At 56.7% G+C, this 115,343-nt stretch carries 96 protein-coding genes, 2 tRNA genes and 3 rRNA genes (1 of these 101 running past the window's edge); 61 read left to right on the forward strand and 40 right to left on the reverse strand.

Features of this window, described 5'->3' with window-relative positions:
* Nucleotides 1-15: 15 nt before the first annotated feature.
* Both rraA and acnB read right to left on the reverse strand, forming a co-directional pair.
* Nucleotides 16-510: a ribonuclease E activity regulator RraA gene (rraA, locus tag GYM47_RS07915; protein ID WP_153843876.1), complete on the reverse strand. Its 495-nt coding sequence runs from the start codon at nt 508-510 to the stop codon at nt 16-18.
* 137 nt (nt 511-647) lie between these two features.
* Nucleotides 648-3,251, reverse strand: a complete 2,604-nt coding sequence (gene acnB / locus GYM47_RS07920; protein WP_153843875.1) for a bifunctional aconitate hydratase 2/2-methylisocitrate dehydratase — start codon at nt 3,249-3,251, stop codon at nt 648-650.
* Between the two features lie 516 nt (nt 3,252-3,767).
* Between acnB and GYM47_RS07925 the strand changes: the two genes are divergently transcribed.
* Nucleotides 3,768-4,424 carry a MiaE family protein gene (locus GYM47_RS07925; protein WP_139528035.1) on the forward strand — a complete coding sequence of 219 codons (657 nt, stop codon included), beginning with the start codon at nt 3,768-3,770 and terminating at the stop codon, nt 4,422-4,424.
* Nucleotides 4,425-4,453: 29 nt separating this feature from the next.
* A complete protein-coding gene (locus GYM47_RS07930) occupies nt 4,454-8,359 on the forward strand; it encodes an ATP-binding protein (RefSeq protein WP_153843874.1) in 3,906 nt (1,301 codons plus the stop codon).
* A gap of 5 nt (nt 8,360-8,364) precedes the next feature.
* On the opposite strand, the gene GYM47_RS07935 is transcribed toward GYM47_RS07930, so the two are convergent.
* The 4 genes from GYM47_RS07935 to queC are packed head-to-tail and all read right to left on the reverse strand — an operon-like array spanning nt 8,365 to nt 10,848.
* Nucleotides 8,365-8,646: a YkgJ family cysteine cluster protein gene (locus GYM47_RS07935; RefSeq protein WP_139528033.1), complete on the reverse strand. Its 282-nt coding sequence runs from the start codon at nt 8,644-8,646 to the stop codon at nt 8,365-8,367.
* Nucleotides 8,643-9,476, reverse strand: a complete 834-nt coding sequence (locus GYM47_RS07940) for a 6-pyruvoyl trahydropterin synthase family protein (RefSeq protein WP_139528032.1) — start codon at nt 9,474-9,476, stop codon at nt 8,643-8,645. The genes GYM47_RS07935 and GYM47_RS07940 overlap by 4 nt, the downstream gene beginning before the upstream one ends.
* Nucleotides 9,476-10,138, reverse strand: a complete 663-nt coding sequence (queE, locus tag GYM47_RS07945) for a 7-carboxy-7-deazaguanine synthase (protein ID WP_153843873.1) — start codon at nt 10,136-10,138, stop codon at nt 9,476-9,478. Before queE ends, GYM47_RS07940 begins: the two co-directional genes overlap by 1 nt.
* Nucleotides 10,138-10,848, reverse strand: coding sequence for a 7-cyano-7-deazaguanine synthase QueC (queC, locus tag GYM47_RS07950; RefSeq protein WP_153843872.1), 711 nt, complete (start codon nt 10,846-10,848; stop codon nt 10,138-10,140). The genes queE and queC overlap by 1 nt, the downstream gene beginning before the upstream one ends.
* Before the next feature lie 191 nt (nt 10,849-11,039).
* Here queC and GYM47_RS07955 point away from each other — a divergent pair, with 191 nt between their 5' ends.
* A complete protein-coding gene (locus tag GYM47_RS07955; protein WP_139528029.1) occupies nt 11,040-11,456 on the forward strand; it encodes an SRPBCC family protein in 417 nt (138 codons plus the stop codon).
* Complete coding sequence (locus tag GYM47_RS07960; RefSeq protein WP_153843871.1) at nt 11,449-12,120, forward strand: TVP38/TMEM64 family protein; 672 nt, start codon at nt 11,449-11,451, stop codon at nt 12,118-12,120. Before GYM47_RS07955 ends, GYM47_RS07960 begins: the two co-directional genes overlap by 8 nt.
* A gap of 10 nt (nt 12,121-12,130) precedes the next feature.
* Here GYM47_RS07960 and GYM47_RS07965 read toward each other — a convergent pair whose 3' ends face one another.
* The 8 genes from GYM47_RS07965 to GYM47_RS08000 form a co-directional block, all read right to left on the reverse strand.
* The gene (locus GYM47_RS07965; protein WP_139528027.1) at nt 12,131-12,370 is read right to left on the reverse strand and encodes a DUF2789 domain-containing protein; all 240 of its coding nucleotides are present in this window, start codon (nt 12,368-12,370) and stop codon (nt 12,131-12,133) included.
* A 98-nt stretch (nt 12,371-12,468) separates the two neighbouring features.
* Nucleotides 12,469-13,539, reverse strand: a complete 1,071-nt coding sequence (locus GYM47_RS07970; protein WP_153843870.1) for an asparaginase — start codon at nt 13,537-13,539, stop codon at nt 12,469-12,471.
* A gap of 25 nt (nt 13,540-13,564) precedes the next feature.
* On the reverse strand, nt 13,565-14,767 hold the full coding sequence (locus GYM47_RS07975) for an MFS transporter (RefSeq protein ID WP_153843869.1): 1,203 nt from the start codon (nt 14,765-14,767) through the stop codon (nt 13,565-13,567).
* A 9-nt stretch (nt 14,768-14,776) separates the two neighbouring features.
* The gene (locus GYM47_RS07980; protein ID WP_139528024.1) at nt 14,777-15,277 is read right to left on the reverse strand and encodes a hypothetical protein; all 501 of its coding nucleotides are present in this window, start codon (nt 15,275-15,277) and stop codon (nt 14,777-14,779) included.
* A 76-nt stretch (nt 15,278-15,353) separates the two neighbouring features.
* Entirely contained in the window at nt 15,354-16,607 is a 1,254-nt protein-coding gene (locus GYM47_RS07985) for a DEAD/DEAH box helicase (protein WP_139528023.1), read from the reverse strand.
* Between the two features lie 268 nt (nt 16,608-16,875).
* A complete protein-coding gene (locus GYM47_RS07990) occupies nt 16,876-17,463 on the reverse strand; it encodes a PqiC family protein (protein ID WP_231125659.1) in 588 nt (195 codons plus the stop codon).
* Between the two features lie 15 nt (nt 17,464-17,478).
* Nucleotides 17,479-19,161: an intermembrane transport protein PqiB gene (pqiB, locus tag GYM47_RS07995; RefSeq protein ID WP_153843867.1), complete on the reverse strand. Its 1,683-nt coding sequence runs from the start codon at nt 19,159-19,161 to the stop codon at nt 17,479-17,481.
* Nucleotides 19,154-20,515, reverse strand: coding sequence for a paraquat-inducible protein A (locus GYM47_RS08000; RefSeq protein ID WP_139528020.1), 1,362 nt, complete (start codon nt 20,513-20,515; stop codon nt 19,154-19,156). Before GYM47_RS08000 ends, pqiB begins: the two co-directional genes overlap by 8 nt.
* 167 nt (nt 20,516-20,682) lie before the next feature.
* Here GYM47_RS08000 and GYM47_RS08005 point away from each other — a divergent pair, with 167 nt between their 5' ends.
* From GYM47_RS08005 to rrf, 11 genes are all read left to right on the forward strand, one after another.
* A complete protein-coding gene (locus tag GYM47_RS08005) occupies nt 20,683-21,657 on the forward strand; it encodes a calcium/sodium antiporter (RefSeq protein ID WP_153843866.1) in 975 nt (324 codons plus the stop codon).
* A 211-nt stretch (nt 21,658-21,868) separates the two neighbouring features.
* Complete coding sequence (locus GYM47_RS08010) at nt 21,869-23,284, forward strand: cytochrome ubiquinol oxidase subunit I (protein ID WP_153843865.1); 1,416 nt, start codon at nt 21,869-21,871, stop codon at nt 23,282-23,284.
* Nucleotides 23,285-23,286: 2 nt separating this feature from the next.
* Complete coding sequence (gene cydB, locus GYM47_RS08015; RefSeq protein ID WP_139528017.1) at nt 23,287-24,288, forward strand: cytochrome d ubiquinol oxidase subunit II; 1,002 nt, start codon at nt 23,287-23,289, stop codon at nt 24,286-24,288.
* Between the two features lie 4 nt (nt 24,289-24,292).
* On the forward strand, nt 24,293-25,978 hold the full coding sequence (cydD, locus tag GYM47_RS08020) for a thiol reductant ABC exporter subunit CydD (protein ID WP_153843864.1): 1,686 nt from the start codon (nt 24,293-24,295) through the stop codon (nt 25,976-25,978).
* Nucleotides 25,975-27,714 carry a thiol reductant ABC exporter subunit CydC gene (gene cydC / locus GYM47_RS08025; protein WP_153843863.1) on the forward strand — a complete coding sequence of 580 codons (1,740 nt, stop codon included), beginning with the start codon at nt 25,975-25,977 and terminating at the stop codon, nt 27,712-27,714. The genes cydD and cydC overlap by 4 nt, the downstream gene beginning before the upstream one ends.
* Nucleotides 27,707-28,699: an adenosine deaminase gene (locus GYM47_RS08030; protein ID WP_153843862.1), complete on the forward strand. Its 993-nt coding sequence runs from the start codon at nt 27,707-27,709 to the stop codon at nt 28,697-28,699. The genes cydC and GYM47_RS08030 overlap by 8 nt, the downstream gene beginning before the upstream one ends.
* 270 nt (nt 28,700-28,969) lie before the next feature.
* Nucleotides 28,970-30,502 (forward strand): 16S ribosomal RNA (locus GYM47_RS08035).
* Nucleotides 30,503-30,588: 86 nt separating this feature from the next.
* Nucleotides 30,589-30,665, forward strand: a tRNA-Ile gene (locus tag GYM47_RS08040).
* A gap of 107 nt (nt 30,666-30,772) precedes the next feature.
* A tRNA-Ala gene (locus GYM47_RS08045) sits at nt 30,773-30,848 on the forward strand.
* A 213-nt stretch (nt 30,849-31,061) separates the two neighbouring features.
* Nucleotides 31,062-33,952 (forward strand): 23S ribosomal RNA (locus tag GYM47_RS08050).
* Between the two features lie 155 nt (nt 33,953-34,107).
* Nucleotides 34,108-34,223, forward strand: a 5S ribosomal RNA gene (gene rrf, locus GYM47_RS08055).
* The 16S, 23S and 5S rRNA genes sit together here with 2 tRNA genes alongside, the layout of an rRNA operon.
* A gap of 273 nt (nt 34,224-34,496) precedes the next feature.
* Here the strand turns inward: rrf and guaD are convergent.
* The 4 genes from guaD to xdhA are packed head-to-tail and all read right to left on the reverse strand — an operon-like array spanning nt 34,497 to nt 40,533.
* Nucleotides 34,497-35,807 (reverse strand): guanine deaminase, encoded by a 1,311-nt coding sequence (gene guaD / locus GYM47_RS08060; RefSeq protein ID WP_153844007.1) that lies wholly within the window; start codon nt 35,805-35,807, stop codon nt 34,497-34,499.
* 1 nt (nt 35,808) lies between these two features.
* Nucleotides 35,809-36,678 (reverse strand): xanthine dehydrogenase accessory protein XdhC, encoded by an 870-nt coding sequence (gene xdhC / locus GYM47_RS08065; RefSeq protein ID WP_153844008.1) that lies wholly within the window; start codon nt 36,676-36,678, stop codon nt 35,809-35,811.
* The gene (xdhB, locus tag GYM47_RS08070) at nt 36,675-39,098 is read right to left on the reverse strand and encodes a xanthine dehydrogenase molybdopterin binding subunit (protein ID WP_139528544.1); all 2,424 of its coding nucleotides are present in this window, start codon (nt 39,096-39,098) and stop codon (nt 36,675-36,677) included. Before xdhB ends, xdhC begins: the two co-directional genes overlap by 4 nt.
* Nucleotides 39,082-40,533, reverse strand: a complete 1,452-nt coding sequence (gene xdhA, locus GYM47_RS08075) for a xanthine dehydrogenase small subunit (RefSeq protein WP_153844009.1) — start codon at nt 40,531-40,533, stop codon at nt 39,082-39,084. Before xdhA ends, xdhB begins: the two co-directional genes overlap by 17 nt.
* A 201-nt stretch (nt 40,534-40,734) precedes the next feature.
* Between xdhA and GYM47_RS08080 the strand changes: the two genes are divergently transcribed.
* Together GYM47_RS08080 and hrpB are read left to right on the forward strand one after the other, a co-directional pair.
* The gene (locus tag GYM47_RS08080) at nt 40,735-41,385 is read left to right on the forward strand and encodes a TetR family transcriptional regulator C-terminal domain-containing protein (RefSeq protein WP_139528542.1); all 651 of its coding nucleotides are present in this window, start codon (nt 40,735-40,737) and stop codon (nt 41,383-41,385) included.
* A 3-nt stretch (nt 41,386-41,388) separates the two neighbouring features.
* Complete coding sequence (gene hrpB, locus GYM47_RS08085; RefSeq protein ID WP_139528541.1) at nt 41,389-43,833, forward strand: ATP-dependent helicase HrpB; 2,445 nt, start codon at nt 41,389-41,391, stop codon at nt 43,831-43,833.
* A 14-nt stretch (nt 43,834-43,847) separates the two neighbouring features.
* Here the strand turns inward: hrpB and GYM47_RS08090 are convergent, their stop codons facing one another.
* Entirely contained in the window at nt 43,848-44,072 is a 225-nt protein-coding gene (locus tag GYM47_RS08090) for a hypothetical protein (RefSeq protein ID WP_139528540.1), read from the reverse strand.
* Between the two features lie 239 nt (nt 44,073-44,311).
* Here GYM47_RS08090 and GYM47_RS08095 point away from each other — a divergent pair, with 239 nt between their 5' ends.
* From GYM47_RS08095 to GYM47_RS08115, 5 genes are all read left to right on the forward strand, one after another.
* Nucleotides 44,312-44,485, forward strand: a complete 174-nt coding sequence (locus GYM47_RS08095) for a DUF2970 domain-containing protein (protein WP_139528539.1) — start codon at nt 44,312-44,314, stop codon at nt 44,483-44,485.
* 125 nt (nt 44,486-44,610) lie between these two features.
* Nucleotides 44,611-45,726: a cytochrome c oxidase subunit II gene (gene coxB / locus GYM47_RS08100; protein WP_153844010.1), complete on the forward strand. Its 1,116-nt coding sequence runs from the start codon at nt 44,611-44,613 to the stop codon at nt 45,724-45,726.
* A gap of 54 nt (nt 45,727-45,780) precedes the next feature.
* A complete protein-coding gene (ctaD, locus tag GYM47_RS08105) occupies nt 45,781-47,430 on the forward strand; it encodes a cytochrome c oxidase subunit I (RefSeq protein WP_218013995.1) in 1,650 nt (549 codons plus the stop codon).
* Between the two features lie 34 nt (nt 47,431-47,464).
* On the forward strand, nt 47,465-48,049 hold the full coding sequence (locus GYM47_RS08110; protein WP_153844011.1) for a cytochrome c oxidase assembly protein: 585 nt from the start codon (nt 47,465-47,467) through the stop codon (nt 48,047-48,049).
* On the forward strand, nt 48,046-48,906 hold the full coding sequence (locus tag GYM47_RS08115) for a cytochrome c oxidase subunit 3 (protein ID WP_139528536.1): 861 nt from the start codon (nt 48,046-48,048) through the stop codon (nt 48,904-48,906). Before GYM47_RS08110 ends, GYM47_RS08115 begins: the two co-directional genes overlap by 4 nt.
* A gap of 4 nt (nt 48,907-48,910) precedes the next feature.
* Here GYM47_RS08115 and GYM47_RS08120 read toward each other — a convergent pair whose 3' ends face one another.
* Nucleotides 48,911-49,102: a DUF2909 family protein gene (locus GYM47_RS08120; RefSeq protein ID WP_139528549.1), complete on the reverse strand. Its 192-nt coding sequence runs from the start codon at nt 49,100-49,102 to the stop codon at nt 48,911-48,913.
* Here GYM47_RS08120 and GYM47_RS08125 point away from each other — a divergent pair.
* The 11 genes from GYM47_RS08125 to GYM47_RS08175 all read left to right on the forward strand — a co-directional run bounded on the left by GYM47_RS08125 (nt 49,101) and on the right by GYM47_RS08175 (nt 60,425).
* Nucleotides 49,101-49,808, forward strand: coding sequence for an SURF1 family protein (locus GYM47_RS08125; RefSeq protein ID WP_139528535.1), 708 nt, complete (start codon nt 49,101-49,103; stop codon nt 49,806-49,808). The two genes, GYM47_RS08120 and GYM47_RS08125, sit on opposite strands and share 2 nt — an antisense overlap.
* A gap of 544 nt (nt 49,809-50,352) precedes the next feature.
* Entirely contained in the window at nt 50,353-51,405 is a 1,053-nt protein-coding gene (locus GYM47_RS08130) for a COX15/CtaA family protein (protein ID WP_139528534.1), read from the forward strand.
* A gap of 109 nt (nt 51,406-51,514) precedes the next feature.
* On the forward strand, nt 51,515-51,982 hold the full coding sequence (locus tag GYM47_RS08135; RefSeq protein ID WP_153844012.1) for a DUF2489 domain-containing protein: 468 nt from the start codon (nt 51,515-51,517) through the stop codon (nt 51,980-51,982).
* 246 nt (nt 51,983-52,228) lie between these two features.
* A complete protein-coding gene (locus tag GYM47_RS08140; RefSeq protein WP_139528532.1) occupies nt 52,229-53,098 on the forward strand; it encodes an OmpA family protein in 870 nt (289 codons plus the stop codon).
* Nucleotides 53,099-53,311: 213 nt separating this feature from the next.
* Complete coding sequence (thrS, locus tag GYM47_RS08145; protein WP_153844013.1) at nt 53,312-55,234, forward strand: threonine--tRNA ligase; 1,923 nt, start codon at nt 53,312-53,314, stop codon at nt 55,232-55,234.
* Nucleotides 55,235-55,246: 12 nt separating this feature from the next.
* Nucleotides 55,247-55,786, forward strand: coding sequence for a translation initiation factor IF-3 (gene infC, locus GYM47_RS08150; protein ID WP_139528530.1), 540 nt, complete (start codon nt 55,247-55,249; stop codon nt 55,784-55,786).
* 81 nt (nt 55,787-55,867) lie between these two features.
* Nucleotides 55,868-56,062, forward strand: coding sequence for a 50S ribosomal protein L35 (rpmI, locus tag GYM47_RS08155; RefSeq protein ID WP_009724291.1), 195 nt, complete (start codon nt 55,868-55,870; stop codon nt 56,060-56,062).
* Nucleotides 56,063-56,119: 57 nt separating this feature from the next.
* Complete coding sequence (rplT, locus tag GYM47_RS08160) at nt 56,120-56,473, forward strand: 50S ribosomal protein L20 (protein ID WP_009097607.1); 354 nt, start codon at nt 56,120-56,122, stop codon at nt 56,471-56,473.
* A 156-nt stretch (nt 56,474-56,629) separates the two neighbouring features.
* The gene (gene pheS / locus GYM47_RS08165) at nt 56,630-57,649 is read left to right on the forward strand and encodes a phenylalanine--tRNA ligase subunit alpha (protein ID WP_139528529.1); all 1,020 of its coding nucleotides are present in this window, start codon (nt 56,630-56,632) and stop codon (nt 57,647-57,649) included.
* A 27-nt stretch (nt 57,650-57,676) separates the two neighbouring features.
* Nucleotides 57,677-60,058: a phenylalanine--tRNA ligase subunit beta gene (gene pheT, locus GYM47_RS08170; RefSeq protein WP_153844014.1), complete on the forward strand. Its 2,382-nt coding sequence runs from the start codon at nt 57,677-57,679 to the stop codon at nt 60,056-60,058.
* A 67-nt stretch (nt 60,059-60,125) separates the two neighbouring features.
* Nucleotides 60,126-60,425, forward strand: coding sequence for an integration host factor subunit alpha (locus tag GYM47_RS08175; RefSeq protein WP_139528527.1), 300 nt, complete (start codon nt 60,126-60,128; stop codon nt 60,423-60,425).
* 108 nt (nt 60,426-60,533) lie between these two features.
* Here GYM47_RS08175 and GYM47_RS08180 read toward each other — a convergent pair whose 3' ends face one another.
* Complete coding sequence (locus GYM47_RS08180; protein ID WP_139528526.1) at nt 60,534-60,740, reverse strand: DUF2788 domain-containing protein; 207 nt, start codon at nt 60,738-60,740, stop codon at nt 60,534-60,536.
* 182 nt (nt 60,741-60,922) lie between these two features.
* Here GYM47_RS08180 and GYM47_RS08185 point away from each other — a divergent pair, with 182 nt between their 5' ends.
* The 8 genes from GYM47_RS08185 to GYM47_RS08220 all read left to right on the forward strand — a co-directional run bounded on the left by GYM47_RS08185 (nt 60,923) and on the right by GYM47_RS08220 (nt 70,316).
* Nucleotides 60,923-61,384 carry a flavodoxin gene (locus GYM47_RS08185; protein ID WP_153844015.1) on the forward strand — a complete coding sequence of 154 codons (462 nt, stop codon included), beginning with the start codon at nt 60,923-60,925 and terminating at the stop codon, nt 61,382-61,384.
* 2 nt (nt 61,385-61,386) lie between these two features.
* Complete coding sequence (locus GYM47_RS08190) at nt 61,387-61,758, forward strand: hypothetical protein (protein ID WP_153844016.1); 372 nt, start codon at nt 61,387-61,389, stop codon at nt 61,756-61,758.
* Between the two features lie 150 nt (nt 61,759-61,908).
* Complete coding sequence (tig, locus tag GYM47_RS08195) at nt 61,909-63,243, forward strand: trigger factor (protein WP_153844017.1); 1,335 nt, start codon at nt 61,909-61,911, stop codon at nt 63,241-63,243.
* Nucleotides 63,244-63,323: 80 nt separating this feature from the next.
* Nucleotides 63,324-63,941, forward strand: a complete 618-nt coding sequence (gene clpP, locus GYM47_RS08200; protein WP_139528522.1) for an ATP-dependent Clp endopeptidase proteolytic subunit ClpP — start codon at nt 63,324-63,326, stop codon at nt 63,939-63,941.
* A gap of 74 nt (nt 63,942-64,015) precedes the next feature.
* Nucleotides 64,016-65,296 (forward strand): ATP-dependent Clp protease ATP-binding subunit ClpX, encoded by a 1,281-nt coding sequence (gene clpX, locus GYM47_RS08205; protein WP_139528521.1) that lies wholly within the window; start codon nt 64,016-64,018, stop codon nt 65,294-65,296.
* Nucleotides 65,297-65,495: 199 nt separating this feature from the next.
* Complete coding sequence (gene lon, locus GYM47_RS08210; protein WP_153844018.1) at nt 65,496-67,922, forward strand: endopeptidase La; 2,427 nt, start codon at nt 65,496-65,498, stop codon at nt 67,920-67,922.
* Nucleotides 67,923-68,114: 192 nt separating this feature from the next.
* Nucleotides 68,115-68,387, forward strand: coding sequence for an HU family DNA-binding protein (locus GYM47_RS08215; protein WP_009724302.1), 273 nt, complete (start codon nt 68,115-68,117; stop codon nt 68,385-68,387).
* A gap of 111 nt (nt 68,388-68,498) precedes the next feature.
* Entirely contained in the window at nt 68,499-70,316 is a 1,818-nt protein-coding gene (locus GYM47_RS08220) for a SurA N-terminal domain-containing protein (RefSeq protein WP_153844019.1), read from the forward strand.
* Nucleotides 70,317-70,426: 110 nt separating this feature from the next.
* Here the strand turns inward: GYM47_RS08220 and GYM47_RS08225 are convergent, their stop codons facing one another.
* Together GYM47_RS08225 and GYM47_RS08230 are read right to left on the reverse strand one after the other, a co-directional pair.
* Complete coding sequence (locus GYM47_RS08225) at nt 70,427-71,197, reverse strand: UDP-2,3-diacylglucosamine diphosphatase (RefSeq protein ID WP_139528518.1); 771 nt, start codon at nt 71,195-71,197, stop codon at nt 70,427-70,429.
* Between the two features lie 14 nt (nt 71,198-71,211).
* A complete protein-coding gene (locus GYM47_RS08230) occupies nt 71,212-71,712 on the reverse strand; it encodes a peptidylprolyl isomerase (protein WP_139528517.1) in 501 nt (166 codons plus the stop codon).
* A 156-nt stretch (nt 71,713-71,868) separates the two neighbouring features.
* Here GYM47_RS08230 and GYM47_RS08235 point away from each other — a divergent pair, with 156 nt between their 5' ends.
* From GYM47_RS08235 to GYM47_RS08280, 10 genes are all read left to right on the forward strand, one after another.
* Nucleotides 71,869-73,548, forward strand: coding sequence for a glutamine--tRNA ligase/YqeY domain fusion protein (locus tag GYM47_RS08235; protein ID WP_139528516.1), 1,680 nt, complete (start codon nt 71,869-71,871; stop codon nt 73,546-73,548).
* A gap of 11 nt (nt 73,549-73,559) precedes the next feature.
* On the forward strand, nt 73,560-74,945 hold the full coding sequence (gene cysS, locus GYM47_RS08240) for a cysteine--tRNA ligase (protein WP_153844020.1): 1,386 nt from the start codon (nt 73,560-73,562) through the stop codon (nt 74,943-74,945).
* 105 nt (nt 74,946-75,050) lie between these two features.
* Complete coding sequence (gene osmF, locus GYM47_RS08245) at nt 75,051-75,974, forward strand: glycine betaine ABC transporter substrate-binding protein OsmF (RefSeq protein WP_153844021.1); 924 nt, start codon at nt 75,051-75,053, stop codon at nt 75,972-75,974.
* 3 nt (nt 75,975-75,977) lie between these two features.
* The gene (locus GYM47_RS08250; protein ID WP_139528513.1) at nt 75,978-77,177 is read left to right on the forward strand and encodes an ABC transporter permease; all 1,200 of its coding nucleotides are present in this window, start codon (nt 75,978-75,980) and stop codon (nt 77,175-77,177) included.
* Nucleotides 77,174-78,139 (forward strand): ABC transporter ATP-binding protein, encoded by a 966-nt coding sequence (locus GYM47_RS08255; protein ID WP_139528512.1) that lies wholly within the window; start codon nt 77,174-77,176, stop codon nt 78,137-78,139. The genes GYM47_RS08250 and GYM47_RS08255 overlap by 4 nt, the downstream gene beginning before the upstream one ends.
* On the forward strand, nt 78,129-78,905 hold the full coding sequence (locus GYM47_RS08260; protein ID WP_269202186.1) for an ABC transporter permease: 777 nt from the start codon (nt 78,129-78,131) through the stop codon (nt 78,903-78,905). Before GYM47_RS08255 ends, GYM47_RS08260 begins: the two co-directional genes overlap by 11 nt.
* A 134-nt stretch (nt 78,906-79,039) precedes the next feature.
* Nucleotides 79,040-80,242 carry a thiamine pyrophosphate-dependent dehydrogenase E1 component subunit alpha gene (locus GYM47_RS08265; protein WP_139528510.1) on the forward strand — a complete coding sequence of 401 codons (1,203 nt, stop codon included), beginning with the start codon at nt 79,040-79,042 and terminating at the stop codon, nt 80,240-80,242.
* 1 nt (nt 80,243) lies between these two features.
* Nucleotides 80,244-81,221, forward strand: coding sequence for an alpha-ketoacid dehydrogenase subunit beta (locus GYM47_RS08270; RefSeq protein WP_139528509.1), 978 nt, complete (start codon nt 80,244-80,246; stop codon nt 81,219-81,221).
* 17 nt (nt 81,222-81,238) lie between these two features.
* Nucleotides 81,239-82,495, forward strand: a complete 1,257-nt coding sequence (locus tag GYM47_RS08275) for a 2-oxo acid dehydrogenase subunit E2 (protein WP_139528508.1) — start codon at nt 81,239-81,241, stop codon at nt 82,493-82,495.
* A gap of 18 nt (nt 82,496-82,513) precedes the next feature.
* Complete coding sequence (locus GYM47_RS08280) at nt 82,514-84,385, forward strand: protein kinase domain-containing protein (RefSeq protein ID WP_153844023.1); 1,872 nt, start codon at nt 82,514-82,516, stop codon at nt 84,383-84,385.
* Between the two features lie 11 nt (nt 84,386-84,396).
* Here GYM47_RS08280 and GYM47_RS08285 read toward each other — a convergent pair whose 3' ends face one another.
* From GYM47_RS08285 to GYM47_RS08315, 7 genes are all read right to left on the reverse strand, one after another.
* Nucleotides 84,397-84,993 (reverse strand): ABC-type transport auxiliary lipoprotein family protein, encoded by a 597-nt coding sequence (locus tag GYM47_RS08285; RefSeq protein WP_153844032.1) that lies wholly within the window; start codon nt 84,991-84,993, stop codon nt 84,397-84,399.
* A 2-nt stretch (nt 84,994-84,995) separates the two neighbouring features.
* Entirely contained in the window at nt 84,996-85,937 is a 942-nt protein-coding gene (locus tag GYM47_RS08290) for an MlaD family protein (RefSeq protein ID WP_153844024.1), read from the reverse strand.
* Nucleotides 85,938-85,942: 5 nt separating this feature from the next.
* Entirely contained in the window at nt 85,943-86,767 is an 825-nt protein-coding gene (locus GYM47_RS08295; protein WP_153844025.1) for an ABC transporter ATP-binding protein, read from the reverse strand.
* Nucleotides 86,764-87,867, reverse strand: a complete 1,104-nt coding sequence (locus GYM47_RS08300; protein WP_153844026.1) for an MlaE family ABC transporter permease — start codon at nt 87,865-87,867, stop codon at nt 86,764-86,766. The genes GYM47_RS08295 and GYM47_RS08300 overlap by 4 nt, the downstream gene beginning before the upstream one ends.
* A gap of 82 nt (nt 87,868-87,949) precedes the next feature.
* Nucleotides 87,950-88,771: an IclR family transcriptional regulator gene (locus GYM47_RS08305; RefSeq protein ID WP_139528503.1), complete on the reverse strand. Its 822-nt coding sequence runs from the start codon at nt 88,769-88,771 to the stop codon at nt 87,950-87,952.
* Between the two features lie 142 nt (nt 88,772-88,913).
* A complete protein-coding gene (locus GYM47_RS08310; RefSeq protein WP_153844027.1) occupies nt 88,914-90,122 on the reverse strand; it encodes a 3-oxoadipyl-CoA thiolase in 1,209 nt (402 codons plus the stop codon).
* 46 nt (nt 90,123-90,168) lie between these two features.
* Nucleotides 90,169-91,701, reverse strand: coding sequence for a 3-hydroxyacyl-CoA dehydrogenase (locus GYM47_RS08315; RefSeq protein WP_153844028.1), 1,533 nt, complete (start codon nt 91,699-91,701; stop codon nt 90,169-90,171).
* A gap of 193 nt (nt 91,702-91,894) precedes the next feature.
* Here GYM47_RS08315 and GYM47_RS08320 point away from each other — a divergent pair, with 193 nt between their 5' ends.
* From GYM47_RS08320 to GYM47_RS08350, 7 genes are all read left to right on the forward strand, one after another.
* Nucleotides 91,895-93,046, forward strand: a complete 1,152-nt coding sequence (locus GYM47_RS08320) for an acyl-CoA dehydrogenase family protein (RefSeq protein ID WP_153844029.1) — start codon at nt 91,895-91,897, stop codon at nt 93,044-93,046.
* Nucleotides 93,046-94,647, forward strand: a complete 1,602-nt coding sequence (locus tag GYM47_RS08325) for a class I adenylate-forming enzyme family protein (protein WP_153844030.1) — start codon at nt 93,046-93,048, stop codon at nt 94,645-94,647. The genes GYM47_RS08320 and GYM47_RS08325 overlap by 1 nt, the downstream gene beginning before the upstream one ends.
* On the forward strand, nt 94,644-95,114 hold the full coding sequence (locus tag GYM47_RS08330) for a PaaI family thioesterase (protein WP_139528498.1): 471 nt from the start codon (nt 94,644-94,646) through the stop codon (nt 95,112-95,114). Before GYM47_RS08325 ends, GYM47_RS08330 begins: the two co-directional genes overlap by 4 nt.
* Nucleotides 95,111-96,496 carry a hypothetical protein gene (locus GYM47_RS08335; RefSeq protein ID WP_153844031.1) on the forward strand — a complete coding sequence of 462 codons (1,386 nt, stop codon included), beginning with the start codon at nt 95,111-95,113 and terminating at the stop codon, nt 96,494-96,496. Before GYM47_RS08330 ends, GYM47_RS08335 begins: the two co-directional genes overlap by 4 nt.
* A 132-nt stretch (nt 96,497-96,628) precedes the next feature.
* Nucleotides 96,629-97,378 (forward strand): electron transfer flavoprotein subunit beta/FixA family protein, encoded by a 750-nt coding sequence (locus GYM47_RS08340; RefSeq protein WP_168444445.1) that lies wholly within the window; start codon nt 96,629-96,631, stop codon nt 97,376-97,378.
* Between the two features lie 14 nt (nt 97,379-97,392).
* Nucleotides 97,393-98,319, forward strand: a complete 927-nt coding sequence (locus GYM47_RS08345) for an electron transfer flavoprotein subunit alpha/FixB family protein (RefSeq protein WP_168444446.1) — start codon at nt 97,393-97,395, stop codon at nt 98,317-98,319.
* 246 nt (nt 98,320-98,565) lie between these two features.
* Nucleotides 98,566-99,525, forward strand: a complete 960-nt coding sequence (locus GYM47_RS08350) for an NAD(P)H-dependent flavin oxidoreductase (protein ID WP_153843295.1) — start codon at nt 98,566-98,568, stop codon at nt 99,523-99,525.
* Here GYM47_RS08350 and GYM47_RS08355 read toward each other — a convergent pair.
* The 8 genes from GYM47_RS08355 to GYM47_RS08390 form a co-directional block, all read right to left on the reverse strand.
* Nucleotides 99,507-100,286, reverse strand: coding sequence for an enoyl-CoA hydratase/isomerase family protein (locus GYM47_RS08355; RefSeq protein WP_153843296.1), 780 nt, complete (start codon nt 100,284-100,286; stop codon nt 99,507-99,509). The genes GYM47_RS08350 and GYM47_RS08355 overlap by 19 nt on opposite strands.
* Before the next feature lie 10 nt (nt 100,287-100,296).
* Entirely contained in the window at nt 100,297-101,415 is a 1,119-nt protein-coding gene (locus GYM47_RS08360) for an acyl-CoA dehydrogenase family protein (RefSeq protein WP_153843297.1), read from the reverse strand.
* Nucleotides 101,416-101,424: 9 nt separating this feature from the next.
* Complete coding sequence (locus GYM47_RS08365; protein WP_153843298.1) at nt 101,425-102,618, reverse strand: acyl-CoA dehydrogenase family protein; 1,194 nt, start codon at nt 102,616-102,618, stop codon at nt 101,425-101,427.
* Nucleotides 102,615-104,063 carry an enoyl-CoA hydratase/isomerase family protein gene (locus GYM47_RS08370; protein ID WP_153843299.1) on the reverse strand — a complete coding sequence of 483 codons (1,449 nt, stop codon included), beginning with the start codon at nt 104,061-104,063 and terminating at the stop codon, nt 102,615-102,617. Before GYM47_RS08370 ends, GYM47_RS08365 begins: the two co-directional genes overlap by 4 nt.
* 188 nt (nt 104,064-104,251) lie before the next feature.
* The gene (locus GYM47_RS08375; protein WP_153843300.1) at nt 104,252-105,397 is read right to left on the reverse strand and encodes a TAXI family TRAP transporter solute-binding subunit; all 1,146 of its coding nucleotides are present in this window, start codon (nt 105,395-105,397) and stop codon (nt 104,252-104,254) included.
* A gap of 19 nt (nt 105,398-105,416) precedes the next feature.
* The gene (locus tag GYM47_RS08380; RefSeq protein ID WP_153843301.1) at nt 105,417-107,423 is read right to left on the reverse strand and encodes a TRAP transporter permease; all 2,007 of its coding nucleotides are present in this window, start codon (nt 107,421-107,423) and stop codon (nt 105,417-105,419) included.
* Nucleotides 107,424-107,472: 49 nt separating this feature from the next.
* Nucleotides 107,473-108,633 carry a TAXI family TRAP transporter solute-binding subunit gene (locus GYM47_RS08385; RefSeq protein WP_153843302.1) on the reverse strand — a complete coding sequence of 387 codons (1,161 nt, stop codon included), beginning with the start codon at nt 108,631-108,633 and terminating at the stop codon, nt 107,473-107,475.
* Nucleotides 108,634-108,853: 220 nt separating this feature from the next.
* A complete protein-coding gene (locus GYM47_RS08390) occupies nt 108,854-110,557 on the reverse strand; it encodes a SulP family inorganic anion transporter (RefSeq protein WP_139527705.1) in 1,704 nt (567 codons plus the stop codon).
* A gap of 235 nt (nt 110,558-110,792) precedes the next feature.
* Between GYM47_RS08390 and GYM47_RS08395 the strand changes: the two genes are divergently transcribed.
* On the forward strand, nt 110,793-112,436 hold the full coding sequence (locus tag GYM47_RS08395; protein WP_153843303.1) for a methyl-accepting chemotaxis protein: 1,644 nt from the start codon (nt 110,793-110,795) through the stop codon (nt 112,434-112,436).
* On the opposite strand, the gene rarD is transcribed toward GYM47_RS08395, so the two are convergent.
* The gene (gene rarD, locus GYM47_RS08400; RefSeq protein WP_153843304.1) at nt 112,410-113,315 is read right to left on the reverse strand and encodes an EamA family transporter RarD; all 906 of its coding nucleotides are present in this window, start codon (nt 113,313-113,315) and stop codon (nt 112,410-112,412) included. The two genes, GYM47_RS08395 and rarD, sit on opposite strands and share 27 nt — an antisense overlap.
* Nucleotides 113,316-113,387: 72 nt before the next feature.
* On the opposite strand from rarD, the gene GYM47_RS08405 reads away from it, so the two are divergent.
* Both GYM47_RS08405 and GYM47_RS08410 read left to right on the forward strand, forming a co-directional pair.
* Nucleotides 113,388-114,203, forward strand: coding sequence for an amidohydrolase (locus GYM47_RS08405; RefSeq protein ID WP_153843305.1), 816 nt, complete (start codon nt 113,388-113,390; stop codon nt 114,201-114,203).
* Nucleotides 114,203-114,907, forward strand: coding sequence for a pseudouridine synthase (locus GYM47_RS08410; protein ID WP_153843306.1), 705 nt, complete (start codon nt 114,203-114,205; stop codon nt 114,905-114,907). Before GYM47_RS08405 ends, GYM47_RS08410 begins: the two co-directional genes overlap by 1 nt.
* Nucleotides 114,908-115,069: 162 nt before the next feature.
* On the opposite strand, the gene GYM47_RS08415 is transcribed toward GYM47_RS08410, so the two are convergent.
* Nucleotides 115,070-115,343, reverse strand: partial view of an ABC transporter ATP-binding protein gene (locus tag GYM47_RS08415; RefSeq protein WP_153843307.1) — the final stretch only. Its footprint extends 1,319 nt past the window's final position; 274 of the gene's 1,593 nt are visible here — the last part of the coding sequence; the start codon falls outside the window, past its right edge — the gene reads right to left on this strand; its stop codon occupies nt 115,070-115,072.

Raw genomic sequence — 115,343 nt, forward strand, 5'->3', positions numbered from 1 at the left:
CCCCTGGCAAGTATGCTAAGAGAGTTTGAGCGGCTGTTCGGCGATGATGATGCCGTTGTTGTCAGCATAAAGCCACTGACCAACCCTAAGCGTAACGCCTGCAAAGGTCACGGCAAGGTCACGCTGGCCCTCACCGCGCTTGTCACTTTTGCGGGGGTGACTGCCGAGGGCTTGGATACCTAAAGGCAGTGTCGCAAGAATATCGACATCTCGTACACAGCCGTACATGACGACTCCCGCCCAGCCGTTTTGTGCGGCTTTCTCTGCCAACATATCGCCTAACATGGCACAGCGATGCGATCCACCCGCATCGACCACCAGGACGGCCCCTTCGCCTGGTTCCGCCACGGCTTGTTTAACCAGCGAATTATCTTCGAAGCATTTCACGGTGCGAATGGGGCCATAAAAATTGTCGACACCGCCAAAGTTAGCGAAGAGAGGCTCTAGTACCTCTACCTCGGGATAGGCATCGCATAGATCGGGGGTGATCACTGCGCTTGTCGTTGTCATGGGTAACTCCTTGATTGAATGTGCCATAAAAAAACGCCCCTACCATCGAAGGAAGGGGCGTTCTGTCATCGACTCAGCGAGGGATTAGCCTGGCTGCGATGTTGCGAGCATCGGCGATGGGTCGGTGCCACGGGCTATCAGGCCTCTTGGGCGACCGGTATCACGTTCGAGGCAATCTTTTGATACTCCTCGATTTCGTGGAAGTTCATGTAACGATAGATCTCGCCTGCCAGGGCGTCAAACTCGCCCATGTAACGCAGATACTCATCAACGGTGGGCAGACGACCTTCTACAGCGGCAACCGCTGCCAGCTCTGCTGAGGCGAGGTAGACATTGGCACCATCGCCTAGACGGTTCGGGAAGTTACGTGTAGACGTGGACACGACGGTGCTTTTCGCGGCAACGCGTGCCTGGTTACCCATACACAGAGAGCATCCCGGCATTTCCATGCGAGCGCCTGCACGGCCATAGATGCCGTAGTAACCCTCTTCGGTCAGCTGATGCTGATCCATTTTGGTCGGCGGTGCGAGCCACAGACGGGTTTTCAGGCTGCCCGCAGGCTGTTTTTCGAGTAGCTTACCGGCCGCGCGGAAATGACCGATATTGGTCATGCACGAACCGATGAACACCTCGTCGATTTTCTCACCAGCCACGTCGGACAGAAGACGCGCATCATCCGGGTCGTTCGGTGCACATAAAACCGGCTCTTTGATGTCAGAGAGATCGATTTCGATGACTTCGGCGTACTCGGCGTCTTTGTCGGCGCGCATTAGGCTCGGATTGGCCAGCCACGCTTCCATGCCTTCGATACGACGGCTGATGGTGCGCTCGTCGCCGTAGCCATTAGCAATCATCCACTTGAGCAGCGTGATGTTGGATTTCAGGTACTCCGTCACGCTCTCTTCAGACAGCGTGATGGTACAGCCAGCGGCGCTGCGCTCGGCGGAGGCATCGGAGAGTTCGAATGCCTGCTCGACGGTGAGGTCTTCCAGGCCTTCGATTTCCAGTACGCGGCCCGAGAAGGCGTTTTTCTTACCGGATTTCTCGACGGTCAGTAGGCCTTGTTTGATGGCGTACAACGGGATGGCGTGAACCAAGTCGCGCAGCGTGACACCCGGCTGGCGCTTGCCTTTGAAACGCACCAAAACGGATTCCGGCATATCCAGCGGCATCACGCCCGTGGCCGCCGCAAACGCGACCAAGCCCGAACCGGCGGGGAAGGAAATGCCCAGCGGGAAGCGGGTGTGCGAGTCACCGCCGGTGCCCACGGTATCCGGCAGCAGCATGCGGTTTAGCCAGCTGTGGATAATGCCGTCACCCGGGCGCAGCGAAACGCCGCCTCGGTTCATGATGAAGTCCGGCAGGGTGTGGTGAGTGTCTACGTCAACCGGTTTCGGATAAGCCGCCGTGTGGCAGAAGGACTGCATGACTAGATCGGCTTGGAAACCAAGACAAGCAAGATCTTTCAGCTCGTCGCGGGTCATCGGGCCCGTGGTGTCCTGGGAGCCTACGGTGGTCATCTTCGGTTCGCAGTACATGCCGGGACGAACGCCGTCCATGCCGCAAGCCTTACCCACCATTTTCTGCGCTAGCGTAAAGCCTTTGCCGGTATCGGCCGGCTGATCGGGCAGTCGGAAAACGTCTGAAGGCGCCAAGCCTAGCGACTCGCGCGCTTTACCGGTCAGGCCCCGGCCGATGATCAGTGGAATACGGCCACCTGCGCGAACTTCGTCGAGAATGAGCTGGGTTTTCAGCTCGAAGGTGGTCAGCACGTCATCGGTACCGTGTTTGCACACCTTGCCTTCATAGGGGTAAACGTCGATGACGTCGCCCATTTCCAGTTTGGAAACGTCCATTTCTACGGGCAGCGCACCGGAGTCTTCCATGGTGTTGAAGAAGATAGGCGCAATTTTGCCACCGAAGCAGAAACCACCGGCGCGCTTGTTCGGGACATAAGGAATGTCGTCACCGAAGAACCACAGCACGGAGTTGGTAGCAGACTTACGCGAAGAGCCGGTGCCGACGACGTCGCCGACATAGGCCACTGGGAAACCTTTGGCTTTGACGTCTTCGATCTGCTTGAGCGGGCCCGTGGAGCCCGGTACTTCAGGCTCGATGCCTTCGCGCTCGTTTTTGAGCATGGCGTTGGCATGCAGCGGAATATCGGGGCGTGACCATGCATCCGGGGCGGGGGAGAGGTCATCGGTGTTGGTTTCACCGGGTACCTTGAAGACGGTCAGGGTGATTTTCTCTTCTAGCGCGGGCTTGGAGAGGAACCATTCGGCATCGGCCCAGGATTGAATCACGTCTTTGGCAACGACGTTGCCTTTCTTGGCACGCTCTTCCACATCGTGGAAGGCATCGAACATTAGCAGGGTGTGCTTCAGCTGTTCACCTGCTTCACGGGCTAGCTCTTCATTATCAAGTAGCTCTACCATCGAAACGATGTTGTAGCCGCCTTGCATGGTGCCGAGCAGTTTGACCGCGTGAATTTTATCGATCAGCGGAGAGGTCGCTTCCCCTTTGGCAATGGCCGTCAAGAAGCCAGCTTTGACGTAGGCGGCTTCGTCGACACCGGGAGGAACGCGATTGGTGATTAAGTCGAGAATGAATTCCTCTTCACCGGCCGGGGGCGCTTTGAGTAATTCGATCAAGGCCGCGACTTGCTCGGCGGTCAGGGGCTTGGGGGGGACGCCCTCTGCGGCGCGTTCCTCGACATGTTGGCGGTAAGCTTCAAGCACGTTGGGGCCCTCTCATCTTCTTGGTAGTGATGACTCAGTGGTGCCGAACGACTGCTAGCACGGTGGGTGAGGCGTTCGGACACGTGACAGACGCTTGACAAACAGCGCCTGGTGGATGAGCGCGATTCTACGGGAAACTGTCGACAATGTTAAGAAGCCAAGCTAAGTGCTTGCTTGTACTTTATGTTGAGGTGCTGTTTTTTGGCTCCTTCTAAGCCGTTTTTTTCGTTACTGTGCTCCCTAGCTGAAAGTTTTTTACCAATCGGGCTGTTTTACGGTAAGCGCGGGTGTGATTATTGTTATGCCGCGTTACCATGGCCATAGACGAGGGTTAGCGCGTCACCACTAGGTTTATGGGGTGTGTGGAGCATCAAATAAACCGAGCTTATATATTAGCGATATGCTATATGGAAATTGGAGCGCCATAGTAATAAGTGGCCTTCGGTTTTTAGGGAACAAACGCCAACGGCGTTTATATGTTGTACAATAGTGTGATAAACGCTCGGTAGCGGTAATATGTCTATACAATTAGTCGAACTTAAAACAGCAGACCACGCCATGCAGGCGGAAGATTTGCTGCCAGAAAGCCTGCATGCGTTTCTGGCCTGCCCCACACCGGATAGCTGGCTTCAGTGGGCGCTTACCAATCCGGACATACTGCTGATCGATCATGCGCAGTGCGAAAAGAAAGCGGCTTCTACGGCCATGAGCCTACTGTATCGCTACGTCGATCAACCGCTGTTGCTCAGTAAAATGTCTCAGTTGGCCCGTGAAGAGCTGCTCCACTTCGAGCAGGTAGTCGGTCTCATGGAGAAGCGCGGAGTGACGTACCATCACCTCACTGCGTCGCGCTATGCCGAAGGGCTGCGACAGCATGTGCGCAGTCATGATCCAGAGCGCTTGATCGATGTATTGATTATCGGTGCCCTGATCGAAGCGCGTAGCTGTGAGCGGTTCGCACGTCTCATCCCTTATCTCGACGAAGAGCTGGCAAAGTTTTACCGCACGCTTGTGAAATCCGAAGGACGCCATTTCGAAGATTATCTGCTGTTGGCGCGTCAACAGACTGCAGAGCCGATCGATGATCGTATTGCCTTCTTTATCGCACGTGAAGCGGAGTTGATCACTGCTCCGGATACGGCGTTTCGTTTTCATAGCGGTGTGCCCGCCTAAGCCGCCGCTAGCCAGGCAGGAAGTATTCCATGCGCGATGCTCAACAGACAGATCAGCTGACCTTGTTTGGTCACTTCTCCTTGACGCAGGGAGAGGACGTACTCACTCATTTTAGTTACGACAAAGTGAAAGCTCTGCTGGTGTACCTGCTGTTGCATCGCCAGCCGGTCAATCGGGCAGCGCTGGCAGAGCTGCTCTGGCCAGATCAGGGATTATCGTCTGGCCGTACCAACTTGCGCCATGCGCTGCACTGCCTGCGGCAGTCGATGGGGGAAAGCGCTGACCAAGTGCTGAACGTTTCTCGTCAGACGATCGCTTTTCATCTACCTGCCCATTGGCAAGTCGATCTACACGATTTGCAGCAATTGCTGGAAGGCCCAAAGGATCTTGATACGCTCGAAGAGGTAATGGCCTGCTACCAGGGTGACCTCATCGAGGAGCTGCAGTTGTCCAACTGTAGCGAGTTTCAGCGCTGGCTGGTGCAGGTGCGTAACGAATGGCGCCAGCGTGTCATACGCTTCGCCGAACAGGTGTTGGAGAGCCATGACGAGACGCCTAACGATATGCTGGAGGGCTTGGTAAGCCGCTTTTCGGGCTATGGACCTTTCCATGAGCGGTTGGTGCGCCAGTTGGCGGAGCAGAATCAAATGGCGGCTGCTCATGAGCAATACAACAGCTACTTACAGTTGCTGGCGCTTTCGGGCCAGCAACCTGAGCCTAGTTTTTTGCAATTGGCGAGCTATTGGTCCGACGGCCACCATGACCCACGAGCGATGTCTCCCCAGGGAGCTTTCTCTCGTGCGATGGCCGCCGATAGCAAGCCGCTGCGTGAAGATGAGATCGAACTTCGCCAATTGTCGGTCATGGCGATTCGTTTACGTTTGAAAGGGGACTGGCAAGATCGCGCTGCCACCCGTAACTGCCTGGCGCTTCAACTGGAACTGATGCGCTGGCTAGAACAGCAGTGCCATCACTTGGGTGGTTTTTGGTTGCCAGGAGCCACAGGGGGATTGGGGTTGGCATGCTTTGGTACTCATGGTCCGGCGCACCAGCTTGCCGAGCTAGTGGCGCTTTACGAGCATTGCCAGCAGGCGCTCACTCAAGAAACCGAACGCCACTGGAGTGGTGACGGCGAGGCCCCCACCTTCGAGCTAGCGGCAGGTCTCAATAGTGGACGGGTAGTCTATTTGCCCGAGCGTCAGCTAGCCGACCCCCTGGGCCAGGTCACTCAGGTATCGCTCGAGTTGATGAGTGCCGCCGAAGGCAGTGAACTGGTGATTTCCCAAGAAGCCAGTCAGCACATGCCGCCGGCGCTAGACCTACAGCCGCGTTTGGTCTCGCGGCTGGTGGCCAGTGATGGACGCGTTCGCTTACGCGCACTGGTGTTGGGCCAGAACGAGGGTGGCCGCGACGCGCTACCGCCAAGCTTGGTCGGCCGCGAGACGTCGCTGCGAACCCTGCGCGATGCTCTGGCGCGCGCAGGTATTGGTTTACGCCAAAGCGTTCTCGTACGCGGTGCCTCTGGAATGGGGAAATCGGCGTTGATGGTGGGGTTTCGTCAGCTAGAGCTAAGCCGCGACGCTGCAATCTGTTGGCAGCCTACCACGCGCTTGTCCGTACTAGAGCCCTATGGGGTGGCGCGAACGCTGCTGGCGTGGCACCTGGATACTACGCCGACGTTAGCAGGGTTGCACCAGTTGCAAGCAGCGCTAGGCGACGCGCCGCTGGACGCTGCGCGTCAACAATTGCTCGAAGAAGCGCTAGGGGTGAGAGACGTTCAGGAAATTACCCAGCTCACACAAAATGGTGAAGCGGTCGAGCTGGTTGTGAAGCTGCTGCATCGTCTGATCGATCAGCGCGCTAGTGCCCAGACGCTCGTCTTGATGGTGGATGACTTGCAGTGGCTAGACGAGCCCTCCTTCAAGGTCCTTGCTGGTTTACAGGCCCGCCTGCCGATCAATACGGCCTTCATGCTGGTGGCTAGCCATCACGGTCGAGAGGCGCTGCCGGTCAAGCTGCATTGGGATCAACAGATCAGCCTCGGAAAGCTTGATGCACTGCAATCCTCGCGGCTGCTCTCGCAGTTGTCGCGTCGCTACCGTATGCATTTGAGTCCCCGTTTGCGCAACCAGATCATTGAGCGCTGTGACGGCGTCCCGCTCTATATGCAGGAGATTTGCCGGCGGCTCGATATGGATCGACGCGAAGGTCGCAGCGTTCAGTTCGACGAGTTGCCCAAGGGTTTACTGGGGCTGTTGGCGAGTCGTATCGACCAGTTGGAAGGCGATCGCGAGATTGCTCATATTGCCGCCGTTCTGGGCAAGCGTTTTCGCTTGGATTTCTTGGCTGAATGCAGCGGATGGGAGAAGGCGCGGCTCTCGCAAGCGGTGGAGCACATGCGTCAACTGGAGGTCATCGAGCCGGTTGATAAAGAGAGCGCTGAGCATGAATACCAGTTTAGCCATCAGTTGCTGCAGGAGGCGGCGTACCTCTCCTGTCCTCGCGACGTGCGGGTCAAGTTACACCAGCAGGTCGTTACCTTGATCGAAGAGCGTTTCCCTGTATGGATCAGCCGCCATCCTGGAGATTTCGCGACTCACCTACGGCGTAGCGGTCACTATGCCCGGGGTGCGCGCTATTTCGAGCTGTCTGCCCGTGAAGCGCTAAAAGTAAGCGCCAACCGAACGGCGCTGCGGATGGCGGACTTTGGTTTGGCGAGCTTGCGCCATGTCGAGCATGAGGTGGAGCGCGAGGTGAGTCTGCTGACCGTTCGTGGCCAAGCAGCCTTTGCGCTAGAGGGCCACGGCTCGCCCACGGCTCATGAGAGTTTCGTGCGCGCGCGGGAGTTACTGCGTCAATCGGGTGGCGATACGCCGGACGACCCGGAAGATCTCGAGCAAATTTTCTTGGTGAAGTGGGGGCTATGGGTGGGCCGCAGCCAGCGCTATGCCCATGCAGATGCGTTTGCCCTCGCCTCGACGCTAGCAGATATCGCCGAACGCCTGGAGGACCCCCGCTATCGGCGTCTGGCCGACTACGCCCGGGCACACTGTGAATATTGGGCAGGGCGCATTCAGCAGGCTCATGATCACTTGGATGAAATCGATCCACTCAATGCGCCCATGATGATCGAGTGGCTGCCGTTTTCGGATCACCCGCAGGTAACGGCGGCCTGCTTTCAGGGGTGGGCGCTCTGTTTGCGCGGTGACTATCAGCGCGCCGAACGACACGTGTCGTCGGCCATTCGGTTGGCCGAGAAAATCGGCCATCCAGGGACACTGGCCATGGCGCTGTTGTTCGCCGCCGCTTTGTATCGCCAGCTGGGCCATGTACATCTCGCTGCCCGTCACGCTGAGCGTGCGGCGGCGATGACGGGAACGCCTGATCTACAGCTGTGGCAGATTTCTGCTCAGGGCATGCTGGGCTGGCAGAAGGCCATGGCGGGAGATCATGCCGGGTTGGTGCAACTGAGAGACAGTCTGGATCAGATGGCCGAGCTGAACGGGCGTGACCGGTTCCAACGTCCTGTTTTATGGTATTCGGACGCCTGTGTCGAGCTTGGTGAGTTGAAGGCCGCCGAAGAGTACCTGGATCAGTGCTTGGTGATTGCCCGAGAGCGCACCACACTATTTTTGCCCGAGCTGGCGACACAGCTGGCTAGGGTGCGTGATTTGCTGGGTCATCCCGCCAGTGAAGTGAGAGCCTTGGCCGATATGGCAATCAACCAGGCGCGAGAACATGGCAATCGCCATCAGGAATTAGCGGCCCTGGAGCTCTGGTTGACGCGTATTGCTCCCCATGACCAGGCGGCAAAAGATGCATTCCGGCGCCTGTTGGGGGAGGTAAGTCATAGTGATGCGCCGGTGCTGGTGCGCTGGGTAAGCTTGTTGGATCGACGTTTGCCTCACACGCTAAGCGTCGAAAAGGAGACGTAGGCCATTTAGCGCGTGCTCTGCTCCAGCCATGATAGCGTGGCGAGCGCCTCATTACGGTGTTCGCCACATACCATAGGGTCATAATCGAATTGACCGCATACGTCCGGTCGCTGCGGACTGCCAAACAGCATGCATAGATGGTGGTCGTCTAGGTGAACGCAGCGTACGCCTGCCGGTTTTCCATGGGGCATCCCCGGAATGGGGGAGGTTATAGACGGCGCGATGCAGCATGCACCGCAGCCTGGACGACAACCAACGGTGCTGTCACTGGCAATGAGCTCGCTCATGGTGTCGCCAGTGCCGTCGCACCTTTGTTTATGCCCTCGAACGCATGAACTTCGGTCACTATTCCCGTCTTTTCGGCAATCTGATTGGCCAGCCATTGAGCGATGTTTTCGACGGTGGTGGGTTTGGGTAGCACGCAACACCGCTCGGTTGGCAAGGTGATCGAGAAACGGCCTTGAGCAGCCTCATAGCGGCAAGTCAGTTGCGTTTCGCTATGCTCTGTCATGTCCGCTTCTTCCAGCAAATACCGGTTGTCTAGCCAAGCGCCCCACTGCCGTTCCAGCGACGGCTGTCTCTGCTGCTCTTGGAAAATATGTAAGCGAGAGCGGTGGCCGTGGGCGATGCGCTGGCAATTCCCCAAATGGCGCTTAAGTCCATGACTGTAGCCATAGGCTGCGCCATCTACACGCTCATTACTAAGCGTCAGCATTACACGTTCCACGTTGGCTGGTCGCTGCTCGGTGAGTTGATCGCTGAGATAACGGGTGACGCGTGCTAGGGAGATCGATTCCCAAGGCAGCAGCGTAAACGCCTCTGCCGGTCCACGAACTTCCATGGGGTAGGGGTGGGTGGTACGGAGGCAAACGCCTTCATCGCACTCGCTGATCTCGACCCCAGGTGCTTGGGTGGGAACCAGTAAGGTGTGATCCAATCCGCTATCCAGGGTGCGCTTGATCCATGGTTTGACTTCGCCGAAGTCGAACAGCATGCCATCCTCGCCTAGCTCTCCCTCAAGCTGGGCATCTACCTGCCAGCTACAGCCAACCAGCCCGCTCACAGAGCACCAAAGGGAAACATCGACGTGGGTTAGTTGATTAACGAATAGGGCCATTACTCGAATCCTGCGATTTTGTGCGTTTGCAGTGACAGACGCCACTGGGGGTTGGCCATGCAGTAGGCAGTGGTAGCTTTCACGATGTCCGCCCTGTCGGTAGCTATCTGCGCATGGGCGACAGCACTGAGGTCTATGGGCTGTAAAAAGAAGTGCTTGAAAGCGAGGTGAGTAAACTGCTCGGGCAGCGCATCCGCCTGAGGGTAGACCAGCTTCAGCTCGTCCCCCTGAGTGATCGCTAATGGATTGCGGCCCTTGGGACTCACACAGAGCCAGTCGATGCCTGCAGGGGCAGGCATCGTGCCGTTGGTCTCAACGGCCACTTCGAAGCCTTCGCTATGTAACGTGGCGATCAGGGCGCTATCGAGTTGTAGCAACGGTTCGCCGCCAGTGAACACCACGTAAGGCACTGCTTGACTCACTTCTCGAGGCCACAGTGCTTTTATATGAAGTGCTAGCGCCATTGCGGTCTCGAATCGGCCGCCGTTGACCCCATCGGTGCCGATGAAATCGGTATCGCAAAAGGTGCATTTGGCGTTAGGTCTATCCGCTTCTCTACCTGACCAGAGGTTGCAGCCGGTGAAGCGGCAAAACACGCTGGCGCGACCCGCTTGGGCGCCTTCGCCCTGCAGGGTGTAGAAAGCCTCTTTGACGTGGTACATCAGCGGCCACCCTGCGACGTGTCGATAGCGTAAGCAAGAGGATCGACGCAATTGTTGGCCGCAAAGGCGGCCAACCGCTCACGGCAACTACCGCACTGGCCGCAGGCGAGTTCGCGGCCTTCGTAGCAGGTCCACGTCTGGCGATAGTCCAGCCCCATGGCTAACCCTTCGCGCAGAATATCCTCTTTACGAACGTTTAGATAAGGCGCATGAAGTAACACGGGTTCGAAGTTGGCGATACCGGCAACGTGATTCATGGCATCGACAAACTCGGGACGACAGTCTGGGTAGAGTACGTGGTCGCCCCCATGAGCGCCGTAATCCACCCGCCCCGCGCCAATGTTGACCGCCTTGGCAATGGCCAGGGAGAGCAAAATCATGTTGCGATTAGGCACTACCGTGGCGCTGAGGTTGTTTGCGTCGTAATTGCCGGTGGGCATGTCGATAGCGCTATTGGTCAGCGCTGAGTTATCGATCAGCCCATGGATGGCGCGAATATCGACGACTTTGTGAGCAATGCCCAGGGATTCGCACACCTGGCGGGCGGTGTCGAGCTCCCGGCGGTGGCGCTGGCCATAGTCGAAAGAGAGCGCGTGGACAGTGAGTCCTTCCCGAATGGCGCGATGTAAAACAGTGAAAGAGTCCATGCCGCCGGAGTAAATCACGACGGTGGCTGACGCCTTGGCGCCAGGTGAAGCGGTAGAGGACATACGAAATGCTCATCGTCGGAGAATTTATGTGTCTTTGCCTCGGTGCAAGGCAGTGTTCCGGGGTCCGGTCCGGAAAGGCGGCAGTTTACGCAATAGCGAACCATCTAGCCAGTGGGCTAGTGCGTCTCAGTCGGTGTGTGTGAGTGGTTTGCCATGTTAAGCTAATTGGCCAAGCCGTTAGGAAGACACTTATGGCCACGATAGAACATAGCGAAATCGTCAAGGCTCCCCCCGAGCGGGTGTTTGATCTGCTACGCCGTGTCGAAGATTTTGCCGATTACTCGGACCTCATTCGCTCCATCGATAGCTTAGGCGAAAACCGCTATCGCTGGCACGTGCGGGCAGTAGGGATGGATTGGTCGTTCGATGTTGTCGTCACCGACATTCAGCCGCCCCATGTGCTGGCTTGGGAGTCGTTGGAGGGTGTCAAAAATCAAGGCCGGTATCAGCTGCGGGCCGTACCCGAGGGCACGGAGGTGGCGTTGACGCTACATTATGAGATTCGCAATCGCCTAATGGAAAAAGCCGTCAACAAAGCAGCAAAGCCGTTGGTGGGCAAGGTCAGCCGACAAATTCTCGATCGGGTCGAAGCACGGCTGAATGGCTAAATTGTCGCTTCATTCTTGGCGCTGGGTAGTAAGCTTTGCGGCCGCTGCCATGTTGGCTTATCTCTGGCTGTGGTACTCCCCTGATTTGTCCGCGCTGAAGCGCTGGGCCGCCACGATGTCTCATCACCCCGCGGTGATCGCATCTGTGATGGTGGCCATGGCGCTGACACTTGCCGTAGGTCTGCCCGGTAGCATAGGCCTATGGCTGATTGCTCCGTTTTATACGCCTCTAGTAGCCACACTGATGTTAACGGTCAGTAGCGTGGTGGGGGCCTGGGGGGCATACGCATTGGCTGCACGACTGGGTGAGCGCTGGCAGCCTAGAGGCTTGACGCTAAAGGTGATGGAGCACCTCAAAGCACGAAGTGATCTTCTAACGCAGTGCGCCATACGAGTGTTACCGGGTTTTCCCCACTCGGTCATCAATTTCGCAGCAGGGTTGGGCAAAATTTCGCTTGGTCGCTATCTGCTAGCCGCATGTCTTGGGTTATCGGTCAAATGGGCAGTGTATAGCAGCGCCATCTATGGCGCGCTGGAAGCCATCGAAGAAGAGGATGCCCTGCAATGGGATGTCATGCTGCCACTGCTGGCATTGACACTCCTATTACTTTTAGGAGCTTGGTATCGGCGCCGCCTGGAGGCGGCGCGTCAAATGGCTTCATGAGTCCCAGAACTTAGTGAGTCTTGTGCATAGACGCATCTAGGTGGTCGACCACCTCGGCCCAATCGGCGTCTTCCTCTACGGCTTCCCTAAGAAAGTCGGCTTGTCCCTCGTTCCAGCAGGGTGCATCCGCCAACGGCATCTCTTTGGGTAGCGGTGAGTGGCGCTGAATGAAGCGCTCGATGGATTCCGCATCCGAGCGTAGGCCTAACTGCTCGAAGAGTTCACTAAAGTGATGCACCGGCTGATCCATAAGTCGCTTCCTATCCTATTGGGGTAATAAACGTTAAACAGATAAGTTAACCATAGCGTTTATTAGCGGCTACGCCAGTATGAGTCGGAGTCTTGCCGTTAACGCTCGCCTACGAGCGGCATCATGAAGCGCTCGCGCCGGTCTTCTGGTGAAAGCGGTTGAGCAATTAGATGGACCAGCTTGGTATAGACGGCTTCGGGTGTCATGTCGTCTCCAGACAATACGCCCGCATCCACGAGGCCATTACCTGCAGCATAAGCGCCCATCTTTACGCGACCCTGGGGGCATTGGCTGATGGCGGCGATCAACTTGCCTTCGCCGCTGGCTTTGGCGATTACAGCAAGAAGGTCGGGGTCATCAGGCAAATTACCTGCTCCCCAGAGCTGTAGCAGCGCCCCCTTGACGTTAGGGTGACCAAGCCATGCGTCGAGTTGCCAAGCAGCTATTCCTGGCCAAAGAGCAATCCGGACCACTTCGCCCCGAGCCACGGGTTGATAATCCAATCGTTCGAATCGCGGTGCGCCGCGCTGTTGGTAAACCAAGCCACGCCTTGGGAAGAGGATGAAATCGTCACCTACGCGCTCCCCTAGCGGTGGATAGCTTGGTGAAGTGAAGGCATCGGAGGCTTCACTGTGTTGTTTGATGGCGCGAACCCCTCTGAGTAAACGATCGGCGAAATAGACCGCGACTTCTTGTAATTGAGGATGGGCCGAGAACCGTAAAGCGCCATACACATTGCCTAACCCATCGCCGTTGGGGGTTTCGAGTGGTGCCATCGCGCCTGTTAAAACGACGGGCCGGTCCAGGCCTTGGAGCTGATAGGCCAGGCTCGCGGCGGTCCAGCTGAGCGTGTCGGTGCCGTGGATGACCACGAATCCACGGTATTGATCGAAGCGTTCGGCGATATCGTTGGCAAGCTGCTGCCACGTCAATGGCGTTGCGGCGCTAGAGTCGATCAAAGGCGAGTAGCTCATCACGTCGTAGGCGGGAAGCAGGGATTGATCATGCAGTGACCGTTGACTCAGTGCCTTGTCTAAGCGCTCGGAAAAATTTCCTGCTGGCGACAAGCCGTTGGCCTGGGGCTGCATGCCAATCGTGCCACCGGTGTAAATGACCAATACCCGCTCTTGGCGGTGGGGCGTATCGGCTAGAAGAGGAGCTTGGCTCATCGCGGTATCCTGTGAGAGCTAAACGTTATCGGTGATAGACCTGAAGATGGCCGCTATGGTCGTCGAGTTGCCGCTGTCGGCCTGCAAACAGCGCGAAAATGCCGCAAATGCCAATCAGGCCAATGAGTAGCCAGGCGATATGTTCAGTGGTAGCACCGGCTTGGAGCATCAAGCCTACCCCAAAGGGCCCCAAGGCGGCCAATGTGTATCCGCCGCCCTGTACCAAGCCGGATAGCTGCCCTGCTAAGCGTTCGTTGGCAGTTCGTAACACCAGCAGGCTTAATGCAAGGCTAAAGCTTCCGCCTTGCCCAAGTCCTAGCAATACGGCGCCTGGCCAGCGCCAGGTCAAAGGCGCTGCCAGTAAGCAGGCGAGACCCATCGCCGTGCAGATCAATACCAGCAGGAGGGCAGGGCGTTGGTCGTGATGGAGGCGCGCAATCCATGGGGCGCTCAGTGCTGAGGCCAGCTGACACAGGATGGAAACGGCCATCGTCCACCCGGCAGTAGCTTCTGTGTAACCCCGCTCGATGAGCAGCGTTGGCAGCCAGCCGAACACGATATAGGCCATGGAGGACTGGATGCCCATGAACAGCATGACCTGCCAGGTAAGCGGCTTGCTAAGTAACGTGACGAGCGGAAGGCTGGAGGGGGAGCCAATGGCCTTCGAGGAGTAAGGCGTGGGTGCATAGCGAACCCAAACGATAAAGGTGGCGAGGGCTAAAAGCGCCCAACTGACCAAACTGGCCTGCCAACCGCCTAGCCACTGCATCAGCGGGACGCTGAGCCCGGCACCTAGCGCGCCTCCCATGCAGAGTGCCATAGTGTAGAGTCCGGTCAATAGGTCCGCATTTTGGGGAAGTTCGCGTTTGACCAGCGCGGGTAACAGCGTCCCCGCAAGCCCAATAGCGCTTCCTGCCATGGCAGTACCCACGTACAACATCCCAGGCAGTGGTAGTACGCGGATCAATAAACCGCTGGCCAGCAGAAGTAGGGCACTGCTTAGCGCACGTTCGCTCCCCAGTCGACGACCGATGATAGGCGCAAGCGGTGCCGTCAAACCAAGAAACAGCACGGGAAGGGTGGTCAGGAGGCCCGCTGCTGGGGCTGAGAGCCCTGCGTTCTCTTGCAAACGATTGAGTAACGGTGCCACCGATGACATGGCAGGGCGCAAATTGAGCCCTACCAAGAACATCAACACAATGAAGCGGCAAGCGTGGCGTGAAACCATGGCGCAGGCTTATTTCAAGTGAGGGCGCAGGTCGCCGCGTACCGCATCGAGCAGGGTGATGAAGTGAAAATCTTCCGGGTTATCCAGGCAGTCGACGCGTACTTGCGTTCGCATGCCTTTGTCGATTTCCAGTTTATCGTAGATTTCGAGCGTCAGCTTATTGGCGGGCTTCTCTCCTGGTGCCACGATACCATCTTCCAGCGTGAAGGTTTCCAGTAGAGTGGCACGAACACGTGTGCTGTTCCCTTCACTCAATACGCGGCGTACGAACAGCCAACCTTCGCAGGGGAGTGACGCGTTGTCACGCTCGCGTAGGAAAAGCGTGCGATAGCAGGCGCCTTCGGCAGCAGCTTTTTCAGCCATGCTGCGGTAGGCTTGCACGACCTGATTCGCTGAGGCGCGGGCGTCCTCCAAGCGTTGCGCGATTCCCTGGTGTTCGCGGCTGAGTTGCTCCTGACGCTGAAAGACCAGCCATTGGCGATAATCGGCCATGAGTTGTGAAGACGCCATAGTCACTCCATGAATTAATTCAGCAAAAACGCCCGAATAGGCGAGGCGATACCTTCGCACATTCCGGGCGTGCGGGCTAGCGGCGGCTACGGCGACGTCGCTCTCCACCCGTATTGGTAGATGGCCCATCTTGCTTGCGCCGACGAGGTGGACGCTGACTCCGGCGACCATTTTCGATGGGTTCTGGCTTGGCATTGGGGTCGGGCTCGAAGCCCGGTTCGATGTGTTTCGGCAACGTTTGATTGATCAGTCGCTCGATGTTTTTGAGCAGACCATGCTCGTCGATGCACACCAACGAGACAGCTTCACCATTGCTGCCCGCACGCCCTGTGCGACCGATGCGGTGAACGTAATCTTCAGCGACATTGGGCAGATCGAAGTTCACCACATGGGGAAGTTCATTGATGTCTAGGCCGCGCGCGGCAATATCAGTGGCGACGAGCACCTGTAAATCGCCGCTCTTGAACGCACCGAGCGCACGCGTGCGTGCACCCTGACTTTTGTTGCCGTGGATCGCCATGGCAGGGATATCCTGCTTGGAGAGTTGCTCGGCTAGCCGGTTAGCGCCGTGCTTGGTGCGAGTGAATACTAGTACCTGAAACCAGTTGTGACGCTGGATCAAGTGCGCCAACAAGTCGCGCTTTTTATCGCGATCCACTCGGTAGATCGCTTGCTCGACTTTTTCTGCCGTGGTGTTGCGTGGCGCCACCTCGATGAGAGCGGGATTATCGAGTAGCTGCTGCGCCAACGTTTGGATCTCGTTGGAGAATGTGGCAGAAAACAGGAGGTTTTGGCGTTGCTTGGGGACCAGGCGCAGTAGGCGCTTGATATCGTGAATGAAGCCCATGTCCAGCATGCGGTCCGCCTCATCCAGTACCAGGATTTCAATGGCGGACAGGTCGACGTGCCCTTGCTGGTGCAGGTCGAGCAGGCGGCCAGGGGTAGCGACCAGCACGTCGAGACCATGCCTTAAAGCATCGACTTGGGGCTGTTGACCGACGCCGCCAAAAATGATGTGGGAGCGCAGCGAAAGGTGTTGTCCATAGGCCGCTACGCTTTCGCCCACCTGTGCCGCCAGCTCGCGGGTCGGCGTGAGGACGAGCGCGCGCACTTGGCGCTTCCCGGGACGCTTGCCGTTTGCCAAGCGCTGTAGCATCGGCAGTGTGAAGCCTGCCGTTTTACCCGTGCCGGTTTGTGCGCTGGCAAGGAGATCGCGTCCTTCGAGAACGACGGGAATGGCCTTTTGTTGAATCGGCGTCGGCTGTGTATAGCCCTGCGCGTTCACCGCGCGTAATAAATCGTCGTGCAGACCAAGATCAGAAAAGCTCATGCGTTCTCCGCAGTCGCATAGCAGGCGGCACCACCTAATGGGCGGCGCTGCTAAGCGTCATGTTCAAAAAAGCGAGGATGGTACACCGTCGCGGCAGCGAAGTTTGACAGATAGCACGCTGTGCCGCGACGGGCGTTAAAACGTCTTGTGACACCTCTGGGTTTCACAAGAGGGAGACAGGGTGGCGCTGACAGTGACGTCGTCGTGGTCGTGAGTGTAACACGAAAGTCTCACGTCGACGCGCTACCCGTAGCGAACACGCCTGGGGTTATAAGTAGCCGCCTTGACGCAACTGGTCGGCGATTTGCTCGGCCACTACCTGCCAGCTCTCGCCCAACGAGCGCACCAGGGCTGGGTAGCCGTCCTGATCGAGGACCGTTTCAGCAGTGAAGCTTTTTAGGGCGAGCATCTCGCCATCGCTATCGCGCAGTTGCCATTGGCCGCTGGTCACTGCAACGCCATCATAGCGGCCCTGGAACTGATCCACTTCCAATGAGAGCGTCAGCGCACTGGGACGACTGCCTTCCGCCCGCACTACCTGCACGCTAGGAAGCTGGTCGGTTAATTCGGCGCGTAACGCGCGTTCTAATTGCCGGCCAATGCTCTCCGCCCACTGATGCTCGCGCGCTTCATTCAAAGTGATGTCATCGAGCTGCATTACGATGCCGTCCACATCCAAATAGTGGGCTAGGCGGAGGGGGCTGACTTGAAGCGTTGTTTCGGCACGGCTCGGTGCGTTGACCGCCGGGCTTGTAGGTAACATATAGCGCGTGGGTGGAGATACGCTGCTGGCACAGGCGGACAAGAGTAGGCTCGTAAAAGCCGCCAGCCAAAATAGAGATAAGCGACGTAACATAACGGTCATCCTTAATTAGCGAGGAGCGCGAGGAATCGGGTCCTGGGTGTCCAAGTTATCGAACAGCAGCGCCCTTGGGTTCTCGTTCAGCGTCCGGGTGAGCGGCTGTAGATCGCGCATTAGTCTATCTAGGCGCTCGATGGCGCCGGTCAGTTCTTGGTACGCTGGCGAGGAGGGCGAAACGCCTTCCAGTGTGCGGCGCAGTTCTTCCAACGTGCCGTTCAAGTTGCCGCCAATCGCCTGAGTATCCGGGTCGTTCAATAACTGATGGATCGATGTACTGACCTCGCGAACCTCGTTTAGCACGCTTTCCGAGGCTTGAAGATTACGCTCTAGCCCCGCAAGAAGAGGTTCGACTTCCAGCGCGTTGAGCTTTTCGAGCAGGCTGGTGACCTGTGCCTGAATCTGTGCAAAACCGCCAGCCACAGTGGGGAACACGGTTCGCTCGGCAAATCGCTCGGCGACGTACTCATCGGCAAGGTCGCGCTGGAAGTTAAGGTCGACAAACAGCGCCCCTGTGAGCAGGCTGCCATTCTTAAGCGAGGCGCGCAGGCCTAGCCCAAACATCCGCTTGAAGCGCGCATCCCACTCCTCTAGGTCGATGTCGGTGTTTTCGATACCCAAGCGTTGGGGTTCGATGCGAATGAGTACCGGAATGGCGAATCGCGCCCGGGAATCAGGCTGTGGCGCCGTGAAATTCCAAGGGACCGCGGCGACGGTGCCGATTCTCACTCCACGAAACTCCACCGGTGCTCCCCGAGACAAGCCTCTTACCGTGTCGTCAACCAGCAAAACATACTCCAAGTATCGGTTGAACGTGCCTTCCCGGGCAGTATCTTCGTCCGCGTAGAGATTAAAGCGTGTGTTGGCCTCCACAGGTTTGCCCATGGGAAGGTCTTCCGGTACGCCAAAGGTCACACCGCCGCCCAATAGCGCTTCGAGGGATTCGACATTGACTCTCACACCATCGGCATCCAGGCGGAAGTCGATCCCGCTGGCCGTCCAGAAGCGCGTGCTGTCGGTGACGAGCTGGGCGTAGGGCTCTTCGATGAAAACTTGATGGTGCATGGTGCGCGTTTCAGGTTCAAAGCGCGTGTCTTCTACGCGGCCTACCGTGTAGCCCTGATAAGAGACCGGGTCGCCGATGCGCAGCGAGTTGCCTAGTTGGCTCACCAAGTTGATTTGCAACCCAGCTTGGCCGGCGGGAGCCACGGGAGGTACATCGCTAACCTCGAATTCTCGCTGTGGCTCTTCTGACTGACCCGGTTCTAGCTGGATGTAGGCACCTGAAAGAACGGTACCCAGCCCACTGATGCCCTCGCGGCCAATACGCGGTTTGACGACCCAAAAGCGGCTATCTTCTCTTAGCATAGCTTCCGCCCCGGGTTGAATGCGCGCCACCATGACGGCATGGGAGAGGTCATCGGACAAGCGTACGCTCTGGACCCGACCAATCTCGACGTTGCGACTGCGAATGAGCGTACTGCCCGCCTCGATTCCTTCCGCGCTTTCCATCGTCAACGTGACCAGGGTGCCGCGACTGGAGTAGTTGTCGTAAACCAGCCATAGCCCGATGATCACGGCAACCAGCGGCACGATCCAAATCGGGGACAAGCGTGTTTGGGGCGACGCCTTGGCTTTGTGCAACTCGCCTTGATCTGGGTTGGGTGTGTTCTGAGGCATGGAATCGTTAGCCATCAACAGGTTCCTTGGTGGCCGTTTTACGGCGAAGAGAGCGAGAAGGTTGAGTATCCCATATCAAGCGGGGGTCGAAGGTCATAGCCGCGAGCATGGTGAGCACGACCACCGCGCCAAACGCCAGGGCGGCTGGTCCAGGCGTAATCGACATTAACGACCCCGCGCGGATGAGAGCAACCAAAATGGCCACCACGAATACGTCGACCATGGACCAGCGTCCAATGAACTCGGTCAAACGATAGAGCCGGGTGCGGCTCTGGGCATTGAGTTCATTGCTGCGTTTGAGCATCAAGCAAAGCCAGGCCAGAGCGACCAGTTTGCCGACCGGCACGATGACACTGGCTACGAATATGACGGCGGCTACTGGCCATGATCCCATTTGGATGAGCTGAACGACTCCTCCAATGATGGTGGAGGGCGTAGCGTTGCCCAAGCTCGTGGTGGTCATGATGGGATAGAGGTTGGCCGGAAGGTACATGACGGTGGCGGCAAACAGCAGCGCCCATGTACGCTGCAGGCTGTGTGGCAGCCGAGTATGCAGTTTCTCATGGCAGCGCAAACATCGCTGTCGGTCATGTTCGATGCGATTGACCAATCCGCAGGTGGGGCACCCAGTGACACCTTGGTTGGCAGCGGTCGTACCGGTCAATGTGCCCTCAGGGGCAAGGGGCTCGCCTTCAAGCGAGAACCACATCCAGTCGCCGTCGATGGATTGCACCGTCATCAATAGCAAAATACCGAAGAGGCAAAACGCCCAAAAGGAGATGCCTAGTTCGATTTGCGCCATACCCGCTATTTTGATCAAGCTGACCAGGGCGCCAATGATGAAGACATCCGCCATCATCCATGGGGTCAAATGGGCCAGCGAGCGGGCGATATCACGGCTGAACGGCATGGGTCGCGCGCGCAAGAGTCCAAACTGTAGCCATACCACACCCACTAAATAAACGGCGGGTAGCACGAGTATGGTCATCATGACGGCGATGGCAACGATGGGCTGATGAAACGCGATCAGCGTCGTCGCCGTTTGTGATAGTTCGATGCGATTGCCGACGCCGCTAACGCTAAAGCTCACGAAGGGAAACGAGATCGCTACCAACAGTGCTATTAGTGAGGCCAGTGCGAGCGCCATGCTGCGCTGAGCCGGATAGCGATGGCGCTTTACCAGTACGTGTGAACAGCGCGGGCAGGTTGCTTTTTCACCTGATTTGAGCGGCGGAAGGGCCGAAACCCAGTCACACTCATGGCAGGCGCGCAGGCGCCGCCGCTGAGTGCGGGTCTCAGGTGGAAAACAGTCGACCTCGGGAGAGTTAACCGGCAGAGAAGGCCGTTTGATGAAAGAGTAATGGGGCAACAGCAAACTCTCTGTGCATGAGATGGTAAGAACCAATACGATGGAGCGTGGTGCCAGTCAATTTAGGGAACGGAACCGACGCTTGCAAACGGCACTTGACCAAACAGGCTCGTTAGACAAGGATGCAGCCGCGATAGTGCCTAACATTATGACATTAAGGAACTGAAATGTTACTCGCCTTTCTTGCTGTGGTAGTGGGCTTGGTCCTGCTGATATGGAGTGCAGAGAAGTTTATCGACGGTGCCGCGGCGACGTCGCGCTGGTTAGGGCTTTCGCCGCTCTTGATCGGCATGCTGGTGATTGGGTTTGGTACATCCGCCCCGGAGATGATGGTCTCGGTACTGGCGGCAACGCAAGGCAATCCTGGTTTGGCGGTGGGTAACGCTTACGGTTCTAACATTGCCAACATGGGGTTGGTGCTGGGTTTTGTCGCACTGATGGCGCCTCTCGCCGTCCATTCGGGGGTAATTCGTAAAGAGATGCCGCTACTCGTCTTGGTGATGCTAGTGACGGGATACATGCTATGGGACGGATGGATATCGCGGCTTGAAGCGGCGCTGTTGCTCATCGGGCTTGGCGTGTTCATTACGGCGAGCATCTTCAACGCTCGCGGTCAGCAAGACGATCCGTTGATGGCAGAAGTGACCGAAAGCCTGGATAGCAAGCCGATGTCTCGCGGTAAGTCCATCATGTGGACGCTGATTGGATTGGTGTTATTGATTGCCAGCTCTCGATTGCTGGTATGGGGCGCCGTTGAAATTGCCGTGGGTTTTGGTGTGAGTGATTTGATCATCGGTTTGACGGTGGTAGCGGTGGGCACGTCGTTACCTGAATTAGCGTCCTCTATCAGCGCCTTGCGCCGCAATGAACATGACATGGTGCTAGGTAACGTTGTCGGCTCGAACCTCTTCAATAGCATGGCCGTGGTGGGCTTGGCGGGCGTCATTGCGCCGATCGAGGCGGGGCGTGAAGTGCTGATGCGGGATTGGAGCGTAATGACGCTCATGACGCTCGTCATGGTGCTGTTTGCGTTCTCTTGGCGTGGGCGTCCGCGGCGTATCAACCGTATCGAGGGTGGTGCACTCTTTACCATGTTTATTGCCTACACCGGCTATATGGTCAGCATCGTGGTGATGGCCTAGTACGGCAAAGTGGTGTTGCCTGGAGAGTGTGCGTCAATGCGACACAGCTTTTCAGGCAAACTTACGCTGTATAGCGATGGTCGAAACGGTAAACTACAACGCATGTAAAGAATAAGCTTAGTGCTTATAACTAAAATGCAGCGCCATTAAGGCTCAACTAAGCTTGTGACACCCATTGACGGGATACCAACTCAGGTCTTAGGAGAGTGTGATGGAACTCGACCCCCTAGTACTATCGCGAATACAGTTCGCCTTCGTTGTATCGTTTCATGCGATCTTTCCAGTCTTTACCATTGGGCTAGCGTCCTATATTGCGCTGCTCCATGGGCTGTACTTTAAGACCGGCAATCCTGCGTGGGACCGCCTTTCGCTGTTTTGGACCAAGGTATTTGCCGTTGTCTTCGGCATGGGCGTCGTCTCGGGTATCGTGATGTCTTTCCAGTTCGGCACCAATTGGAGCAACTTTTCCCAGGCCGCCTCCAACTTCTTGGGGCCCGTGCTGAGCTATGAAGTCGTCACCGCGTTCTTCTTGGAAGCGGCATTCCTCGGTGTGCTCTTGTTTGGCCGTGGAAAAGTCCCGCAAGGGGTGCACCTGTTTGCTGCCATTATGGTGGCAGTGGGTACGTTCATTTCTTCCTTCTGGATTTTGTCAGCCAATAGCTGGATGCACACGCCTGCCGGTGTGGAACTGATCGACAACCGCTTCCACGTACTCTCTTGGTTCGAGGCTATCTTCAATCCCTCTTTCCCGTATCGCTTTGCCCATATGGCCATGGCGTCTTTCTTGACGGGTGGTTTCGTCGTGGCGGGCGTCAGCGCTTGGTTCCTGCTTCGTGGGCGCGATCCAGAGGCCAATCGCCGCGCACTCTCCATGTGCTTGTGGCTACTCCTTTTTCTCGCACCTGCACAAGCGGTGGTCGGGGACTTTCATGGTTTGAACACACTCGAGCATCAGCCGACTAAAGTGGCGGCGATGGAAGGGCATTGGGAAACGTCTAGCAACGTACCGCTGCTGCTGTTTGCCATTCCGGACCAGGAAGCGCAAACCAACCATCTTGAGATCGGCATTCCGAACCTCGCTAGCATTATCTTGACCCACTCTCCCGATGGGGTAATTCCTGGGATCAGCGAAGCTGCTCCTGAGGAGCAGCCACCCGTTATCATCGTATTTTGGGCTTTCCGTGTCATGGTCGGCATCGGTCTGCTGATGATTGCAACCGCCTTCATTGGTCTGCTGATGCGTCGCAAGGGCAGAGTGTACGAACACTCGGGCTATTTAAAGGCGCTGGTCTGTATGATCCCCATGCCTTTCGCGGCGGTGTTGGCAGGTTGGATCGTCACCGAATCCGGACGCGCTCCTTGGCTGGTTTACGGCATGATGACCCATGCCGAGGGCTTGACGCCGTCGCTGACCGGGCCAATGGCGCTATTCACTCTGATTGGCTACGTGGCAGTCTATGCCGTCGTGTTCTACGCCGGTATTTACTACCTCACTCGCGTGGTACGCAATGGCATGCTGCCTCACGACGAGCAGGAAACGACGAGTGAGAACTTCAAGCGGCCTATGCGCCCATTCTCTGCGGCACACACCCCTTTTGACGATGACGTCGATCCGGTCAGGAGCTGAACATGGAAATGTTTGATTTAACGCTAATTTGGGCGGGCATCATCGGCTTCGGCATCATGATGTACGTATTAATGGATGGTTTCGATCTGGGCTTGGGGATACTGTTTCCCTTCGCCCCAGATGAAGATTCCCGCGATGTCATGATGAACTCGGTAGCCCCTGTATGGGATGGCAACGAGACCTGGCTAGTTTTGGGGGGCGCGGGCCTGCTCGGTGCTTTCCCATTGGTGTATTCGGTCTTTTTGCCAGCGCTTTACATAGGGGTCTTTTTGATGCTGGCCGGGCTGATTTTCCGCGGCGTCGCGTTTGAATTTCGCTTCAAGTCGCGTCGTAATCGGCGCTGGTGGAACCGTGCATTCAGCTGGGGTTCCGGTGTGGCGGCGTTTGCCCAAGGGGCCGTGGTCGGGGCGTACATTCAAGGCTTCCGTGTCGAAAACTTTGCTTTCGTGGGCGGTGCTTTCGACTGGTTGACGCCGTTCTCAGTGCTCACGGGACTAGGCTTGATGGCGGGCTACGCTCTGCTTGGTGCGACCTGGTTGATCCTCAAATCGGAAGGTCATATCCAAGACTGGGCGTACAAGATCACGCCCATGTTGCTGGCGCTGGTGCTCGGGGTGTTCGCCATTATCAGTATTTGGACGCCGTTCGTTAATCCGGTGGTATGGGAACGTTGGTTCGGCCATCTTCAATTAATCTGGATTTTCCCGGCGTTGGCGCTTTTTTCGGCCTTCATGGTGTATCGCTCCGTCAAGCGTCGCGATGAAGGGATACCGTTCGTAGCAACGATAGGCATCTATGTCTTTACCTACTTAGGGCTGATCGTCAGTAAATGGCCGGTTATCGTGCCGCCCAATTACACACTTTGGGACGCCGCGTCAGCGCCCGAATCACAATTGTTCCTGCTGATTGGCGTGCTGTTCGTTATCCCGATCATCCTGGCCTATACCGCTTGGACCTACTGGGTGTTCCGCGGCAAGGTGCGTGTAGGGGAGGGATACCACTAACGCTATGTCAGACCATCCTCCCGAAGTGAATACGGTGGAGGCCATGACGCCGCGCCATTGGCTTAACTTGCTTGCCAAACGCGAGCAGAAACAGCTGATGTGGGCGGCGGTTTGGGGCGTGCTGGCGGGTATGCAAACCGTCCTGCTGGTGGTGGGGCTTGCTTGGCTGATCGACCAGTTGGTCATTGTAGGGCGTTCCCCCTGGTCACTCGTGCTACCGCTCGTTGGCCTCGTGGTGGTTGTCTTGCTGCGTTCGCTTTTTCAGGCACTGCAAGAGACGTGTAGTGCTAAAGCAAGCCTTCGCATTCGGCAATATGCCAGGCAAACCCTGCTCGACAAAATCTCGGCGCTTGGGCCAACATGGTTGACGCGTCAGCAGAGTGGGGCATTGGCCACTCAGTCGGTGGAGCACATCGAGGCGCTGGATGGTTACTTCGCTCGCTTTTATCCGCAGCTGAGAATCGTCGTGGCGTTGCCGATGCTGATACTGAGCATTGTCGTTTGGCTCGACTACCTGGTTGCCTTTTTTCTGCTTTTATCCGCCCCACTAATACCGCTGTTCATGGCATTGGTAGGGATGGGGGCTGAGCGATTGAATCGTGATCAGTTCATGGCCGTCTCTCGTCTTTCCGCACACTTTATCGACCGAGTGCGCGGAATGACCACCCTGCAGCTGTTTGGTCACACCAAAGAGGCTCAGCAAGATGTGTGGTACGCCACCGATCACTATCGTCGACTGAGTATTCGGACGCTGCGTTTAGCGTTCTTATCGTCGGCGGTCTTGGAGTTTTTTGCTTCCGTCGCGATTGCTGTCGTGGCCATGTATGTCGGTTTTGGCTTGCTAGGATACATCGATTACGGTCCTTCGCCCCAGTTGACGCTGTTTAGCGGGTTGGCAGTGTTGCTCCTTGCACCGGAATTTTTTCAGCCGCTTAGAACGCTGTCGCAACATTATCATGATCGTGCTGCTGCCCTTGGCGCCGCTGAGAGCGTCGTGGCCATTCTCAACGAACCCAACCAAGTAGCTTCCTCTCCGTTGCCGCCCTCTGCGTCTGGCGTGCTCCTCGAGCTTGATGGCGTCGATATTCGCTACGCTGAACGTACGCCGGTGCTCAGCGATGTGAGTATGTCGCTAAGGCAGGGCGATGTGGCCGTGCTCACCGGTGAGTCTGGTAGCGGTAAGTCGTCACTGCTGGCACTCATGGCGGGGTTCATGAGGCCTACTCGTGGAGTGTGCCGCATCGACCTTTCTATTCCTATTGCTTGGCTGGATCAAGCGCCGTGCATACTGCAGGGCTCTTTAGCTGATAATCTGCGCATTGCTTCTCCAAAGGCGGATGACGCTGCGCTCGTGAAAGCTTTGCAGCGAGCCGGGCTTGGCAAGCTATTGGCAAGTTTGCCCCATGGATTGGAAACGACCGTGGGTGAACGTGGTGTTGGCCTTTCTGGTGGACAGGCGCAGCGGCTTGCGCTGGCGCGCGTGTATCTTAGTCAGGCTCGGCTTATTTTGCTCGATGAACCGACGGCAAGTTTAGACGCAGAAACGGAAAGCGTGGTCATCCAGGCGCTGCTCGAATGGGCAGGTGAGGGGCGTACGCTAGTCATGGCGACGCATCACCCGGCCGTCATGACGGTAGCCAATCGCCACTTTGTATGCCGCTCAGGCCAGCTGGTGGAGGTAAAGCAATGATGGCCCTTTTTCGTGACGTTGCGCCTTGGCTTAAGTTACTGCTTCGCCGCCGTCAACAGTTCTGGTTGGGAGCCTTATTGGTTTGGGTGACCTTGCTTGCGGGTTTGTCACTACTAGGACTGTCCGGATGGTTCATCGTGTCCTGCGCCTTGGCGGGGATCGCGCTCGCGGCGGGTCTTCCGTCGACGTTGGACGTATACGTACCCGGTGGAGGCATCCGCTTTTTTGCCCTGCTGAGGACTTTGGCGCGGTACGTTGAGCGTTTATACAACCATAGCACCGTGCTTACCCTGTTGGCCGATCTACGCTACCGAGTGTTCGGTGATTTGACAGGCCTGGATGATGCGACTCTCAAACGGCAACGTGCAAGTGAATGGCTCAGCCGTCTAACGGCAGATATCGATCAACTCAATAACCTCTACTTACGTTGTCTGATCCCTCCGGTAGCGGCGCTGCTGACCGTACTCGTGGTCTCCGGGTTCATCGCCATATGGCTACCTTGGGTTGCTGTGGTGATGGCTTTGGTATTCACGCTGCTTTGGCTAGTGGTGACGGTCGGTTTTGGTTGGATCGGCTTCGGTAATAGCTACCAGCACGTCAGTGATCAAGAGGAGCTACGTCGATTGGTATTGGATCAGGTGCAGGCATCTGCGGAGCTGCGTAGCTATCAAACAAGCGGGTGGCATCGCCAGAAAATCCAGAATCTCGAAGCAGTATCCACCGAGAACCAGCGTCGTTTGGCTTTGAAATTGGCCTTGGGCAACGCCTTCGTTTCTGCGGTGACCGGGCTGATGCTCATCGCCACGCTATGGCTGGGAAGTTTGGCGTTTTCGGCAGAGCAGGTCGTGGGTCCGGTGCTCGTCATGGCCGTGATTGCTGTGCTGGGAATGAACGAAGTGTTCGCGTTGCTCCCCGCGGCGTTCTTGAAACTGGGCGCGAGTTACGCAGCCGTGCAGCGTTTGAATGCTCTCAAACCCCTAGCGCCTGTAATCGACATGCAAGGGCTTCCCTATCGTGCCGATGAGCATGCCATCCAGCTTGTTTCCGTTCATTACGCTTATCCCAACACGATGTATCCAGCACTGGTCGATGTACAGGCGACGCTCTTGCCACATACCCGAGTCGTGATTACTGGTGTGTCGGGATCTGGTAAATCGACGTTGGCCAGTGTGTTGATGGGACGTATGGCACCGACCCAGGGCGAGATTCGTGTCGCTGGAGTGCCGCCACATCGTCTCTCCACAGAGAGTCGAGCCGAGTATTTCGCCTTTCTCACTCAGCAAACGGATCTATTCGATGGAACGCTTGAGTCGAATTTACGGATCGCCAAGCCGAGCGCTACCGATGACGAGTTGTGGCGGGTACTCAACATGGTGGGCTTGGAAGACTGGGTAGCACAGCAGCCTAAGCGGCTCTCGACGAACGTGGGCGAAAAAGGCCAGCAATTGTCTGGAGGTCAGGCAAGAAGGGTTGCTTTGGCGAGATTGATGCTGCGCGATCCATCTGTTGTGTTGTTGGATGAACCGTTTGCTAGCGTAGACGCCGATACGGCAAAGCACTTGGCCGCGGCGCTAGATCGCTGGCTCGCACGGCGAACCGTGATTTTCTTCGTTCATCAAACCGAGGACGCGGCGCTTTTGGCTGGGATCGATGCTTGGTGGCACCTTGATGGTGGGCGCTTATGTACCGATACTACTTCTTTCTCCCAACCGCAAGCAGGCGCGCCGTATGAATGAGTTTTTACGTCAACTTCCCAAAGTCGAGCTCCACTTGCATATTGAAGGCACCTTGGAGCCTGAGCTCATGTTCGCACTGGCGGCCCGTAACGGGATCGAGTTGCCCTATGCGTCCGTGGACGAAGCGAAAGCGGCCTACGATTTCAAAGACCTTCAAGGGTTTTTAGATCTTTATTACCAAGGCATGAACGTACTGCGCAATGAACAAGACTTTTACGATCTTGCCATGGACTATTTCAAGCGTGCCCGTAGCGAAGGGGTGATGCATATCGACATCCACTTCGACCCCCAGGCGCATCTACAGCGCGGCGTACCGCTCGAAGTCGTCATGGCCGGTCTTCTACGGGCGAAAGAGGAGGCCGAAGCATCGTTGGATTTGACGATCGGCATGATCATGGCTTTTCTTCGTGATCGTCCCGCCGATGAAGCGTTGCATGTGCTTGAACAGGCCTCTCCCTATTGGAAGTTCCTGGATGCTATCGGACTCGATAGCGCCGAGCGCGATCATCCTCCGGTCAAGTTTCAAGCGCTGTTCGCTCGCGCCAAGGAACTTGGTCTGGTCCGTGTTGCCCACGCCGGAGAAGAGGGACCTGCCGAATACATTGCTCAAGCGCTCGATATCCTAGAAGTGCAACGTATCGATCACGGCGTGCGCTGTCTGGAAAGCGATGACGTGGTCAAGCGTTTGCGTGATCAGCAAACGGTCCTGACCGTGTGTCCGCTGTCAAACGTCAGCTTGAAAGTTGTCGAGCGGCTAAGTGACCACGCTTTGCCCCAACTGTTGGCCGAGGGGCTCAAAGTCACCATTAGCTCCGACGACCCTGCCTATTTCGGCGGTGGATTGCTGGAGAACCATTTGGCGTGTGCCGATGCGTTTGGCTGGGATGAAGATACCTTTCGAATGCTCAATCGTTACGCTATCGAGGAGGCATTTGTCAGCGAGCAGCGACGCGACGAACTTCTCAAACGTTTAGCCGCTGCTTGATGAGGTGTCTGGCAAAAAAAGGTGTTGACGCGCGGAGTTAAATGCGTAAAATACGCCCCACATCGAACGGCAACGCCCTTCGAAAAGCTCTTTAACAATTTGATCAGGTAATTCATGTGGGCGCTTGCCGATGAGGGTGACAAGTCACCTATTATCAAGGCAAGCACTCGTCAAACAGGCTTCGGCCTAATGAATGAATTCGTTTGACCCTTGAGCCAAGTTTGGTTCGCTTCTGTTGCTTCGGCGACAGGCAAGAACCGCATTGATCTTAAACTGAAGAGTTTGATCATGGCTCAGATTGAACGCTGGCGGCAGGCCTAACACATGCAAGTCGAGCGGTAACAGATCCAGCTTGCTGGATGCTGACGAGCGGCGGACGGGTGAGTAATGCATAGGAATCTGCCCGATAGTGGGGGATAACCTGGGGAAACCCAGGCTAATACCGCATACGTCCTACGGGAGAAAGGGGGCTTCGGCTCCCGCTATCGGATGAGCCTATGTCGGATTAGCTAGTTGGTGAGGTAACGGCTCACCAAGGCCACGATCCGTAGCTGGTCTGAGAGGATGATCAGCCACATCGGGACTGAGACACGGCCCGAACTCCTACGGGAGGCAGCAGTGGGGAATATTGGACAATGGGGGGAACCCTGATCCAGCCATGCCGCGTGTGTGAAGAAGGCCCTCGGGTTGTAAAGCACTTTCAGCGAGGAAGAACGCCTAGCGGTTAATACCCGCTAGGAAAGACATCACTCGCAGAAGAAGCACCGGCTAACTCCGTGCCAGCAGCCGCGGTAATACGGAGGGTGCAAGCGTTAATCGGAATTACTGGGCGTAAAGCGCGCGTAGGTGGCTTGATAAGCCGGTTGTGAAAGCCCCGGGCTCAACCTGGGAACGGCATCCGGAACTGTCAAGCTAGAGTGCAGGAGAGGAAGGTAGAATTCCCGGTGTAGCGGTGAAATGCGTAGAGATCGGGAGGAATACCAGTGGCGAAGGCGGCCTTCTGGACTGACACTGACACTGAGGTGCGAAAGCGTGGGTAGCAAACAGGATTAGATACCCTGGTAGTCCACGCCGTAAACGATGTCGACCAGCCGTTGGGTGCCTAGCGCACTTTGTGGCGAAGTTAACGCGATAAGTCGACCGCCTGGGGAGTACGGCCGCAAGGTTAAAACTCAAATGAATTGACGGGGGCCCGCACAAGCGGTGGAGCATGTGGTTTAATTCGATGCAACGCGAAGAACCTTACCTACTCTTGACATCCTGCGAATTCGGTAGAGATACCTTAGTGCCTTCGGGAACGCAGAGACAGGTGCTGCATGGCTGTCGTCAGCTCGTGTTGTGAAATGTTGGGTTAAGTCCCGTAACGAGCGCAACCCTTGTCCTTATTTGCCAGCGCGTAATGGCGGGAACTCTAAGGAGACTGCCGGTGACAAACCGGAGGAAGGTGGGGACGACGTCAAGTCATCATGGCCCTTACGAGTAGGGCTACACACGTGCTACAATGGTCGGTACAAAGGGTTGCCAACTCGCGAGAGTGAGCCAATCCCGAAAAGCCGATCTCAGTCCGGATCGGAGTCTGCAACTCGACTCCGTGAAGTCGGAATCGCTAGTAATCGTAGATCAGAATGCTACGGTGAATACGTTCCCGGGCCTTGTACACACCGCCCGTCACACCATGGGAGTGGACTGCACCAGAAGTGGTTAGCCTAACGCAAGAGGGCGATCACCACGGTGTGGTTCATGACTGGGGTGAAGTCGTAACAAGGTAGCCGTAGGGGAACCTGCGGCTGGATCACCTCCTTAACCGATGACTCATCCTCGCGGTAAGCGCTCACAATGAATTACCTGATCAGATAGTAGAGCAAACGGTTTACGCACGATCCCCTCTTGGGTCTGTAGCTCAGTTGGTTAGAGCGCACCCCTGATAAGGGTGAGGTCGGCAGTTCAAGTCTGCCCAGACCCACCAAATTTTATCAATTACATCATAACCTTGTGCTTTGTATAGTCAGACTATGCGGCGCCTTGGCATGCTTTGTGAGACATAAAATTACCGAGAGGTCAGTGTGGTCAGATGGGGCCATAGCTCAGCTGGGAGAGCGCCTGCCTTGCACGCAGGAGGTCAGCGGTTCGATCCCGCTTGGCTCCACCATTCTCGACACCGTTTGTTGTTTCGTGACCATTGATAAGTCAGACGCATTAGCGTTGCCTTATCACTGTTCACTGAACAGTCGCTCTTTAACAATGTATAACATGCTGACATGAACGTTTATTGGAACGTTCATACGTAATTGTTAAGTGATACGTCTCAAGCGTATCCGGCAATCGTTGTCATTGCGAGATACCAGACCCCTTCGGGTTATAGGGTCAAGCAATGAAGCGCACACGGTGGATGCCTAGGCAGCCAGAGGCGATGAAAGACGTGGTAGCCTGCGATAAGGTTCGGTGAGGTGGCAAACGACCTGCGACCCGGACATCTCTGAATGGGGAAACCCACTCATCACAAGATGAGTATCTTGCGCTGAATCCATAGGCGTAAGAGGCGAACCAGGGGAACTGAAACATCTAAGTACCCTGAGGAAAAGAAATCAACCGAGATTCCCCTAGTAGCGGCGAGCGAACGGGGACCAGCCCTTAAGCGTGTGAATGATTAGGCGAACAGACTGGGAAGTCTGGCCATAGCGGGTGATAGCCCCGTAGTCGAAAATCTGATCACGTGAAATCGAGTAGGTCGGGGCACGAGAAACCTTGACTGAAGACGGGGGGACCATCCTCCAAGGCTAAATACTCCTGGCTGACCGATAGTGAACCAGTACCGTGAGGGAAAGGCGAAAAGAACCCCGGAGAGGGGAGTGAAATAGATCCTGAAACCGTGTGCGTACAAGCAGTAGGAGCGGACTTGTTCCGTGACTGCGTACCTTTTGTATAATGGGTCAGCGACTTATATTCAGTGGCGAGGTTAACCGTATAGGGGAGCCGTAGGGAAACCGAGTCTTAACTGGGCGACACAGTCGCTGGATATAGACCCGAAACCGAGCGATCTATCCATGAGCAGGGTGAAGGTTGAGTAACATCAACTGGAGGCCCGAACCAGGATCTGTTGAAAAAGATTTGGATGACTTGTGGATCGGAGTGAAAGGCTAATCAAGCTCGGAGATAGCTGGTTCTCCTCGAAAGCTATTTAGGTAGCGCCTCACGTATCACCGCCGGGGGTAGAGCACTGTTTCGGCTAGGGGGTCATCCCGACTTACCAACCCGAGGCAAACTCCGAATACCGGTGAGTGCCAGCGTGGGAGACACACGGCGGGTGCTAACGTCCGTCGTGAAAAGGGAAACAACCCAGACCGTCAGCTAAGGTCCCCAAATCCTGGTTAAGTGGGAAACGATGTGGGAAGGCTCAGACAGCTAGGAGGTTGGCTTAGAAGCAGCCATCCTTTAAAGAAAGCGTAATAGCTCACTAGTCGAGTCGGCCTGCGCGGAAGATGTAACGGGGCTAAACCAGGTACCGAAGCTACGGGTTCACACGATGTGTGAGCGGTAGAGGAGCGTCGTGTAAGCCGATGAAGGTGTGTTGAGAAGCATGCTGGAGGTATCACGAGTGCGAATGCTGACATGAGTAACGATAAAGGGAGTGAAAAACTCCCTCGCCGGAAGACCAAGGGTTTCTGTTCGACGCTAATCGGAGCAGAGTGAGTCGGCCCCTAAGGCGAGGCCGAAAGGCGTAGTCGATGGGAAACGGGTCAATATTCCCGTACCGGACATGATTGCGATGGGGGGACGGAGAAGGCTAGGTGAGCCAGGCGTTGGTTGTCCTGGTGAAAGTGAGTAGGCTGAGCGCTTAGGTAAATCCGGGCGCTCAAGGCCGAGACACGAAACGAAGACACTACGGTGTCGAAGTCATTGATGCCACGCTTCCAGGAAAAGCCTCTAAGCTTCAGATCATGTGCGACCGTACCCCAAACCGACACAGGTGGTCAGGGTGAGAATCCCAAGGCGCTTGAGAGAACTCGGGTGAAGGAACTAGGCAAAATGGTGCCGTAACTTCGGGAGAAGGCACGCCGGCGTAGGGTGAGAGGACTTGCTCCTTCAGCCCGAACCGGTCGAAGATACCAGGTGGCTGCAACTGTTTAGTAAAAACACAGCACTCTGCTAACGCGCAAGCGGACGTATAGGGTGTGACGCCTGCCCGGTGCCGGAAGGTTAAGTGATGGTGTTAGGCCTCGGCCGACGCTCTTGATCGAAGCCCCGGTAAACGGCGGCCGTAACTATAACGGTCCTAAGGTAGCGAAATTCCTTGTCGGGTAAGTTCCGACCTGCACGAATGGCGTAATGATGGCCACGCTGTCTCCACCCGAGACTCAGTGAAATTGAAATCGCCGTGAAGATGCGGTGTACCCGCGGCTAGACGGAAAGACCCCGTGAACCTTTACTATAGCTTCACACTGGACGCTGATGTTGCCTGTGTAGGATAGCTGGGAGGCTTTGAAACCCGGACGCCAGTTCGGGTGGAGCCAACCTTGAAATACCAGCCTGGCATCATTGGCGTTCTCACTCAGGTCCGTGATCCGGATCGAGGACAGTGTGTGGTGGGTAGTTTGACTGGGGCGGTCTCCTCCCAAAGCGTAACGGAGGAGCACGAAGGTACCCTCAGCACGGTCGGACATCGTGCAATGAGTGCAAGAGCATAAGGGTGCTTGACTGCGAGACAGACACGTCGAGCAGGTGCGAAAGCAGGTTCTAGTGATCCGGTGGTTCTGTATGGAAGGGCCATCGCTCAACGGATAAAAGGTACTCCGGGGATAACAGGCTGATACCGCCCAAGAGTTCACATCGACGGCGGTGTTTGGCACCTCGATGTCGGCTCATCACATCCTGGGGCTGAAGTCGGTCCCAAGGGTATGGCTGTTCGCCATTTAAAGTGGTACGCGAGCTGGGTTTAGAACGTCGTGAGACAGTTCGGTCCCTATCTGCCGTGGGCGTTGGATGTTTGAGAAGAGCTGCTCCTAGTACGAGAGGACCGGAGTGGACGACCCTCTGGTGTTCCGGTTGTCACGCCAGTGGCATTGCCGGGTAGCTATGGTCGGACGGGATAACCGCTGAAAGCATCTAAGCGGGAAGCCCCCTTCAAGATGAGACATCCCCGAGGCCTAGAGCCTCCTAAAGGGCCCAGCGAGACCAGCTGGTGGATAGGCACGGTGTGGAAGCGCTGCAAGGCGTTGAGCTAACGTGTACTAATGGCCCGTGAGGCTTGACCCTATAACACCCAAGGGGTCTGGTCGCCGTGATAACGACCGAGTGGACAGCCACTCGAAAAACCGGATACGCATCCGCCCGCCAAGACGCTGGCGGACAAGAGACGATCACTTACCGCGTCAACGACGCACTCAGCATGATATGCATGACCCGTTACGCCTGACGACCATAGCACGCGTGAACCACCTGATCCCATGCCGAACTCAGAAGTGAAACCGCTTAGCGCCGATGGTAGTGTGGGGTCTCCCCATGCGAGAGTAGGTCATCGTCAGGCACTTATTAAGAAACCCCGGCCATCTGGTCGGGGTTTTGCTTTTTAGGGGTCTCCCCCTGAAGAGTAGCGGAGCGCCGCCCGGGTCATCGTCAGGCACTTATATCGCAAAGAACCCAGCCAAACGGCTGGGTTTTTTGTTGCGCGCTCGAGAAGCCCCGTACACACCGTGTGCGGGGCTTTTTGCCGTTTGGGCCATAACCGGTCTGCGCTGCCGTGGAAGTGACAAAAGCCGCTGATGAGAAGCGGCTTGTCTAGCGAGCGTCAATTTCGCAATCAATCCCGGCGATGCTGGCAAACGCCGCCTGCCCAGGTTTCATAGATGGCGCGATCATCGGCCAGCATCATGAGGGCGAAGAGGCGCTCGCCCAGCGTGGTGCAGTGCTGAATGCGGCGCTCAAGAAGCGACGTGGCATGTGGGTCGATGACGACGAAATCGGCTTCGTAGGAGGGGGCAAGTTGTCCAATGTGATGATCCAGTGACAGCGCTTTGGCGTTACCGTGGGTCAAGCCGTAAAAACCTTGCCATGCCGTCAGTGGCTGGCCGCGAAGTTGGCCCACCTGGTAAGCGCTTTTCAACGTTCCGAAACCCGAAAGATCGGTACCGGCACCAATGTCGCTGGCGTAGGTAAAGGACATACCTGTTTCTTTTGCAGCGTCTCGATCGAAAAGTCCGCTACCCAGAAATAGATTAGAGCTTGGGCAGAACGCAATGTTGGCGCCTCGCTCGGCTAGACGTTGACGCATGCCGTTGTCGAGATGAATACCGTGAGCAAAGGTGCTGCGAGGGCCTACGAGGCCAGCGTCCTCGTACACCGCTAGGTAATCTCGACTGCCTGGGAAAAGTTCGGCCACCCAGTCGAGTTCGCCGCTATTTTCGGCAAGGTGTGTTTGCAGCCATAGCGATGGGTCGTTGCGTAGCAGGGCACCCGCCGCATCCATTTGAGTCTTCGTCGACGTGGGCGCAAAGCGAGGCGTTACGCTGTAGCCTAGCCGCTGTTGGCCGTGCCAATCCTCGATCAAACGCTCCGTATCGGCAATGCCCGTTGCACCGTCCATTAATGCGTCGGGTGCATTGCGATCCATCAAGACTTTTCCAACGAGCATGCGTAACTGGCGCTTCTGGCAAGCACTAAAGAAGGCATCGACCGATCCTGGATGGCTAGAACCGAACACTTGAGCCGTCGTCGTGCCGGCTCTTAGCATCTCGTCTAGAAAGGCATTGGACAGCGCTTGTGCATGGGCATGGTTGGCAAAGCGGCACTCCTCAGGAAAGGTATAGTCATTCAGCCAGTCCAAAAGCTGGCGGCCATACGACGCCATGATATCGAGCTGAACATAGTGTACGTGGGTGTCGATAAAACCGGGCAGGATCAATTTGCCGCGATAGTCGAGGATCTGGCTGTGCAGCGGAAGTTGATCGACGAGATCGCCGTAGTGGCCAATCGCCTGGATATGGCCCTCTCGAAGCCACAGGACACCATCGTTGTAATGCTCGAGGCTGCCAGGTGTCGGCAGGTCATCGTCCCCTGGGTCACGAGCAAAGCTCACCAGCTCTGCACGAATCAACGTATCGGTAGAAGTCATATTAGCTCGAGGATGTCGCCGTATCGTTAAATAGAGAGCGCAGAACAGCGGGCTCAAGCCCGCGTGTTTGTCGATCAATGGGTTTGTCAGTTAGTGATAAAAGCTCGGTGACGACGGTCATGGCAATCGCATAGGGCGTTTTGTTGCTAAGTTTGTTGCCGTGGATCGCGCCAATAGGGCAGCGTACGCGCTGAATCTCGTTGGGTTGAAAGCCATCACGCGATAAGCGTCGTTGAAAGCTTACCCATTTACTGTCTGAACCGATTAGCCCAATGGTGGTTATGTCCGGGCGTTTGAGTAGTGCTGCAATCAGGGCGTAATCTTCATCGTGGCTGTGAGTCATCACAAGAGCGTGGCATGCGGCAGGGAGGGCCATGATGCAAGAAGTCACGTTTTGCAATAGATGACAGCTCAATCGCGGCTGTTCGTCTGCGCAGTTGCGGAAACTGTCGCTGCGGCTATCGTACCAATCGATATGCCAAGGAAGAGGGGCGCTCAGTTTGACGATTTCATGGCCGACATGACCAGCGCCAAATAGCGCGAGGCGTGGGGAAGCGCCTGGGAATACCTCGAGTAGCACGTTGACGAAGCCACCGCAGCACTGACCGCTGCGACCGCCTAGGGAAAAGGCCTCGAGATGAAACCCAGCGTCTCCTTGTCGCAGTAAACCTCTGGCAGCGCTAATGGTTTGCCACTCGAAGGTGCCACCCCCCAGCGTGTCGAAAAGAGCATCATCGGTAATCACCATGCGAGCTCCCGGCTCGCGGGGGGTCGAACCTGCACACGTCACTTGGGTCGCGAGGACATGCGGCGTACCGCTTTGCTGTAAACGATGAAGCGCAGCATGCCAAGTGTCAGGGGGCGTGGTCATAACGCTTTTTTCCTAATCGCATGGGCTGCAAGCATGACTCTTTCCGGCGTGGCGGGGGTGTCTAAGTGAGGGGATGTACGATAGTCCGTCAGGCTCGACAGTGCGTCTCTTAGCGCCGACCACACGCAAATACCCAGCATGAAAGGGGGTTCGCCCACGGCTTTGGAGCGGTATAGGCTTGCCATGGAGTTAGGGTGCCCCTCCATGAGCTCGACATTGAAGACGCGGGGTAGGTCACCGTAAGTAGGGATTTTATAGGTCGCCGGTCCGTCGCTCATCAGCACACCTTTATCGCTCCATTTGAGCTCTTCGCTGGTCAACCAGCCCATTCCCTGAATGAAGCCTCCTTCGATTTGGCCGATATCGATGGCTGGGTTGAGTGAGTTGCCGACATCGTGGAGGATGTCCACTCGGTCGACGAGATATTCACCGCTTAGAGTGTCGACACTCACTTCGGCGACCGCTGCTCCAAAGGCATAGTAGTAGAAGGGACGACCTTGCCCCGTCGCTCGGTTGTAGTGAATCAAAGGGGTTGCATAGAAGCCTTTTTCCGACAGCGAGACGCGGTTCAAATATGCCGTTTGGATGAGCTCTCCCCACGGGATGCGCCGTTCGCTCTCTCCGCTGCCTGCGACCAGCATGCCATTTTCCAGTCGCATGCCCTCGCGATCTAGCCCCTCCTCGAAATGTCCAGCGGCAAAATCGAACAGCCGCTCACGAAGTTTACCGGCGGCATCTCTGGCCGCCATGCCGTTGAGATCGGCACCGCTAGAGGCGGCGGTGGGCGACGTGTTGGGGACTTTGTCAGTGCGCGTTGCGCTGATGCGGACGCTGTCTAGATCCAGTCCTAGTTCACGGGCAACCACCTGGCAAATTTTCGTGTGCAGCCCCTGGCCCATTTCCGTACCGCCATGGTTGATCATGATGCTGCCGTCGGTATAAACATGGAGCAGAGCACCCGCCTGATTGAGGTGCTGAGCGGTGAATGAAATCCCGAATTTAACCGGCGTCAGCGCTAGCCCTTTTTTGATGACGGGGCTTGTCGCGTTGAAGTCACGTACCTGTTGGCGTCGCGACCAGTAATCGCTACTGGCTTCCAGCGTATCGACGAGCGTATGCAGCAGTTGCTTTTGATCCACCTGCTGACCGTAATGCGTTGTGTCTCGACCCTCGCGATAGAAATTGCGCTTACGAATGGTGAGCGGGTCTTCGCCGACGTGACGGGCAATGTCATCCATCGCCGCTTCAATGATCATCATGCCCTGTGGACCACCAAAGCCACGGAAGGCGGTATTGGACGCCGTGTGGGTTTTGGCACGGTGGCCGGTAACGCGGGCATCACCCAGTGAGTAAGCGTTGTCCGCGTGGAACATGGCACGATCCACGATAGCGTCCGAGAGGTCAGGTGAGTAGCCGCAGTCGCCGATGACGGTGATATCGCCACCTTGAATCACGCCGCGAGCGTCGATCGCCAATCGGTATCGATTATGAAAAGGATGGCGCTTGCCCGTGATTCGCATATCGACACTTCGTGGTAGACGCAGCCGCGTAGCTCTGCCCGTACGGCGCGCAATGATCGCAGCGATGCATGCCCAGGGCGATGCTTGCGTCTCTTTGCCCCCAAACCCGCCGCCCATGCGGCGTACCTCCACCGTCACTGCATGGAAAGGGATACCTAGCACCTCGGCAACCAGCTTTTGCGTTTCGCTGGGGTGCTGGTTCGAGGTATGCACCATGACGCCTTCGTCCTCGGTGGGGATCACCACACAGGCCTGGCCCTCGAGATAAAAGTGCTCCTGTCCTCCGATGAACAGGTCGCCGTCGACCACCTGCTCGGCACCTTCTAGTGTTGCTTCCCAGTCCCCACATTCTTGTACGTGGGTAGGGCGAACGACCTCTTGCCGTTCGGAGGAGGCGACTGGATCGAGACTGGCTGGCTGCTCATCGAACTGCATCGAGGCCAATGTGACTGCTTGACGAGCGGCCTGATGAGACGTCGCCGCTACGGCAAAAAGACACTGTCCGGCATAGCTGATGTCGTGATCAACGAAAATCGGGTCGCCGGGAAACACGGGGCCAATGTCGGTATGGCCAGGAACATCGTGAAAGGTAATCACATCGACCACGCCAGGCGCCTGACGTACAGCGTCCAGCTCCAACGATACGAGCTTGCCGTGAGCGATGGGCGATAGTCCCAGCGCTATATGGAGCGCATCCTGGGGCGTCTTGAGATCGTCAATGTAGGTCGCTTTGCCGGTCACATGTTTTTCGGCACTCTCGTGAAAGCTGGAGGCACCGGCTTGCCGCTGCCCGTGACTGTCGACCGTATGGCGGGCCAGTGGACCAGAGCCCTGGATGTGATCGCGTAATTCGCGACGAGCACGGCGACTATCGCCATCGAGCTTAGTGAGCGTACGCATCGAGCATCACCTCCTGTGTCGGTGCCGAGAGCGAGAGATAAAGCCGCTCCATGAGGTTAGCAGCGGCTTGCTGTCGATAGTGTCGACCGCCGCGTACGTCGCTCATCGGCTGAAAGTCATCGGCGAGTGCTTGCTGAGCAGCTTGGAAGGACTCTTGCGATACGGGGGTGTTCGTCAAAGCGGCTTCTGCTTGCAAGGCGCGCTTGGGTACGGCAGCCATGCCGCCAAAGGCGACGCGCACATCGCTCAAAACACCGTCACTCAGGCGATAGTGAAAGGCGCCTAACACGGCCGAAATATCGTCCTCACGGCGTTTAGAGAGTTTCCACACTTTCAGGTCGCAACCTTCGGCCAAGCGAGGGAGGAATATTCGGCTAATGATTTCATCGTCAGCGAGCGCCGTTTTTTTATAGTCCAAGAAGAAATCGCTCAGAGGGAGTAGGCGGCGACCGCCCTGATGGACAAGCTCTATCGAGGCGTTCAGCGCTAACAGCACCGGTGGTGTATCGCCAATGGGCGAGGCATTGGCGATATTGCCGCCTAGCGTGCCTCGATTGCGCACCTGTTGAGAACCAAGTCGCTGTAGCAGATGAGCAAACGCCGGGAAGTGCGCTTCGAATAGCGGCTCTAACTGGGAATAGGTAACGCCTGCGCCTATCCACCAACCGGGCTGCTCTGCCAGTGTGGCTTCCTCGATGTGGTGAAGCGATTCGACGCGTGTGACATCGATTAATTGATTCAGCGTAGCAAGTCGCTGAGTGTTTTCGAGCCATAGATCGGTAGCGCCTGCGACCAAGCGCGCCGAGGGATAACGGCGGCGAAGAGCGGTCAGCTCTTTAAGCGTGGTGGGCTGCGCAAAGAAGCGGGAGACGGTCTCTTCCAGGCAGGTGGGCGTCAGTGCTGACGGACATGGCTGAGTGGCGTCGAACCACTGCGGCGTCTGCCACTCGTAGGACGACATGCTGAGGGCAGCATCCCGAATAGGGCGATAACCGGTGCAGCGACATAGGTTGCCCCCCAACGAGGCTTCCAGTCGCTCCGGACTTAAAGGCGCCGGTCGCTGGTGTTGTTGGGCGTGAAGTGTGAAGAGTGACATGACAATACCAGGCGTACAGAAGCCACATTGACTTCCATGGCACTCGACCATCGCGCGTTGCGCCGGGTGAAGCTGTCCATTGACCGATAAGCCTTCTACCGTCACTAGGTGCTGACCCTGTAATTGATGGGCAGGTGTAATACAGGAATTGAGACTGGCAAACTCAGAGGCTGTAGGGCCTTTCATCGCCACGGTGCAGGCGCCGCAGTCTCCCGAAGCGCAACCCTCTTTCGTACCCGTCATGCCCAAATGATCGCGCAACAACGTTAGAATGCTGGTGTCAGGGGGCACCTGACACTGGGTCGGGGTGCCATTGAGCAAAAACTCAATTGTCGCCATGCCAAACTCCGTTATGATTGTTCTGACCGATTGGTCAATATCGTTGAGCTTGGGACAAAACGGCGCACCTTGCAAGACTTTGTTAAACACGATGTGTCACGCACTTTTAAAGTGCATTTTACTGAAAGTGCACGGTAATGTGGCGTGCTGCCCAGTACCGCTGACCCGTTCGCTAGCGAGCGATCATAAGGAGCCTACTGAATGTCGGTCGATACCGCGAATCCAGAAAACGCCAGCAGAGAACGTATCGAACAGACCATCTTGAGCGCGGCTGAACAGGTGTTTTCGCAGCATGGTTATCGGGGGGCGAGTCTTCAAGCGATTGCCGATCTTGCCGGGCTGCCCAAAGCTAACGTTCTCTATTACATGGGGAGCAAGCAAGCACTCTATGTACGTCTATTGAACCGAATGATGACGCGATGGAACGCGGTGCTAGAAGATATCCATGAAGACAGCGATCCTGCCCAAGTACTCCGCGACTTCATACGCACCAAAATGGCGCTGGGGCAGCGCTATCCAGAGGGGTCAAAACTGTTCGCAGCGGAAATTCTGGCGGGGGCACCGTTTTTGAAGGAGTACCTCTCCGGTGAGCTCAAAGCGTGGGTCGCTTCCCGTGCCGCCATCATGCGCGCGTGGTCGCGGCAGGGCAAGATGGATGATGTGGACCCACGCTGGCTGATTTTTTTGATTTGGTCAGCCACCCAGCACTACACGGAATACAGTGCTCAGGTATCCGGTATTCTTGGCGAGGAATCCCTTGGCGAGGCGGATCTGTTGTCCATTTGCCAATTCTTGGAGCACGTCATTCTCAAGGGGTGCGGTATTGCACCCTCTGACGCGCTGACCCAATGACCCATGAGTACATCGCTTCCTATTGAGCAGCATCTGAATCAAATTCGTTCCGTGCTGGCGAGCCAAAACCGTCTGATACTCGTAGCGCAGCCAGGAGCCGGTAAAACCACGCGCGTACCGCTAACGCTGCTGTCGTGTGCGTGGGCGCAGGGGCAGAAACTGCTACTGCTGGAGCCGCGTCGGGTTGCCGCCAAACTCGCCGCCACCTTCATGGCGGCCCAGCTCAATGAGCAAGTGGGTGAGACCGTTGGGTATCGGATGCGGGGCGACAGCCAAACTGGCCGTAAAACCCGGCTGGAGGTGGTCACGCAGGGCGTGCTTATTCGTATGCTGCAGGATGACCCGTTATTAGAGGGCGTAGCGGGAATCATTTTTGACGAGTTTCACGAGCGAAGCCTTGAGGCAGATTTAGGCCTCGCTCTGGCGCTCGATGTGCAAGAGAGCGTGCGTGACGACCTGCGTCTATTGGTAATGTCGGCCACCTTGGATGTGACAGCGCTCAAGCGAGTGTTAGGGAGTGATATAGCGGTCATCGAAAGCGAGGGGCGAGCCTTCCCCGTCGAGACCCACTATCGACCGCCGTTGGGGGAAGCTTCGCTGAGCGACACCGCGCTGCGAGTGCTTCATGAGGCCCTGATACGTCCAGAGAGCCAAGACGTTCTGATAATCTTACCCGGCGTAGCCGACATCGCTCAACTCGTTGACGCCGTGGAAGAGAGCCCTCTGGATGTCGAGGTGCACCCGCTGCATGGAAGGTTGCCTTTGGAGTTACAGCAGGCGGCCATGCGGCCACGTGCAGAGCGTCGGCGGGTGATCGTCTCGACCGCGATTGCCGAGTCCAGTGTGACGATCGACGGTGTCAACGTCGTGATCGATGCAGGATTCGAGCGGGTGCCTCTGTTCAATCCTAGTACGGGGCTGACCAAACTAACCACCCGTCGTGTCAACAAGGCGAGTGCCGATCAGCGTCGTGGGCGTGCCGGTCGCCAGCAGCCGGGCGTCTGCTATCGGCTTTGGGCTGCGGAACAGCCCCTGGTGGGCTATGCGGAACCGGAGATACTTCAGGCCGATTTATCCAACCTCGTGCTAGAAACCGCCCTATGGGGTGTCCATGAACCCAGAGCTTTGTCGTGGGTCACATCGCCTCCTGAGGGGGCGCTGAGATCGGCTCAGGCGCTTCTGGATCAGCTTCGCTTACGAGCGCCAGGCGGGGGATTGACGCAGCTCGGTCGGCAGAGTGCGGCGCTAGCCTTGGAGCCGCGTTTAGCCGCCATGCTAGTGGGGGCGAAAGCTTTGCAGGCGATACCTCTGGCCTGTGCACTGGCAGCATTGATGGAGGGTCGAGAGCGGGTGCAAGGATCGCTGCGTGATGCGCTGACCCAGCGATTGCAAAAGCCTTCTGCTTTTTCGCAATGGCATCAGCAGACCCAGCGCCTAGCGAGGTCGATGGACGTCTCCATGCCTCGTGTCGTTGATCTAGGGGCGCTCAGCGCTCTGCTGTGTTTGGCATACCCAGACCGTGTCGCCCAGCGCATCGGCATTGGGCGCTTCAAACTGGCGAATGGCAAAACGGCAACGCTGCCTGAGCGTCATCCATTTGCCCAACACGACTGGCTAGTGGCGGTAGCGATCGAGAGTGCAACCAGTGAAGCCCGCATTTACGTCGCAGAACCCATCACGATAACCACTTTGGTCCAGCTCTATCCTGATACCGGACGTTGGGAAGAATGCGTGGGCTGGTCGGAGGAGCAGGGTAAGCTGGTCGGCGAGGCCGTACAGCGGCACGGCGAGCTGGTGTTAGCCGTTCGTCCGTTGCCCCAGCTGTCGGCAGAGGCGATGGAAAAAGCGCTCCTAGAGGCGCTCAAGCAACGCCCGCAGCTAGTGATAACGGAGGACGTTCGCCAATTGCAGGGGCGAATGGCGTTGCTCTCACGACTATGGCCGGAGCAGTGGCCCGATTGGTCGGAGGCGGTGCTAATGGGGACGTTGGAGACGTGGCTGGCGCCCTATGTCGCGGGGTTGACGCGCATGGCGCAGGTCGAAAGGTTGCCATTTCATAGCTGCCTCATGAATACACTGGCGTGGGAGCAACAGCAGCAATTGGAGCGCTTGGTGCCAAGCGTGATCACGGCGCCGAGCGGTCGCGCCATCAACGTGGATTACGCGCCGTGCCAAGTGGAGCAGGCGCCAGTATTGGCATTGAAGCTACAAGAGGCTTTTGGTTGGCAATCAACGCCTACCGTCGTCGATGGGCGTGTATCGATAATACTTCATTTGCTGTCGCCTGCGCGGCGCCCGCTTCAAGTGACTCAAGATTTAAAGAGCTTTTGGATCAATGGTTACCCTGAGGTACGCAAAGAGATGCGGGGTCGCTATCCCAAACACCCGTGGCCAGAAGATCCGCTAACGGCTCAAGCCACGGCGTCTACCAAACGACGGCACGAATGAGGGGCTAGGCAGATTCAGTCGTTATCGTCACTGTCTGCGTTAGGGAGTTCTCCCGGTTTACGATAGCGAACGCCGTCAGCACGAGGCTCTTCGTACCGGCGATTCTCATCTTCAGCGACGACGCCCAATACGGTTTCCTGAGAGCCGTCTGGCCATGTGTAAGTCGTGCATCCAGTGAGCAAGAGAGAGGAAAGCATGACGATGCAGACGCGCTGTGCGACGCCACGATGCTTGGGCATAGAAGACTCCATTGACAGTCCATTGCGGTAGCGACAAATGTTCGACAAGTGTGAATGGACCCAGGTTTTGCCGCAAGCTTATTCATAGCAAAGTGCTGCTGTTATGACTGATCATGCGTGGCTGCTTGAATTTCGAGCCGCAGCAAGATGCTCAAAATTGCCTATCATCAACGGTAGGCGGGTGCTCTAACACAGCGGCCGAACGCAATGTGACATGCCTGAGCAATGAGGGAGTAGCTATGTGGTCAGTCATCAAGTCGGTGCTGGCAGCGCTGATCGGCGTTCAGAATGACCGTCAACGGCAGCACGATTTTTCGAATGGCAAGCCTGCTGCGTTCATTTTCACGGCGATCGTCGTCACGTTGTTGTTCGTTCTGGTGCTAGCGAGCATAGCAATGTTTGCCGCGGGGTGAATCGTTGAGAAACATCACGCTTGCAGTGCGTGACGAATGCCATTTGTTTTCTATACTCACAAGACATCACTTCATCCTGACCTAATAAACGGGATGGCGAGAACAACAATAAAAAGGAGGCTGCTATGCACCTACCGTGGCGATGGCTTCTCACCATGACCAGTGTCGCAAGTATCTCCCAGGCCCAGGCCAGCAGCTGGAACATGCCGGTCGGTGTCACCGATATTAGCCGCGATATTTTTGGCCTTCACATGACCATTTTTTGGGTGTGTGTGGTGATTGGCGTGATCGTTTTCGGTGTGATGTTTTACTCCTTGTTTCGCTATCGCCATGCCAAGGGCGCCAAAGCGGCAAGTTTTCATGAACATACCTCCGTAGAAGTGCTATGGACGGCCATCCCGATTTTGATATTGGTGGGTATGGCAGTGCCAGCAACGGCGACACTGAAGAACATGTATGATGCTTCCGAAGCCGACCTGGATATCATGATTACGGGGCAGCAGTGGCGCTGGCGCTACGAATATTTAGGTGAAGATATTGCATTCACCTCCAACCTTAGTACCAGTCGCGAGCAAATCCGTGGAGAGGCCGAGCGAGACGAGCATTACCTGCTTGATGTAGACGAGCCTCTCGTGCTTCCTATCAATCGTAAAGTCCGCTTTTTGATGACATCCGATGATGTCATCCACTCCTGGTGGGTGCCGGCGCTGGCCGTCAAACAGGATACGATCCCAGGCTTTATCAACGAAAACTGGGTGCAGATCAACGAGCCTGGCATATACCGCGGCCAGTGTGCCGAGCTATGTGGGGTGAATCATGGCTTCATGCCCATCGTGGTTCATGCCATGGAGGAAGCGGAGTACGAGACGTGGCTCGAAGAGCGTAAAGCGGCAGCCGAGCAGGAAGCCATGGGTATCGATCGTGAATGGGCACTCGATGAGTTGATGGTACGTGGCGAAACCGTTTATCAATCGATATGTTCCTCTTGCCATCAAAGTGAAGGTCAAGGGGCGCCTCCTGCCTTCCCGGCGCTGGCGGGCAACGATCAGCTGATCGACGACCAGGACTGGCATTTAGACCGAGTCATTAACGGTGTGTCGGGGGCGGCCATGCCCGCTTTTCGAAGTACGCTCAATCCAGTAGAGATAGCCGCTGTAGTCACGTTCACGCGGAATGCTTGGGGAAATGATACGGGGGATGCTGTTCAGCCTGCGACAGTGGCCGAACGTATTGCGCAATAAGTGAAGCGTTAAACACCATCTTCCAATACAACGATAAAGTACGCGGAGAGACTCATGGCGCCGAAACTTCCTCCACACAACCCCCTGCAACACAGTTCAACGGCCGTCGCGGGTGGTCAGTCGCATGAAGGCCATGCGCATCATACTCCGCCGAAAGGCCTATTAAGGTGGTTGCTGACTACCAATCATAAAGAGATTGGGTCGCTTTATCTGATTTTCTCGCTGACGATGTTTTTCGTGGGTGGCATTTTTGCGCTGGTGGTGAGAGCCGAGCTGTTTCAACCGGGATTGCAGCTGGTCGAGCCTGAGTTTTTCAATCAAATGACCACCATGCACGGTTTGATCATGGTGTTTGCAGCCGTGATGCCCGCTTTTACCGGATTGGCCAACTGGATGATACCGCTACAAATTGGCGCGCCCGACATGGCGCTTCCACGGCTCAATAACTTCAGCTTTTGGCTCTTGCCCGTTGCCTTTGCGCTGCTGCTTTCCACGTTATTGATGCCAGGCGGTGGCCCTAATTTCGGTTGGACGTTTTATGCTCCCTTATCGACGACTTATGCGCCTGCGTCCACGACGTTTTTTATTCTAGCGCTGCATATCGCGGGGATTAGTTCGATTTTAGGTGCGATCAACATCATCGCGACGATTCTCAATATGCGAGCCCCTGGCATGCGCATGATGGACATGCCGCTGTTCGTTTGGACATGGCTGATAACCGCTTTTCTGCTAATTGCGGTGATGCCGGTGTTGGCAGGGGTCATTACCATGATGTTGATGGACATCAATTTCGGTACCAGTTTCTTCGATGCCGCGGGCGGAGGAGACCCCGTACTATTTCAACATTTGTTCTGGTTCTTCGGACACCCCGAAGTCTACATCATGATATTACCAGCGTTTGGTATCGTGTCGGCCATCATTCCAACGTTTGCGCGTAAACCACTGTTTGGGTATGCCTCGATGGTGTACGCCACCGCAGCCATCGCCCTGCTATCTTTTTTAGTATGGGCGCATCATATGTTCATCGTAGGTCTACCGCTGACCGCTGAGCTGTTTTTCATGTACTCCACGATGCTCATTGCCGTGCCTACTGGGGTCAAGGTGTTTAACTGGGTGACCACGTTGTTTCGTGGCTCGATCAGTTTTGAACCACCTATGCTGTTTGCGCTGGCATTCGTCGTCCTGTTTACCATTGGCGGTTTTTCAGGACTGATGCTGGCCATTGCGCCAGCGGATTTTCAGTACCACGACACCTATTTTGTGGTTGCCCATTTTCATTACGTCCTCGTGCCTGGCGCTATTTTTGCCATCATGGCAGGCGTTTATTACTGGTTGCCAAAATGGACGGGCCACTATCCCAATGAGCGGTTGGCGCAATGCCATTTCTGGTGCTCCATCATTGGCGTCAACCTGACGTTTTTCCCCATGCACTTTGCCGGTTTGGCCGGTATGCCCAGACGTATTCCCGATTACGCCTTGCAGTTTGCAGATTTCAACTTGCTATCGAGCATCGGAGCGTTTTTCTTTGGGGCCTCTCAGCTACTGTTCGTCTTGGTTATCGTGCTGTGCGTTCGAGGAGGGCAAAAAGCACCCGCGAAAGCTTGGGAGGGCGCGGTGGATCTAGAATGGAGCGTGCCAAGTCCTGCTCCGCTGCATACATTTGAAACGCCACCTGTCTTTCACCGTGCTCAAACCCACGAATAAGCGGTGAGCGCTGCATTAGATCGAGGGGATTAACATGGGCATAGATCGAGCTCAAAGAGACGGTGTGAATAAGACGGTCATTCGCAGCGTTGCCGCCCTGCTTGGGATGTTCGCTTTTGCCTTTGCGTTAGTGCCCCTTTACGACGTGTTCTGCAAAGTGACGGGATTGAATGGCAAGGTCGATACGACTGCTCAGGCCATTGTTCATGAGGAGGTCGATCAGACGCGTTTCGTCATGGTTCAATTCATTACCCGCGGCAGTGCAGGCTTACCCTGGCAAATGAGTGTCGCAACGCGGCAAATGCGCGTTCATCCCGGGCAAACGGCAGAGGTAGATTTTACTTTCACCAACAACAGTGCCATAGAAAGCTGGGGGCGGGCGGTGCCTAGTGTGTCTCCCTCCAGTGCCACGACGCATTTACGCAAGGTCAGCTGTTTCTGTTTTCAAGAGCAGCAGTTGCAGGGAGAGGAGCGACTCACGATTCCTCTGGTATTTCAGTTAGCGAAAGACTTACCCGAAGAGATCAATACGATCACGTTGGTATACACCCTTTATCCGGTACAGCGGACGCCGCTGCAAACGGCCTATAATAATCACTTGGCGGGGGATAACACATGAGCAGCGGCAGCTACTACGTTCCTGCTACCAGTCGGTGGCCCATTTTAGGTTCATTGGCCCTGGGTGCCTTGATGTTAGGGATCGGCATCCAATTGGTATACGACACGGGAGCGCCTCTGCTTGTCATTGGGTTAGTAGGGGTCGTCAGCGTCATGGGGCTATGGTTTCGGGATGTGATCCATGAGTCGATGGGCGGTCTCTACGATGCGCAAATGGACCGGTCATTTCGATGGGGCATGGGCTGGTTCATCTTCTCAGAAGTCATGTTTTTCGCCGCCTTTTTTGGCGCTTTGTTCTATATCAGAACGTTCACGTTGCCCTGGCTAGGAGGAGAAGGCGCCAAGGGTGTTTCGGCCTTGCTCTGGCCTGATTTCGTACCCCAATGGCCACTTCTCAACCCACCTGATACCTCCGTGTCAGGGCCTACCAGTGTGCTTAGTCCCTGGCAGCTTCCTCTAGTCAATACGCTGATACTCGTTACGTCCAGTATCACGCTGACCGTTGCGCATGAGGCGCTCAAGCTGGGTGAGCGACAAACGTGTCGTAATTGGTTAGCAGGGACAGTATTGCTAGGTCTCTGCTTCATCGTCATTCAAGGGGTCGAGTATTACGAGGCCTACCATCACTATGGGATTACCCTGGAGGCTGGGATTTTTGGCGCTACTTTCTTCATTTTGACCGGGTTTCATGGCCTTCACGTAATCATTGGTACGCTCATCTTGGCCAGCATGCTAATTAGGATCATCAAAGGGCATTTTGCTAATGACCACCACTTTGGCTTCGAAGCATCCTGCTGGTATTGGCACTTCGTCGATGTGGTGTGGGTTGGCCTCTTCATCTTTGTCTATGTGTTTTAGTGCGTTACCCAAGCTCGCCAGATAAAAAGCCAATAAGTAGCAGCGCGATGAGTAGGCAGGTGAGAGCGATACGCCATTTTAACGATATGAGTAGACGCCTTGAGGTGCTGTCATCTCGTAGCAAAAAGCCTGCTCCTGCGGCAAGACTGGCGACGATTCCAATAAACACGACGGCAATGAGTAGTTTTAAAAACATGATCAAGCCCTCTCGTTATCCAGTGAGATTCTATGCCTGGTATTTGTTTTGGTCTGTCGTGGTGACGCTTGGCATTCTGTTGGGACTATGGCAGTGGGAGCGGGCCGATGACAAGCGCGATTTACTGGCCAGCAGGGCCGCGGCTCCGTCAATGATCGAGCCCGTCGATACACCATCAGACGGGGCGCAAGTATATCTTCGAGGCAGGTATCTGCCGCAACACACGCTCTATCTGGATAATCGTATGGCCTCTGGACGCTTAGGCGTGGCGGTGCTGACGCCGCTGAGAGACATGAATGGTCAACTGTGGTTGGTTCAACGCGGTTTTTTGGAGACGGGGTTTAGTAGAGACGCGCCTCATGTGTCGACTCCCGAAGGCGTCATCGACGTGTCGGGCGAGTGGCAGAAAGCGCAAGCACAAGGCCCCCTTTATGGGGCTAACCAGGAGGGCGTACGCCTTCAGCAGCTAAGTCTCGCGCCTTGGGAAGGGGCTTTGGGCGAATTCAGCCATCATGGCTGGCTGCATGCAGAGCAAGGGGACGGTGTGTTAACGCCATGGTGGGAGGCAAGCGTTATGCCAGCAAGCCGTCATGTTGGCTATGCTGTTCAGTGGTGGGCCTTGGCATTGACGGCTTTCGTCATCATGCTGTTTGGCGGACATCGCCTAGCGGCTGATCGTCGCGAGCATTATGAAAGAGGACGTTAATATGCAGTCTCACCGTCCAGTACGTTATCCCAGAATCAAGCTGCTATGTTTGTTCGTGATCTTTGCTGCGCCGATCGTCACTGCCTGGGGGATGTTAACGTGGCAAGTCGGTATTCCGCAGGCGCATACGGCTCATGGACAAGTCATCCTAGATGTTCCCCCATTGCGACAGTGGCCGCTGGCGGTGAGTGCCCCCTCTTCAGAACGGTGGACCCTGGTATTTGACTGCAGTAGCCAATGCGAAGAAAAGCAGGACGCACTTTGGCGCCTACACCGTGCCTTAGGGCGTGAGGCGCCGCGACTGCAGCGGTTGAGGATTGGTGGGGAGACCACTGCACTGCCAGGCGAGGTGGTGACAAAATGGCAACATTCTCCTTCTTGGGGGGGTGAAAACCGCATGTGGTTGTTCGATCCGATGGGCAGGCCAGCGCTCTCTTTTAGTGACGAAACGGCTACGGCCGACATCCTGGATGACATACGTCACCTGTTTAAAGTCAATCCAATATAGCCTTTGCTCGGCTAGTTTTAGCCGTAAGGAAGCTCGATGCATAGCTACTCACAGCGCCTTGACTGGCTTGTAAGGTTGACGTTAGCAGGTACGTTACTGACTACCTGTGTGATATTGGTAGGTGCGTGGACCCGTTTGGTCGACGCAGGATTAGGCTGCCCTGACTGGCCTGGTTGTTATGGCAAACTCATTGTTCCCGATAGTGATCATGCGGCGCTTCGACATCCTGATGCTCCTTTAGAGCCCTTCAAAGCCTGGGTAGAGATGGCTCACCGCTATGTAGCCAGTTTATTGGGCTTGATTGTGCTCACCATCGTGGCAATGGGGTGGTCACTGCGCAAACGTCCAGAATATCCATGGCGACTTAGCTTGGCGTTACTGATCGTTATTCTCGTTCAGGGCGCGTTTGGTGCGTTTACCGTTACTCTTAAGTTGTGGCCACAGGTTGTCACGCTGCATTTGCTCGGAGGATTGAGTGTTTTGATGCTGTTTTTCTGGCTGCATCTTCGGTTGCGCAGGGCGTGGCGCAACAAAGGTGGTGCAGCCAGGGCTGGCAATCTTCTCTGGTACGTAGCGGGAGCCGCGCTGGTGCTTCAGCTGGCGCTGGGAGGCTGGGTCACTAGTAACTATGCGGGTATTGCTTGCCAAGGGTTTCCGACCTGCAACACGCAGTGGTGGCCAGCCATGGACCTCAGTGAAGGGTTTCATCTAACGCAAACGGTGGGGCCTAGTTACTTGCACGGGCAGCTCCATGCCGATGCGCGCACGGCGATCCATATGGTTCATCGATTGGGCGCTCTTTTATTAGGAGGGCTATTGTTACTGCTTTGGTGGCGTTATCGGGGCCTACAGCCGGTGAGTAATGCCTTGGTGGGTGTGCTCATCGCTTATGGCCTCCAGGTAGGGCTGGGGATTGCGAATGTCTTGTTGTGGCTGCCTTTATGGCTGGCCTTACTACACACCGCTGGCGCCGTAGGACTTGCCTTGAGCCTTGGGTGGGCTTGGTGGTGTTGGCGATATCGTACCGGTGTTCAAGTGGTGGCGTCTTCTTTGTCCCAGGCGGACAAGCTGCATTCACGTTTTAGCTAACCGCGACACTGCCCTTACGACGGCGTGCAAACGACGAATTGGGTTGGTCTACTGATGCTAATTGGGTGTACAATTCTCGTTAAGCTATTTTATACGTTTCAGGGGCTTTATGAGTTCAACGGTTGCACTTTTACTGTTCGTTGTCGCTGTGCTAATCATCGCCGGGTTGGTCGTCTACGCCCATAAATTGCGAAGCGAAGTGAAGCGCCGTGAAGCGTTTAGACTGGAAGAAGAGCGGCGTGCTCAGCAAAACAGCCTAGAAAATCTGGACTACGTGGTGAGCGCTCTCGTCCAAGAGCAAGTCGACATCACCGAGGGTTCCTGGCGCTGTAAAGTGCTGCTTGAAATCGTCGATCCAAGTCTTTCTGAACGACCTGAGTTTCAGGCGTTCGCCGAGGTTTATAACCGTACGCGTCATCTTAAGACGCACTCTGCGCGCAAACAGTTGACCCCACGGGAAAGAATGCAAGAGGACAAGGAAAGGCTAGCTGTGGAAGATGAGATGCGCCCTGCGGTGCTCGCAGCCGCCGCAGAGGTAATTAAATGGCGCGCTAAAGGCCCTTCCGCTCTTCATTAAAAATTTTTAATGCCATCGATGTGAGCTTTGCTATGCTGGTAAGGTCGGTATTGGCAAGAAGTTGATATCTCGGCATTGTTGCCTTCTAACGCTGAAACGTTAATGATAGGCACCACGTTCAGTTTCACGGGCAGGGGAACCCCGTCCTGGATCAGAACAGCGAAAAATGGATGCTCTCGCCATAAGAAGCATTGGATAGATTTGGTCTCTAGACCATGTCAGCATTGGATCAAGAAGGAGTCTTGCATGAAAAAATCAACGACTGGCTTGCTAATCGGTTCTGCTTTAGTCGTCGGCCTGTCAGGTTGCGCTAGCTCAGCCTCTCAGTCTTCTGGCCAAGCAGGCGCCAACAGCGGCCAAAGCTGGTACCAGCACCCCGCGGTTTGTGGTTTGGCGGGCAGCATCATCGGCGGTAGCATTGGCTATGCCACCAGCAGCAGCTCAGATGAAGATGCGGGTGCCGCAACCGGTGCAGCGGCAGGTGCAGCTATCGGTGGTCTGCTGTGTGCAGATCGTACACCTGAGCCGGTAGCACCTCAGTGCCCGAGCTACGGCGAAGTGCCTGCGGGTGTTGCCGTTGATGCCGAAGGCTGCCCGCTGGATTCCGACGGTGACGGCGTGCCTGATTACCGCGACCAGTGCCCGGGCACCCCGGCTGGTGTAGCAGTCAATGCCAACGGCTGCCCGCTGGATTCTGATAACGACGGCGTTCCGGACTATCGCGACCAGTGCCCGGATACTCCGGCGGGTGTAGAAGTCAACGCGCTGGGTTGCCCGGATAGCGTGGTACTTCGCGAAGTTAACTTTGAGTTTGATTCCGCTCAGTTGACTGCAAATGCACAGAACGTCCTGAACGGCGTAGCTGAGCGTCTGGTCAACAACCCAGACGTTCGTGTGAGCATCGAAGGCCACACCGACTCTCGTGGTTCTGACCAGTACAACAAGGACCTGTCTCAGCGTCGTGCTGAGTCCGTTGCAACCTATCTGAACCAGCGCGGCGTGGAAGCTAACCGTATGCGTGCTGTAGGCTACGGTGAAGAGCGTCCCGTGGCAACCAACGATACCGAAGAGGGTCGTTTCCAGAACCGCCGTGTAGAACTGGACGAGTGGAACTAATCCACACGACAGTATCGTGAAAAGGCTGCCTCGACCTGAGCGTCGATGACACCCTTTGACACAGAACGGGAGGCGTATGCCTCCCGTTTTATTTTACGGCGTCACAAAGTCTGATAGGCTTGGCGGCCCTAAAAGCCCCATGAAGACCCTAACCCATTGATAGCGAAATGTGATCCCTGGTATGGATCACCACTGCGCTCAAGGAATACCTGAATGCCCATAGTGACACTGCCTGACGGCAGCCAAAGAACGTTCGAAGCGCCCCTCTCTATCATGCAACTGGCAGAGTCCATTGGCCCTGGTTTGGCCAAGGCCTGTGTGGCGGGCAAAATAGATGGTGTGCTGGTAGATGCTGCCGATATCATCGAGCAGGATGCCGATGTTTCTATCATTACTGCCCGGGATGAAGAAGGTCTAGAGATTATCCGCCACTCCTGTGCTCACTTGATTGGGCACGCGGTTAAGCAGCTTTATCCCGACGCCAAAATGGCCATTGGTCCGGTCATTGATGATGGCTTTTACTACGACGTCGATTTTGGTAAATCGATAACGCCTGATGATATGGACGCTATCGAGAAGCGGATGCAGGCGCTGATCGACCATGAATATGACGTCATTCGTGAGTACGTCGATCGCGATCAAGCGATGACTACGTTCGAAAAACGTAATGAGACTTACAAGCAGGAGATCATTCGCGACATCCCTGAAGGCGCGGCGATTCGGCTGTACCATCATGAAGAGTACACGGACATGTGTCGTGGACCGCACGTGCCCAACACGCGTCATTTGAAGGCCTTCAAATTGACCAAGTTGGCCGGTGCGTACTGGCGCGGTGACTCCTCCAACCCCATGCTGACGCGTATCTATGGGACTGCGTGGGGGGATAAAAAACAGTTAAAGGCGTACCTTAAACGCCTGGAAGAGGCCGAAAAACGCGATCACCGCAAGCTGGCGCGGCGGCTCGATCTTTTCCACATGCAGGAAGAGGCGCCTGGGATGGTGTTCTGGCATCCCAAGGGCTGGGCGCTTTGGCAGCAGGTCGAGCAGTACATGCGCGGCGTTTACAAAGAGGGTGGCTATCAAGAGATTCGCTGTCCGCAAGTGATGGATGTGTCGCTGTGGAAAAAGTCAGGCCACTGGGACAACTATGCCGATGGCATGTTCTTTACCGAGTCGGAAAAGCGCGAATACGCGCTCAAGCCGATGAACTGCCCGGGGCACGTGCAGGTATTCAACTCAGGACTGCGTAGCTACCGTGAGCTACCAGTTCGCTTTGGTGAGTTTGGTGGCTGCCATCGTAACGAGCCTTCAGGCGCCTTGCACGGCATCATGCGCGTACGTGCTTTTACTCAAGACGACGGCCATGTCTTCTGTACCGCAGAGCAGGTCGAGCCGGAAGTAACGAGCTTTCATCGCCAAGCACTAAAGGTGTATCAAGACTTCGGTTTTGAAGATATCGCAATCAAAATCGCGCTGCGTCCGGAAAAGCGTATTGGTAGTGACGAAGTGTGGGATCGCGCTGAAGACGCCCTTCGCGGTGCGCTAAAAGCCTGCGGCGTTGATTGGCAGGAACTTCCCGGCGAAGGCGCGTTCTATGGCCCGAAGATTGAGTATCACATGAAGGATTGCTTGGGTCGCGAATGGCAGGTCGGCACCATGCAGGTGGACTTCATGATGCCCGAGCGCCTTGGTGCACAATATGTAACCGAAGAGGGCGAGCGCAAGGCGCCGGTCATGCTTCACCGGGCGATCGTCGGCTCCATGGAGCGCTTCATCGGCATCCTGATTGAACATTATGCAGGTGCTATGCCATTATGGTTGGCACCAGAGCAAGTGGTCATCATGAATATTACCGATTCACAGCGCGAATATGCGCTGAAATTGGAGAAACGCTTGCAAAAAAGCGGTCTTCGCGTCAAAGCAGACTTGAGGAACGAGAAGATCGGCTTTAAAATCCGTGAGCATACGTTACAGAAAATTCCCTATCTCCTTGTGGTCGGAGATAAGGAAGTCGAAGCTGACTCAGTGGCCGTGCGAACTCGCAGCGGCGAAAACCTCGGAACTTTGACCGTCGATGACTTCATCGAACGTATCAATGCCGAGCGAGCAGCCCTGGCGACATCGTCAATTGCCTAAGGAGACAGAGCAATCAAGCGAAGCAACCAGCGCGGGCGTCCACAAGATAAACGCCCACCAATGAACGAGCGAATTACCGAAGAAGAAGTACGTTTAATCGATGCCGAAGGCGAGCAGTTGGGCGTTGTGCCCACCACTGAGGCTCTTGAACGTGCGGAAGCTGCCGGTTTAGATCTCGTGCAAATTTCGAATGCCGATCCGATCGTTTGCAAGATCATGGATTATGGCAAATTCGTTTTTGAGACCAAAAAGCAAAAAGCGGCTCAAAAGAAGAAGCAAAAGCAAATCCAGGTCAAGGAAGTCAAATTCCGTCCTGGCACCGACGAAGGCGATTATCAGGTGAAGCTCAAAAACCTGACCCGTTTCTTGGAAGGTGGTGACAAGGGTAAGGTCACATTGCGCTTCCGCGGTCGTGAAATGGCGCACCAAGACATCGGTCGTAAGCTGATGGAACGGATTGCGTCAGACCTGGAAGAGATCGGAGCGGTGGAGTCTTTCCCGAAAATGGAAGGCCGCCAAATGATCATGATCCTTGCCCCGAAAAAGAAGTGATCCAACGGCGAAGTCAACGGGCTAGCGCTTAGGCGCTAGTCGGCCCTGGGTTTTCTAAAAAATATCGAGCGGAGTTTTCTCATGCCGAAAATCAAAAGCAACAGCGGCGCTGCCAAGCGCTTCAAAAAGACTGCGAATGGCTTCAAACACAAACAGTCTTTCCGTAGCCACATCTTGACCAAGAAGTCGACCAAGCGTAAGCGTCAGCTGCGTGGCATGAAGCAGATTCATGCTTCCGACAAAGCGTTGATTCAGCGCATGCTGCCGAACCTGTAAGGTCGAGTTTTCTTATCTGAGTGCCTCTAGCCTCAGTCATAAAGTCAGGAGTGTGTTATGACCCGTGTTAAGCGTGGCGTAGTTGCCCGTCGTCGCCATAAAAAAGTTCTGAAGCAGGCCAAAGGTTACTATGGTGCACGTTCGCGTGTTTTCCGTGTAGCCAAACAGGCTGTTATCAAAGCCGGCCAGTATGCGTACCGTGACCGCCGCAACCGCAAGCGCCAATTCCGCGCGCTGTGGATTCAGCGTATCAACGCTGGTGCGCGCATCAACGGCATGTCTTACAGCCGCTTTGTTGGCGGTCTGAAGAAAGCCGGTATTGAAATCGACCGTAAAGTATTGGCCGACCTGGCAGTACACGAAAAAGCAGCTTTTGCTGCTATCGTGGAAAAAGCCAAGGCTGCCCAATAAGGCTATTTGCACTGGTTTAATGCCCGTGTGAAATGCCCAAGGTCATTTCAGTGTGACCCATGCAGGGGAAGAGCAGCCGCTCTTCCCCTGTTTTTTGTCACCTTCAACATGCCAGCCATCCTCGGGGATGGGACCGCTTAATTCGGAGTAAATTGGATGGATCACCTTCCTACTCTGGTGTCAGAGGCCCGCGATGCTATTCAAGCTGCGCAGAGCGTCTCAGCGCTAGATGAGTTGCGCGTACGTTACTTAGGTAAAAAAGGCGAAGTCACCGCCTTACTAAAAGGCTTGGGCAAGCTGTCACCAGAAGAGCGCCCTGCGGCTGGCGAGCAAATCAACCAAGCCAAGCAAGCGTTGTCGAGTGACATTGACGCTAAGCGTGAGCAGCTGGAGAGCGAGGCACTCAATGCTCGCCTAGCGGCTGAGCGCATCGACGTCACGTTGCCTGGGAGAGGGCAGGAGAGCGGTGGACTGCACCCAGTAACGCGTACGTTGGAGCGTATCGAGGGGTTATTCACTCGCATTGGTTTTGATGTGGCCGTGGGGCCAGAGATCGAAGACGACTACCACAATTTCGAAGCGCTCAATATTCCGGCTCACCACCCGGCTAGGGGGATGGCGGATACCTTCTATTTCGACGCGACGCGTTTGCTACGCACCCACACGTCTCCCGTACAGGTTCGTACGATGAAGAGCAGTGAGCCGCCTATTCGCATCGTGTGTCCAGGTCGCGTGTATCGTAGCGATTCGGATTTGACGCATACGCCCATGTTTCACCAAGTCGAAGGGCTGTTGGTAGATGAGGGCATCAGTTTCGCTGACTTGAAAGGAACGATCGAAGACTTCTTGCAAGCATTCTTCGAGCGCGACGACCTTTCGGTTCGTTTCCGGCCCTCATACTTTCCATTCACTGAGCCCTCTGCCGAGGTGGATATTCAGTGCGTGATGTGTAGTGGTAACGGTTGTCGCGTTTGCTCCCATAGTGGCTGGTTAGAGGTGATGGGGTGCGGCATGGTGCATCCGGAGGTGTTCAGACACTCTGGTATCGACGCCGAGCGCTATACGGGCTTTGCCTTTGGGATGGGTGCCGAGCGTTTGGCCATGCTGCGCTATGGCGTCAATGATTTGCGCTTGTTTTTCGAAAACGATCTGCGCTTCCTTCGTCAATTCACCTAAAGACTGCTGCCAGCGACGGGAATCAACATGAAATTTTCAGAACAGTGGTTGCGTGATTGGGTAACTCCGCAGCTGGATACACAGGCCATCGCCGACCAGATCACCATGGCGGGCCTTGAAGTGGATGCCGTTGAGCCAGTGGCCGCTTCATTTAGCGGCGTTGTTGTGGCGGAAGTACTCACCAAAGAGAAGCACCCCGACGCCGATAAGCTCAATGTTTGTACGGTGAATGATGGGTCGGCAGCACCGGTGCAGGTCGTTTGTGGAGCGCCGAATGTCGATGTAGGTCAGAAAATTCCCTTCGCTCAGGTAGGAGGCGTGCTGCCGGGAGACTTCAAGATCAAAAAAGCCAAACTGCGAGGCGTTGAGTCTCGTGGCATGATCTGTTCGGCGTCCGAGCTGGGGCTTGAGGAGGAGACTTCTCCGGGTATCCTGGTATTGCCAGCGTCGGCGCCGGTAGGCACAAGCTTTCGTGACTACATGCAGCTCGATGATATGACGATCGAGGTGGATTTGACGCCAAATCGGGGCGACTGCCTGAGTATCAAAGGGCTAGCCAGGGAAGTGGGAGTGCTCAACCGCTTGCCGGTGAGCGGCCCAAGCATTGCGGCTGTGGCGCCAACGATCGATACAACGTTTCCTGTGAAGGTCGAGGCTCCTGAACAGTGTCCGCGCTATGTAGGGCGTGTGATCGAAGGCGTGGCTACGAATGCAGAAACGCCGCTATGGATGGTAGAGCGACTGCGTCGCAGCGGTGTACGCTCCATCGACCCTGTGGTGGATATCACCAACTACGTCATGCTGGAGCTTGGCCAGCCGTTGCACGCATTCGATCGCGATCATTTGCAGGGCAGTATTACCGTGCGTTTGGCCAAAGACGCAGAGCGCTTGACGCTGTTGGATGGCCAAGAAGTCACCCTACGCCCAGAAACGCTCGTCATTGCCGATGAGCGCGGCCCTCTGGCCATGGCTGGCATCATGGGGGGCGAAAACTCTGGGGTCAGCGAAAATACCCAGGCCATTTTTCTAGAGTCGGCGTTCTTCGCGCCACTTGCGATTGCCGGACAGGCGCGCTCTTACGGCCTGCATACCGATGCATCGCACCGTTTTGAGCGTGGCGTCGACCCTGAGCTTCCTCTCGTAGCGGTCGAGCGTGCTTCACAGCTTCTGTTGGAGATTTGTGGCGGTCAGGCAGGCCCGGTGGTGGAAACCGTTAGCGAAGAGCACTTGCCCGCGCCGCGCGCCATTACGCTGCGTGAAGCCCGTCTAGAAAGCGCGCTTTCCAAGCGGCTATCGGCGGACGATGTTACCGATATACTCCAGCGTCTTGGTCTTGATGTCGATAAGCATGCGGAGGGTTGGTCGGTGGTCGCGCCTAGCTGGCGGTTTGACGTTGCCATCGAGGAAGACCTCATCGAGGAAGTGGCGCGTATTCATGGCTACAACAATCTACCGGTGCGACGTCCAGCTGCTCGATTGGCACTGCGTTCTGCGAATGAATCGACATTGACACCATCGCAACTGCGTCACCAAATGGTTGCGCGTGGTTTTCAAGAAGCTGTCACTTACAGTTTCGTTGCTCCTGATCTACAGGCAGCGCTGTTACCGGACGCAGTGTCGCCGGTATTGGCCAATCCGATCTCGTCAGACCTCTCTGTGATGCGCGCCAGCCTATTTCCTGGGCTAGTTAGAGCACTGGAGCACAACCTGAATCGCCAGCAGACGCGAGTGCGCATTTTTGAGACGGGGTTGGTGTTCAATGGCTCTCTGGACCACCTAACCCAAGTCCCGATGATGGGGGCGCTGGTATGTGGTGGGCGAGAAGCTGAAGGCTGGGATGGTGCTAAAGCGCAGGTAGACTTCTACGATTTGAAGGGGGATCTGGAGAGTCTTTTAGCCATGGGGGGTGGCCTAGCAGCCTGGCGCTTCGAGCCTGGAGTGCATCCTTCGCTGCATCCCGGTCAAACGGCGCAGCTCTTCCATGAAGGGAAACCTGCTGGCTGGATTGGTACGCTTCATCCCCAGGTCCGTGCAACGTTAGGGCTCAAAGTGGATGCCGTGCTGTTCGAGGTCCGATTGGATGCGTTGAGCCAAGGTTCGATTCCCGCCTTCGAACCGCTTTCGCGTTATCCGGAAGTTCGTCGCGATTTGGCCTTCTTGATCAAGGCAGAGACACCGGTACAAGCGTTGCTGGATTGTGCAAAGGCCAAGGCTGGTGATTACCTCAAAGACATAAAGCTATTTGATGTCTATGCTGGTAAAGGCGTGGCCGAGGGATATAAGAGCATTGCATTGGGCTTGACCTGGCAGCACGCTTCACGCACGCTAAATGATGAGGAAATCAATCAGTTGGTCGACTCGATCATTACAAACGTGCGAGCCGAATTAGATGCCGAACTTCGCGGCTAACTAAGCTATGCCATGACACGACGCTTATCACGTTCTTGGCAATGCGTATGCTACATGGAGGAGCCCTATGGGTGCGTTGACCAAAGCAGAGCTGGCTGAGCATTTACATACAGAGCTTGCGCTGTCAAAGCGAGAAGCAAAAGCGATGGTAGAGGCGTTCTTTGAAGAAATCCGCGCCTGTTTGCGCGAAAACGAACAGGTAAAACTGTCGGGCTTTGGCAACTTTGACCTACGTGATAAGCGTGAGCGGCCTGGGCGTAACCCGAAAACCGGTGAGGAAATTCCCATTTCCGCTCGGCGCGTGGTGACGTTTCGCCCAGGCCAGAAGCTCAAGCAGCAAGTGGAGCGCTATTCGAGCAGCCAATAGTTTCTTTTTTGCTGTTCGCTTACTCAAAAGGAGTGCCTAGGCACTCCTTTTAGTGTTTGGAGCTCGCCCTTTGATGCGAGCTCTACGGGCGACTAGCTTGGTAAGTGGCTAAATGCCTCGTCCTTCGATGAGCCAAGTGATGACGACTTTAATGACGTAACCGAGCATCCCCGCGCCCAGTACGATAAACAGCATGATCGTGCCAAATTTGCCTGCGTTCGACTTTTTGGCCAGGTCCCAAATGATAAAGCACATGAAAATGATCAGGCCGCCAATCATTATGGGCGTGATCCATGTCTCGAAGGCCTGCTGCATAAGCGCTCCTATTGGACGATTGATTGAGCCCATCGTGGGCGTGCGTCGTTTTTGCTGATCGTGGTAATATTTGAGCAAATTCATCAGGTATTTGTCGACTGACTTTACGAGCCAAGCGCTGATGAGCGAACGTTGAAAGCGCAAGGGCACTCAGTACGACATCATCGTCGAGGAGTAGAGCAATGCCGACGTTAACCATTGTAGTGGGCACCATGTATGGTGGTGCATTGGATGTGGCTGAACAGGTGAAGCCGCTATTCGAACAGGCAGGTTATACGGTCGAAATTTCAGAGCAGCCAACGGTGGAAGATGTTACCCAGGGTAGTGACTTGAGCTTGTTTTGCGTTTCGACCACAGGAAGCGGTGATTTTCCCGGTAATTTCGTACCCTTTGTACGCAGCTTGAAAGATCAAAGCCCCTCGCTAACAAAGTTACGTTACGGTCTCATCGCATTAGGTGATAGCTCTTACGGTGATACGTTTTGTGGCGCGGGAAGAGCGCTGGATGAGCTGCTACAGGATCTCGGCGCTCGCCGCCTAGGAGAGCGCCTTGAAATTGATGCCATGGAAACCTTTATGGCAGATGATGCGGCGCTGCCTTGGGTAGAAGAATGGATCGACGATCAACAGCTGAAGGTCGCCTGAACATGCAGCGATCCGCCTATTCCTCTGAGCGTGTCAGTGTGGCGATTGGCCTATGTGTGGTGATGCTGGCAGCGCTACCGCGTTATATGGCGGGTGGCCACGAGACGCGCCAAACGCTGCTGGTGATGGCTCTGGTTCTAGTGGCTGGAGCAGCTATTTTTCAGTGGAAGATGCTGTCTCAAAGCGCAAGGCAAACGCTTCCGGGGCTCATCAAGCGCTTGATCGTGATGTTGGTGGCAGGCGCTATAGTGATGGGCGCTTGGCACGCCATATTTACCGACTGGATCAGTTGGCAGGTATTTATCTCGCATGCGGCAACGTGCGGACTTTTACTGCACGCCGTATCGTTATGGTGGACAGCACGGGAAATGTGAGTTTTTGTTCTGCTAACCCCTTGTAATCGATGGTCACGCCCCCATCTTGCGAGCATGGCGCTTGCCACCATGCGTCAGGGTTCTTAAAATTGATCCCCTTGAATACATTTTACGCAATCAACACAACGCCTATCCGCTAGAGGACAATTCATGCAAGTTTCCGTCGAGACGACCTCCCAGATCGAACGCCGTATCACTATTCAAGTGCCGGCAGCAGACATCGACGAGGCCGTCAGCGCTCGCTTGAAAGACACCGCGAAAAACGTTCGCTTGAACGGTTTCCGCCAAGGCCGAGTGCCCATGGCCGTCGTGCGTCAGCGCTATGGCGACAGCGTGCGCAATGAAGTGGTGGGCGAAGTGATGCGTGAGCGCTACGTACGCGCCATCACTGAAGAAGGTCTCAATCCCGCTGGTTTTCCGCAGATTGAACCGAAGGTAAACCAAGCGGGTAAAGATCTTGAGTTCGTTGCCACCATGGAGGTCTACCCGCAGGTCGAGCTGGCGTCTATCGAAGGCACGGACGTAGAGCGTCCGGTGGTTTCTGTCAGCGAGGCCGATGTCGATGAAATGATCGATACGCTTCGCAAGCAAAATGCTGAGTGGGAAGAGGTCGATACGGCCGCAGAGGATGGCGACCAGGTTACCATCGACTTTCAAGGCTTCTTGGGTGACGAGCCGTTCGAGGGTGGCAGTGCTGAAGGCCATGCCTTGGTCATCGGTTCCAACAGCTTTATTCCGGGCTTCGAAGAGCAACTGATTGGTACGAAAGCGGGCGAAGAGAAAACTATTTCTGTTACGTTCCCGGCAGATTACCAAGCCGAGCACCTTGCTGGTCAAGACGCGACTTTCAAAGTCACCGTTCACAAAGTGAGTACTCAAAAGCTGCCGGAAGTGGATACGGCGTTCATTGAGCGCTTTGGTGTCGAAGGTGGTGATGAAGCCAAATTTCGGGCTGAAATCAAGAAAAACATGACGCGTGAGGCTTCTCAGGCGGTCGATAACCGTGTCAAGCAACAGGTGCTGGATGCCCTCAAGAAGGCAAACGACATTCCCGTTCCCAGCGCGCTAGTTCAGCAAGAAACTGACGGTATGAAGCGTCAGGCCGCTCAGCAGTTCGGTTTGGGTGAGGATTTTGATGTTAGCCAACTGCCGAACGAGTTGTTCGAGGAGCAAGCTAAAGGACGTGTTCAAGTCGGTCTGCTGTTGGCCGAAGTGATCAAAGCTCACGAGTTGGATGCTGACGACGCTGAAATCAAAGCCAAAGTCGAAGAGCTGGCAGAGCAGTACCAAGATCCCACCGAAGTGGTGGAGTACTACATGGGTAACGAGCAGCTGAAAACCCAAGTGAAATCTGCCATTCTTGAAGAGAAGGCGGTCGATAAACTGCTTGAGCAAACGAACGTCAAAGACGTGGAAATGTCTTACCAGCAAGCGCTGGCTGCTGCTCAGCAACAGGCTGAGCAAGATGAGAATGAAGAGGGCTAACAGGCAAGCGCCTGATCTCATCGCGTGGCGCACCCTGCTTGGGTGCGCTTTTCCCTTACCGGACGCAAGGAATCACCCGAATGAGTGAGTTTGATATTCAAAACGCCGGCGGTCTAGTGCCCATGGTGGTTGAGCAGAGCGCCAAAGGGGAAAGAGCCTACGATATCTATTCGCGTCTGCTGAAAGAGCGCGTGATTTTCCTGGTGGGCCCTGTAGAAGACTACATGGCCAATCTTGTCGTGGCGCAACTACTGTTTCTTGAGTCTGAAAATCCCGACAAAGACATTCACTTATATATCAACTCGCCCGGCGGCTCTGTGACGGCAGGGATGTCTATCTATGACACCATGCAGTTCATCAAGCCGGACGTTTCCACCGTGTGTATCGGTCAAGCCGCCAGCATGGGCGCGCTACTGCTTACCGCAGGTGCTGCAGGCAAGCGTTACTGCTTACCGAACTCACGTGTGATGATTCATCAGCCGCTGGGCGGTTACCAGGGGCAAGCATCGGATATCGAGATTCACACCCGTGAAATTCTTGGTATCCGGGAGAAGTTGAATCAAATCTTGGCCCACCATACTGGCCAAGACATTGATAAAGTGGCCCAAGATACCGACCGTGACAATTTCATGAGCGCCAATAAAGCCAAAGAGTATGGCTTGATTGACGCAGTGCTGGATAAGCGGCCTACATCCTGATAGCGTGATAGGATTCTGCTTTTCTAACGAGCTTTTAAGGCGGCGTCAGCCGCCGCAGTGACAGAGGTACGCGAATGGCCGACGGCAAAGGCAAGGACGAAGGTGGCAAACTGCTCTACTGCTCGTTTTGTGGCAAAAATCAAAACGAAGTACGTAAGCTGATTGCTGGCCCGTCCGTGTATATCTGCGATGAGTGTGTCGACTTGTGTAATGACATCATTCGCGAAGAAGTTCTCGAAGCCGATGCCGAGAGCGATGAGGAGCGTCTACCTACGCCCCGCGAAATACGTCATACGCTGGACGACTACGTCATCGGACAAGACCGCGCCAAAATGGTGCTGTCCGTAGCGGTGTATAACCACTACAAACGTCTGAAGTCAGAAGTGCGTGAAGGCGATGTGGAGCTAGGTAAATCCAACATCCTCCTGATTGGTCCGACGGGAAGCGGTAAGACGCTGCTGGCCGAGACCATGGCGCGGCTACTGAATGTACCTTTTACCATTGCTGATGCAACGACGCTGACCGAAGCAGGGTATGTGGGTGAAGATGTCGAAAACATCATCCAGAAACTGCTGCAAAAGTGCGACTACGATGTCGAGAAGGCCGAGCGCGGTATTGTTTATATCGATGAAATTGATAAGATTTCGCGTAAATCAGATAACCCCTCGATTACCCGTGATGTCTCGGGCGAAGGGGTGCAGCAGGCGCTGTTGAAACTGATCGAGGGCACTACGGCGTCCGTACCTCCTCAAGGCGGTCGCAAGCATCCCCAGCAGGAGTTCGTGCAGGTAAACACGGCCAATATCCTGTTTATCGTGGGCGGTGCGTTTGCCGGACTGGACAAGGTGATTCGTGATCGCGCTGAAAAAGGTGGCATTGGTTTCAATGCCAGCGTGAAAAGCAAAGAGTCTTCTCGCGGTGTAGGGGAGCTTCTTGCAGATGTCGAGCCTGAAGATCTCGTCAAGTTCGGTTTGATACCCGAGTTCGTCGGCCGTTTACCAGTGATCGCCACATTGACAGAACTCACCGAAGAGGCCTTGGTGCAAATCTTGACCGAGCCGAAGAATTCGTTGATCAAACAGTATGGCAAACTCTTCGAAATGGAAGACGTCACTCTGGAATTCAGAGACGATGCCCTGAGAGCCGTGGCGGCAAAAGCCATGGAGAGAAAAACCGGCGCACGTGGACTTCGCTCCATTTTAGAGTCGGTTCTGCTCGATACGATGTATGAAATTCCATCCTTGGAAGGGGTGAGCAAAGTCGTCATCGATGGTTCCGTCATCGCTGGCGAAAGTGAACCGCTGTTGATTTACTCGCAGCAGCAAGAGACTCGTGTCGATGGTACCGACGGTTAATCATAAGGTGCCCGCCACGGCCTAGCTCTCCACCGCTTGTGCCAAACCAAGGGGTCGCCTAGGCGGCCCCTTGCTGTTAATACGCGACTTGAAATGGCTGACCAGCACGCAGTGAGCGTGTCCTGCCATGCCCTTTCCACTGTGTGGTACTTGACTAAGTACCCATCAAGTACTCATCCGAATTTGAGGAACGTCTGCGATGCAGCAGAACGCCGAACAGACACAATGTCTACCCCTGTTGCCGTTGCGGGATGTCGTCGTCTACCCGCAAATGGTTATTCCGCTTTTTGTTGGTCGTGAGAAATCCATACAGGCGCTGGAAGCCGCGATGGAAGCCGACAAGCGTGTACTGCTGGTGGCTCAACGCGAGGCCTCACAAGACGACCCTGATAACGCGGACCTCTATGCGATGGGGACCGTTGCTGACATCATGCAACTGCTCAAGCTGCCCGATGGTACCGTCAAGGTATTGATCGAAGGCAGTTTCCGGGCGGATGTCATCGATATCGAGGAAAGCGAAGCGGGCTACACTCAGGCGTATTTGACGCCACGGGAAAGCGAACCACTCACTAACCGTGAGCAAGAGGCGCTCGTACGGGTACTGCTCAATCAGTTCGAGCAGTACGTGAAGCTTTCCAAGAAAGTGCCTAACGAGGTGCTGAATTCGCTGTCCGGCATCGAGGACCCGAGTCGGCTGGTCGACACCATTTGTGCGCATTTGTCACTGAAAATTGGCGACAAGCAAGAGTTGCTCGAAATGGATCGCGTCCGGGATCGTATCGAGCACTTGATGGCGTTGATCGAGTCAGAAATCGATCTGCTTCAGGTCGAGAAGCGCATTCGCTCGCGTGTCAAAGAGCAGATGGAGAAGACTCAGCGAGAGTACTATCTCAACGAGCAGATGAAAGCCATCCAAAAAGAGATGGGTGAGCTGGATAACGTGCCCAATGAGGCAGAGAAGTACGAGCAAGCGATCAAAGCGTCCGGTATGCCCAAAGAGGCATCAGAAAAGGCAACGCAAGAGCTCAACAAGCTCAAAATGATGGCTTCCAACTCTGCCGAAGCAACCGTGGTGCGATCATATCTGGACTGGCTTATTGCCGTGCCTTGGAAAAAGCGCACCCGGGTAAAACACGATCTGGTCAAAGCGCAAGAAGTGCTGGATGCGGATCACTACGGGTTGGAAGAGGTCAAGGCACGCATTCTTGAATATCTTGCCGTACAAAAACGCGTGCGCAAGTTGAAAGGCCCAGTGCTTTGTTTGGTTGGTCCGCCCGGGGTGGGTAAAACGTCGCTTGGTCAATCCATTGCTCGCGCGACTAACCGTAAGTACGTACGTCTTGCCTTGGGTGGCGTCCGTGATGAGTCGGAGATTCGCGGTCATCGTCGCACCTACATTGGATCGCTGCCTGGTAAGCTGATGCAACGTATGAGTCGAGCCGGTGTTAAAAACCCGCTTTTCCTCCTGGATGAGGTGGACAAGCTGGGCATGGATCATCGGGGCGATCCTGCATCGGCACTGCTAGAAGTGCTGGACCCAGAGCAGAACGGTAGCTTTAGCGACCATTACCTCGAGCTGGATTATGACCTTTCCGAGACGCTGTTCATTTGTACGGCGAACTCGATGAACATTCCCGGACCGCTGTTGGATCGTATGGAGATCATTCGTCTTCCGGGCTACACCGAAGATGAAAAACTTGCTATCGCCAAGCGCTATTTGTTGCCTAAGCAGCTTGAAGCGAACGGTCTGGAAACCCATGAGCTGGCACTGGGCGACGATGCTCTGCTGGAGCTCGTGCGCTACTACACACGCGAAGCTGGGGTGCGTGAACTCGAGCGCCAGATCGCGAAAGTGTGTCGTAAGGTACTGCGTGAACGTCTAGAAGCAGAGCGTAAATCAACAGATAAAGCGGGCAGCAAGCTGCAGGCGCAGCAAATACTGACGGCCGAGCAGATCGAAACCTATGCCGGTGTGCGCCGCTACAGCTATGGCTTGGCGGAGCAGGAGGATCAGGTCGGTCGTGTAACGGGCTTGGCCTGGACCTCGGTGGGTGGCGAGCTGCTCAATATCGAATCGGTCGTTACCCCAGGTAAAGGTCGCATCCATAAAACCGGCTCTTTAGGGGATGTCATGAAGGAGTCGGTGAGTGCTGCCCAGACGGTGGTCAAGGCGCGAGCCGAGCGTTACGGGATCGACCATCAGCGTTTCGAGAACGAAGACCTGCATATCCACGTGCCCGAGGGTGCCACGCCTAAAGATGGCCCTAGCGCGGGTATTGCCATGGTGACAGCCATTGTCTCCGCGTATACGCAGCGCCCGGTGCGTTGTGAGGTCGCTATGACGGGTGAGGTCAATCTGCGCGGCGAAGTACTGCCGATTGGGGGGCTAAAGGAGAAATTGCTGGCGGCTCGGCGGGGTGGTATAAAGACCGTCCTAATTCCTGAGGAAAATCGTCGAGATCTCAAGGAAGTACCGGAAAATATCAAAGATGCACTTGATATTCGTCCCGTACGGTGGATAGATGACGTGCTGGCGGTCGCGTTGACGGGTAACGTTGCCGAAGGTGCCACGTTGACAGGCGCAGACACGTCGTTCAGTACGAATGCTACTGCAAGTACCCATTAAGCGTTAAAGCAACGTCTGCTTTAATTTTACTTAATAAATTTGCCCAATGCCTTGAGCGGCGGGCATTTCACGGCCAGGTCGCTTGACAGGTGTTTCAAGGCATTGCTATAAAACGCAGCTATGCTTTGAGGTTGATGCACTCGGTGACCGTACCGTTCAGAGCCATTTTTTGAAACAGTTAAGGGGTGAAGTGTGAATAAGTCCGAGCTGATTGAAGCTATTGCCGCGTCTGCAGATATTCCGAAAGCAGCGGCAACCCGCGCATTGGATGCCATGGTGGAGTCTGTCACCGATAGCCTCAAAAAAGGCGAGAGTGTTTCTCTGGTCGGTTTTGGTACATTTGCGATCAAAGAGCGTGCTGCGCGTACTGGCCGTAACCCGCAGACGGGTCAGCCCATCGAAATCAGCGCCGCCAAAGTACCTAGCTTTAAAGCCGGTAAAGCGCTGAAAGACGCCGTCAACTAATTGGGTCGCGTTGGCTGTAAATTAATGGGCGCATCGCATCCGCGATGCGCCCATGTTATTTTCTGGCCCGCTATTTCGGGCAATAGATGGCTTTGATGATCTGAGGCTAGCATGCTGCAAAGTATACGAGATGGCTCCAGAAGCTGGGGTGCCAAGATAATTATCGGTCTCATGGTGGCAGCCATGGCACTGTTTGGCGTGGAGTCGCTGTTTAGCGTGTTCGGCAGCGATCCCAACGAGGTCGCCAGCGTCAATGGTGAGCCCATTATGCGTCAAGAAGTCGAGCTGAACGTTCAACGTGCGTTGCGCTCTGGACAGGTGCCGCCAGAGCAAGAGCGCGCCTTGCGCAACGATATGCTCGATCAGCTGATTACCCAATCCTTACTGACCCAGTACGCGGAAGAGGGCGGTTTTTACGTCTCCGATGCTCAATTGGATCAAATGATCGTTAGCTTGCCCGAGTTCCATGATCAAGATGGACGATTCTCAGCAGACATTTTCCGTAACCGTCTCGCCGGTGCAGGTTACACGCCTCTCTCGTTTCGTGAAGAGCTACGAGTAGACATCAAGCGACAGCATTTACAGCAAGGGCTTGCCTTTAGCGATTTCACCCTGGCTAGTGAAGAAGAGCGTTTGGCTGACTTACAGCGGCAGCAGCGAGATTTTCGTTACGTCATGCTGAGCGCCGAAGACGCCAATATCGACGTCAACGTTACCGACGAGCAGATGCAGGCTTACTACGATGCCAATCAGTCGCGTTTCGAGCGTCCTGAGCAGGTGCGCGTAGAGTATGTGTTGATCGATCGCCAAGCTATGGCGGAGGACGTCGATGTCGACGAACAGGCGCTTCGCGACGCGTGGCGAGCGCAGAGCCAAAGCGCTGATCGTCGCGTATCGCACATTATGATCACTTTCGGTGACGAGCGTAGCCGTGAAGAAGCTCAGGCGCGGGCTAGCGAAGCGCTTGCGTCCCTCAACGAAGGCGAAAGCTTTGCTGATACGGCCGCGCGCTATTCCGATGACACGGCTAGTGCCGAAGATGGCGGTGATCTAGGTGTCATCAGTCGCGGCTTTTTTGGTGATGCTTTTGACGAGGCGGCGTTTTCCCTGGGTGTGGGCGAAACCTCTCAGCTGGTAGAAATGGATGGTGCTTTCCACATTCTCCGCGTGACCGAGCTGGCAGGCCCCACCTTCGAAGAGCAGCGTGATGCACTGGCTCAAGACGTGGCACTTCGGGAAGTGAATGACGCGTTCAACGAACGGGTTCAGCGCTTGATCGATGAGAGTTTTGCCGCGGATGACCTTCAAAGCGTCGCCGATGATCTCGGCCTGACACTCGAGCGAACGCAGTGGATTGCCCGTGATGAAGGGGAAGGCGTACTTTCCGAGCCTGGCGTGCTAGATGAAGCCTTCAGTGCAGACGTGCTGGAAGAGGGCTATAACAGCGAAGTCATCGAACTCGATAACGACCGTCGTTTGGTGCTACGGGTGGCCGAGCATCGTGACGCGACGGTTCTGCCTTTGGAAGACGTGCGCGATGAGGTCGAACAGGCCGTCGCAGCTCAGCAGCGTCAAGAGGCCCTTCAGGCTCAGGCGGGAGAGTTGATTGCTTCCTTGCGGAACGGTGAAAATGTCGAGCTGGAGTGGCTGGAAGCCAATGACGTGTCGCGTCAGTCGGATAGCGCACTGCCTCAATCGCTTGTGGGCGAAGTGTTCCGTATGCCGCGTCCCAGCGAGGGCGAAAGCGTTTATCGTGCGGTGACTATGCCGCAAGGTGTGGCTGTCGTTGCGCTAGATCGCGTTTTTGTAGGCGAAGTGGACGAGCAGATGACCGCGTTCGTTGCGCAAATGGCCGAGCAGCTTCGTGCCCAGTCGGTTATCCAGGGGTTGATCGACGATCTACGTAACGATGCGGAGATCGAGCGCTAAGTCCTTGAAATACCCCATTGGAATAAATGCAAGTGCCCGCGTGGGCGCTTGCAATGAGCCGAGAAAAAGCCGATCGAGTGATCGGCTTTTTTTGTCGCTCGTATCGCAAGTCAAGGCAGAGCGTCGAGCGAAAACTGACGCAGAACGGGTTCGGCATGACGCTCATTAGCAGGCTCTACCACCACATCCCAGCCGTGTTGGTTGTCCCAGTCGCCCAGTACGAAGCGCTTGGCAGGAACGTCTTCGACCGTGAGGTCGTGCACCTTGGGCCGATGGGTGTGCCCATGAATCATGGTCGTTACACCGTAACGTTCCATGAGTGCCACAACCTCATCTTGGGTGACGTCCATGATGTCGTCGGCTTTGCCCGCATTGGCATCACCCGACTGCATGCGCAGGCTTTTGGCAAGCTCCAACCGCTGCTCCAGGGGCAGCGAAAGAATTTGCTGCTGCCACTGTTCGCTGCGCGACTGAGCGCGAAAAGCCATATACGCCTCGTCTTTGGTGCAGAGGCTATCGCCGTGGAGAATGACGGCGGGAACGCCTTGCAGCTCTACTTGTTCGCTTTCCGGTAGCAGGGTGGCGCCACAGGCGTGAATAAAACGTTCACCCAGTAAAAAGTCTCGGTTGCCATGGATGAAATAGACGGCAGTGCCAGCTTCACTGAGTGCGTGCAGTCGTCGAATGACGTCATGGGCCACGGTGCTCAGTGGGTGAGGGGTGTCCAGCAGGTCGTCACCCATCCAGGCATCGAAAAGATCTCCCAGGATGTAGAGCGCCTGTGCCCCACTGGCCGTCTGTTCTAAGTAGCGATAAAACCCCTGATTGATCTCAGGTGTCTCGTGACTTAGATGCATATCAGCGATTAGCAGCGTACGCATAAAGCTCCCAACGATTATTCCGCTTCCTTCACGTAGGCGCGTTCGATGATGACATCTTCCGCAGGCACATCGGCGTGCATGCCGCGACGTGTGGTGCTGACGCCTTTGATCGCGTTCACCACATCCATGCCTTCAACGACTTCTCCGAACACCGCATAGCCCCAGCCTTGCAAGCTTTTGCCACTATGGTTAAGGAAGCTGTTGTTACCGACATTGATGAAAAATTGTGCCGTAGCAGAGTGGGGGTCTTGGGTGCGCGCCATGGCCAGCGTGCCGATGGTGTTTTGCAAGCCGTTATCGGCTTCGTTCTCGATAGGGTCACGGGTCGGTTTTTGGTTGAAGTCCTGGTCGAAACCGCCACCTTGAATCATGAAGCCATCAATGACCCGGTGAAACAGCGTGCCGTCGTAAAAACCGTCGCGCACGTACTGCTCGAAATTGGCTGCCGTAACCGGGGCTTTTTCATGATTGAGCGCGATGGTGATGTCACCGTGGTTCGTCTGTAATACGATCATGGATAAATTCCTGTTCAATAAAAGCGTTCGCCTTGGCGCTGTGCATCGGCGTCACGTTATAATAGCGGTTTTGCTCGGCACCGCGAAGCGCTAACCCTGATTGCCTTTGCATCGTTTGCCCAGCACGCCATCCACCATGAGGTTATCAACACCACCATGACCAACGAGACCACCCCAGCGCCGAACTTCATTCGCAACCAAGTACGCGACGAGATAGCGGGCGGCCAGGTCACCAAAATCGTGACGCGCTTTCCCCCGGAGCCCAACGGCTTTTTGCATATCGGCCACGCCAAGTCGATCTGTTTGAATTTCGGGTTGGCAGAGCAGTTGGGTGGTGAGTGTCATCTGCGCTTTGACGACACCAACCCTGCCAAAGAAGAGCAGGCGTACATCGATGCCATCAAAGAGGACGTCAGCTGGCTGGGCTTCGAGTGGGCCGGACCGGTGCGCTTTGCCTCTGATTATTTCGATCAGCTCTACGCCTGGGCGCAGCATCTGATTCGTGAAGACAAAGCCTATGTGGATGACCTCTCCCCGGATGAGATTCGCGAGTATCGAGGCACGCTGACCGAGCCCGGCAAGCCTAGCCCCTACCGTGAGCGCAGCGCCGAAGAGAGCTTGGACCTTCTAGAACGGATGCGTAACGGTGAGTTTGGTGAAGGCGAAAAAGTGCTGCGCGCCAAAATCGATATGGCGTCGCCCAACATCAATTTGCGCGATCCGATCTTGTACCGCATTCGTCATGCGCATCATCACCAAACAGGTGACAAGTGGAAAATCTACCCCTCGTACGATTTTACCCACGGTCAGTCGGATGCCATCGAGGGTATTACTCACTCCATCTGTACGCTGGAGTTCGAAGACCACCGCCCGCTATACGAGTGGTTCTTGAACAATCTGCCGGTGCCCGCCAAGCCGCGCCAGATTGAATTTGCCAGACTGAACCTCGACTACACGCTGACCTCCAAACGTAAGCTGAAGCTGTTGGTGGATGAGCAGATCGTCGATGGTTGGGATGACCCGCGAATGCCGACCATTTCCGGTATGCGTCGCCGCGGCTATACGCCCGCTTCGATTCGTAAATTCTGTGAAATGATCGGCGTGACCCGTTCCGACGGTGGTTTGGTGGATATCGCCATGCTGACCCACGCCATTCGTTCGGACCTGGAAGATAACGCACCCCGCGCCATGTGCGTGCTCAAGCCGCTGAAAGTAGTGCTGACGAACGTGCCGGAAGATCACGAGGAAGTGTACGAGGTGCCGGGCCACCCAGCGCGTGACGATATGCCGATGCGCAAGGTGCCGTTTGGTCGTGAACTCTACATCGACCAAGACGACTTCATGGAAGACGCACCGAAAAAATTCTTCCGCTTAGCGCCCGGTAAAGAAGTCCGTCTGCGTAATAGCTATGTGATCCGTTGTGATGAGGTTATCAAAGATGACGCAGGCGAGATCGTCGAGCTGCGCTGCTCCGTCGATTTCGACACCCTGGGTAAAAACCCCGAAGGCCGCAAGGTGAAAGGGGTGATTCACTGGGTCAGCGCGGCCCACGGCGTGCCGATGGAAGTGCGCCTCTACGATAACCTGTTCATGGTCGAGCAGCCCGATCGTGACAAGGACGTCGACTTCCTCGAGCATTTGAACCCCGAGTCGCTGGTGGTATGCAACGCCATTGGCGAGCCAAGCCTGGCCAGCGCCGCGCCGGAAGATCGCTTCCAATTCGAGCGAGTCGGTTATTTCTGTGCTGATCGCCATGTCTCCACTAACGACCACCTGGTGTTCAACCGTACCGTTGGGTTGAAAGATAGCTGGGCGAAAATCAAACAGAAGGGCTAAGGAAACGTCATATGCATATTTACAATACGCTGACTCGCCGCAAAGACCCTTTTCGCCCGCTGGTGGCCGGCAAGGTCAGCATGTACGTTTGCGGTATGACGGTGTATGACTACTGTCACCTTGGCCACGCCCGGGTGATGGTGGCCTTTGACGTGATTACCCGCTACCTGCGCCATCGCGGTTATGACGTGACCTATGTCCGCAACATCACCGATATCGACGATAAAATCCTCAAGCGGGCCGAGGAGAACGGCGAGCCCATCGACGCGCTCACCGAGCGCATGATTGCCGCGATGCATGAGGACGAAGCTCGCCTCAACGTGCTGCCACCCAGTCAGGAGCCCCGGGCAACGGGGCACATCGACGATATCATCGCGATGATCGAAACGCTCATCGACAAAGGCTTTGCCTATGCCGCGGCCAATGGTGATGTCTACTACCGAGTGCGCAAGTTCACCGACTACGGCAAATTGAACAACCGTCAGTTGGATGACATGCGCTCGGGAGCGCGCGTGGATGTGGATGTACATAAAGAGGATCCGCTGGATTTCGTGCTTTGGAAAGCGGCCAAACCCGGTGAAGCCCACTGGCACTCTCCTTGGGGAGAGGGTCGCCCCGGCTGGCACATCGAGTGCTCTGCAATGTCGACCTGCTGCTTGGGTGATACCTTCGATATCCATGGCGGCGGGCCGGATTTGACCTTTCCTCATCATGAGAACGAGATCGCCCAATCGGAAGCAGCGACAGGGAAAACCTACGTCAATACCTGGATGCATGCCGGCGCCGTGCGTGTGAATCAGGAAAAGATGTCCAAGTCCTTGGGCAATTTCTTCACCATCCGTGACGTACTTGCCGAGCATGATCCGGAAGTCGTTCGCTATCTGTTGGTCGCCAGCCACTACCGCAGCGCCATCAACTACTCGTTGGATTCGCTGGTCGAAGCACGCAAGTCGCTGACGCGACTATATACGGCGTTGGAAGGCGTGGACGCTGACGAGCAGGCAGTCGCCAGCGAGGCGGCCGAGCGCTTTACCGCGGCCATGGACGACGACTTCAACACCCCTGTCGCTTTGGCCGCGCTGTTCGACTTGGCCCGCGATCTCAACCGCGCGAAAAGCGACCAGCCAGCGGAAGCGCCGCGCTTGGCAGGCGAATTAAAGCGCTTGGCCGGGGTGCTGGGGTTATTACAGCAAGTGCCGGAAACCTTCCTCAAAGGCGCTCAGCAGCAGGTAGCGCTTAGCGAGGAGGAGATCGAAGCCAAAATCGCCGAACGTCATGATGCAAAAACCAGTAAGGATTTTGCCCGCGCGGACGCCATTCGTGACGAGCTGGCAGCGCTCGGCATCGTTCTCAAGGACTCCCGGGAAGGGACGACCTGGGTCATCGAAGCGCCTTGATCGTGGTGATATGTCGGACGCCGTGAAAACGGCGTCTGACTTCAACGCAGTAGGCTCTTATACTGATCCGGTACGCCACAGACGCACACTGAAAAGGACGACCCCATGCGCTCATTGTTCACACCTTCGCTGGCTGCCTGTCTATCGACGGTAGCCTTCTCTGTAGTCACTCTTTCCACGGCCAGCGCCAACGATCCCGTCGTGGTGTCTTCGAAAATCGATACGGAAGGCTCGGTGTTGGGCGAACTGATCATTCAAACATTGGAACGCAACGGCATTCCTACGGAAGATCGCCTTCAGTTAGGGGGCACTAGCGTGGTACGTAGCGCGCTGCAAGCAGGGGAGATCGATATTTACCCAGAATACACGGGGAACGGCGCCTTCTTCTTCGACATGACCGATAGCCCCGTCTGGAACAGCGCCGACGACGCTTATCAAACCGTCAGCGAACGCGATGCCGAGCAGGGGTTGATTTGGCTACAGCCCGCCAGTGCCAACAACACTTGGGCCATGAGCATTCGCCAAGACGTGGCCGACGCCAATGATTTGACCACGCTGGATGATTTGGCTGCATATCTGGCCGATGGCGGAACGTTCAAATTTGCCGCCAGCGCTGAATTCGTCGAATCCGCCCAGGCGCTACCGGCTTTCCAGGACGCCTATGGTTTCGAGTTGAGCGATGATCAGCTGCTCGTCCTTTCGGGTGGCAACACGGCTGCTACGATGCGTGCGGCCGCGCAGCAAACCAGCGGTGTCAATGGCGCCATGACCTACGGTACCGACGGTGGTCTGAGCGCCCTGGGCCTCGTCGTGCTCGAAGACTCCAAAGGCGTACAGCCGGTGTATCAACCCGCTCCCGTGGTGCGTGAAGAAGTGCTTGACGCTTACCCTGACATGGAAGCGTTGCTGAATGAGGTGTTTGCCACGCTAGACCTCGTGACGCTGCAAGAGCTCAATGCGAATGTCGCGGTGAATGGTGTCTCGCCGGATCAAGTAGCGAGTGACTACCTCGACAGCCTGGATGACTGATGAATGTCGTTGATCGACGCCCTACCATCGCCATCCTTTAAACGACGCCCTTGGCAGCCTAATGTCGTACTGTGCTGTCTCAGCGGGAGCATGTTAGCCGCTGCATGGCTACTGAACGTGGTGAGTGTCGCCCCTAATCGTATCGTTTCCGGTACCGCCTTTGGCATGGTCGATGCCATTGGTTGGCCAGGGGCAGCCCTGGTGTCATTGCTCTCTCTCGCTATGGCGACGTTGGCATTGATGCCTAACGTCCGGCACTATCGAGCGGTGCTGGCCATCGTTACGCTAACCTTACTACTCATGCCGTTTGGTTTGATGGTGGCTGGCCACTGGTTGGTCGACCCTTCCTTACCTCAGGCGCGTCTTGGTATTGGTCCGGCCTACTGGACCGTACTGTTCGTTTTATTGCTCTGCTTGGTAGAGCTTCGTCTGCGTCTTGGGTTATCTCGATGGTGGACGGCGCTACTGTTATTCGGTGTAAGCGTTGTCTGGTGGGGCTGTGCCGCGCTCTGGCTGGATCGCCTTGCCCTGGTACAGGAGTTCCAAGCTCGGCAGGGGCAGTTTTATCAGGCACTGATGCAGCACATGGTGCTGGTGAGCACGGCCGTAGGCGTCAGCGTGGTGCTGGGGTCGCTGCTGGCCATGCTCATGCGTCGCTATGAGCGGCTACAAAAAGTAGCGTTTACGCTGCTGAATTTTTTACAAACCATCCCCAGCTTGGCGCTGTTTGGGCTTCTGCTAGCGCCCCTTGCCTGGCTGGCAGCGAATGTCCCAACGCTGGCGGCGCTAGGGGTGAGTGGCATTGGCAACGCGCCGGCGCTGATCGCGCTCATCGCCTACAGCCTGCTGCCAATGGTGCGCAATACCTACATCGCCCTCGAAGAAGTGAGCGAGGAGACATTGCAGGCCGCCAAAGCCATGGGAATGCGAACGACACAACGTTTTTGGCAAGTGCGGTTTCCGTTGGCACTTCCCGTGCTGTTGGAAGGCGTGCGTATTACCGCCGTTCAAGCCGTGGGACTTACCGCGGTAGCGGCATTGATTGGGGCGGGCGGCTTAGGCACATTTATTTTTCAAGGGCTGGGTCAGGCTGCCATGGATATGGTGCTGTTGGGTGCGTTACCCATTTTGATCTTGGCGCTCATGGTGGATGCAGGGCTTGGTGCGTTAGCGGACGCGCTGCGTCCCGGAGGACGGCAATGATCGAGCTTTCCCATGTTTCAAAGACGTTCGGCGACGCCACCGCGGTGGATGACATTACCCTGCGGGTTGCAAAAGGCAAGCTCTGTGCGTTGGTAGGTACTTCCGGCTGCGGTAAATCCACCACGCTGCGCATGATCAATCGACTCATCGATCACAGCAGTGGCGACATCATCTTGGATGGCCAGGCGATCGAGCAGTACGATCCAGTGAAGCTTCGCCGTCGCATTGGTTACGTGATTCAGAGCACCGGACTATTTCCTCACTGGAGCGTTGCACGCAACATTGGATTGGTGCCTCGGCTATTGAAGTGGTCGGCTACCGATACTACCGCTCGAGTCGAGGAGTTGATGGGGTTGCTAGGGCTGCCTGTGGAGGAGTTCGCCCATAAATATCCTCACCAACTCTCCGGCGGGCAGGCGCAACGGGTAGGTGTGGCTCGCGCGCTTGCCGGCGATCCCGATATCTTGCTCATGGATGAGCCCTTTGGGGCGCTAGACCCCATCACCCGGGAAAAGCTCCAGGAGGAGCTTGCCAAAATACAGTCTCGGCTGCACAAAACCATCGTGTTCGTGACCCACGATATGGATGAAGCACTGAGGTTGGCCGACCACCTTGTCGTCATGCGCGACGGTCGCATCGTTCAACAGGGCACGCCACTAGCGCTTTTACAGCATCCCCACGATCCGTTTGTCGAGTCGTTACTCGGCGGCCTGGAGCGGGGATTGAAGCAAGCAGCGCTCACACGGGTGAAAGACCACATGACATCGCTGGGGCCTACCTTGCCGGCGCAGTCGCGCATTCCCGCTGATTTTTCGCTGCGCCAAGCGCTCTCCATGATGTTGCGTGATCACTGTGATCGCTTGACGGTCGTCGATCAAAACGATGTGCCGATTGGTGAGCTGTCGCTTCGCCGTATCGTCAAAGAAGCACAGTGGGATAGGACGAGTCAGCGTGAATCGTAAGTCCGGTAACAACGATTTGTCGAATGTCGCTAACGTCCAGTGGCTTCTTCCACTGGCATGGGCTGCACTGTTGGCGGCGGGCATCATTGGTATGCCTCTGCTAGAGAGCTTGTTTCGTTGGATAGAGCCTGACGCTAGACAGGTCGTTTATGCTCGCGCGGCATTTTACGAGTTGCTCGGCCGTCATGTCCTGGTCGTTGGCGTGGCGGCGGTGGTGACGATCATCGCGGGCGTGGCGGCGGGGGTGGCCGTCACGCGTGAGAGAGGGCGTGATTTTTTGCCGCTGATCGGGCAACTGGCATCGCTGGGGCAGACGTTTCCACCGGTCGCCGTATTGGCGTTAGCCGTTCCGGTGCTCGGCTTTGGCACGCTGCCCATCATCGTTGCCCTCATGCTCTACGGACTGCTGCCCATCGTGCGTAATACCCTGGCGGGTATCAATGATGTCGACCCAACGATCAAACAGTCGGCCCTGGCCATGGGTATGACGCCCTGGCAAGTGTTGCGACAAGTCGAACTTCCGCTGGCGGCGCCGGTCATTTTGGCGGGCGTGCGCACCTCGGTGACGATCAATATCGCCACGGCTGCGCTGGGCGCGACAGTGGGTGCGAGTAACCTGGGCGACCCGATCATTGCGGGCATCGTCAACGGTAATGTGGCCTACGTACTGCAAGGTGCTCTTTTGATCGCGCTTCTGGCGCTCTGCGTCGATAGCGCTTTCAATGTCTATCAGCAGACGCTGCGTCAGCGTCTCTCTGCATCTTAAGTCGAATCCCTAAACCGCTTCCACTGAGTTACTGTCCCAGTGTTGCGTTGACCCGTGTCAGATAAATCCACTGGCACAAACGGTCATCACCGACAACACTGCCCTCAAAAGGGGTAAAAACAAGGACAATAATGATGACTCAGTACGTACACCAGCCGGCCTTCATGACCGGCGACGAGTTTGCCATCGAGACGTTCGCCCTGCTGAACCCCGATGGCGAGCTTTACGAAGGCGCTCGAGCACCCGAGATCACGCAAGAGCACGCCCGCCGACTGTATCAGGCCATGCTAGCCACCCGCATTCTTGATGAGCGCATGATGGCTGCTCAACGCCAAGGGCGTCTCAGCTTTTACATGCAGTGCACCGGTGAAGAGGCTGCCGTTGTGGGAGCAACTGCCGCACTGGACGATGCGGACATGATCATGGCCCAGTACCGTGAGCAGGGCGCCTTGATGTATCGCGGCTTCTCCATCGACGAGTTCATGAATCAGCTATTTGGCAACGAGCTCGATTACGGCAAAGGCCGACAAATGCCGATTCACTACGGCTCCCGTAAACTGCACTATATGACCATCTCATCGCCGCTGGCGACGCAGATTCCTCAAGCCACCGGGTATGCCTACGGTCAAAAGCTGGCGGGTGAAGGCCACTGCACGCTGACCTTCTTTGGCGAGGGTGCCGCATCCGAGGGAGATTTCCACGCTGCCCTCAACATGGCGTCGGTGCACCAAGTGCCGGTCATCTTCTTCTGCCGTAACAATGGTTACGCCATCTCGACGCCAGCCACCGAGCAGTTTGCTGCCGACGGTATTGCTCCCCGTGCGTTTGGCTACCACATGCACGTGATTCGTGTGGATGGCAACGATGCATTGGCGGTCTTCGAAGCGACGCGTCAGGCAAGACGCATTGCGGTAGAAAAAAATCAGCCGGTACTCATCGAGGCCATGTCCTATCGCTTGGCGGCCCACTCCTCTTCGGATGACCCCTCGGGCTATCGTGCGAAAAGCGAAGAGGAGGCGTGGCGCGTCAAAGATCCCTTGCTGCGCATGCAGCGCTGGATGGCGAAGAAAGGGTGGTGGAGCGATGAAGAAGAGGCCAGCCAACAAGAGACCTTGCGACGTGAGGTGCTGGACACCATGAAGCGGGCCGAAAAGCGCCCGCCGCCGCCGCTCGAATCGCTGATCAGCGATGTCTATGCGGATGTTACGCCCGCGTTGCAGCGTCAACTGGATCAGCTCAAGCGGCATATTCGTCGTTATCCCGATGCTTACCCGCGTGGCGCTCAGTCGCTCGATCCTTCCCTCTCGTCAGCCGCCGATCATCAGGGGGATGCGTAAGATGACGACCATGAACATGCTTCAGGCGATCAACAATGCGCTCGATATCGCCATGGAAGAAGACGAAAAAGTGATCTGCTTCGGCGAAGACGTTGGGGTGTTCGGCGGGGTGTTTCGGGCCACCAGCCATTTACAGGAGAAGTACGGCAAATCGCGCTGTTTCAATACCCCGCTGGTAGAGCAAGGCATCATCGGTTTCGCCAACGGGCTGGCTGCGCAAGGATCGGTACCTGTCGCGGAGATTCAGTTTGCCGACTACATTTTTCCGGCCTTCGATCAAATCGTCAACGAAACCGCCAAGTTCCGCTACCGCTCCGGGGATCTCTTCAATGTAGGTGGCCTCACCATCCGAACGCCTTACGGTGGCGGTATTTCGGGGGGGCTTTATCACTCCCAATCACCCGAGGCCTACTTCACTCATACGCCCGGTCTGAAAGTCGTCGTGCCACGTAATCCCTATCAAGCCAAGGGACTGCTGCTCGCGGCCATCCGTGATCCTGACCCGGTGCTTTTTTTAGAGCCCAAGCGGCTCTACCGAGCGGCCGTGGGCGATGTGCCGGACGACGATTATCAGTTGCCCATCGGCGAAGCGGAGATCGTCAAAGAGGGCAGTGATCTTACCTTGGTCGGCTGGGGCGCACAGATGGAGGTAATCGGCAAAGCCGCCGAGCTAGCTGAAGAGCAGGGTATCTCTTGCGAGGTCATCGACCTGCGCTCGCTGTTGCCTTGGGATGTCGATACCGTGGCGGAATCCGTCTTCAAAACGGGCCGCATGATCGTCAGTCACGAAGCTCCTTTGACCGGTGGTTTTGCCGGAGAAGTCGCTGCGACGATACAGGAGCGCTGTTTTCTTTACTTGGAATCGCCGATTACTCGGGTCACCGGGTTGGATACCCCTTTCCCGCTGGTGCTGGAAAAAGAGTATCTGCCCGACCACCTGAAAATTTTTGAAGCGATCCGCGAAAGCGTGAACTTCTAGCGCTAGGGAGAACAGTCATGAGTGATTTTTTATTGCCGGACATCGGCGAAGGGATCGTCGAGTGTGAAGTGGTGGAGTGGCGCGTTGCCGAAGGCGACACCATCGAAGAGGACCAGCCCATCGTCGAGGTGATGACCGACAAGGCCCTGGTCGAAATTACGGCGCCCGAAGCAGGCACCGTCACCAAGCTTTATGTGCCCCAGGGGCAAATCGCCAAGGTCCACGCGCCCCTCTACGCGTACCAAACGGCAGGTTCATCTTCCAGCGAGCCTACGGCAGACGCCTCCACCGATCAGTCGACCGCTAACCCTCGAGAGTCCACGCCGCAACGTGACGACATCGAGCCGTCGACGCGCGCTCCCGCCGAGCCGAGTGCTTTAGCCCATAAAGTCCCCGCTAGCCCCGCCGTTAGGCGTTTAGTCAGGGAGCACGATCTGGTACTGGCGGACATCACCGGCAGTGGTAAAGAGGGGCGCGTGTTGAAAGAAGACGTGCTGGCCCACCTCAATGCGCCGTCGGTCGCTGATAACGAGGCATGCGTATCCCCACCGACATCATCGGGTTCGGCGCCCGCCAGGGTGGAGCCTCTGCGCGGCGTGCGCGCGGTGATGGCCAAGCGCATGGTCGAATCCGCCAGTTCCATTCCCCATTTTCATTACGGCGAAGAGATCGACGTCACCGAGCTGCTGGCGCTGCGCGAGCGTCTCAAGCCCCAGGTGGAGGCGCAGGGAGAGCGACTCACGCTGATGCCGTTCTTCATGAAGGCGATGGCGCTGGCTGTTGCAGAAACGCCGATCATCAATGCCCAGTTAAACGACGCTGCCGACGAGCTGAGCTACTACGACCACTGCAATATCGGTATGGCCGTGGATAGCAAGGCCGGCTTATTGGTGCCCAACGTGAAAGGCGTCGAGCGCTTGACCCTGTTCGAGATCGCCAAGGAGGTCGGCAGGCTGACCCAGGCTGCGCGAGACGGGCGAGTCGATCAGGCCGACCTGAAAGGCGGCACCATCAGCATTTCCAACATTGGTGCTTTGGGGGGTACCTACGCCGCGCCGATCATCAACGCCCCGGAAGCCGCCATCGTGGCGATTGGCAAAACCCAATGGCTGCCGCGTTTCGATGAGCATGGCGCCGTGCAGCGCCGGGCGATTTTGACGGTGACGTGGGCGGGAGATCACCGCTTTATCGATGGCGGCACTATTGCTCGCTTCTGCAACGCCTGGAAAGGATTCCTAGAAGCGCCGGAAAGCATGCTCCTTCACTTGGCATGACCGTGTAGGCATGTTGCGATGAGTCAGGCGCCGCTGCAGCAGTTTTACATACCCGAAGAGCAGTCGGTTTACCTACTGAGCCATCATGATGCGCGTAAGCTCAAGGACTGGGTAGCGCTGTGTCAGTCACAGTTGGCCCAGTTGGGATACGCCGATATCGAGTTGGTGGGAAAAGGCGCTTACGGTTTCGTCTTTGCAGGGTGCGCTTGGCATCAAGGGGCTAGGGCCGACTATGTGTTCAAGTTTTCACGCATTACGCTGCCCACCCATCTGCAAGAGCGCCTCGAGGAGGAGGCGTTCATGCTCGATCAAGTGTCACACCCGCGGATTCCAAAGCTCATTACCTATCAACGTGCCCGTGGTCAGTCGATTTTGGTCATGGAACGCGCGCCTGGCTGGAACCTAGAGCAAGTCTCACTCAAGCAGGGCAAGCTCTCGCCCCGCTTGATCATGCGTATCGCCGCGCAACTGGCGGATATTCTCAAGGCACTGCGTCGTGAGGCCGGGCCGCACGCCCGGCCAGTGGTGCATGGTGATATCAAACCCTCCAATCTGGTTTTCGATTCGGTCAGTGAATCCATCGCGCTGATCGACTGGGGCTCATCGGTGTTTGCACAATTGGATGCCTCGCTGCAGTTCGTGGGTGCCAATGTAATGGAACTAATGTCGGACAATCTCCAGCAAACCAATGCCCGACTGGGGGACGTGTATTTCATTGGCGAAGAGCAGCTCAATGGCGCGCTCTCATCGCCGCGCTTCGACGAGCAGGGGGTGGCGGGGACGCTCTATGCGCTCGCGTCGGCGCAATCATGTCGTTTTGGCCATCGCGCCATTCCGGCAAGCTCGCTCGGACTTCCCATGGAGTTCGCTCGCACGCTGGATGGCATGCTCGATCCCAACCCTCAGGTGCGCTATCAGTCGGGTAATTACTTCATCCGAGAAATGCCGCGCATGGCTAAATTGGTCATGCTCGATCTGCCTGGTGTGCTGCAAACACCGCTGGTGCCGGTGTGGGGAAAAGGTCGTCACCACGTGGCTACCGCCGAGATAGACACCGTGGTTTATAGCTCTCGTAAAGCCTTCTTGCGAGAGGCCCATTCCGAGGAGACGCTCAACGATGTGAACGATGTCCAGCTTGACCGCTACTACAAGCAGTTCATGCAGGGCATGGGCGAGACCGAAAAAGCCTTTTTGGCCTCGGTGAGCCGATTGGGCAAATATCCGGTGGTGGGTGGTTTGGCCGTACGCTGGGAGCGCGAGGGCGTGTATATCGATTCGTCGCTCAATTTGCATGACCCAGCGCTCAAGCCCGCCTTCATCGAGGCGGTGAACAACATGGTTCACTTGGCACGCGCCATTCATCGCCAGGGGGTATTCAAAAGCTGTTTGTTCAATGCCCGCCAAACCCTGCACTTAGAGCGCGCAACCCCCGAGGAAGCGTTTCATTGTGATCCCGATACGGCGATTGCTTACGAGGTGAGCGCCGTACCCGAAATGGAGGATCGCACCCGTCAGCATAGCTATTTCGAGGATGGCCCGGACCCTGAGGAGCTGTTGGTGTTGCCGGATACCATCATGCGAACGCTCAAGCGGCTCAACGAGATCCATCACACAGGCATGATCATTTTCGAAGCGCTACCCAAGCATCTCAAGATCCACAGCTACTATCGGCTACTCGATCCCCGGCGGGAGCAGGAGTTTCGGGATTTGCTCAGTCGTATGCTCGCTGCCGTCAGTCAAATAGAGGGACTGGGCGTGTCGGGGTTCATGAAGATGCCGTACAAGGACACTCGTTTTTTTACCCATTTAGAGCGACAGCCGGAATACTTCTACCCCAAAGATCCAAAAGAGTATCTTAAGCGGTACTCGCACTCCTCACCGCCATACTAGAAACGGCCTTTTCATCTAGGTGCATTGGCCGCGAGCCAGCGTGCCAACTGCTCGGTCAAGCGGTCGGTGGCGCTGCCAAAGGCGTTGACCACGTCAGGTATTTCCGCGCTCTTGGCACGTTCGCGAATCGCGAAACTGGTAGAGGCCGTTGGTTGTTGATCTGCGCCGACTAATTGAACGTCTAACTGTAAATTGACGCTGGGCGGGCTCACGTCGTATTCGCTTTGGAAGTGACGCAGCTCGCTCAGTAGCAGCAGGTCATAAGGAAGCCGATCGCTGCTCACATCGGCGAATAGAGCGTGCTGTTGCAAGCCAGCAATGAGCTTGGCCTGCAGCAGTTGGGGGGCATCTTCATGCCATCGCGCGCCTTCATACACATTTACCACGTTGCCTTCGGGAAACACTACGATACGGTTGCTGCTTAGCAAGTGGCCCGCTTCTGGCGTTGCGATGCCAAGTCGACCCGGTAGGCGAGTGGCATCAGGGGTAGCCTGCGTTGCCATTGCAGGCAGTCGATACAGCGTCGATGGCGCCTTTTCGGGTAATACTGAGCAGGCCGAAAGAAGGGACAGCGCGCTCATCATGACGACGATGCGAAAAATAGGCATGTTCACGGGCGAAACTCCTCTACGTGGTCGCGGCCAAGGAAAAAGTCCGTTGGACTCTCTTCGAGCTCTCGCGTAATGCGATCAAGGGTGGCGAGTGTCGAGCGGAGCGCCGCGAGCGCTGGGGCGATGTCGCGAGTGCTTTGTAAGGTGCCTTCCACGGCCCCTGCGTTATCGTTTACCAATTGCTCTATCCGCTGAGCAGCACTAGCAACGTCGCGGCTGGCGTTCTCGGCACTGCGCATGACTTGTTGGCCCTCTTGGTTCAGCAGTCGATTCGCCTCCTGGCTAAGTGTCTCGATGCTCTCGAGCGTGGTGGTGGCTTGGCGTGACACATCGCCAAAAAGCGCCATGTTTTCATCCAAAGCAGCCTGCTGAGAGGCAATCATTTCCGTGATTTGGGCAATGTTGGTCAATATGTTGCCCGCCTGCTGTCGATTGTCGTCATTGAAGAGTTCGTTCACGCTCTGAAGGATCGCGTTGAGGTTCTCGATCATCTCCTCGCCCTCATCGAACAGCGTGGCAATGGGCGACGGGTCGGCTGGGATGAAGGGGGCCGTGTCGTTACTTTGCGATGATAAGCGTGGGCTAGCCGGCGTTCCGCCATATAGCTGCACCGACATGCTACCGGTAATGCTGGCAAACGCTAATTTTGCCCGTGTATCGACTTTGATGGGCGTGTCTTGATACACGCGAATCCGAGTAATCACTTGGCGGGGGTCGTCAGGGTTCAAGGACAGCTCGGTGACATCGCCGACTTCGATGCCGTTGTACTGTACCTTGCTGCCCTCCGAGAGGCCGCTGACGTTGCGTTCGAACAGAATACGGTAAGGTAGGTAATCCCGTTGGCCAGCGTCATAGCTCATCCATATCGCAAACAGCAGGGCGGCCGCAGCCGTTAACACGGTAAACAATCCAATCAATACATGGTGTGCGCGAGTTTCCATGTGCGTCACTCCTTAGACGATGGTGTGTCAGCAGCACGCTGTGCAGCGCGTCCACGCGGACCGTTAAAGTAATCTTGTACCCACTCGTCGTCCGTTTCGGCGACTCGCTCCAGCGTATCGGCGACCAAAACGCGCTTTTGTGACAGCACGGCAACGCGATCACAGGCTGCGTAGAGGGTATCCAGGTCGTGAGTGACCAAAAAAACGCTGAAGCCAAGTGCATCGCGAAGGGTCACGATCAACTGGTCAAACGCAGCGGCACCAATGGGGTCGAGCCCGGCTGTCGGTTCATCGAGGAATAAAATGTCCGGGTCCAAGGCGAGCGCTCTGGCAAGGGCTGCACGTTTTATCATGCCCCCTGAGAGTGATGCTGGAAACTGCCGTGCCGCTTGCGGTGCCAAGCCCACTAAAGAAAGTTTGATGCGCGCCAGATATTCAGCCTCTTCCCGAGGCAGCCCAGCGTGCTCAATGAGCGGTAGCGCGACGTTCTCTTGCAGATTGAGCGAACTAAACAAGGCCCCGCGCTGGAAAAGCACCCCAAAGCGCCGTTCGATTTGGCTGCGCTGGGAGCCGCTTAGCGCATTCAACCGCTGGCCCAGCACCTCGACGGTGCCATCATTAGGATGCTTGAGCCCTACGATACTGCGTAGCAGGACCGATTTACCCGTGCCAGAACCGCCAACGACGCCGAGAATTTCTCGACGATAGAGGGTCAAATCTACTCCTTCGTGAACGACATTATCGCCAAATCGATTTACCAGCCCTTGCACACAAATGACGGCTTCCTTGCTTTGACATTTTTGCGATGTCGGAGAAGATCTGTCGTTCACCAGCCCATCTCCATGAAAAATAACGCCGCTAATGCATCGATGAGAATCACCATGAAGATGGCTTGCACCACACTGGACGTCGTGTGGGCACCCACCGATTGGGCGCTTCCGCTGACGTTGAATCCTTCCAGACAGCCAATGACCGCAATTACGAAGGCAAAGACCGGTGCTTTGCTCAATCCCACTAGGAAATGCGTTACCGACACATCTTTTTGCAGCGTTGCCATAAACTGGCTAGTAGAAATATCCAGCGACAGCGACGCCACTACCGCACCGCCCAAGAGGCCGCTTAGCATGCCGACAAACGCCAGGAGCGGCAGGCTAATCAACAGCGCCATCACCCGAGGAAGCACGAGCAGCTCGATAGGATCTAGCCCAAGTGTCTTCAGGGCATCGATCTCTTCATTGGATTTCATCGCACCGAGCTGGGCAGTAAAGGCGCTGGCGGTGCGACCTGCCAAAAGAATGGCGGCTAGCAGCACGCCGAACTCACGCAGAAAGGAGAACGCCACCAGGTCAATGGTATACACCGTGGCGCCGAAATCTTCCAACACGGTCGCCCCAAGAAAGGCCACCACGGCCCCCACCATGAAGGTAAGTAGCGCAACGATAGGCACTGCATTCAAACCACTTTGCTGAACATGAGCAACGGTGGCGGTCATACGCCAATGGCGGGGGCGAAACAGCAGCGAAGCAAACGTCGCCAAGACCAAGCCGATGAACGCCAATAGCTGCCGCTGTTGCACTGTCATGGCCACCATTTGGCGGCCCACCGATGCCAACGCATCGGTGATTCGATGGGAATGAGTGCGCGTGCTCTCGACAGGAGCCTCCATGGCTTCGGCAATCCGAATCAGTAACATCTGATGCGCGTGGGGTAGGTCGTTGGCAGCCTGTTTGGTTTTGTCGATCCCTAAGAGCTCGACGATCAGCGCCGCACCGGCAGTATCGAGTGCTTCGAAGCCAGGCAGTGATAGCGATGCCGAACCTAGTTCTTCGCGCCGCTTTAGGACGTGCTTTAGCTCGGTATAGTGGCGTAGCGTCCACTCGCCACCCAGTGTAACGACCTCACCCTGTTGAGTGATCCACTCGTTTGGCATCCCTGCTCCTCAGTGCGTTCACATGACAGTGAAGACCATGATGCAATCAAACGAGCGTTAGTGAAAGGAAAGACGACGTTTCTTAACGTGACGCACGATACTTGGGCGCCAGCTCCTGCTTGATTTTGGCAGCTACCTCTTTGAGTCGAGGCCCAAGGTTATGGACCAGTCGGTCATGATCCAACCGCAGGCTAGAGCCGCCGCAGTTGATGGCCATCACTTCGGCACCATCCTCTAAAATGAGCGGCATGGCAACGGCGCTGATATCCCGCTGCCAATCCTGCTCGGAGAGGCAAAAGCCGTACTCGGCATAATCGCGCATACTCTGCTCGATACCAGCCTGCAGGCGGGGCCAATCGCTGCCGTGAAAGGCAGCCAGCTCTTGCATCACCTGCTGGCGGCGCTCACCCGATAACCCGCACAGCCAAGCGCGGCCAATCGCTGACGTGGCAATCGGTAGGCGTGAGCCAACATCTAGCCGAATGATCAGCGGCCCGTGGCCGTGACAGGTTTCCAGATACACCATGTCGCTGCGGTCGGCACCGCCCAGGCTGACATTACAATCGGTGGCGTCGGCAAAGTGCTGTAAGTGGGGACGGGCAATTTCGCGAATGCCCATATTGGCCAGAAAGCGGTAGCCCAATGCCAGCACACCCGGCCCAAGGCGGTACTTCTCCAAATGGCGGTTATGCTGCAGGTAGCCTAATTGGGTCAGCGTATAGGTCAACCGAGACACCGTGGGGCGGGGGATTTGGGTACGATTCGAGAGCTCTGCATTGCCCAGGTACTCCTCACCCGTCCCAAAGGCACGGAGTAGTTCTAGCCCACGCGCGAGCGCGGTGACAAAGTTGCGATCTTTTTCCGGTGATTGCGGCTCATCGGCAGCGGCGTCGGTGGGTTCCATCAAGCGTCTCGGCTAATCAATCATTGAGTGGTAAGTATCGCATACCTGCGCTGGGGCGTTGCAAAGCGTGAAAAGGAAGCTTAGTCAACGCTTGGCCTGCGACGCTGTTTGGCAGCGCCGCTATGTTGGGTGGCTATCGGGGTTAGCGGTCCAGACGCTCAATGATGGTCGCAATGCCCTGGCCAACGCCAATGCACATGGTGACTAACGCATAGCGGCCGCCGGTGGCTTCTAGCTGGCGCAGGGCGGTGAGGGCCAAGCGCGCCCCAGAGGCACCCAGCGGATGGCCAATGGCAATCGCGCCGCCGTTGGCATTCAAGCGCGGGTCGTCGGCGGAGAGCCCCAACTGTTGAACGCAGCCCAACACCTGGACGGCAAAGGCTTCGTTGATTTCAATCACGTCCATCTGGTCAAGCGAAAGGCCAGCCCGAGCCAGCGCTTTTTGCGAAGCGGGTACCGGCCCCAAGCCCATGACGCGTGGGGCAACGCCCGCCACGGCGCTGGCAACGATACGCGCTCGCGGCGCAAGCCCAGCCCGCTCGCCTGCCGCACGCGTGCCTACGATCAGGGCGACAGCCCCATCGTTCAAACCAGAGGCGTTGCCTGCGGTCACGACACCGCCTTCGAATAGAGCACCGAGTTTGGCCAGTTTCTCTTCGGTGCTTTCAGCTCGCGGGTGTTCATCTTTATCTACCAACCGCGGCGGCTGTTTGCGCCCTTGGGGTACTTCGACGCCAAACATTTCGCCGTCATAGAAGCCGTTTGCCAGCGCCTGGGCGTAGCGCGCTTGGGAGCGGGCGGCAAAGGCATCACTTACGTCGCGGCCAATGTTTAGGTCGTGGGCAATGTTATCGGCGGTTTCCGGCATGCTGTGGCTGCCGTACTCCTTGGCGATCCAGGGGTTCGGGAAGCGCGATCCGATCACGGTATCGAACATCGGTTGATTGCGCGCGTAGGGGGAGTCGGCCTTGCCCAGCACGTAAGGCGCGCGGGACATGGACTCCACGCCGCCAGCCAAAAATAGCTCGCCCTCGCCTAAGCGAGCGGCGCGGGCGGCATCCATCATGGCGGCTAGGCCGCTGCCGCACAGGCGGTTGACGGTTTGGCCTGCCACCTCGATCGGCAGGCCCGCCAGCAGCGCACCATGACGCGCCACGTTACGGGAATCTTCCCCCGCTTGGTTCGTACAGCCCGCCAACACCTCTTCATAGCTCTCTGGAGCAAACGGATTACGCGCTACCAGTGCTTTTAGCGTCAGCCCCAGTAGTTCATCCGGTCGAATGGCCGCCAGGCTGCCGCCATGGCGACCAAAAGGGGTGCGTAATCCGTCGTAAATATAGGCGTCTTGCATGGTTATTCTCCTTGTTCGTGTAAGCCGTATTTGACACTGAGATGTGTCAGCCTCTTGGCCCGTCGGTCAGCGGCATACCCAGCGCGGCGCGACGGCGCAGCCACGGGCTAGGGCGATAGCGAGGGTCGCCGGTGGCCTCCAATAGGTTGTTCAAAATGGTCAGGATGCGCGAAGCGCCGTAGTGGTCGCCCATGTGCAGCGGTCCAAACGGGTAGCCCAAGCCAAGCTCCACCGCGCGATCGATGGTGGCGGGGGCTGCGACGCCTTGCTGAGCGATATCGGCGCCCACATTGACGATGCATGCCACCACCCGCTGCAGCACAAAGCCGGTGCTGTCTTGAAGCGTGCTGACCGGGGTGCCATCAGCATTCAATAGGCTGGCAGCGGCATCGATCAGATCGGGGCGGGTAATGGGGGAGGCCATCAGGCTGCGGCGTTTATCCAGCCCCGCCAGCATATCCACCGCGACGCACTGCTCGGCATTCAAGCCTTGGCGCAGCGCGCACTGAGTGGTGTCTTCGCCCAGCGGTGTCAGCAGGCACAGCGCCTCTGAAGAGGGCTGAGCCGCACTTTCTAGTGGCCAGCCCGCTGTGGTAACCAATTCGGCAAGCTGCGTGGCGCTACCCGGGTCGTCTTGGCTGATCCACACGGGGCAAGGTGGGGTCGACGCAATGGCGGGTTCTTCCGGCATCTGTTGCTGGCCATTCACGTAGCGATAAAAGCCTTCACCGGTTTTGCGTCCCAGCAAGCCTGCTGAGAGCCGCTGGCGGGTGAGGGGTGACGGGCGAAAGCGCGGCTCTTCGTAATATTGGTGGTACACCGACTCCATCACCGCATGGGAAACATCCAGGCCCGTCAGGTCCAGCAGGGTAAACGGCCCCATTCGAAAACCACTTTGATCCACCATGATGCGGTCGATGGTAGCGGGGTCGGCTACGCTCTCACTCAAAATGCGCAACGCTTCAGTACCGAAGGCGCGCCCGGCGTGATTGACCAGAAACCCGGGCGTGTCAGTGGCCTGGGCCGTGAAGTGGCCCATCGCAGTACCCAAGGCATCGACCCGCTGAGTGACATCGTAAGCGGTACGTAACCCCGGAATCACTTCGACGATTTTCATCAGCGGAACGGGATTGAAAAAGTGGAAGCCAATCACGCGCTCTGGGTGCTGGCAGGCCGCTGCAATGGCGGTAACGGAGAGTGAAGAGGTGTTGGTGGCCAGTACGGCATCCTGGCGAACGATGCTCTCTAACTCGTTAAACAGTTCCTGTTTGGCCTCCAGCTTCTCGATAATGGCTTCAACAACGATATCGCAGGGGGCGAGGGCCGCGAGGTCGCGGGCTTCGATCAATCGCTCCCCGTACTGCTCGGCTTGGGCTTGAGTAATACGCTGCTTGTCGGCGCTGCGCTGCCATAACCCATGAATAAAGGCAGTCGCTTCCGCCACCGCGCCGTCTTTGACATCGAATAGCATGACGTCGAGGCCTGCCTGCGCGGCGAGCTGGGCAATGCCTCTCCCCATGGCTCCCGTGCCGACGATACCAAGCGTTTTAAATGAATGGGCGACTGCGTCATAAGCCATAGGTCAACATCCTCGCTGCTAGTGTTTTTATTCTGCATTGCAAAATAGCATTTCGTTTATTGACTGCCATCCTAGGCTATGCAAAAGTGCCTGACAAGAGAATGAACGCTAGTTTCGCCATGCAGAACTATGGCAGGCCTCACTGCCCGCGCGAACGCCAACCATAAAAATATCGTTGCCACCAGGAGCCGTTATGATCCGTGATCCCGAACTGTTGAATCAGTTGGTTGATACCATTGCCCGCTTCGTCCGGGAGCGTTTGATTCCCAATGAGGCGCGGCTGGCCGAAGAGGATGCAGTGCCCGCCGAAATTTTGTCGGAAATGAAGGAGATGGGGTTGTTTGGGCTATCCATTCCTGAAGAGTACGGCGGGTTAGGGCTCACCATGGAAGAAGAAGCGTTGGTCGCCATGGAGATTGGCAAAACGTCTCCCGCGTTCCGCTCGGTATTCGGTACCAACAACGGCATCGGCGCTCAGGGGATCTTGATCGATGGCACCGACGAGCAGAAAGCCAAATACGTGCCGCGCTTGGCCACTGGCGAGATTCTCAGCTCGTTCTGCTTGACCGAACCGGACTCTGGCTCCGATGCGGCTAGCTTGCGCACCACCGCCGTGCGCGATGGCGACTACTACGTGTTGAATGGCACTAAGCGCTATATCACCAACGGCCCAGAAGCCGACCTGTTCACCGTGATGGCTCGTACCGACCCCGACAACAAAGGCGCGGGCGGTATCTCTGCTTTTATCGTCGAAGGCAGCACGCCGGGGCTGATCCGCGGCCCGGCGGATAACAAAATGGGCCAAAAGGGCGCACATACCTGCGACATCATCTTCGATAACTGTCGCGTACCGGCTGACAACATCATTGGCGGCAAAGAGGGACAAGGCTTTAAAACCGCCATGAAGGTGCTGGATCGTGGCCGCCTGCATATCTCTGCGGTGTGTGTGGGCGTGGCCGAGCGCTTGGTCGACGAGTCGCTGCGCTACACCATGGAGCGTAAGCAGTTCGGTGCGCCGCTGGCGGAGCATCAGCTGGTGCAGGCCATGCTGGCCGATAGCAAAACCGAAGCCTACGCAGGCAAAACCATGGTGATGGACGCCGCACGGCGCAAGGATGATGGCGAAAACGTCTCAACACTGGCCTCCTGCTGCAAGCTGTTCTGCGCCGAAATGGTCGGCCGCGTCGCGGATCGCGCCGTGCAGGTGCACGGCGGTGCGGGCTACATGTCAGAATACGCCGTCGAGCGCTTCTACCGGGACGTGCGTTTGTTCCGTATTTACGAAGGAACCACACAAATTCAGCAGCTGGTGATTGCCCGGAACATGGTGCGGGAGGCGTCCTAATGGCTCTGTCGGTCCCTTACCAAGCGCCAGACGAGATGATTTTTGGCCGTCTGGCCAGCGAGCTGTTAGCAGAACTCCCCGAGCGCTTGAGCACCCGCGTGCTGGAAAATGCGAAACGTTTAGCGGATCATCCCGCGCTGGTGGATGGCAGTATTCGCTGGAGCTACGCCGAACTGGGGCAAGAGGTCTACGCTGCCTGCGATTGGTTAGCCAATCTCGGCGTACGGCCCGGCGATCGTATCATGACGGTCAGTGAAAACTGTCGTGCCTTGGTGGTACTGCTGTTGGCCGCTAGTGAAATGGACGTTTGGGTCGCGATTGTCAATTCGCGACTCTCCGCTCAGGAAGTGGATTTGATCCAGGGCAACTGCCTACCGCGCCGGGTGTTTTACACCTGCGAAGCCTCTCAAGAGGCGAGCCAGCACGCCGAGCGCCATGCGGCCGATCGCTACCAGCATCCGCAGCTCGGCGGCCTAGCGATTTCACCGCTTTTCGAGAGCGAACCTGAGCCCGTTCACGCCAGCGGTGCCGAGCAGGTCGCCGCGATGATCTACACCTCAGGCACCACCGGCACACCGAAAGGCGTGATGCTCACCCATCGCGGCATTCTCTATATCGCTTCTATTTCTGGTGGCATGCGCCATTTGAGTGAAGGGCAGCGGGTGTACGGCGTGCTGCCCATGTCCCATGTGTTCGGCCTCTCATCGGTGTGCATGGGCTCGCTTTATAACGGCGCTTGTCTCTATACCGTCCCTCGCTTCGATGCGGCACAGCTGCTGGCAACGCTCAAAGAGGAGCGCATTACCGTGCTTCAGGGCGTGCCCGCCATGTACGCTCGCGCCCTGGAGTATTTGAAGCGTGAGCAGCGTGCATTAGAAGCGCCCGCGCTTATCTATATGTCGGCAGGCGGCTCGCCGCTGGATAGCGATACCAAAACCCGCGTGGAAGCCGTCTTTGGGTTAACGCTTCATAATGGCTACGGCCTCACCGAAGCCAGCCCAACGATTAGCCAAACCCGCATCGATGATCGTCATCAGAGCAGCACCGTAGGCCGCGTGCTGCCGTTGTTGGAGTATCGGCTGGAACCCTTAGGTAGCAGCGGCACGTCAGAAAAAGCGGGCGATGAGGTGGGCGAGCTGTGGGTGCGTGGCCCCAATATCATGAAGGGCTACTTCCGCCAGCCGGACGCCACCCGCGCTACCTTGTCGGAAGATGGCTGGCTCAATACGGGTGATATCGCCAAGCTGGATCACGACGATCAGCTCTATATCGTGGGCCGTAGTAAAGAGCTGATCATTCGCTCGGGCTTTAATATCTACCCACCGGATGTGGAGGCGGTGATCAACGAGCACCCGGCAGTCACCTTGACCGCTGTGGTGGGGCGGAAGGTGGCCGGGAATGAAGAGGTGGTGGCGTTTGTACAGTGTGAGCCGGGCATCGAAGTTGATATGGCAGAACTCAAAGCCTTCATTGCCGAACGGCTGGCACCCTATAAGCGGCCTACCCAGATCGTCTTCATGAATGCGCTGCCTTCCACCGCCAGTGGTAAGATTCTCAAGGGTCGACTGCGCGACCTGGCCCAAGGGGAGAGCGCTTTATGAGCGGCGTAGACAGCAACGGTGGCTCAACCACGCCCCAGGCGCTGATGGGCTATCACGAATTGCTGGGCATGCACGTCGTGGAGTGGGAAGAGGGGCGCGCGGTGGTGGAGCTCACCATCGAGCCCAAGCACCTGAACCGCAGCGGCAATGTACACGGCGGTGTGCTGGCCTCGATGCTGGATAGCGCCCTAAGCTTGGCGGGCCTGCACTGCGATGTGCCGGGGAATATTCGTCGCGGGATGACGCTATCACTAACGACCACCTTCGTGGGCCCTGCTCGGCAAGGCGTGTTGCGGGCGACGGGCACGCTGCGCGGCGGCGGGCAAAAAACCTTCATGACCAGCGGTGAGATCGTGGATGAACGGGGCAACCTTGTCGCTATGGGAGAAGGCTCTTTTCGTCGCCGTAGCGGCAGCGAATCCTCGCAAGGTACTCCCGACCCGCAGTTGAGGGAGCCTAGCGAGTGAGTCCAGCCCGTCTGCGGGTTTCCTGTTTGTTACTGGTGACGCTTGCCACGCTGATTCATTTAGTCGGTGGCAGCGTTGCGTGGCAAGCCGCAGGCGTTGTGGCGCTGCTGCTCTATTTGGCCACCCTAAAAGGTCAACTCACCCGTATGGCCAAGGGACTGCTGTGTGCTGCCGGCGTTCTCACGCTGCTCGCGCTATGGCGCTCGCCAACCTCCGGCCAGCTGCTATTCGAGGCGAGCGGGCGTTTTGCCTTTTTTGCCACCTTCGTGGTGGCGCTCAGCATGCTGCGTTTACCCGCCTATCGTTCCCGCCTAGTGCGCCGCTGTGGGCAGAGCATGCTGTTGCAGCCCCCCAGCCGCCGTTATCCGATCCTATCGCTGGGCTCGGCGCTGTTTGGCATCATTCTGAACATTGGCGTGCTGAACCTGTTCGCCGCGATGATCGAAAAGAGCAATACCCTGAGCGCCGCCCAGGGCCGCACCTGGGTACAGCAGGCCCGCCAGCGACGTATGATGCTGGCGCTACTGCGTGGATTTTCGCTGGCACCACTGATCTCGCCCATGGGCATCGGGGTGGCTGTGGTGCTGTCCAGCCTTCCCCAGGTTACTTGGCCACAGTTGGCACCCTATATTCTAGGGGCCGCCGCACTGATTTTTATGGCGGGCTGGGTGGTGGACTATGTCACTGGCCCGCATCCACCCGCCAATAAAACCTATGTCACTCCGTCGTTGCGCCCGTTGGCGCAGTTTGGCTTTTTGCTAATCGGTATTGTCGCGCTGGTGTTTTCCATTGCGTGGCTGCTGGATGTACGACTACCCATTGCCGCGCTGCTGGGCGCGCCTAGCGGAGCGCTTTTATGGCTGGCTTGGCAGCGTCGCAGGCTAGGCTATGGTGGATTGCCTGCCGCCATAACGACGGTCCATCGTCAGCTCCCTTGGTTGCTGTCGCCTAGCGCCAATGAAATCGTGGTGCTGGGAGCGGCTGGTTATTTGGGGCATGTATGTGTGGGCTTGGTGGATACTCAGCAGCTCGCGCCACTATTGGCAGTGCTTGGCCCGCTAGGCGCGTTCAATGCGGTGTTGGCCATGCTGATGGTGGTGGGGTTGGCGCAAATAGGCGTCAATCCGATTGTCACGGTGACGCTGTCGGTGGGGTTACTCCCCACGCTGGGCATCGAGGGGCTAACGCCTGCGCTGATCGGGGCCTCTTTGATGGTAGGCTGGGCGCTGGCGCTGATGTCGTCGCCCATGACGGCGTCGATGCTGATTCTGTCGCGCTTTACCCGCGTGCCTGCCACCCGCATTGGCTACCGTTGGAACGGGCGCTTTTTGATCACAGTGATCCCCCTGTTGGCATTATGGTTTGGTTGGTCGCCGTTCTAAGGCGGTAGATAGCATGAAACGCTTGACCTTTGGCAGGCGTTTTTTTATTGTGCTTTTTATAAAGTGAAATATTATTTTACTATGCGGAATTAAGGTTAAGAAGCTGATGGTTCAATCGCTGGAGCATGCCTTATGAAAATCCTCGTCGCGGTGAAACGCGTCATCGACTACAACGTCAAAATCCGCGTCAAAGCGGACCACTCCGATGTGGACCTTACCAACGTCAAAATGGCCATGAACCCCTTCTGCGAAATTGCCGTGGAAGAGGCGGTGCGCCTGAAAGAGAAGGGCGTGGCCACCGACGTCGTGGCCGTCACGGTCGGCCCCAAGGCCGCCCAAGAGCAGCTGCGCACCGCGCTGGCGCTAGGGGCCGACCGCGCCATCCACATTGAAACCGACGAGCGCGCCGAATCGCTGGCGGTGGCCAAGCTGCTGGCCAAGGTGGTGGACGACGAGCAGCCGGGCCTGGTGATTCTCGGTAAGCAAGCCATCGACACCGACAACAACCAGACCGGCCAGATGCTCGCCGCGCTGACCAACCTGCCGCAAGGTACGTTCGCCTCAGAAGTGGCCGTAGACGGCGACAAGGTCAACGTGACCCGTGAAATCGACGGCGGCTTGCAAACCGTTGCCCTCACGCTGCCCGCCATCGTCACCACCGACCTACGCCTCAACGAGCCGCGCTACGCCAAACTGCCGGACATCATGAAGGCCAAGAAAAAGCCGCTGGATGTCAAAACCCCCGCCGACTACGGCGTCGAGGTGGCCTCCAAGGTCACGCTGCTCAAAGTGGAATCCCCCGCCGAGCGCAAAGGCGGCGTCAAAGTCGCCTCGGTGGACGAGCTGATCGACAAACTGAAAAACGAAGCCAAAGTGCTTTAAAAGGAGCTGATCTCATGAGCATTCTGGTACTTGCCGACCTGCATGAAGGTCAGTTAGCGGGCGCCACCGCCCACGTCGTCGCAGCGGCCCAAGCCATCGGCGGCGACATCGATGTGCTGGTGGCCGGTGAAGGCGTCCAGGCCGCCGCCGACGCGGCCGCCCAGCTCGACGGAGTGAGCAAAGTGCGCGTGGCGGACAACGCCGTGTACGCCCACCAGCTGGCCGAGCCCATGGGCGCGCTGCTGGTGGAGCTGGCGGGCGACTATACCCACGTACTGGCCAGCGCCTCCACCACGGGTAAGAACGTCCTGCCGCGCCTAGCGGCGCTGAAAGACGTCAGCCAGCTATCGGACGTGATTGGTGTCGACAGCGCCGATACCTTCCTGCGTCCGATCTACGCCGGTAACGCCATCGCGACGGTGAAAAGCGACGACGCGCTGAAAGTCATCACCGTGCGCACGACAGCGTTCGATGCGGTGGGCAGCGGCGGAAGCGCCACGGTAGAAGCGGTGGACGTGGTCGTCGACAACACCCAATCGCGCTTCGTCAAGCAAGAGCTGGCGCAGAGCGACCGCCCCGAACTCGGCGGCGCCAAGGTGGTGATCTCCGGCGGCCGCGGCATGGGCAACGGCGAGAACTTCAAGCTGCTCGACGGCATTGCCGATAAGCTGGGGGCAGCCATTGGCGCTTCTCGTGCGGCGGTGGATGCCGGCTTCGTGCCCAACGACATGCAGGTCGGCCAGACCGGTAAGATCGTTGCGCCGGAGCTGTACATTGCGGTGGGTATTTCAGGCGCGATTCAACACTTGGCGGGCATGAAAGACTCCAAGGTGATCGTGGCGATCAACAAGGACGACGAAGCGCCGATCTTCCAGGTGGCCGATTACGGCCTGGTAGGGGATCTGTTCGAGATTCTGCCGGAGCTGGAAAGCAAGCTGTAAGTTTAGGAGGCTGTCCGGAATAGCCCTAGGCGGGGGCGCTGTCAACCCGTCCTTGGGCGCTACTTTCGCTTCTGACCGCCATGGATGGCGGGAATGCTGCTAACGTCAGGAACGTGTTACCTGCCCTGGCGAAAGACCCCCGCTATGGGCTGTTCCGGCCATGCCAACTATTTTGGCCATGCTTTAAAACCCCTTTTTTGGGGTTTTCACGCTGATGGGCTTCCAAACAATGATAATGAGCCACGTATGCTAACCCAACTGACTGCCTCCATGACGCTGCCGGTGATCGGCTCTCCCATGTTTATCGTTTCTGGCCCTGAGCTGGTCATTGCCCAGTGTCAGTCGGGCATCATTGGCGCGTTTCCTGCGCTGAACGCCAGGCCTGCGGAAGTGCTTCGGGAGTGGCTGCAGCAGATCACCGAGACGCTGGACGACTATAACGCTCAGCACCCGCAACAACCCGCCGCACCGTTTGCGGTGAACCAGATCGTGCACCCGACCAATGATCGCCTGGAGCACGATATAGCGCTATGCGCTGAGTTCAAGGTGCCTCTGATCATTACCAGCCTGCATGCGCCCAACCGAGTGGTCAAGCAAGTGCACGCTTATGGCGGCCTGGTGTTTCATGACGTGACCACGATCAGGCACGCCAAAAAAGCCATCGAGGCCGGGGTGGATGGGCTGATTTTGGTCTGCCATGGCGCAGGCGGCCATGCGGGGCGGCTCAACCCCTTCGCCTTTGTGGCGGAGGTTAGGCAGTTCTACGATGGCCCGCTGGTGCTGGCCGGGGCGATTACCAAAGGCGAGCAGATCGCCGCCGCTCAGGCGCTGGGCGTGGACATGGTGTATATGGGCACACGTTTCATTGCCACCCAGGAAGCCAATGCCCAACCGGCTTACAAGCAGATGGTACTGGAAGCCGCCGCGGGGGATATCGTCTACACCAATCTATTTACCGGCGTGCACGGTAACTACCTGCGCCAAAGCATCGAGCTGGCCGGGCTGGACCCAGAGGCACTGCCTGAGGGTGACAAAAACGCCATGCGCTATGGATCAGGCGGCAGCAGCAAAGCCAAAGCGTGGCGGGATATTTGGGGTGCCGGGCAAGGGGTGGGGGTTATTATCACACTGAACAGCGTGGCCGATGAGGTCGCCACGCTGCGAGCGGATTATCAGCAGGCACTAGATCACTTGCGGCGGCGTTGACGAAAGGCGGCCACGCGGGTGTGAAAATCCTCGGTGGCCTTACACGCATCCTGCAGCTCACCTTCGAGCGTGATGGTCTCGTCGAGCGTTAGATTCCCCGCTTGTCGCATGGCCCGCTTCGTTGCCCCCAGCGCTTGGGGGGATTGCGTCACCAACGCCTGTGCCAGCGCGCGGGCTTCGGCTAGCACCTGATCATCTTCCACCGCTCGGTTAGCCAGGCCCAGCGCCACGCAGCGCTCGGCATCTATTGGGGTAGCTAGCGCCGCCATCTCGAAGGCCTGGGCGTGGCCTAGTTTGCGCACCAAGTGCCAGCACGCACCGCCATCGGGAATCAAGCCAATATTGATAAAGGCCAGTTTCAGGTAAGCCGAGCGGCCCATGACTACCATGTCACTGGCCAACACGTAGGAAACACCAATCCCCGCAGCGGCACCGCTGACCGCCGCAATCACGGGTTTTTCCATCGTCATCATGCTGCGCAGTGCTGGAAGAAAAAGGGTGGCTAACCGTTCGCTGGCGGGCGCAGTAGTGGCCTTCTCGAATTCCGCTACATCGGCACCGGCACAAAAGGCGCTGCCTTCACCGCTGAGAATCACACAGCGCACCTTCGGGTCAGCTGCTACGTTGGCTAATCCCTCATTCAGCGCCAGGGCCGTAGGCTCGTTGAGGGCATTGCGCACCGCTGGGCGCGCAATGAATAGTTCGGCAATACCGCCTTCGGAGACGTTAACCCGCACTAAAGGCGTTGCTTCGCTGGTCATGCGCTGCTCCTTAAGCGGCGTCGAGCTGTTCGCTCACCGTCTCGAGGTGATAGTCGCTGTCGCCCAGGTAGTGATCGAACATCACCAGATGTTTGGCGTAGTGGGCCACGAAGCACTCGTCGGTCATGCCCATTCCACCATGCAGCTGGATGGCCTGTTCGGCGATAAAGCGCGCGGACTCGCCGCAGTACGCCTTGGCCGCGGCGATTTTATAGTCCCGCTCGTTAGCAGGCAGCGTGAGGCTGGTGGCGGCGAGAATCGCCATGGAGCGCGACTGCTCTAGGTGCAGGTGCATATCCACCATGCGATGCTGTAGGGACTGAAATGTGGCCAGCGGCAGGCCAAACTGCCTGCGTTCTTTCAAGTAGGCCAACGTTTGGTCGCAGGCGGTTTCCATGGCGCCGATGGCCTGGGCACACAGCGCGGCGCGGCCTAGCGCCAGCACCGCTGCCAGCGCGTCACCTGCGTCTTCGCTTAAGCAGTTCTCTAGCGGCAGCGTCACGTTATTCAGCGTCAGGTCACCGGCGTGCTGATCATCCATAGTGCGATAGGTGCGTACCGTGGTGCCTTGGGTATTGGCAGGCACGATGAACAGCCCGATCTTGCCGCTGGCCAGTTGGGCGGTCACCAGCGTCGCGGCGGCACTGTCTAGGTTGATGACCACATCTTTACACCCGTTAAGCTGCCACTGGCCCTCTTGCTGGCTCGCCTGGGTCGATATATCGAAGGCATCATAGCGGGCGTTTTGCTCTTGCCAAGCAAAAGCGAGCTGGTGTTCACCTTCCAACAGCGGAGCAAGCCAGCGCTCCTGCTGCGTGGGGTTGGCACATAGGGCGAGTAACTGACCGGGCATAACGAGGCCAAACAGGTAAGCTTCAGGAACCAAGCCGCGTCCTAGCGCCTGCATAATAATCATCAGATCGGTGCCGTCGCCGCCTAGCCCGCCCACGTCTTCGCTAAACGGCATGTGCAGCAGGCCCAGCTCGGCAAAGGTGCGCCACAGCGGGCTGGCGCCTTTGGCGGGCGCTTCCAGCATGGCACGGCGCTGCTCGGGGGTGACCTGGTCGGCCACCAAGCGTGTCAGTGTCTCTTCGAGCATTCGCTGCTCGTCGGTAAGTGCAAAATCCATGGTGACCCCCTACATTCTTAAAATGGTTTTAGCGACGATGCTTTTCTGAATTTCGTTAGCACCGCCATAAATCGATAGCTTGCGACGGTTAAAGTACTGGGCACTGGCGGCAGCACTTTGGGCGTCGTTGTCATCTAGCGACTCGTCGCCATGGAGAAACTCAGGGAAGAACGGCAGGGCGGCAGGGCCAAGTGCGCGGCGAGTAAGTTCGCTGATCTCCTGGCGCAGTTCCGAGCCGCGCACTTTCAACAGCGAGCTTTCCGCCCCAGGAACGCCGCCATCCCGTGCGGCGGCAATCACGCGCAGGTTAGTCACTTCCAGCGCCATCAGCTCAAGCTCGGCTTTCACCACCCGCTGGCGAAAGCTGGGTAGCGATAGAAGCGGTTTACCGCGATGCTGCACACGGGTGGCGAGCGACTTCAAATGACGCAGCGCCTGCTTGGCGTGACCAAGCCCGGCAATTCCGGTGCGCTCGTGGGTGAGCAAGAACTTGGCGCAGGTCCAGCCCTGGCCCTCTTCACCGACGCGGTTTTCTAACGGCACGCGGACATTGTCGAGAAACACCTCGTTGACTTCGTGGGCGCCGTCGAGAGTGATAATGGGGCGCACGGTGATGCCGGGGCTCTGCATATCGATCAGCAAAAAGCTGATGCCCGCCTGTTTTTTGGCGTGGGGGTCTGTGCGTACCAGGCAGAACATCATGTTGGCGTGCTGGCCCAGGGTGGTCCAGGTTTTCTGGCCATTGACGATGTAGTGGTCGCCATCACGCACGGCGCGGGTGGATAAACCGGCCAGATCCGAGCCGGCGCCGGGTTCGGAGTAGCCCTGGCACCACCAATCCTGGTTATTAAGAATTCGCGGCAGGTAGTGCCGTTGCTGCTCGACGCTGCCGAATTTCATGATCACCGGCGCGACCATATTGACGCCAAAGGGTACCACGGTAGGGGCGTGGGCGGCCGCGCACTCCTCGTCGAAGATATGCCGCTGCACCGGGCCCCAGCCTGGGCCGCCATGTTCGACGGGCCAGTTGGCCGCAAGCCACCCTTGCTCGCTGAGAATGTTCTGCCAGCGGATATGGTCATCGGCGCGCAGATGGCGGCCTAAACGCACGCGCTCACGAATGTCGCTGGGCAGTGCATCGGCTAGAAATCGGCGGACTTTCTCGCGGAATGCCTGCTCTTCGGGGCTAAACGTCAGGTTCATGAGTGTGCATCCTCGGAAGGCGTCTTTTTGTGAGTCGATGAAGGGGATGGCAGTGTGGCTTGGCGGTGCGGCCCACCCAAATGGCGTGGGTAGCCCAACGCTTCCACCGCCAGCAGATCGATGTCGCTCTCGCGGTAGCAGGCCCCCTGCTGCGCCAGCGTCAGGCTCGCCTGCTCCATGGCGGACTGAGCATCGTTGTCGGGCGTTTGTCTTGCGGCGTGATAAAGCGTGCTCAGCACGCTGTGACACTGAGTCACCACCACGTTGGCTCGTAGCGCTTTGAGCGTTAAGGCCACCCGCTGCTGATCGGCTGCGTTGGCACCGTGATTGACCAGCTCATGGAAAGGGCCGCGTTCGGAAAGCACTAAGCTGATAGGCGATGTTGAGGCATTTGCGGTAAGTAACTGCAGCGCTACGGTGACCGCTTGAGAAGGGCAGGCACTGGCATCTTCGCCAGGGGCGAGCAGGCATAGTTCGGTGCTGGCGTCTGGTGTGTGGGTCAGCGTGAGCTCAGAGCGCTGGGCCGCTTTCAGGAGCGTGTCGAATAGCGGATGCTCACCGACGAGGGCGATATGCGCAAAGGGCTGAGCACTGTCGACGCCGGGCACCACATGGGGATTTCTGGCGGCAAAAAACAGGTGAATCAGCCCTGCGCGCTGCGGAGAATCCATGCAAGCCAGAAATAGCTCACGCTCGCGACGCAAACCCTCTTCCAGCGACGCGGCTTTGGTGCAGGCGTCAACGGCTTCTACAATGCGAAACGGAGAGAACAGTGCCGGCACGCTGGTTTCAAGCTGCTCTCGCATGGTAGCAATGGCCTGGGGGTTGGCTTCTGGGGAGGGTAACTGCCCGGTAATGCGCGCCTGCCGTTGTCCTGTGAGGATCGCTTGGGCCGCTGCCAAACCTGCCTCCAGCGGCGTTTGGGCATCGCTGATGGCATCGATGATGCCGAGATCCCGGGCTTCAGCGGCTTTCACAAACCGCCCGCTGGTGATGATCTCCAAGGCGTTTTCTACACCTACCAAACGGGGCAGCCGCTGGGTACCGCCCGCGCCAGGCAGCAAGCCCAGCTTCACTTCCGGTAAACCCACGCGGGTGCCAGCCAGCGCAACACGGTAGTGGCAGCCCAGTGCCACTTCTAAGCCGCCACCCAGCGCGGTGCCGTGTAACGATGCGATGAGTGGTTTGGGGCAGGCTTCTAATTGCGTAATGACATCCGGTAACAGCGGTGCTTGGGGTGGCTTGCCAAACTCGCGTATATCGGCCCCGGCGATAAAGGTACGCCCCTCTGCCATCACCACCAGTGCTTTGGCCTGTTGGTCTGCGATGCCCTCTTTCAATGCGCTAAGCAATCCGCTTCGCACTGCTTGGCCCAAAGCGTTGACCGGCGGGTTCGCGATACTGATGACGCCGACCTCGCCGTGTCGCTGATAGTGAACACTCATAGTGGCTCCCGTGTTTCGCTATGTGAAATTTAAGGTTGTTATTTGGAATCCAGTGATCATGGCGAAAGAGGCCGTTGGAGTCAATAATGCAAAACATGATTTTGCATTGCGAAATAAAAAGCGAAAGAAAAGGCCGCCCAGAGGCGGCCGAACGTGTCGAACTGCTGGCGGATAGCGATGCTGCATGGTTAGAAAACGGGATTTAATCCGGCGTCTTCAAGGGCGGTGCGGCGTGCTTCCATCCAGCCGTCGATGAACGCCGTTTCCTCTTCTGGCGCATTGGCTTGGTAGGTATCCCAGGTATCCATCAGAAGCTGCTGACGCGCCACCAGGGCGTTTTGGTGGGCGTCCATGTCATCGGTCCATACGCCGCTTTCTCGGTAATACTCGACCACGGCGTCGTGGAAAGGCACTACCCAGGTCATATTTTGGTTCTCCAGCGCATAGCCGCTGGCCCCCGGGGCGTTATCCTTGTAGTCATCGAACGACTCCACCAGCGTGGTAATCAGGCCGGTGACGGTTTCTGGCGCTAAATCAGCGTTGCCCACCATGATCGGATAGGGATAGCTGGCGCTGGCAAGCGGCTGGTCAGCGTTAATACCTGCGCCTGAAGTGACGTCGTGGGGTTGGAAGTAGGGCGCCACCTCCAGCATCTGAGCCCAACCTGCTTCGTCTTCTGTGGGTAGCTCCGGCCACTGCAATCCACGCGGACTTGCCGCTAAGCGTTGGGCGGCAGGCGTCACCGTCGTAGTAATAGCGGCATCGGCACGACCGCTGATAATACCGTCGAAGGCGGCGTTGTAGCCGGGGAAATCGACACGTTCAACGTCATCCCAGGTCAGTCCGGCAAACGCCAGATAGGCCTCGGCGGCTTTGTTCAGCGCGTCGTCGCCACGAAGATAAGCTAATCGTTTACCTTCAAGATCGGCGATGGATGACATCGCTACGTCGCCTGCTACCGCCATACCTAACCCAAAGCTGGCCATGGAGGTTGAAATCACGCGGATCGGCTGCGGGCCCCAGTCCGGCCCCGCGAACATCATCACGCCTTCGGAGCCGTAGTAGCTGGCAATGCCGCAGGCGCACAGATCCACACGACCGGTTTTCAGTGGGGTCATGCGCATGGTGTCGTTTTCACCGGGAATGACCCGGGACTGGGTGCCATGCTCCTCCTGAAGCAGCTGGCTGATCGCCATGATCTGCGCATGGCCGCTGGTGCCGGTGCCGTAAGCTGTCCAGTTCAAGGTGCTAGGCATGGCGCTGACGCTCCCTGCCGCCAGCAACCCCGCCGTTAAACTACCGAGTACAAGAGTGAGGGTTGTTTTTGTGCTCATAAGACTCCTCGGGGTGATATTAAGCATTAGCAGTGAGCGAACGCTGGTGATGGCGTTGGCTTAGGCGCGCAAGCGCAACGCCCGGTAGCAGCGCCGCTGCGGCCAAGCCGATTAATTCCCACTGGCTGAGGGGCACCATGCCACCACCGGGTAGTGCCAGTAGCAGGCCTGCTATGAGCACGAGCGCGCGGATGACCATTTCTTGTAGGGCGCCGTAGCCCAGCCGACCCACGCCCATCAGGTAACCTTGCATGGCAGAGGCAAACAGGACGATGCCGATCACCGCTTGGATGAACACGGCAACGATCATCAGTGGTTCGCCCTGCATGATCAGCGCAGGGTTGAGTACGAATAGGAAAGGAATAAAGTAAATCACGCTGCCTAGACGCATGGCCTGCAGCCCGGTTTCCATCGGGCGGGCGCCTGCCACGGTGGCTGCTGCAAAGGCACCCAGCGCGACGGGAGGGGTAATAAAGCTGAGCATGCCCCAGTAGAGAATGAACATGTGAACCGCCATGGGATCCAGGCCGCCGCCCTGAATCAGTGCAGGAGCCAGCGCCACCGCTAGGAAGATGTAAGCCGCGGTGACGGTCATGCCAATGCCCAGCACGAAGCTGGTGACCGCGCCCATGATCAACAGCAGTGGCACGCTACCACCAGCGATATTGATGAAGTCGTTGGCAATGGTGCCCGACAAGCCGGTCATGGAGAGCGCACCGACCAACATGCCAACGCCCGCTAGAATGGCGATCAGTTCGGCAAACAGTTTGGCCGCGGATGACAATGTCTCCGTGACATCCTTCCAGCCCCAGCGGTTGTGCTTGGAGAGCTGATTGAGCACCAACAGCAGGGCGGTGGCGTAGAAGGGGGCCACGGCCTCGCGCTGCATGACCAGCAGCATCCATACCAGCAGGCCGAAAACGAAAATAAAGTACCAGCCCTCTTTTAGCGTTTGTTTGATCGAGGGTAGCTCAATGGCGGGTAGGCCTTTGATGTCGTTGCGCGCGGCATAGGCATCGATTTGAATGAACAGACCTAGAAAATAGAGAATGGACGGGATCACCGCCGCCAGGGCGACGGCGGCGTAAGGAATGTCCAGAAACATTGCCATCACGAACGCGGTGGCCCCCATGACAGGCGGCATCAACACGCCACCCGTCGAGGCGCAGGCTTCCACGCCGCCGGCAAACGAGCGGCTCATGCCAATCCGGCGCATGGCGGGAATCGAGAGTACCCCGGTGGTCAACACGTTACTGATCACACTGCCGCTCATGGAGCCCATCAGGCCGCTGGAGAAAATCGATACCTTGGCCGGGCCACCTCGCACATGGCCAAGCAGTGCAAATGCCAGATTAATGAAAAACTTGCCGCCGCCGCTTTTTTGCAGCACCACGCCAAAGACCAGAAAGCCGATCACCAAGCCTGCGAAGGCCTGTAGCGGTACCCCCATGATGCTTTCGGTGCTCATGGTGTGGTACATCGCCGTTTCAGAGAGGCTGGAAGGGAACGCTTGGATAGGTCCAGGGACGATATCGGCGACCAACGGGTAAAGAGAAAACAGTCCAGCAATGATCGCAATGGGCAGGCCGCCCGCCCGTCGAGCGGCTTCGATGATCAGTAACCAGTAGGCATAGCTGAAATAAATGGCGATATCAGGAGCGGCAAACGCCCAGCCGCGCTCGAGAATAGGGACGGCGTTGTAAACAAAGTAGCCGCCTACGATCAGCGTTGCGGCGCTCAACAGGTAGTCATACAAGGGAATGGGTTGCTCCTGCTGGCTGCTGCGCATGGGCCATAGCAGAAACACCAGCGGCAGAAGCAGTGCCACCACTGCGTAGTAAAACTGCGTTTCTAGCCCGGTGACGAACGTGAGCAAGCCCCAGTTAAACAGGTAGTCCAGCGTCATCATCATGAGGAGCACGGTGACGGTGGCCGGTACCCAACGAAGCGCCAGTGGCAGCTCGCGAATTTGGCTGATTTTTTCTTTGACCTGCGCCGTGTTGGCAGGTGGTGTTTCAGTGCTCATAGGGCGTTCCATCCATCGGCAGGGGCGGCGAGCGCCGCCCCATGGCGAGTTACTCGAAGATCGGCTCGAATCCAGCCTCGGCGAGGGCTGAAGCGCGAGCGGTCATCCAATCGGTGGTAAACGTGTCGGCATCGCTGGGGGCATCTTGCATAAACTGCTCCCAGGCCTGCATCAATACGTTTTGCCGCTCGACGAGCTGGTCTTGGTGGGCCTGCATCTCATCGGTCCACACGTCGATCTCTTTGTAGTACTCCACTACGGCGTCGTGGAAAGGAATCACCCACTGTAAATCCTGGTACTCGAGTGCGTAGCCCACCGCCCCCGGCGCGTTATCTTTATAGTCGTCGTAGTTCTCTTGCATCGCTTTGATCAAGCCGTAAGCGACGCTGTCATCGAGATCCTGGTTGGCGACCACGATCGGATACGGGTAGCTGGCGCTAGGCACCGGATTATCGGCGCTGATACCACCAGCCCCAGCGGTGACTTCATGGGGGCGGAAATAGGGCGCGACGGCAGCCATGCGCTCCCAGCCTGCCTCATCGTTAGGATCCAGTACTGGCCAGCTGACGCCGCGTGGGCTACTGGCAAGCTGCTGAGCGGGCGGTGTCACGGTGGTGGTAAAAGAGGCGTCTACATCACCCGCAATAATGCCATCAAAGGAACGAGCGTAGCCCGGATAGTCTACGCGTTCGACGTCATCCCAGGTCAAGCCTCCAAAGGCGAGATACGCCTCAGTGCCTTTGTTGAGCGCGTCGTCACCACGAATGTAGGCAATGCGCTTGCCCGCTAGGTCGGCTGGGGTCTCGACACCGAGATCTCCTGCGACCGCCAACGATAGTCCAAACGATGCAGTGGAGGTCGTGATCACGCGCAGCGGCTGCGGGCCCCAGTCGCGGTCGGCAAACATCATGACCCCTTCCGCGCCATAGTAGCTGGCAATGCCGCAGGCACACAGATCAACACGACCCTGCTTGAGGGGCGTCATACGTGAGACATCGTTATCGCCGGGCAGAATGCGTACCGATGAGTCGTACTTATTCTGCAGCATGTTGCCGATGGCGACGGCTTGAGCGTAGCCGCTGGAGTTGGTGCCGTAAGCGGTCCAAGCCATGGTGCTGGGAAGTTCTACTTCGCTAGCGTGGCTGACCGCCACCCCTAACAGTGAGAGCGGAAGGGCGGCGATTAACAGGCGGTGAGCAAACGGATGCATTGAAATGCTCCTTTATTGTGGTTGTTACTGTTAGATGTGTTACGTTCGATTACATTTTGTTTTGCTATGCGGTATTTTGTTTTGCTTAGTGGTCGAGTGATAGTAGGTAAGGCCGGAGAGGCTGTCAACGCTGTTCTCATAGGCGACTACAAATAGTCTTTAGTGCAATGTAAAAAGCCAGGCGGTTGCCTGGCTTTTCAGAAAATTATGAGGCTAAAAGCTAAGAAAATTCCCGCCATGCGGCGTAGGTGCTTAAGAACACTCGCCCGGTTAACGCTTCCAGAAAGTCGCTTTTTTTCAACTGGTCCATCACGGGCCCTTTTACCTCGGACAGGTGTAGTTTGACGTCGGAGTCCTTCAAGCGCGCATTGATGGCATCCAGGCTCTCTAAGGCAGAGGCATCGATCAAGTTGACCGCTGAACAGATCAGCACGACATGCTCGAGCTCTGGGCGGCTAGCCACCAAGTTGTAGACGGTATCTTCCAAATAGCGAGCATTGGCAAAGTAGAGGCTTTCATCGATGCGCAGTAGGGCTGCGTTGCTGACGGTTTCCACATCGTGCCGCTCCACGTTACGAAAATGCTCGGTATCGGGCACTCGGCCCACAAGCGCGCTATGAGGGCGGCTGGTGCGGTATAAAAAAAGTGCAATAGAGAGCGTCACCCCGCCAATGATCCCCGCTTCGATCCCTTCCACCAGCGTCAACAGAATAGTGACCGCCATGGCGGCAAAATCGCTGCGGGAGTAGCGCCAGGTTTGGCGCAGCATGGGCAAATCCACCAGCGTCAAAATAGAGACCGTGATAGTGGCTGCCAGAGTGGCGATGGGCAGATAGTAGAGCCAGCCAGTAAAAGCCATGGTCACTAGTGCAATACCGAGCGCGGCAAAGGCTCCGGCAGCCGGCGTTTGTGCCCCTGCATCGTAGTTGATGACAGTGCGCGATAGCCCGCCCGTGACGGGCATGCCGCTGGTGAATCCAGCCGCTAAGTTGGCGGCTCCCAATCCAATCAACTCTTGATTGGGAGAAATACGCTGGCGCCGCTTAGCGGCCAGCATTTGACCCATCGAGACCGATTCCACGAAGCCCACTAAACTGATCAACATGGCGGGGATGATGAGGGTCCGCCAGAGTGACACATCGCCCCAGGGAAAACTCAAGGCGGGCAGGCCACTGGGTATGGTGCCGACGACCGCCACGTCTTCGCGGTAAGCGAGCTGCCAATACCACGTGACCAGCGTGGTGACGATCACGGCGAATACCGGGCCAGCTTTGGTGATCAAATCGGCGAGCGTGACGGGCACGCCCAATGACATCAGACTTCGTTTGCCATAACGGCGCATCAGTACCAGAAACAGCAGCGTCCCTCCGCCAATGGCCATGGTAAAGGGGTTATAGGTGGAGAGGTTGGGAAGCAGCGTCATCAGGCGTTCTACCAAGGTAAAGCCGCTGCTGGAGATGCCCAGTAGGCTGCCTAGCTGGCTAACGGCAATCAATATGCCTGAAGCGGTCAAGAAGCCAGATATGACCGGGTGGCTCAAAAAGTTGCTAAAAAAGCCCATTTTCAGCGCACCCATGGCCATCAGCATAGCGCCTGATAGCAGTGATAGTACCAGGGCTGCTTGAACATACTCCGCTGACCCTGGTGCCGCCACAGATGAGAGGGCAGCGCCTGTCATGAGCGCTATGATCGCCACAGGCCCCACCGCCAGCGTGCGGCTAGTGCCCAAGAGGGTATAAAGCAACTGGGGCAGAATGCTCGCATATAGCCCCACGACCGCTGGCAGACCTGCCAGCAGTGCATACGCCAACGACTGAGGAATGACCATGACGGTCACGATCAAGCCTGCCAGAAGGTCTGCCCCGAGCAAACGCTGATGGTAATGAGGTAGCCAGTTGAAGATGGGCAAATAGCGTTTGAACATAAGCTCCTGAGCATCTGCTGAATAGGTACCGACAAAGTAACGTTAAAAGGACTGATAGTTTAGCGCGTTACGCGCTGAATGACGGCATTGTCCACGCTATCTCATCGTTTTGTTGGCCTTCCCCCAAAGTGCTACTTATTTCATTAGCATAACCCGTTAAGCTCACTGAGAGAGCAGCCTCTCCCTATCGCATCGTTCAAAACTCAACAACGTCAATTAAAAAAGAGTGACTCATATGCGACTATTTCGTTGGCTTGTACCATTGCTACTGATCATTGCGGCGACGTTGCTAGTGTCGCTTTCCGGGCCATGGGCCTATGCGGCACTGGTCTGCGCAACGCTAGCCGGCGTGACGGCGGTGGCCAGCGCCCTTTATGCAATTTATAACGCGGGTCACCAACCCTCGAGTCAGCGCGAACTACTGAAGCCGCTGCGTGATTACGGTTCCTTGCGGGCCATGTCGTACCGATTGATGAAACGGGCTAGCAGTACCGCCATCGCCTCGGCAGAAGTGTCTCACTATGCCGACCTAATGGCTCAGCGCTTGGGCAAACAGGAGGGTATGGCGAGCGAGGCATCCTCGAGCATGAGCGCGATCAACACCGCTATCGTGCAGGTGAGCTCAAGTGCGTCTCATGTGGCTGCACTGGCTGAGAGCGCACGGCAGTCGAGCCATCACAATCACGATGAGCTGACGGCGATCATTCACGACATGACCGAGGTGGCCGAACGCTCTAGCCAAGCACTTGAGATGTTAACGGCGCTCAACGATAAAATCGAACGCGTTCGAAACGTGACCTCCATGATCGAAGATATCGCAGAGCAAACGCATCTTCTCTCACTGAATGCGTCTATTGAGGCGGCTCGCGCTGGTGAGCATGGTCGGGGGTTTGCCGTCGTCGCAGGAGAGGTGCGTAATCTGGCGATGAAAACGTCTACCGCTACGCAGAGCGTCGACGAGTTGGTTAAAGATATGCATCAAAGTGGCCATAGCGTGGTGGTCACGATGGGCGATTTGATGACCCGGGTACGCGAACGTTCTCAAGGGATGCAGCGGGTAGGTAGCAGTTTAGCGACGATAACCGAAGAGTTCGATCAAGTTCAGCAAGAGATCACAAGCGTTGCAGAGGCAATGAGCAGCACCAGAGCGCACAGCCAAACCGTCGCCGACAGCCTGCGTCAATTGGAGAAGGATGTCGACGAAGGCAATCGCAACATGCATGAACTCGCCTTACAAGCGCGAGCGCTGATGGACGCTGCCGAAGGGGTCGACGGCGAGCTAGCGCAACAGCGGCTGCTAGGGCGGCATCAAACGGTCTTTCTAGCCGCTCGGCGCACTGCCGATCATATCGGAAAGCTGTTCGAGGCGGCTATTGCCCGAGGAGAGCTGTCCGAAGCCATGCTATTCCAGCCCGACTATGCACCCATAGACGGTACACGGCCACCGCTATACCACACGGGATATGACCACTTCACTGATCAGCAACTGCCTACGCTCCAAGAGCCGCTACTCGGTGAATATAGCCTAAGCTATGCCATTGCCTGTGATCGAAATGGTTACGTACCTACCCATAACGCGGCGGTGAGTCGTGAGCCGACTGGCGATTATGAGCACGATCTCAAATACTGCCGCAGCAAGCGTATTTTTGACGACCCAACCGGAAGCCGCTGTGGTGCCCACGAGAAGCCACTGTTACTGCAGACCTACAAACGCGATACGGGAGAGATCATGCATGACCTCTCCGTGCCTATTTATATCAACGGCAAACATTGGGGCGGTTTCCGGGTAGGGTATCAGCCCGAAAAAGAAACCGCCGAAGGTTTGAGCGATCAACAGGCAGTGCTGGCGAACTCAAGCCATCGCCTGGCGCGGGCGTGACTGCCAGGATGACCAAGAGTAGAGCGCCAAGCCCGTCCAGATCATCATGAACGTGGCGAGTTGAATCAGGCCTAGCGGCTCGCCGAATACCGTCAGTGCAATCAAAAACTGGATGCTGGGGTTGATGTACATCAGAAACCCCAGCGTTGCTAATCGCAGGCGGCGGGCCGCACCAGCAAACGCCATAAGAGGGAGGGCGGTCAAAACGCCACTTACGACGAGAAGCGCAGACATAGGGGCATCATGCAAAAAGTGCGACGCTCCCTGCCAGCTCATCCACGTTAGCGCGAGCAACGCTAAAGGAAACAGCAGCAGTGTTTCTACGAAAAGTCCCGATAATCCATCCAGCGGTACCTGCTTACGAAACAATCCATAGCTACCAAAGCTCAATGCTAGCAGTAAGCTAATCCACGGTAACTCGCCTAGCATGACGAACTGAATGGTAATCGCCAGGCTGGCAAGACCCAAGGCCACTAGCTGTAATTTGGCCATCACTTCACGCAGCACTAGCATACCCAGTGCCACGTTCACCAAAGGGGTGAGAAAGTAGCCTAAACTGGCCTGAAGCACTTGTTGGGTTTCGACGGCATAAATGTAAATGCCCCAGTTAAAGGCAATGAGCAGCGCACAGGCCAGTACACGCCCTAGACGTCTGGGCTCGATCAGCGCAGCCATTACCGGCGGCCAGCGACGCAGTACGCTGATCAATCCCACCAGAAATAGGCACGACCATAAAATTCGATGTATCAAAATCTCGAGAGCCGGGACCCCATCGAATAGAGCAAAAAAGAGCGGGAAACACCCCCACATAGTGTAGGCCGTCAAGCCGAACATAACGCCCTTTACCGCCTCGGGGTCCCGCGTAGCGGATGGAAGCATAGCAGCCTCATTAAGTAAAAATGCTAATCTAGCACACTATCAACGAACACACCGACGCAAAGGAGACGTGGCATGAGCCAATTGAAAACTAGCTTGGTGCAGTGCGATTTACGTTGGGAAGACCCGCAAGCCAATCATGAACATTTAGAGGCGCTACTCGGTGATTTGGATGGTCGCGATACGGATCTGATCGTGTTACCCGAGATGTTCGCCACAGGCTTTACCATGAACTCTCGCGAGATGGCGCAGCCCATGGCCGAGAGTCAGAGCGTGGCGTGGCTACAGAGCCAGGCGCAGGCGAGAAACTGTGTTCTGACGGGGAGTGTGGCCATTGTAGATGATGGCCAATACTACAATCGCATGGTTTGGGCGACGCCTGACGGTGAATTGCACTACTACGATAAGCGTCACCTGTTCCGCATGGCTGGCGAGCACGAGCGCTACGGGATGGGGTCAACGCGCCATATCGTCGAACTCAAGGGGTTCAAGCTTCAATTGAGCGTATGCTACGACCTACGCTTTCCCGTTTGGATGCGCCAGCAGCCAGCAGAGGATGAACATTTCGAGTATGATGCCATCCTGTGCGTCGCTAACTGGCCCGCTCCCCGTCGACATCCGTGGCGTACGCTGTTACAAGCACGCGCGGTAGAGAACCTCGCCTATGTGGTAGGGGTAAATCGTGTGGGTGAAGACGCCAAAGGGCTAGCCTACAGCGGCGACTCCATGCTGGTCGATTTTAAAGGCGAACCGCTGATCGACCAGCCCGCCCATACTCCGTTCATTGAAACGGGGGTGTTAGATAAAACGGAACTCGATGCCTTTCGTGACAAATTTCCTGCTTGGCAAGATGCCGATCGCTTTACGTTACTGCCAGGAGTCGGGCACTAATGCGGCTTGATCGTTTTTTAAGTGAAACCACACCGCTGACTCGCAGTTTGGCAAAACGTGCGCTTAAAAACGGGGAGGTGACCCTCAATGGCGACCCTATCAAACAGGCGGCCACCCAGATCGATACCGGCAACGATGAGGTACTGCTCAACGGCGAACGGCTTACCTTGGTGGGCCTTCGTTACCTGATGATGCATAAACCCGCAGACGTGGAGTGCACGGCGCGCCGGGGGCTTTATCCGCGGGTGATTGACATTATCGATGTGCCCAAGGTCGAACGACTACAGCCAGTCGGGCGCTTAGACGTGGACACCACCGGCCTGTTACTGCTAACCGATGATGGCCAATGGTCTCATCGGGTGACTTCGCCACGCCATCGCTGTGCTAAAGTCTACGTGGCCGAGCTTGCCGACCCTATGGAAGACGAGACCGCCGAATGGGCAGTAGAGCAAGTCGCTCAGGGGATTCTTCTTGAGGGTGAAGAAACACCGACGCACCCGGCCATCCTTCGATTCGTGACTCCCAAGAAAGCGGAGCTAACCATTACGGAAGGGCGTTACCACCAAGTAAAACGCATGTTCGCCGCGTTAGGCAATCATGTTACTGCGTTGCACCGCCACTCGGTCGGTGACGTAGTGCTGCCAGATGACCTTGCCCCAGGCGAGTGGCGCGAGCTTACACCTGAAGAGATCGCTAGTTTCTAGCCAGCATTTCGCTGTTGAACGCTGCCCGCAGCATACTCCTGAAGGCAGCGTTTTAGTGCGTGCTTTTTTATACCGTTATCTTAATTGTTGACGCTTCTCAAAGCCAACGTCACCTTTTAAAGATGACAGACTAAACGGTTAACCAACGACAAAAGGGACGTATTAGTAGAGGTGTGCCGCTTCGATAAGGGCCTTGGTATAGGGGTGGCGAGGGGCGGCCAGGACCTCTAGGCAGTTCCCTTGTTCGATCACTTCGCCATCTTTTAGCACCATGATTCGGTGAGCCATGGCGCGCACCACGGCGAGATCATGGCTGATGAACAAATAGCTGAGCTGGCGGCGTGCTTGAAGGTCGCGTAGTAGCACCACGAGCTGCTTTTGCACGGTACGGTCGAGCGCAGAAGTGGGTTCGTCCAGCACAAGAAGCTCCGGCTCT

It is taken from the genome of Vreelandella piezotolerans (genome assembly GCF_012427705.1).
In the GTDB taxonomy this organism is placed as follows: Bacteria; Pseudomonadota; Gammaproteobacteria; order Pseudomonadales; family Halomonadaceae; genus Vreelandella; species Vreelandella piezotolerans.

Coding starts and splice junctions, on each gene's coding strand:
- rraA (WP_153843876.1), bottom strand. CDS start 510: ATGACAACGACAAGCGCAGTGATCACCCCCGATCTATGCGATGCCTAT.
- GYM47_RS07925 (WP_139528035.1), top strand. CDS start 3,768: ATGTCTATACAATTAGTCGAACTTAAAACAGCAGACCACGCCATGCAG.
- GYM47_RS07930 (WP_153843874.1), top strand. CDS start 4,454: ATGCGCGATGCTCAACAGACAGATCAGCTGACCTTGTTTGGTCACTTC.
- GYM47_RS07935 (WP_139528033.1), bottom strand. CDS start 8,646: ATGAGCGAGCTCATTGCCAGTGACAGCACCGTTGGTTGTCGTCCAGGC.
- GYM47_RS07940 (WP_139528032.1), bottom strand. CDS start 9,476: ATGGCCCTATTCGTTAATCAACTAACCCACGTCGATGTTTCCCTTTGG.
- queE (WP_153843873.1), bottom strand. CDS start 10,138: ATGTACCACGTCAAAGAGGCTTTCTACACCCTGCAGGGCGAAGGCGCC.
- queC (WP_153843872.1), bottom strand. CDS start 10,848: ATGTCCTCTACCGCTTCACCTGGCGCCAAGGCGTCAGCCACCGTCGTG.
- GYM47_RS07955 (WP_139528029.1), top strand. CDS start 11,040: ATGGCCACGATAGAACATAGCGAAATCGTCAAGGCTCCCCCCGAGCGG.
- GYM47_RS07960 (WP_153843871.1), top strand. CDS start 11,449: ATGGCTAAATTGTCGCTTCATTCTTGGCGCTGGGTAGTAAGCTTTGCG.
- GYM47_RS07965 (WP_139528027.1), bottom strand. CDS start 12,370: ATGGATCAGCCGGTGCATCACTTTAGTGAACTCTTCGAGCAGTTAGGC.
- GYM47_RS07970 (WP_153843870.1), bottom strand. CDS start 13,539: ATGAGCCAAGCTCCTCTTCTAGCCGATACGCCCCACCGCCAAGAGCGG.
- GYM47_RS07975 (WP_153843869.1), bottom strand. CDS start 14,767: ATGGTTTCACGCCACGCTTGCCGCTTCATTGTGTTGATGTTCTTGGTA.
- GYM47_RS07980 (WP_139528024.1), bottom strand. CDS start 15,277: ATGGCGTCTTCACAACTCATGGCCGATTATCGCCAATGGCTGGTCTTT.
- GYM47_RS07985 (WP_139528023.1), bottom strand. CDS start 16,607: ATGAGCTTTTCTGATCTTGGTCTGCACGACGATTTATTACGCGCGGTG.
- GYM47_RS07990 (WP_231125659.1), bottom strand. CDS start 17,463: ATGTTACGTCGCTTATCTCTATTTTGGCTGGCGGCTTTTACGAGCCTA.
- pqiB (WP_153843867.1), bottom strand. CDS start 19,161: ATGGCTAACGATTCCATGCCTCAGAACACACCCAACCCAGATCAAGGC.
- GYM47_RS08005 (WP_153843866.1), top strand. CDS start 20,683: ATGTTACTCGCCTTTCTTGCTGTGGTAGTGGGCTTGGTCCTGCTGATA.
- GYM47_RS08010 (WP_153843865.1), top strand. CDS start 21,869: ATGGAACTCGACCCCCTAGTACTATCGCGAATACAGTTCGCCTTCGTT.
- cydB (WP_139528017.1), top strand. CDS start 23,287: ATGGAAATGTTTGATTTAACGCTAATTTGGGCGGGCATCATCGGCTTC.
- cydD (WP_153843864.1), top strand. CDS start 24,293: ATGTCAGACCATCCTCCCGAAGTGAATACGGTGGAGGCCATGACGCCG.
- cydC (WP_153843863.1), top strand. CDS start 25,975: ATGATGGCCCTTTTTCGTGACGTTGCGCCTTGGCTTAAGTTACTGCTT.
- GYM47_RS08030 (WP_153843862.1), top strand. CDS start 27,707: ATGAATGAGTTTTTACGTCAACTTCCCAAAGTCGAGCTCCACTTGCAT.
- guaD (WP_153844007.1), bottom strand. CDS start 35,807: ATGACTTCTACCGATACGTTGATTCGTGCAGAGCTGGTGAGCTTTGCT.
- xdhC (WP_153844008.1), bottom strand. CDS start 36,678: ATGACCACGCCCCCTGACACTTGGCATGCTGCGCTTCATCGTTTACAG.
- xdhB (WP_139528544.1), bottom strand. CDS start 39,098: ATGCGTACGCTCACTAAGCTCGATGGCGATAGTCGCCGTGCTCGTCGC.
- xdhA (WP_153844009.1), bottom strand. CDS start 40,533: ATGGCGACAATTGAGTTTTTGCTCAATGGCACCCCGACCCAGTGTCAG.
- GYM47_RS08080 (WP_139528542.1), top strand. CDS start 40,735: ATGTCGGTCGATACCGCGAATCCAGAAAACGCCAGCAGAGAACGTATC.
- hrpB (WP_139528541.1), top strand. CDS start 41,389: ATGAGTACATCGCTTCCTATTGAGCAGCATCTGAATCAAATTCGTTCC.
- GYM47_RS08090 (WP_139528540.1), bottom strand. CDS start 44,072: ATGCCCAAGCATCGTGGCGTCGCACAGCGCGTCTGCATCGTCATGCTT.
- GYM47_RS08095 (WP_139528539.1), top strand. CDS start 44,312: ATGTGGTCAGTCATCAAGTCGGTGCTGGCAGCGCTGATCGGCGTTCAG.
- coxB (WP_153844010.1), top strand. CDS start 44,611: ATGCACCTACCGTGGCGATGGCTTCTCACCATGACCAGTGTCGCAAGT.
- ctaD (WP_218013995.1), top strand. CDS start 45,781: ATGGCGCCGAAACTTCCTCCACACAACCCCCTGCAACACAGTTCAACG.
- GYM47_RS08110 (WP_153844011.1), top strand. CDS start 47,465: ATGGGCATAGATCGAGCTCAAAGAGACGGTGTGAATAAGACGGTCATT.
- GYM47_RS08115 (WP_139528536.1), top strand. CDS start 48,046: ATGAGCAGCGGCAGCTACTACGTTCCTGCTACCAGTCGGTGGCCCATT.
- GYM47_RS08125 (WP_139528535.1), top strand. CDS start 49,101: ATGATCAAGCCCTCTCGTTATCCAGTGAGATTCTATGCCTGGTATTTG.
- GYM47_RS08120 (WP_139528549.1), bottom strand. CDS start 49,102: ATGTTTTTAAAACTACTCATTGCCGTCGTGTTTATTGGAATCGTCGCC.
- GYM47_RS08130 (WP_139528534.1), top strand. CDS start 50,353: ATGCATAGCTACTCACAGCGCCTTGACTGGCTTGTAAGGTTGACGTTA.
- GYM47_RS08135 (WP_153844012.1), top strand. CDS start 51,515: ATGAGTTCAACGGTTGCACTTTTACTGTTCGTTGTCGCTGTGCTAATC.
- GYM47_RS08140 (WP_139528532.1), top strand. CDS start 52,229: ATGAAAAAATCAACGACTGGCTTGCTAATCGGTTCTGCTTTAGTCGTC.
- thrS (WP_153844013.1), top strand. CDS start 53,312: ATGCCCATAGTGACACTGCCTGACGGCAGCCAAAGAACGTTCGAAGCG.
- rpmI (WP_009724291.1), top strand. CDS start 55,868: ATGCCGAAAATCAAAAGCAACAGCGGCGCTGCCAAGCGCTTCAAAAAG.
- rplT (WP_009097607.1), top strand. CDS start 56,120: ATGACCCGTGTTAAGCGTGGCGTAGTTGCCCGTCGTCGCCATAAAAAA.
- pheS (WP_139528529.1), top strand. CDS start 56,630: ATGGATCACCTTCCTACTCTGGTGTCAGAGGCCCGCGATGCTATTCAA.
- pheT (WP_153844014.1), top strand. CDS start 57,677: ATGAAATTTTCAGAACAGTGGTTGCGTGATTGGGTAACTCCGCAGCTG.
- GYM47_RS08175 (WP_139528527.1), top strand. CDS start 60,126: ATGGGTGCGTTGACCAAAGCAGAGCTGGCTGAGCATTTACATACAGAG.
- GYM47_RS08180 (WP_139528526.1), bottom strand. CDS start 60,740: ATGCAGCAGGCCTTCGAGACATGGATCACGCCCATAATGATTGGCGGC.
- GYM47_RS08185 (WP_153844015.1), top strand. CDS start 60,923: ATGCCGACGTTAACCATTGTAGTGGGCACCATGTATGGTGGTGCATTG.
- GYM47_RS08190 (WP_153844016.1), top strand. CDS start 61,387: ATGCAGCGATCCGCCTATTCCTCTGAGCGTGTCAGTGTGGCGATTGGC.
- tig (WP_153844017.1), top strand. CDS start 61,909: ATGCAAGTTTCCGTCGAGACGACCTCCCAGATCGAACGCCGTATCACT.
- clpP (WP_139528522.1), top strand. CDS start 63,324: ATGAGTGAGTTTGATATTCAAAACGCCGGCGGTCTAGTGCCCATGGTG.
- clpX (WP_139528521.1), top strand. CDS start 64,016: ATGGCCGACGGCAAAGGCAAGGACGAAGGTGGCAAACTGCTCTACTGC.
- lon (WP_153844018.1), top strand. CDS start 65,496: ATGCAGCAGAACGCCGAACAGACACAATGTCTACCCCTGTTGCCGTTG.
- GYM47_RS08220 (WP_153844019.1), top strand. CDS start 68,499: ATGCTGCAAAGTATACGAGATGGCTCCAGAAGCTGGGGTGCCAAGATA.
- GYM47_RS08225 (WP_139528518.1), bottom strand. CDS start 71,197: ATGCGTACGCTGCTAATCGCTGATATGCATCTAAGTCACGAGACACCT.
- GYM47_RS08230 (WP_139528517.1), bottom strand. CDS start 71,712: ATGATCGTATTACAGACGAACCACGGTGACATCACCATCGCGCTCAAT.
- GYM47_RS08235 (WP_139528516.1), top strand. CDS start 71,869: ATGACCAACGAGACCACCCCAGCGCCGAACTTCATTCGCAACCAAGTA.
- cysS (WP_153844020.1), top strand. CDS start 73,560: ATGCATATTTACAATACGCTGACTCGCCGCAAAGACCCTTTTCGCCCG.
- osmF (WP_153844021.1), top strand. CDS start 75,051: ATGCGCTCATTGTTCACACCTTCGCTGGCTGCCTGTCTATCGACGGTA.
- GYM47_RS08250 (WP_139528513.1), top strand. CDS start 75,978: ATGTCGTTGATCGACGCCCTACCATCGCCATCCTTTAAACGACGCCCT.
- GYM47_RS08255 (WP_139528512.1), top strand. CDS start 77,174: ATGATCGAGCTTTCCCATGTTTCAAAGACGTTCGGCGACGCCACCGCG.
- GYM47_RS08265 (WP_139528510.1), top strand. CDS start 79,040: ATGACTCAGTACGTACACCAGCCGGCCTTCATGACCGGCGACGAGTTT.
- GYM47_RS08270 (WP_139528509.1), top strand. CDS start 80,244: ATGACGACCATGAACATGCTTCAGGCGATCAACAATGCGCTCGATATC.
- GYM47_RS08275 (WP_139528508.1), top strand. CDS start 81,239: ATGAGTGATTTTTTATTGCCGGACATCGGCGAAGGGATCGTCGAGTGT.
- GYM47_RS08280 (WP_153844023.1), top strand. CDS start 82,514: ATGAGTCAGGCGCCGCTGCAGCAGTTTTACATACCCGAAGAGCAGTCG.
- GYM47_RS08285 (WP_153844032.1), bottom strand. CDS start 84,993: ATGCCTATTTTTCGCATCGTCGTCATGATGAGCGCGCTGTCCCTTCTT.
- GYM47_RS08290 (WP_153844024.1), bottom strand. CDS start 85,937: ATGGAAACTCGCGCACACCATGTATTGATTGGATTGTTTACCGTGTTA.
- GYM47_RS08300 (WP_153844026.1), bottom strand. CDS start 87,867: ATGCCAAACGAGTGGATCACTCAACAGGGTGAGGTCGTTACACTGGGT.
- GYM47_RS08305 (WP_139528503.1), bottom strand. CDS start 88,771: ATGGAACCCACCGACGCCGCTGCCGATGAGCCGCAATCACCGGAAAAA.
- GYM47_RS08310 (WP_153844027.1), bottom strand. CDS start 90,122: ATGCAAGACGCCTATATTTACGACGGATTACGCACCCCTTTTGGTCGC.
- GYM47_RS08315 (WP_153844028.1), bottom strand. CDS start 91,701: ATGGCTTATGACGCAGTCGCCCATTCATTTAAAACGCTTGGTATCGTC.
- GYM47_RS08320 (WP_153844029.1), top strand. CDS start 91,895: ATGATCCGTGATCCCGAACTGTTGAATCAGTTGGTTGATACCATTGCC.
- GYM47_RS08325 (WP_153844030.1), top strand. CDS start 93,046: ATGGCTCTGTCGGTCCCTTACCAAGCGCCAGACGAGATGATTTTTGGC.
- GYM47_RS08330 (WP_139528498.1), top strand. CDS start 94,644: ATGAGCGGCGTAGACAGCAACGGTGGCTCAACCACGCCCCAGGCGCTG.
- GYM47_RS08340 (WP_168444445.1), top strand. CDS start 96,629: ATGAAAATCCTCGTCGCGGTGAAACGCGTCATCGACTACAACGTCAAA.
- GYM47_RS08345 (WP_168444446.1), top strand. CDS start 97,393: ATGAGCATTCTGGTACTTGCCGACCTGCATGAAGGTCAGTTAGCGGGC.
- GYM47_RS08350 (WP_153843295.1), top strand. CDS start 98,566: ATGCTAACCCAACTGACTGCCTCCATGACGCTGCCGGTGATCGGCTCT.
- GYM47_RS08355 (WP_153843296.1), bottom strand. CDS start 100,286: ATGACCAGCGAAGCAACGCCTTTAGTGCGGGTTAACGTCTCCGAAGGC.
- GYM47_RS08360 (WP_153843297.1), bottom strand. CDS start 101,415: ATGGATTTTGCACTTACCGACGAGCAGCGAATGCTCGAAGAGACACTG.
- GYM47_RS08365 (WP_153843298.1), bottom strand. CDS start 102,618: ATGAACCTGACGTTTAGCCCCGAAGAGCAGGCATTCCGCGAGAAAGTC.
- GYM47_RS08370 (WP_153843299.1), bottom strand. CDS start 104,063: ATGAGTGTTCACTATCAGCGACACGGCGAGGTCGGCGTCATCAGTATC.
- GYM47_RS08375 (WP_153843300.1), bottom strand. CDS start 105,397: ATGAGCACAAAAACAACCCTCACTCTTGTACTCGGTAGTTTAACGGCG.
- GYM47_RS08380 (WP_153843301.1), bottom strand. CDS start 107,423: ATGAGCACTGAAACACCACCTGCCAACACGGCGCAGGTCAAAGAAAAA.
- GYM47_RS08385 (WP_153843302.1), bottom strand. CDS start 108,633: ATGCATCCGTTTGCTCACCGCCTGTTAATCGCCGCCCTTCCGCTCTCA.
- GYM47_RS08390 (WP_139527705.1), bottom strand. CDS start 110,557: ATGTTCAAACGCTATTTGCCCATCTTCAACTGGCTACCTCATTACCAT.
- GYM47_RS08395 (WP_153843303.1), top strand. CDS start 110,793: ATGCGACTATTTCGTTGGCTTGTACCATTGCTACTGATCATTGCGGCG.
- rarD (WP_153843304.1), bottom strand. CDS start 113,315: ATGCTTCCATCCGCTACGCGGGACCCCGAGGCGGTAAAGGGCGTTATG.
- GYM47_RS08405 (WP_153843305.1), top strand. CDS start 113,388: ATGAGCCAATTGAAAACTAGCTTGGTGCAGTGCGATTTACGTTGGGAA.
- GYM47_RS08410 (WP_153843306.1), top strand. CDS start 114,203: ATGCGGCTTGATCGTTTTTTAAGTGAAACCACACCGCTGACTCGCAGT.